Raw genomic sequence first — 115,343 nt, 5'->3', positions numbered from 1 at the left:
TTGCAAAGTACCCCATAGATAAAGCTCCTAAGATCGTAGCAAAATCGATTAACCCCATCCCTACTCCGTACAATGTATCACTACTTTGCATTGTAACACGGAGAATAATCGGTACACCTACGACAAATAGCGGTGTTAATAATAAATTTAATAATGCCGCTAAAATCATACATTTGAAGATAAAAGATTGCTTCACTACATAGCTAAAGCCCTCTTTCAAATCATTTACCAGCGTCGGTATAATATGACCATCCTGCTCTCGTTGCATAAATGGGATATGAATAAACATCTCTAATATGGCCGAAAGGAAAAAGAACACACCACTCACCACGACTAGCACTTTTAAGCCAATCAAACCGTATAGTATTCCACCTAATACAGGAGCAGCTACATTAGACAATGCTTGAATACCATTAACAATTCCATTAGCTTGCTCAAGCTTCTCCTCTTCTACAAGTACTGGTATACTGGCCATCACTGCAGGTGCATACATAGCACTAACAAGGGAAAGCAGTACCATCACAACACCAATTAGCAAAACAGAACTATTACCAATTGCTAGCATTGCAAAGAAAGTAAACACAATTATGCTACTCGTAAAATCGAAAATCACCATTAAGTTGCGTCGATTGAACCTGTCAGCAATGGCTCCTCCAAGTGGTGCTAGTAATATTGGAACGCTCGATATCGCAAACAGTACTGCAAAAAGATCTGCACGTCCTGTAATATCAAGTACATAAAGTGATAAGGCAAACCTTAAAAGCGCAGAACCTAAAATAGAAATAATTTGCCCAATCACCATCAGGTTAAAATCTTTTGAAAAGCCTTTTCTTTTAATCTGTGATTCCATACATTAGACCCCTTTCTTTTAGAACTATTAAAGTAACAATCATCCACGCCTATCTGAACCAATGAGAAGGCTCTGATTTCCGCTACGGGCTACTAGCTTTCCTGCGGGAGTCGAGTAGCCCTACGCTACAATCAGTTAAAATGGAAATAAATTGACAAAAATAAAACTAGACCGACTGTCGGTTTATGATATTGTATGATAATTCTCCAAAAAAAGGAACTTATTTTGATCTTTCGCAAAAAATTTATAATTGATCATACTTTTAGGAATAGGTCCATATCGAGTCATCACCTCTTGCTCATTTCATATTCAGTTCATAAAGACATGCTATAGTAAGATAAATAAAAGATTCATATTTAATGTTGAAGAAATTGAAGGGAGATTTTAACGTTGCAAGAAACATTGCAAGATACTACTAAAACGAAGGATTGGCGACGCTTTGTTCGCTTAGTCAAACAGGCTGAGCCACCGATGTGGCTTTTAATTATTTCATTAATTATGAGCTTAGCGACTACAGGCGTTGGCTTTATTGTTCCGTTATTTACAAAAAAATTAGTCGATGGATTTTCATTAGAGTCACTTGATTATTGGCAAATTATTTTATTAGGTATTGCTTTTATCGCGCAAGCCATCGCGAGTGGACTTTCCATTTATTATTTAAATCGTGTCGGACATCATGTTGTCGCCAAATTACGCGATCAGCTTTGGAGAAAGCTTCTTCATTTACCTATCCCTTATTATGATGAGAACGATACAGGTGAAACATTAAGTCGAGTTACGAATGACACAGCTGTCGTTAAGGAGCTCATTACCGAACACCTTGCAAACTGTTTATCTGGTGTTATTTCCATTATTGGCTCCATCATCATTCTATTAATCTTAGATTGGAAAATGACCTTAGTGATGCTGATCGCTGTTCCACTTGCTATGGTTATTTTATTGCTTCTAGGAAGACGTATGTTTGTCATTTCAAAAGGAATGCAAGATGAAACAGCAAAATTTACGTCCGTGCTCAATCAAGTTTTACCTGAAACACGATTAGTAAAAGCTTCAAATGCCGAAAATATTGAATATGAGCGTGGCAAAAAGGGAATTACAAACCTCTTTACGTTTGGCTTAAAAGAAGCAAAAATCCATGCACTTATTTCGCCACTAATTTCGTTTGTATTAATGTCAGTCCTTGTAGCCATTATTGGTTATGGTGGTGTACGAGTTTCTTCAGGAGAACTTACAGCTGGTGACATGGTAGCCTTTATTTTATATTTAATCCAAATTATTATGCCGATGACCCAATTAACGATGTTCTTTACACAGCTTCAAAAAGCAATGGGTGCTACAGAGCGAATCAGTGCTTTACTTGAGCATGAAGAAGAGAATATTTTTGAAGGAAAAACATTAGAAAAAGTAAATCAGCCGATTTATGTAAAAAACGTTGACTTTGCTTATGGAGAAGAACTGATTTTATCGGATATTAATTTTACTATTGAACCTGGAAAAGTTACGGCTATCGTCGGGCCTAGTGGTGGAGGAAAAACAACAACATTTTCTCTGTTAGAAAGATACTATCAACCTACTAATGGAAGTATTACACTCGGAGAAACCCCTATCAACACGTACTCCCTACATTCTTGGAGAAGCCAAATCGGCTATGTTGCTCAGGAGAGTGCACTCCTGTCTGGTACGATTCGCGAAAATATTTGCTACGGTATTAACAGAGAAGTACAGGATGAAGAGCTTGAAAGAGTTGCTAAAATGGCCTATGCCGATCAATTTATTAATGAACTACCAGAACAATTCGATACAGAAGTTGGAGAACGTGGCATAAAGCTTTCTGGCGGTCAACGACAACGAATTTCGATCGCCAGGGCACTTTTACGCGACCCTCAAATATTAATGCTAGATGAGGCAACATCTAGTCTAGATAGTAACTCGGAAATCTATGTTCAAAAAGCATTGGATAATTTAATGCAAGGTAGAACAACGCTCGTCATTGCACACCGCCTTTCAACAGTAGTAGATGCAGACCAAATTCTTTTTGTAGAGAAAGGACATATTACAGGCAGTGGCACACATGAGACTTTATTTGAGACGCATAATATGTACCGAGAGTTTGCCAAACAACAATTACGTATTAAAGAGGAATAATGAAGGGATTTGTTAGCATGACAAAATTATTAGTTGTAGATGATGACGCCCATATTCGAGAATTAGTAAAGATATTTTTACAAAATGAAGGTTTAGAAGTAATTGAAGCTACGGACGGTGTGGATGCACTGTCCAAATTGGATTCTGATAAGGTGGATATGATTATTATGGATATTATGATGCCAAATATGGATGGCTGGGAATTATGCGAAGAAATACGTTCATTTAATGATAATCTACCGATTTTGATGTTAACCGCAAAGGGAGAAACTTCACAAAAGGTAAAAGGTTTTAATCTTGGAACAGATGATTATCTTGTTAAACCATTTGAACCAGCAGAGCTGATTGTTCGTGTGAAATCAATACTTAAAAGATACCAAATTTCCCTTTCTCAACTTGTGGAGGCTGGCACTATTAAGTTAAATCGTAATACACATGAGGTTTTGTATAACGGTAAATCTTTAACACTTCGTTTAAAGGAATTTGAACTGTTATTTACATTAGCAAGCTATGCTGGAAAAACTTTTTCCCGTGAACAGTTAATCGAAGAAATTTGGGGATACGACTATGAAGGTGATGAACGTACAGTCGATGTTCACATTAAAAGACTTCGTCAACGATTCCCACAAGATACAAGTGGATTTATTATTCGTACAATTCGCGGCCTAGGCTATCGATTGGAACTTGTTTCATGAGAAGATTAAAAAATAGTTTAAAGCTTTTTTTAATTTTAATGCTTCTTCTTACCATTAGCATCGTATTTGCTTTTATTTCCTACCACATAACGTCTTGGCTTTATGATTGGTTAGGCAAGCATCCACAAGGTTTCTGGCTCCAATTATGGACCGTAGTCGGTGTTTTTGTTCTCTTTGCTTGCACTGTTATCATCACCTTTTTAATTGGGCTAAAAAAACAACGGAACTATTGGAATACGATTGTAGATGCATTAAGTCGGATTGCTAAAGGTGATTTCACTGTCAAATTAGATCTTAAAGCAGATGACGAAGATCAATTTGGTCAATTAATACATGGCATCAACCATATGGCGGTTGAGTTAGGTGAAATGGAAAGAATGCGCCAAGAATTTATCTCGAATGTATCGCATGAAATTCAGTCACCTCTAACTTCTATTAATGGCTTTGCTAAAGCATTAAAAAACATTGACCTCCCAGAGGATAAGCGACAGCATTATTTAGCAATCATTGAGATGGAAAGTAACCGACTATCAAAAATAAGTGACAATTTACTAAAGCTTACTTCATTAGAATCACAGCATCACCCCTTCGAGCCAAGTCATTACCGACTCGATAAGCAATTGCGCAACGTCGTATTAACGCTCGAGCCAAATTGGCTAGCTAAAAACATCGACCTGGATCTTCAACTGGAAAACATTTCGGTCGTGGCGGATGAGGACTTAATGAATCAAGTATGGATGAATTTACTAAGCAACAGCATTAAATTCACGCCATCTGCTGGCATTATTACACTATCTATGACGAAGCAAATAGATACGATAACTATTGCCATTCATGATAATGGAATTGGTTTAACAGAAGAACAACAAAATCATATATTCGAACGATTTTATAAGGCGGACCAATCGAGGACGGCTGAGAATGGTGGAAGTGGCTTAGGACTATCTATTGTCAAGAAAATCGTCGATATGCATAACGGCACAATTACTGTTGAAAGCAAGTCTGCTGAATTTACAACATTTTTTGTAACACTGCCACTAGAAATCAATATGACTCATGCAAACAAATAAGAGATTCTTACTTTGTCTGCACGAGTCTATTTGGCGGATGAACTAGTAAGCTACTTTTCTAAAATATTGATAAACTTTTTCGAGTTTTTTGCTTTGTCTCCCCTTCTTACTTTCCATATTGCCAAATTCAAAAAACTTCACTTGTTTAATGCCAACATAATTAAATAACGCTCTTTTCATTAATACTTTATGCGCATTATTCAGCCATAAGAGTGGATACTTTGTTGGCCCCTTCATTGTCGAAATACACACTACTGATTTTCCCTTTAAAAGCCCCTCAGGAAATAGCCCCTTTTTATCTTTATACGCAAAATTGGCCGCAAATAATTGATCAATATACCCTAAAAGCATTGCTGGTGGTCTACCCCACCATATCGGATAAACAAAAACGATTTTATCAGCCCACTTAATTTGTTCACGATATTTCTCAAGCTTTGGATCACGAAACATATCACGACGACGTTTATGTTCATGAAATACTAAAATCGGGTTAAACTGTTCCTCGTATAAATCTAAAACTTGAGTCTCCTTTATGGAAGGATTGTCATGACAGCCCTTAATAGCCTCCTGTAAAAAAGCATAATTCAAACTTTTATGATTGGGGTATGTATAAATAATTAATGTATTCATTACGCGCCTCCATTTGTTATCATTTGATAACAAAATAGTAAACTATCCAATTATAGTTGTCAAATGATAATTGTTTTAAGATAAGTTTTTTGTTATCTTGTCAGTAAGAGGTGAACCCATTTGGACAAAAAACAATTATTTCAGCAGTTCGTAGCATTTACAGCAGCGGTACACCAAGTAACGCACGAACTAACCCAAAACGTTAAAATCGATAACATTACACCTGTACAATATAAAATTTTAGAATATATAAAGGTAAGCCAGCCAGTTACACCTACAGAAATTAGTGATTGCCAGCATATGTCCTTACCTAATACAAGCCGTGAATTAAGAAAACTACAGGAAAGAAAGTTTATTGAAAAAATTAGCGATACTGAGGATCGAAGAAAGCACTATATTTGCCTGACAGAAGTAGGAGAAAAAATAATGGAGGAAGCATTCTCCTGTATAGAAGAGCGCTTTCAGCAGCTTATCCAACATGTATCTACAAATGATTTAGTGGACATTCATCAAGCATTAAACATTCTTGACGAAAAGGTCTTTAATCCAAAAATATAAAAAGAACCTGCAATGCTTTTCACTATAAGAAAAGCATTGCAGGTTTTTTCATTATTTATTATATTGACATAAAAAGCGTTCCACACCAGGGTATTTCTCCCCAAGGCTAGTTATGAAAAAACCATAGCGACGATAAAAATCTACAGCCTCACAATCCGTTTCAGCAACAATTGATGAGTACTTACTTGCTATATAATTAATCATTTTATTGCCAATGCCTTTACCTCTTTGATCAGTTAATACAGCGATATGTTTAATCTCACACTTTGATAAATTGAATTGTTCTATACCAATACAACCAATTATTTCACCTTCGGATTCAAAGCTATATAAAGTCCTATTCGATAAAAGTATATATTTTTCATACTCTTGTTGAACTTTTTTATCCGAAGTTGCAAATGAAAGTAGTTTTCTAATAGCTGGAGAAATAGTGTTTGCTTGAACTATATTCATCTCTTATCTCCTTAAAAATCGGTAGCAGGAATGACAACAGCCTTACAAGCTTGTTCATAAAACTCGATTGGACCCGCTCCTCCGATAATTGCATATTCATACCCCAACTCATTCATATCTTTTAAACAATGATGAAGGAGGGAATATCCTATCCCCTTCACCCGATTAGTTTTCGCTACACCCATTGGGCCAAAATAACATTTTTTATTTTGATAAATGTCAAATCCAGCAAATCCAACAAGATCTCCTCTATCATCAAAAGCTACATATATGGAAGGTGTAGTATTTAAAAATGCACTTTTAATCGTTTCTGACCACTCTTGCGAAAAATGACTTTCTACAAAATGAATAAGCTTGTTTTTATCATCTCGGTTGACTCTACGAATATTAGTAGAAATCGCATCGTGGAAATTGTAATGGCGAAGATGAGTAACCATATCCCGCGAAGTCGTAGCAAGCTTTAAAATCAGTTTCGTATCTTCTTCTGAAACGAATTCCTCAAGCATTTTCGTCTTGATAAGAGCTTTAAGAAAGTGACCTTCATTTAAATAAACCTGGTTATAGTTTCGCATATAGCAAATCGCTTGTTCCAATACTGTTAAAACATCATTTGATATTGGAATAGAAAATAAGCTATGGCTAGTAACTTTCATTTCTGTTTTTTGATGAAATTCATTCACCAAGTTTCTTAAAGACGCTTCATCGATAGTACATTTTAATACTAATTCACCAAGTGCCCCCTCTTTTTCTTTGAAACAAGCAAGCAGGAAATGAATTGGGCGTAACAATTTTTGCTGTGAGGAGGAAGCTTCTTCTTCCGCATTCTTTATAATCCTTAACATACGCTTTGTTAATTTTATATTAGTTGAAATCAAATGCCTGATCATCCTTTCTTGGATTTTTTTCAACTTCTTAATTTTTTTACACTAAATAAATACTCTTTATGTTAATTAATTGAAATATTAGGACTATATCATATCATTAATCATGTTTTCTATGATAAATAAAATTGAAACTATTAATTTACTTTTTACTAAAAATCAGGAATCATATTTTGCTAAGCGTATGTCATGCGTATAAGTTGATTGGAATGGAGACTGAACGCCCCCAGGAAACTTTGCTCTGTGCAAAAGCGTAGCGGCAGCAACAAATGTTTTATCTGTGCGAAAGCAAAGCGGCAGCAACAAATGTTTTATCTGTGCGAAAGCAAAGCGACAGCAACAACAAAGCGTCCAGCCGGAATGGAAACCAACCACATGTTATGGTAATAAGCCTATTTAAAAAACGTTAATGCCTATACATCGTCACTCATCCCCACTTTATTTAATAATATAAGGATGTATAGAAGGAGGAGACTCAAGTGGAAGTAGCAGTGTTAGACAAGAAGTGGATCGAAGAACATTTTGAAACACTTCCATTATGGCAACAGTCAGCATATATCGACTTCGCTGCCATGGTTGCAGATGAAGCAAATACGTTCCCCTGTATTCCAGCAAGAAAAGGTTTTTTATCGAACCATCTTCGCTACAGTTTTATCGGAGATCCACGAGAGGAACAATCGATAAAGACATTAGCACTTTGCTTAAAGGAATACAATAAGCACTGTCAAACATTCGGCAACTATACAACACATACCATTTTCTTCAAAACGCCCAATGAGATGCATAAATTCGACGTTGCGGATTATAATAATTTATTTTGGTCAGTTTTAAACAATTTAACTAAATTCGATGAAATTGATTGGCCAAAGGAAATTCCAACCGATCCATCACATAATGAATGGGAATTTTGTTTTAACGGTGAGCCTTATTTTGTATCTTGTGCAACGCCCGCACACAAATTAAGAAAGAGTCGTCATTTCTCTACTTTATTAATGGCATTCCAGCCACGCTGGATATTTGAAGAAATAAACGACTCTACTGCATTTGGTCGAAAATTAAAGAAACTTATTCGGCAACGCATTAACGAATACGATGATATCCCTGCCCATCCTGATTTAAAATGGTATGGGCAAGAAGGAAGTAATGAATGGAAGCAGTATTTTTTAAGCGATGATAATGTTAGTCCATCAAAATGTCCTTTTTTACGTATGCAAAATTCTCTGATTTTTCCACAGAACAAAGAACATTAAGCTTCCTTACCTTGTTTTTGCCTTTTCATTACAATCCAAGTCGCAACCCCTATTAAGATGATAAAAAGCAGGCTCACGAAAAAACCGAGTCTGCTTGTTTTTTCCCCTAACGTTCCAGACACTGTCACCGCAATGAGTAACATCCCTATTCCATTCTTCACATACTCCCACTTTGACAGGTCCATTAGCTTCATATAGGTCACTAATATAAAGAGCCAGTTATAAATTAGCATTAAGCCTGCAGCTGTAACCAAATATTCAAATATCTTTTCTGGCATGAGGAATCCTATAACAATCGTTACGATTAAACCACTAGCTAAAAAGAGAAATGCAGGAAATGGAATCTTCATTTTCCCCTTCTTCGCTAGAGAAGCTGGAGCATCGTGATCCTCTGCGAGTGTAATAAGAATCGTTATGACCGCGTATAAAGAGGCTACCATTGTTGAAAAACCTGCAATAATTAAAACACCATTAAAAATATCTGCAAAAAAAGGTATATGATAGCCATTAAGCGCTGTAATAAATGGGCTTTCCTCAATAGTAAAGTCCTTCCAAGAAACAAGTGCCAAGGCAAGCATAATAGCTATTATAAAAATGACAGTAATAGCAATAATCATCACTTTTCCAGCTTTCGGCGCTTCTTTAGGATTTTTTAAGTCAATGACCATTAAACCCATAACCTCAATTCCTCCAAATGCATAAAAAGCGTATAGCAGTCCAAGCCAAATCCCTTTCACACCTTGAGAGAAAAATTCTTCGTAATTTGCATACAGCGCATCGAGTGTAGTAGTTTCCGTATTAAATCCTTTTATTATTAATACAACCGCTACTAATATAAACATGACAACCGCTGCAGCCTTTAACGCCCCAAAAATATTTTGAAATTTTTCAAAGCCCTTCATGCCCATAAGAATAACGGCTAATCCAAGTGCAGCATAAATAGATGCAGCACTCCATAATGGAAGCATTGGAAACCAAAGCTTTGTAAAAATACCCAGCGCCATCAATTGACTGCCCATAATAAGCATCTCAGAAATCAAGTAAATCCAGCCATTACTAAATCCTGCCCAATTTCCAAAAGCTTGCTTTGCATAAGTACGAAATGATCCCTTATCTGGATTGTCAACTGACATCTTAACAAGAGCATCATAGACAATGTACGTAGCAATCGCCGCTAACAAAAAAGGAATTAAAACAGCAGGACCACTTTTATGAATGGCCATACTTGTCCCAAGGAAAAATCCTGTTCCTAATGTACAACCTATACCGAGAAGCGAAAGTTGCCACCAAGACAACCTTCCTTTACTTGTTTTAGATGTCATTTTGATCAGCCCTCCTGCCTTTTGCTTACTTTCTTAACAATGGCAATGTCATGCAACGAATGCCACCACCGCCTTTTTCAAGTTCTGTGACTTCAATTTCTATTAAGTTCTTTTTTTGTAACAGTGGATGTTTCGTCCATTGCTGCTTCGTTGCTTGTTTACTAATCAACAGTGTTTCGGGATTAAGATTGATAAAATTGATATCAGGGATTGTATTATATTTTTCAAGCCAGTAGACATCAAAGCCATGATGATTTAAAAATTGCTCGGTCATTTCGAAACGAATTGTTTGAGGCGTTAACACCTGTACAGGAAAATAACGCATAAAGTTTTTAGCGATTACTAGATTAGCGTTTGTCACATTACAATTCATATCTAAATGAAGTGTATCGGATCGTCTCGGCAAATCAATAATCGCGATTTCTGTAAATCCTTCTTGGAAGATGTGATCCTTCATACTTTCTACAGCTTCTAACGTTGTTCTCATACCAATATTAATAAGCACTGCATCCCTATTTAAAATCATTACATCTCCACATTCTAAAGCAGTAGAAGGTTGTTTCACTTTTAAATTTTTTGCTGGAAACCATTTATCTAATAATGAGTGCGCATGTGGATACTCCGGTCGCCTTAGCGAGCTTCCCGCCTCTCCAAGGAAAATCCTATTTCCCAAAACACAGGCTAGATCGCGTACAAAGTACCTATTAATAAGCTGCTCACTTACTGTTTTCTCACCATTTGTTAGTTCTTTCGAATAATCAATAACCTTGACACCTTCATTTTCTAGCGTCGTCTTTAATTCCATGAAATTCTCCATTGCTTTTACGTGATTGACAGTAGCACTCCACCCTACATTTTCAGCTATTGTTAAATCTGTTACATCTAATTTTGATGGCGCACAAAGCATAACAACCTCAAGCTCTTCATGCTCCGACAAACATTTCGGTTGAAATGAGTACAAATAGATTCTCCCCTTTTTGAATGACTATCTCGGCTTAGCGTTACCATCAAAACTGGGATTATACAGACAAAATAGGTAGCAGAACTATTAGTATCCATTTCAAAAGATAAGAATGAGATATTGTTGCATAAGAGATGCGATGGAGGTTGAGGCTTCCAAGGAATTTAATGAAATTGGGAAAAAGCTAAGAGATTCCGCAGTATTAAAATTTAGAGAAAAAACCTATTAATTATAACTAGTTTCTCTCGCTACAAAATAATTCCATTTCATAACCTTTATCAGTGAAAATACTGATGATAAGCTTGCACAGCTGCCATTTCGCTTGTAAATATTAGAATATCGTTTGTTATCGGATAATAAGTCTCAAATAGAAAAAGCACCTGTTCATTTGGGTGATCCGGATTATTCACAACTGCCGCTTCCTGTATGTTCGCAACTTCTTGAAAATATGGATGACGATAAAAAATATAAACAATATCCCCTGCATTATATTGCTGCTTCATTCCATCACCTTCCTCTGATTTTCCATTAGTTTGGTGATAGAAGCAGTAAATTATAATTAATTTTTGATTTTCGTGTAGATGTTCATTAAAAATATGCCCTACCTACCAACGCTCCTATCATAAAACGTCTCAATTAGAATATATATTAATTTACGTGATAAATTTCACTAGATTTAATCCCAATATACGAACACTGAACATTCCGATTGCTTGGTATAATTGAGAAAAGGAGGAAAAAATATGATAAAACAATCAGTTATTGAAAATGTACTTGAAGCTGCCCTTTCAACAGGTGGCGATTTTTCCGAAGTTTTCATCGAGGATAAGTTTGTCAATGAATGTACATTGCTAAGTGGAAAAATTGAACAAAGTATTTCAGGTCGTGACTTTGGTATTGGTATACGCATTTTTTCCGGTCTTCAGAGCATCTACACGTACACAAACGATTTTTCAGAGGAAGGCTTACTAGCAGCAGCAAAACGAGCAGCACTTGCTATTAAAGGCGGCGCTACCGGAACTATTCAACCACTAAAAAAAGAAATTATTACACCTGTTCATAACATTATCATCCTACCAAACAGTGTGGCTCATGCTAGAAAAGCAACAATCATGCGGAAGGCTAATGACATTGCTAGAAATTATGATGAACGTATCAGTCAAGTTAAAGTTCGGTATCTTGACGATGAGCAGCATGTTTTAATCGCCAACTCAGAAGGAAAATTTGTAGAAGATACGCGTATTTATAGTCGACTTACTATCCAGGCAACTGCCTCCGAGGGCAAAGAAACGCAAACTGGCTCCTACGGTCCTGGCGCACATGCAGGCTTTGAATTTATCGAAAATCTAGATCTAGAGCACTATGCTGGTGAAGCTGCACGTATTGCGGTCACGATGCTTCATGCCGATGAATGTCCTAGCGGAAAATTCCCAGTCATCATTGATAATGAATTCGGCGGTGTTATATTCCATGAAGCTTGTGGTCATGGACTTGAGGCTACAGCCGTCGCGAAAAACAATTCCGTTTTTGCAAATCGTCTTGGTGAAAAAGTTGCCCCTGACATTGTTACATATATTGATGATGGCACACTTCCAAAAGAATGGGGTTCCCTTAACATTGATGATGAAGGGGAAAAAACGCGAAAAAACATCTTAATTGAAAATGGAATTTTAAAAGGCTACTTGATTGATAAATTTAATGCGCGCCGTATGAATGCTGAACCAACTGGATCTTCACGTCGCCAATCTTATCGTTTCAATCCAACATCCCGAATGACGAACACATTTATCGCGCCAGGCACTTCTACACCTGATGAAATAATTGCATCTACCGAATATGGTATTTATGCAAAATATATGGGTGGCGGGCAAGTAAATCCATCAACAGGTGACTATAACTTCGCGGCTATGGAAGCTTATATTGTGAAGGATGGAAAAATCGATCATCCTGTACGTGGTGCAACACTTATAGGTAACGGAGCAAAAACATTGCAGCTAGTTGATCGTGTTGGTAATAATCTTGCGCACGGTGCTGGCATGTGCGGATCCATTAGTGGTAGTCTTCCTGTCAATGTTGGTCAGCCGATGATTCGTGTTAGCGAAATGACAGTTGGAGGAACAAAGGGGGAATAATTGATGAATATTGCTGAATATCAAGAAAAACTACTAGATCAGGCGATAGAAGCCGGTTTTACAGAGACTGAAGTTTATTTCGAACGAAAAAGCTCTTTTCAATGTATGCTTTACGAAGGACAGATTGATAGCTATGAAACGTCTGAGGATGGGGGTCTAAGTCTACGTGGGCTGCATAACGGAAAAATGGGGTACGCCTATACAGAGAAACTAGACGATGATTCTATTTCCTTTTTAATCAACAGTGTAAAAGCAAATGCAGACGTTCTAGATGAAGATGAGGGCATAGATATTTTTGAAGGCAATAATGAATACACGCCACATGAATTTTACAATGAAGAATTAGAGTCAATCGGGATTCCTGAAAAAATCGAGCTACTACTTTTAATTGAACAAAAAATCCGTGCCTACGATTCGCGCATTGTAACGCTTGATTACTGTTTTCTTCAAGAATATACTACTGAACGTTCATTAGCGAATAGTAAAAATCTTTCTCTATCACATAAGGAGAATGGTCTAGTCATCTACCTTTCCACAGTGGTCAAAGAAGGAGAGGAACTGAAAACGGGTAGTTATTTGAAAATGACTCGTGATTTTCATTCTCTCAATGCTGATGAAATTGCCAAAGCAGCAGCCGAAGAAGCACTTGCAAACCTAGGTGAAAAATCGATTCCATCTGGAAAATATCCAATCATCCTACGCTCAGATGCGACAGCATCTTTACTAAGTACTTTTATGCCTATATTGTCTGCAGAAAATGCACAAAAAGATCAATCTTTATTAAAAGGTAAAGTCGGACAAAAAGTGGCGTCAGATGCTTTGACATTACTGAATGCCCCATTCCATCCTGAAGCTTTATCAGGAGCAAGCTTTGATGGTGAAGGTGTTGCAACAAAGGAGCAGGCGATCATTTTAGACGGAACACTGCAAACACTATTGCATAATAGAAAAACGGCAAAGAAGGAAGGCTGCAAAACGAGCGGACATGCACATAAAGACTCTTACAAAGGCACTTTATCAATCGCACCTCAAAATTTATATATTTCACCAGGTAATCGATCACAAGAGGAGTTAATCGCCTTAGTCTCTGAAGGAGTACTTATTACCGAATTAGCTGGCCTTCACTCAGGAACGAATACGGTTTCTGGTGATTTTTCAGTCGCAGCTAAAGGTTTCCATATTCAAGATGGCAAAATTGCATCACCTGTGAAGCAAATGACTATAGCCGGAAACTTCTTTAAGTTCTTAAATACTATCGAAGAAATTAGCTCAGAGCTTTTCTTCCTACCAGATGGGTACGGCTCCCCTTCCCTCCTTGTGAAGGAGCTATCAGTAACAGTGGAATAAAACGGTAAAAGTGCGTCGGATTTTAAACTGTACTCCTCGGCAATGCTTGTCGCTAATCATTGCGACAAGCTTTTTAATTACAGCTGAATTGCTATTGTTCTTGTCAACCTGCTTGACCGGGATAATAGCCAGCGCTTTCAACGGCGGTAGTCTGTCCTCGTATACTTGACCCCCATATTATGAAGAAAGTCATCATCCCTACATTACGATTCGTTTTATAATCATAGAAATGTATTCTTCTCCATTCGTATTATGAAAAATACGTCGAGAAAGACACGACGAAGGTACATTTATTATTTCATATAGGAAAACGCCCAATAAGGCCGATATGGAATCACCTTACAGGTTAAATTTTCTTATATAGGTAAAAATACGAAACTTTTTCACCTATTGGTGCGTACTAATTATACAATGATATTTATCATTGCCAGATTAATATAAGGGTATCGGAAGGGGTGGAATTTATGAAGAAAATATGGACTTTGTTTCTTGCAGCGATACTTATTGTACCGATATTGCTGCAGCCAGTAACTGCTCAAGCGGCAAGGGCCATCACTATTTATGTGGACGGGGTTCAATTAAAGACCGACCAGCCGCCAGTGATGGTTCAAGGGCGTGTCATGCTGCCGCTTAGAGCAATCTTTGAGGCATTGGATGCAAACGTAGATTGGGATCGAAAGAATCAAACCGTTACTGGGATTAAAGGAGGTACAACGGTAGTTCTCAAGATCAAATCGAAGGTAGCTACTATTAATGGCGAGAGAGTTACGCTTGATGTACCAGCACAGATAATAAATGGTAGAACAATGGTGCCAGTACGCTTTGTTAGTGAAGCGCTTGGTCAAGATGTTGACTGGAACCCGTATAATCAGATCGTATCTATTAAATCTGACACTCCGAGCAATATCAGTATTTCTCCAGCGAGCTATGTGTCGGTTAGAGATATTGGTAATCAAGGAGATGGGCGTGACCTGGAGGTTACCTACTCCAAATCGTCTACTGAGTCACTTGTGGATCATTACCGGGTTCTCGTTGTGAAGGCTTCAAAAAGCTTTAATCAGGCGTCGGCCCTAAAGGTCTCCGCTTCAAATTATACGAAAGTATCACCTGCCGGCTCGAATCGTTCCATAATATTAACTCAAAGTTCGCGGGATGTGGACGGAGACTATATTAGAAATGACGAGCCTTATGTAGCGTATGTACTTGCAGTTGGAAAAGGTTCTTATTCCAGCGTATTATCGAAATCTTCTCAGAAGATTACCTTAACGAACATGTCTTCTGTTACAGAGGTAACAAATGTAAAAATTAACGATATTAGCGATTTTGGAGATGGACGCGATATCTCGGTTAGCTTCACTCGTCCACAAAGTGACAATAATATTTCGAATTATCGTGTGTTTATCGTAAAGACTAAGGATGCTAACAATTTCAGCCTTTCTAGCGCGAATAATTTAACTAGTAAATCCTATACGACAGTCAATAAATCGGGAAGCAATGGCGGCACGTTGACAGGAACTCTGACTTCTTCGTCGCGCGACTCTTCCGGTGATTATATTAAAAACGGCGTCCCTTATACAGCGTTCGTTCTGTCTGTAAGCAACACTATTTCAGCTAGTAATAAGTTGTCTTCTGCTTCATCTTCAGTAACGCTTAGTGCGAATACATTGCCTATTCCGGTTATTACTCAAGTTGATGACGTCAATGACTATGGGGATGGACGTGATCTGCGGGTTAGCTTTAACAAAGCATCCGATGAGTCTAACATTAGCGCATACCGGATCTTTGTTGTAAGAGCAAACAACTATTCGAACTTTACATTGACGAAGGCGAACAATCTGTCCAGCTCTAATTACACACAAGTGAACAAGACGGGCTACAATATTTCTCAAGTTCTCTCTTCAGGGGCTCGAGATACAGACGGTTATGCCATTCAGAATGGGGTCAGCTATCGTGTATTCGTTATGGCCGTAGCTAAAAACTCAGGGAATAACGTATTATCGTCGGCTTCCAATGCGATTACACTATATAGTAGCAATGTTGGTGCAGTATCGAATCTCAATGCCAGCGATGTGAATGATTATGGCGACGGTCGTGATCTCTATGTCTCTTTCACTAAAGCGGCAAATGAGTCTAATATTAGTCACTATCGCGTCATGGTTGTGCCAACAACTTATTACAGTAGCTTCAGTCTGTCGGATGCTAATAATGTATCCAGCAGTAATTATACGACTGTGAACAAGTCAGGAAATAACAATTATGGGCTGGCGCTCTCGGGAAATGCTCGGGATGTGCGCGGCAATTATATCACGGATAGAACTAGCTACCGTGTCTATGTTCTCTCGGTAGGCTATGGCAATTATTCCGGTAGCAATGTGCTGTCCTCGCCAACGTCTACGATTACGCTCGGTAAAAACATCAATGTGCAGGCTGTATCTAGTCTGAATGCTACTGATGTAAGTGATTATGGAAATGGCCGTGATATACAGGTATCATTCACGAAACCTTCCGATGAAACAAATGTCAATCAATATCGCATTTTGATTGTCCCAACAGCGGAGTACAGCAGTTTCAGCCTATCGCAAGCTAATAGCAGCTCTTATTACATCTCAGAGAGCAAGGGCGGAAATAAATCAGTAACTAGAACGTTAGATGTGGCTCGAGATGTTCGCGGTAATTCCATTACGGAAGGCACAAGCTACAGTGTCTATGTATTGACTGTAGCGAATGGAAATTCTTCAATCCCAAATGCTCTATCTTCTGCATCGGGAATCAAGCTTAGTAAGAACAAAGCCCTTCAAGCGGTAAGCAATGTTAAAGCAAGCGATGTTGGTGATAATGGAGATGGCCGAGATTTACAAGTATTGTTCACGAAGCCTTCCGATGAATCGAATTTAAGTAATTACCGTATTCTGGTTGTCCCTGTGTCAAAGGCGAATGGCTTTGGCTTAAATGAAGCCATTAAAGCTACTTCTTATACTAGTATAAGTAAAGGTCAGTATAGTGCGATCTTGAAAGCTGGTGATAAAGATACTGAGAACCAACAGATTAAAAATGATACAGAATATCGAGTGTATGTATTGTCAGTAGGTACGGGAAGCTCCCAGGGAATGTATAACTTGTCCGGTCCTTCTGATGTTATTAAACTGGTTAATAATGCAAAAGTTGATGAAGTAGGATCAGTATCTTTGGATGCTAAAGGAAGTAGTAACTCTACTGATATCGAGGTAAGCTTTACGAAGGTTAGTGATGAGCAGAATGTATTAGAGTATAGAGTGTTTCTGATTCCAGAGGGGCAGGCCTCTACTTTCACTAAACAGCGCGCAGAATCAATTCAAAATATCAGTTTGTATACCATCATTAAACCCAATGGTAATAACAACATCCGACAAACCTTGATGGTATCAAATGACGCCTTTGGCGATCCAATCAAAGCAGGAACCTCGTATGTTGCTAAAGTACTTACAGTTGCTAAGGTGGGAGCCAATGCGTTGTCAACGCCATCTAACGCGGTGACACTCAAGTCAAATCCAGTTGATACAGCTGTAAATCCAGCTACGATTACAAATGCTACTCCTGGACCTAACGAAATTACACTCACATTTAGTACACCGAGCAACAAGGGAAATATTAGTGGGTACGAGATTTATGCAGTTCCGAGTACTGTAACGGATTTTAGTGTAAATAATCTTAATTCGAATTATATGATTAATACAGTTTCTAAAGAGTATTCTGGGGAAACCATCAAGCTTAATTTAACGACACCTGGGTCTTATAAGCTCTACGTTCTATCGAAACCGGATAATGTAAATGCTAAAAAAGCAGCTTTATCCGAACCTTTCTCATTAGATGTGGTAACACCTACCCTATAATCTTAAGAGAGAGGCTAAAATAACTTCTTCACAGAAGGGACTCCTCAGGTGGTGCTTCATGGACCATAAGAGGAGTCCCTTCTTGTTGGCACAGCTCATTTGGCCTCCGACTGTTTCTATGAATGTCTGGTCTATGACTGGCATAGGTAATCAAGTTGATGAACAATAATAAGACAAACTATAGCACTAAAATTTAGGATAACGTGGACATAGATTCATGAAAAAGGTAGGTTTAGTGATGCGCAATTTGTGTAGGCGCTGGGTCCAAAAGTGTTTAACGAACAGCTGCGGAATATTGCTAAAGAACTGGAAGTCGTGATCCTCTTCGAAAAAAATCATCGCCCGGATCTTTTGCTGGAATATACCAGTAAGAATCCGGGCGATGAGGTTTATATTGTCTGATTCAGGCGGAAGTATTTGAGCTGATGAACTCGGCCCAAGGTGTACTAGGTAAGATTGTGGTCAAAACTTAGCACCCTTACTTCATAAAAAAGACTCACTTTTTATGCATAAAATTATTTCGATAAATCAATTTTTTTATTTAATAAATAAATAGTCATACCACCAACAGTCATTGACAATAGCTCTCCAATTCCAACCGTAAACCATGTTGCCCAAAACGGAAGATCATAGAGAATTGTTAATTGTCCTGCAACGGTGAACATTGATATAGCAAAAATCAATGCAGTTATAACCATTTTCACAAGATCATTTGTTATATTTTTCGTTACTCTTCGGCAAAGAACTAAAACGAGGAATGTCGCAATTCCACCAATGGGTACATCTAATATCCACGTTGGTGACATGAAATTTGCGAGTACTACTCCTAGAGTCACGGCTACTACATAGCGTTTATTGTAGAGGGCCAGGTAGTTAAACATCTCCGATAGACGTAATTGAACTGCCCCAAAACTTATGACTGACAATAAAACAGTTACAGCCACATATAAAGCTGCAACAAGTGCCGTCTTTGTAAGCTCGGTTACAGAAGTACGGCTTGAATCTTTTACAATAGATGTATTCAATTTTATTCTCCTTTGTAAAATAGCACATCCGCTATTTTAGTAATAACTACGACCAAAGGAAGAGAGCTTTTCGCCCTATCTGAAGTGCCGTAGTGCAAGCAGATTTTTGCTTACCTGCGTATTATATCAGAAGAATTTATGATTGAACAATCTTATTTCGTTAGCCAGCCACCATCGATTGGCATAATAGCTCCATGAATATAATCAGCAGCCGAACTTGCTAAGTAAAGTGTTAAATTCGCTACTTCATGTGGTTGTGCCCAGCGTCCAGCAGGCGTTTCATTAGCGACCCATTTGGCCATTTCCCCATCACCTTCAAAATCTGCCTTATTCATCGGTGTTTGAATGGCCCCAGGTGCAATGGCATTTGCGCGAATTCCTTCACGACAATAATCTAAGTCTAACTGCTTCGTATAGCCGACAATCGCATGTTTAGATGTTGTATACGCTGCACCACCACCGCCAGCAACAAGCCCTGCAATAGATGCCATATTAACAATGACGCCTGATTTTCGTTTTACCATATGGGGTAATACCGTATTCGTCACAAAAAAAGTTCCCTTAACATTGGTATTCATAATTTTATCCCAAAGCGTCTCATCTGTATCGAGTGTTTTTGCAAAACCATCTAAAACGCCTGCGGTATTTAATAAAATATCTACCTGCTTAAATTTTGAAATTGCAGCTTCAAATGCTTGCTCTACATCGTCCTTATTACATACACTACCTACTTTATAGGCAAATTGTTCAGGGTATTGGTGATATAGTTTTCCTAACCCTTGCTCATCTAAATCAAACCCGAATACGTTTGCCCCATTTTCTAAAAATGCAATAGCTTGAGCTTGACCAATACCTGAACTAGCCCCCGTCACAAATATCGTTTTGCCCATATATTCTTCGAACGTCATTGATCTCTCTCCTCTATAAACAAAGAAACCACCTCATTTGAGATGGCTCCTTTCGATTAATTGACAATTATCCAATCTTCCGCTAATAAATCACAGACTGTCGGTGTGAACATTGTATAGCCCTCACCGCGTACATTAATTAAAAAATAAGGATTCAAAGTCTCGCCATCATGTTCGCATTGTCCAACAAGCTTCACATATAATTCGGCACCGCCCCAACCTTTACGAATTACTTTTTCGCCCGCCTTTAAGCGAGGTAAAATTTCTTCAAACGTCATTTAAATTCATCCTTTATTTACATTCTTTATCGGATTAGTATACTGGAATTCTCAATTGTTTACAACCTAGCCCTCAAGCAAAACCGTATAAAGTATATATTGCCCATTTAAATCCACAATGATTGTATCCGTATTATTATCATTTGTTGAGAAAATCTTTGTTCCACTTTCCAATTTAGTAGCATAAAAATCGTTAAAATTTTTAGAGGAATTTGTAGTTTTAATAATTTCCCCTATAATCTCACATTTCGTATATTCTAATTGTTTCATCGATTCCAAGCTTGTAGTATTAATGTAAATCAAATTATTATATTGAAGAATATCCGCTTGAGAATGTTCTGTAAGAATAGATTTCGCAGTGGGAGTGGTATTTATAGCCGGTGTACAACCTACCAACACCAATATTAGTAAATTACATATGAGTATTTTCCTCATAACTAATAACACCTTCTTTTTATAACTACTTGGAACAATTACGGTTCAATTTAAAACTCTTCACATCTATAACTCCCCAAATTTAAGCAACATCATTTTACCTAGCTTCACGTCGAAATTGACTCTTCTCATCTCGCAAACTACGAATCCATTTTCTTCTTCATTTGCACTTGCTCCGTCTTCACTTCTAGCCCGTTTTCCATCAAATAGCTCGTAGCAGGATTACTTACTAAAAAGTTAACTGTTCCCAGTTTTACTTTGTGTTTTGTAATGCTTGCGATAAAGTGTGGAATATGTTCAACATTGCCATTCCCTAATAGCTCTAATTGATAAAGTACTATGCTGTCTATGGCTCCCTCCTGATTCCATACAGTTTTATATAACATATAGCCAATTGCTTCATTATTCTCATTATAAAAAACTTTAGCTTCTCCTTGTTTATTGCTTTGCCAGCTACATTGCCAAGGAACGTCCTCCAGATAAAAAGATAAATGCGGTAGCTGCTCTGGACGAATAGTTTCCACATGAATTCCGACTGGCTTCTCTACTTTTGCTTCATATTCGCCACTTAAAAAGAGCAATTGATTTGTAATGGTATAGCCATACTTCTCATATAGCGCAATTGCTACCTTATTCTCTTTTATAGCTTCCAGCGTTGCAACTTCCACATTCTCTCTTTCATAGATGGCGATGGTTTCTTCCATTAAAACACGAGAAACACCTTTACCGCGAAAGTCTGGAGAGATACCTGTTCCTCCATTCCAAGAGGTTTTCTTACCACCTATTTGTCTAAAGCCATTTAATACAATGCCAACAGCATTACTTTGATCAAATGCGACGATAGATAGCTCTGGGGATAATCCTTCCCCAACGAGTCGGTTTAAAAACACCTCTTCATTCATTTCTATTTGTACAAAATACCCCTCAAAGCCTTTATTCCAAGCTTTTAAAGTTTCATTTAACGTGCACCGTGAGACTGTTTTTATTTTCATGTTTTTCTCCCATCCCTACGTTAATTTACAAGTGATACATCTTCTAAAGTTAATTTTTTTATTATTTCAAAACCATTTCCAGGACCATTTGGCTTAACAATAACCATTCCCATGTTTGAAATTTTCCCTAGTCCAATATCTTCAGGAAAACTATGGGCAACGATCACTTGATTCATTCCTTGCGATGGCTTTCTTTCTAACGCTGATTGCACATTTGATAAAATATTATTTTTTTCAATAAAAGGAATAGCTCCACCCAATTTATAAATTCCATAACCTATTGGGTCAATTTGGATATAAGAATAAGGAAATGCGAGCTGTGCCGTTTCAACTGTACGACAAAAAGGACTTACGATTATTGGTGAACTAATCGGAATTTGTAAATGACGTAACAGTTGTCCAAAGTAAACGGCTTGCCTTCGCCCAAATTCAGACAAATTTCTTTGCGTAACACAATCTTGGAAATTTATATATGGCTGATCTACTCCGACAGTTGCTTGACCATGCCTTGCATACAAAACAAATCCACCCTTTCTCAATAGATCAAGGATTGATTTATCCAAATATTTCAACTCCTCCCTAATAGAATACCATCAATTATTAGTACTATATGAAATGAATGACTCAAAAAATGTAAAAGTAATAGTTGAAACTGCATTTCGCATAACTAGCAAATATTTCAATTAACCCTCCCCCCTTTACTTTGCCGGTTGCGGACTTAGATTAATAAAAATAAAAAAACTTCCTACAATTTTCTGTAGGAAGTTTCGAAATTTACTTTATTGGAATGGTTACTATTGCGGTTGTCTCTAGATGTTTTGATGAATCGATAGAAATTTGACCGTCGTACTTATTGACTATTTCATTCACAATAAACAAGCCTTGCCCTCTTGTTTTACCATTTTCCGGTTTCTTTGTGGAAAATCCTCGCTTGAATATTTGCCCTGCTTCTACAATATTTGGTCCAGTATTTGTAACCTGTAATTTATATTGCGTGTCATCGGCTTCACAGCAAATTGTTATTTTACGTTGTTCTTCCGATAATTCATTTGCAGCATCAATCGCATTATCTATTAAATTCGATAAGATTTTAATTAGATCCGTTGTTCTAATTTTATTAAACGCATCCTGAGAGACTGTGAAATCCATATCAATATTATGATTTTGCGCCGTTAGTTTTTTTGTTTGCAATAAAATCGACAAGCCAGGATGATCAATATTTAATTTAAGAGACTTTATATCATGAACTTCTTTAGACAATGAAGATAAATATTGTTTTGCCTGATCAGGTTCATCTAATTGTAGAAATCCATGTAATACTTGTATATGATTTGTGAAATCATGTCTTAAAGAGGACACGGAAGTAATTAAAGTTTTAATTTCCGCTTGATATGTATCTTCTGTCGCTTCAACCTCTTCTGCTACTTCTTTTTGATACCATCTCTGTAAGAAGAAAACTGAGCCGGTAACCATTAAAATGAGTACACCATTAAAAATAAAGATTAAAAGATTGTCTTCGATTACTTTTCCCTTAATGTCATTTAATGTGTCTGCACTAATATCAATTCCTATGTATGCTATAACCGCCCCTTTTTCATCCTTAATCGGTGCACCAACAGTTAAGTAGGAGCCATATATAGAATCTTGTATTACGTCTGTTGTAAATGTTTCTCCATTATAAGCTTTTTGCACTTGTGTCTCGGGTACTGTACAGTCCATTCCGATATAAAAGCCTTTAACTTCACTTGGTAAACCCATGATCATTGCTTTAGATACCTTCGGATTTTCAATATCTAATGTATAAACAAATAAAGCACCTATTTTTACTCTTGCATCGTTTAAGTAGCTTCTTATTTGCCAATAATACTCATTTTCCTCGGGGTTATCTAAAAATTGTTTGTACGCCTCTACATCAATAGTAGATGCGATAGAAATAGCCGCTTCCAGACTTTGGTTAGCTATAGACTCTTCTACTGTCTTTTTCATTTTTATATAGGATGTAAAGATGTTTAAACTTGTAAACAATACTAATAAGAGAGTTGATAGTATTAAAATTAGTTTTATTTTTCGTGTTTTCATACAAACTGGTACTTCCTCATCTATTGACATGAATAATATCTTAATTTAATTGAGCTTGGCTTTCGCATTACATAAAAATTGTTAGTCGTTAGTTGACATCATCATCTCATACTTTCAACCTAGGGAACAATTTCATATCCAACAACCCTATTATACTACAATATACTTCTTTTTTTATGGTTGTTTAAAGATCATTATTTGCGCAGTGAATCGCTCTTCCTACCGAAAATCAGATGAAGAGAAGTAAGAAACTTAGAAGTTTTGAACTACAATGGCTATTTACCCTTGTACATCCATCTTAAACACACTGTTCGAAAATACGATTCAGGATTCTTCGCCACTTTAAATAAGAATATTGGTTCTTAGTTTATCATCTCAAGCCCGTTTTGACTATATCAACCTTCTCCTCCTACTTTTGGACTATACTTTCTCATTGTTGAAATGGGAGTCTGTTTGGAAATAAAAAAAAGATCAGGCCTATAAAAACCTGATCTTTTCATTCGAAGTATTTATTTTTTCCTACTCGATGTCTTTGTTTCATCCTGAACATTTAAAAATTTCGGTCGCTTACTGTAACCCGAAGGAGATAGGCGAACTAAAGATTTTTTTATGTCCGGCCAATTTAAATCCGCTCCCATAGTTAAATATGGAACACCTAATACTCGTAAATTTGCAATATATAGAAGGATGAAAAACACCGAAACGAAGAATCCAAATAACCCCAAAAATGCAGATGCTAAAACAATGATTATCCTGAGAATACTCATTGCTGATACAATTGATTGATTGACGAGTGTAAAAGCTGCAATACTTGATGTAGCTATGACGATAATCATGGAAGGACTCGTAACACCTGATTTAATCGCAGCATCTCCAATAATTAATCCCCCGACAACGCTTATGGAACCACTAATAACATTGGGTAGATGTATATTTGCCTCCCGAAATAATTCAAACATAAAAAGCATCATTAATATTTCAAGAATTGTTGGAAATGGGAGCCCCGTTCTTGATTCAACGACTGTTGCCAATAGGATGAATGGCAATTGCTCTTGATGATAGGTTGAAAGTGCAAGCCAAAAACCTGGTAAAAGTACACTTATTAAAATAGCAACTATTCTCAGTAAACGCTCCATAGAACTTACAATAATCGGATGTTCATTATCCTCACCGGATTTAAAAAGTAACATTGCATTTGCAGGTGTAATAATCACATAAGATACTCCATCAACTACGATGATAATGCGCCCTCTACTTAAAGCTTGGACAGCAAAATCCGGACGTCCAGTATAATCATGTTTAGGCAGAATTTTATCGCTCTGCTCAATCCTTTCCATCAATATATCTCCGCTAAATATAACATCTGCATCAACTCGCTGGAGCTGCATTTTTATTTTCTCAAGCATGTTTTTATTTACGACATCTTCTAAATAAAGTACAGCTACGGTTGTTTTGGATCGTTTGCCAAGCTCATATGTCTCAACACTTAATGAATTAGTCGGTAATCGTTTTCGTATTAAAGCAATATTAATTAAAACATCCTCAATAAAATCATCTCTCGGACCTTTGATAACTAATTCAAGAGTTGTTTCTTTAGGCTCTCGATTTGGTTTTTTAGCGATATAACTTGAATACAGCAAATCCATATCTTCGAAATATAGTAAAACATGCCCTTTATAGACTCTTGTGATGGCCTCATCTTTACTTGTTATTCTCTGAAGACGGGGAATGTGTAAATGATTTTGTATATGCTCCGCTAACAATTCATCCGAAGTTGCGGTAAATAAAGATTGAACTCGTTGCACAATAACGGTCTGCAGTAACCGCTCATTTATCATCGCATCACATTTTATCAAGTGTACTTTATGTTGACGAAAGACATACTCTTGGAATATTACATCAGCAGAGCGTTGAAATAGTGACTTCAAAGATTTCAAATTTAACTCTTGTTCCATTGAAGAAATATCTATCATCTCCTACTGATTCAGCTCCAAATTAGTACATTTATGAAAAATAACATAAATACACTTACGGATATTTTCTCCATGCTTTTAAAAAATATTCAAGGAAATACGCTTTTTAAAATGCTTGTCAGAATAATTTAGCGTTAAAATTCCCACCCTATTATTAGGTAATATTTATCCAATCATCTTCTTTAAATTAGCCATTTCAATAGCAGACATTGCTGCGTCATAGCCTTTATTTCCTGATTTAGTCCCTGCGCGCTCAATTGCTTGTTCAATATTTTCAGTAGTAACAATGCCAAAAATAACAGGTACATTTGTAGTTAGCGACACATTTGCAATTCCTTTTGCTGATTCATTACATACATAATCATAATGTGTTGTTGAGCCACGAATAACCGTCCCTAATCCAATAATTGCATCATATTTCTTTGTTTCTGCTAACTGTTTTGCGATGAATGGAACTTCAAATGCTCCAGGAACCCATGCTATGTCGATTGAATTCTCATCAACTCCATGACGCTTTAAACCATCTAATGCACCATCTAATAATTTACTTGTAATAAATTCGTTGAAACGACCTACTACTACTGCTATTTTTAAATCTGTACCAATTAATTGCGCTTCAAATGTTTTAACCATTTTTCTTTTCTCCTTTTTTATGGCTCATTACCATTTCGTGTGGTTGATTTCCGTTCCGGCTGGGTGCTTTGTTGTTGCTGCCGCTTTGCTTTCGCACAGATAAAACATTTGTTGCTGCCGCTTCGCTTTCGCGCAGAGCAGAGCTTCCTGGGGGTGTCCGATGACCCGCTTCACTCGCAAAGCTCGCTCCATGGTCTCGGGCCAACAGATATTTTTTGCGCGAAAGCGTAGTGCTAACGTAGCGTCAGCGGCACGATGTTGGTCACGAAGGCGTTATCACAGGATGTGATGGTCTTAGCCTTCGTTCCTCTATTTGCTAATCCCCAAGGAGTCGCCCAGTCGTAGCGAAGATCAACAATATACATGGTATACGTTTTAAAATGAACTTCCCCCAACTTTTGGTGATAAGCCTTTTTATCTAGTCATTGTGTTTTCTTCCATTATTTGTTGACGATATGTTGCCAATGCTTCAATTGAAATCATTTTCAAATGATGTTGTGCTGCATATTTAACGAGATCATTAAAGCGTAGCATTTTGCCATCGTCGCCCATAATCTCACATATAACTCCGGCAGGAACGCTATTACAAAGCTTTGCCAAATCTATTGTAGCTTCCGTATGTCCCCTACGCTCTAATACTCCATTTTCCTTTGCTATTAGTGGGAATACATGGCCTGGTTTACGAAAATTCGCATCTTTTGCTTGTGGTTCGAGCATTTTCTGTATAGTCATTGCCCGTTCAAAGGCGCTAATTCCAGTTGTTGTGTCAACATGATCAATACTAACGGTAAATGCTGTTTGATGATTATCTGTATTCACACTAACCATAGGGTTTAATGCTAATTTTTGTGCGAGCTGCTGGGAAATGGGCGTACATATAAGACCTCTTCCATAGGTAGCCATAAAGTTAATCGTTTCAGGGGTCATAAATTCCGCAAGTGCTAGTAAGTCCCCTTCATTTTCCCGATCCTCGTCATCTACTACAATAATTATCTTTCCTTGCTTTAAATCCTCAATTGCTTCTTCAATCGAATGTAGCAATTTCGCCACCTCCTTGTTGATTAAAAACCGTTTTGTGCTAAGAAGCCTTTTGTAATGGTCGGCGGTTCCTGACCATACTTAAGTTGATGTAAAATGTATTTTCCTACTAAATCAGTTTCTATATTGACGAGATCACCAATTTTCTTCATACCTAAAATTGTTTCCTTGTACGTGTGGGGTATCAACGATACTGTGACACCGTTTTTCTCGACATGAAAGAGTGTTAAGCTCGTTCCGTCAATTGTGATGGAGCCCTTTGGAATACAGAAACTCGTTAACTCCTTTGATAGTTCTATATCAATATAGACTGCATTTGCTAACGGCCGCTTGCGTACTATTTTCCCTACTCCGTCTACATGCCCAGATACAAAATGACCACCGAATCGCCCATTCGCTGACATAGCGCGCTCTAAATTTACCGAATCTCCAATTGCGAGCTGCTGTAAATTTGTTGCCTTTACCGTTTCAGGCATGACATCCATCGTAAGCTCCTGTTCATTAAAAGATATGACTGTTAAACATACACCATTGACCGCTATACTATCCCCGAGCTTTACATCCTCTACCATTTTCTTCGAAATAACGGTAATTTTCATACTTTGTCGATCGCTTTGCAAGGTTTTTACGGTACCAATATCCTCAATAATTCCTGTAAACATTTTTTCACCCGCTTCTATTCTTTGGTTTAAGCCTTAACTCTTCCACTTTTGGAGCCCTATGTACCTCCTCCCTCAATCAAAAATTTCTGTTCAAATAAAAAACCCCTTTGATTAAAGGGGTTTGGGAGTTCATATAAATAAGACGTCGACAAATAAACCTTAAGGATATTAAAATTTTCCATAGGCTACCATCTCATCGTTCTTCTCCCATCCAGACTATAACTGTCGGTTTTGGATTTGCACCAAATCAGCTTGCGCTCACGGACTTTGAATTACTTCATCACCGCCGATTGGGAATTTCACCCTACCCCGAAGAACTACTGCTATTCAATTTGTTAGCTAAATAATAAATCAACTTCGCCTTGGCGTAATTGTGTCCGGAGGCTTTAGGTCAGGCGTTTTCACAGGATGTGAAGTTCTTAGCCTGAGTTCCTCTATTTCGGTGGGTGTCTAAACGCCTACTGAAAGAAGATAAAAAAACTTCCCAACTTAAACGATGGGAAGTAGTTAAAAGCATAATCAAATAAACCTTATAAACTCAAGCAAATTTAAAAAGCTCTTACTTTTACCCTTCTCCCATCCAGACTATAACTGTCGGTTTTGGATTTGCACCAAATCAGCTTGCGCTCACGGACTTTGAATTGCTTCATCACCGCCGATTGGGAATTTCACCCTACCCTGAAGGATATTTTTATTTAGCTATTTCTTACGATAACACTATTTGATTTTATTATCCAGATAATTCTTAATAATTTTTTCTCTAAATCAATTTTGTTGTCGTTGCATTTTCAATGTTACTACTTAAAATGAAGATATAAAAACAGCCACCACCTTTGGTCATTAATAAAGATCAAAGGTGTGGCTGTGCCAAAGAAAAATGAAATTTATACAGTCAAACTACCGTCAACAGAGACAATAGCTCCAGCCATGAAGCTTACTTTATCTGAAGCTAAGAATAGGACCGCTTCTGCTACTCTGCTACTTCTTCTGGTTCACCTTTGCGCCAAGACAGTGGATTGAAGCTAGACAATACAATTTGGACTTATCGCATGGATGCGATGATTTTAAGCTAACATCCTATATTGAACTCCTTTCCGATTCCATGAAATCCGCCGGAAAAAAGTTAAAACACAAAGAAGGCGCCGAAAGAACGGCGCCTTAAAAGTGCGAAAAAACCCTACAAATAGGGAAATATTTCTTATATTTCACAACGGAACGTAAAAAAGCGCCGGACAGAACCGGCGCTACAATGCGTAAATATATTTATACAAGATCATCAAAAATTATTGACTACAATTGTTAAAATAAGAAGGCAAAAGCTTCCGGAATCTGTTTTCGATATGAAATTTGCTTAAAAAAGGCAGACTTCCCCCTTTGACAGCAAATCTCCAAGCAATCTGTAAGATTTCACCTCTTTTTCTGTTAAGCCTTTTGCGAATACAGTTTTCATCACTTTTACCTCCTTGCGAATTCAATAGTTCCTACTAATCTCTCACAATATTATAAAGAACACAAATTCCTTCATCAAATTTTTATCCACTTAAATAGAAAAGGATGGTTTTCTGCTATAATCAAGGACGAGCCGCTTTTCCGCTCCCAAGCAAAATTAAAACTCACATCAATGAATAACACTAATTTAATAATGCTATAACTAACTTAGGTCGCTAAAAAGCCATTAGCCGTATTATTTCATTAAGAAACTTCTTTTCAATTAGCACGTTCTTTATACATGGCACTTTTTTTACTCTGCTTGACAAAAAAATTATAGTAATATTGTGAGTCATTATTCGTGTCAACTCTAACAATGAACACAACGTATAGGATTAAATTCTCTTCCCTCAATGGAGGTTTTTTTATTGCAAAACATCTTGAAAAAAAAATCGTATAACAAAGTTATATTTTATACCTTTATTACTATTTGCTTCATCGTTTCTGTTTTTTTCGTTTATCACAACGAAGAATTTTATGATCGTCCAATTGCAGAAGTTATAAAAACGGAATTAACAGAATCGAATCCTGTAAAGGATATGTATGAAAATGATGATCATTTATCTACTCAGCTTATTACAGCTGTATTAAAAAATGGTGGAGAAAAGGGTAAGCTTATTCATTTTACAAATGAGTATTCAGCATCCGGAGCCTTCGATCAAGAGTATCAAGTTGGCAATAAATTATTTGTTTCCATTAAAGCAAGTACAGACAAGAATGGAGATTTAACTGGGACTATTTTAGACGTGAAACGTGATCAGTTCGTCTTAATAGTAGCGTGGATTTTTATTTTTGCATTGCTGATTGTTGGTAAAAGACAAGGATTATTTTCAATCATCAGTTTAATTGTAAACTCCCTTGTATTATCTTTCGCCTTGGATTTATATGTGCATTCAAATATAAATTTGATATTTATAAGTGGGGTATGTGTTCTTTTATTTACAATCATTTCTTTAATTCTCATTAACGGCTTGAATGAAAAAACATATGCAGCGATTGTTGCAACACTTTTAGGAACATTTATTTCGTTATTAATTAGCTTTTTAGTCCTGTGGGTTACATCCGAGAATGGGCTTCGATATGAAGAAATGCAATTTTTAACACGACCTTATCGAGTGATATTTATGGCTGGGTTATTTATTGGGGCACTAGGGGCTGTAATGGATGTCTCCATAACAATGGCTTCTTCTATGTTCGCATTATTTGAGCAAAACCAAGATATTTCTGACCAAGCTTTAAGAACTTCTGGAATGGATATCGGGAAAGACGTTATGGGAACGATTACAAGTATTTTGTTCTTCGTTTATATTTCTGGCTCAATTCCTATGTTAATTTTATATTTAAAAAATTCTTATCCATTAGGGCAAACACTTTCCATGAACCTTTCGTTAGAATTAGCTCGTGCCCTAGCAGGTGGGATTGGTGTTGTCTTAACGATTCCCATTAGTCTTTACACTTCTATTTTTTTCATTAATCGAAAGAGGGCAAAATAATGAATGTATTAGTATGGTTAACAACCATTTTATTCATATTGATGATCGTTATTGGTGGAAAAAAAGGAGTGAAATCTTTTCTATCTTTATTTTTAAACTTTGGGGTACTCTTTATTACTATTTTTTTAATGACCAATCCGAAGAATAGTCCAGTTTTATTAACGCTTATTGCCTGTACCGTCATAAGTTGGATTAGCCTATTTTTTATTAATGAAATGAATAGTAAAACGATGACCGCTTTTATTTCTACGATGATTACGATTGTAGTTTTATTACTTTTCATTGTTTTTGTAACGGAGAAATCAATGATTCGAGGATTTGGGGAAGAATCCGTTGAAGAAATTAGCATATTCTCTCTTAATATTGGCGTCAATTTTGTACAAATTGGAGCTTCCGTTATTATTATGAGTACAATTGGTGCGATTTTGGATGTTGCCATTTCCATTGCCACTTCCATGCATGAGATTCTTCACCATAACCCGTTAATAAGCAGAAGAAAATTATTTACAACAGGTTTAAGCATTGGAAAGGACATTTTAGGTACAGATACAAATACATTATTTTTCGCTTTCTTTGGTGGATATTTAAGCTTGCTCATATGGTTTAAAGATTTATCTTATTCCATTAGCGAAATTATAAATTCTAAAATATTCGCCACCGAAATTATTATGATTTTTTGTGCAGGTATTGGAATCGCACTTATCATTCCTATTACTTCCTCTGTAAATGCCTATTATTTAATAAAAAAACGAAAAAAAACTGAAAATGCTTCATTATAGTCGTACCTGTCACCCAGCTTTAATACCAACGGGTGACAGGTACTTTTATGCCACCCCCACTCAAAATCAATAGAGGAACGAAGGCGTTATCACGTCCTGCGATAACGCCTTCATGACACCCTTTTGTTGTTGACACTATGCTTTCGCACAGACGAAAACCCTGTTGGCCCAAGTGGCTCATCGGACGCCTTCAGGAAGCTTTGCTCTGCGCGAAAGCGAAGCGTCAGCGTCAAAACGCCCAGTCGGAACGGAAATCAACCACACGTTATGATAATTTAATGAAAAAATTGCTCATCTAGAGTTATTTGTACTCCTCTGTTTCATATCCTGTATAATCATGTCATTTTTTTAAGTATAGGCAGTAACATTTTCAAATAAAAAACGTCTTTACAACTAGATTATAAAGGAGATAGTTTACATGAAATATATTATCTTTGATTTTGATGGAACATTGGCAGATTCTACGGCAGTGTTAGCATCAGCTTGGAATACAATTGCGCAAAAATATAAATTTAAAGGAATAGAGTTAAAGGAAATTGAATCATTAAAAAAATTATCTATAGCGGAACGAAGTAAATTATTTGACTTTCCTATGTATAAATTGCCGATGATTTTACCTCAATTTTATCGCTTATATCGTCAGTCATTAAATGATGTTCATCTTTATAACGGTATGAAGGAAGTCCTAATGGAAATTGATAAAAGGGGCTATAAAATACTTATCATTTCCTCCAATTCACAGGAGAACATTTTAGAATTTCTAAAAATGAACGGCATTCAATGTGTGTCAGATGTTCTTTGTTCAAACCGAATTTTTGGAAAGGATAAAGTGATTAAGAAATTTTTAAAGGACAAAAGCATTACACCATCAGAAGTTTTGTACATTGGTGATGAACAAAGAGATATCGCAGCCTGCAAAAAAGCGGGAGTGCCTATTATTTGGGTTGGTTGGGGATATGACTCTATTGAAATTGTACAACAAGAGGAGCCCGATTATAAAGTTGCTACACCACAAGAAATTTTGAATATTATTTAGACGAAGAGGATAATAGCGATTAATTTGCTATTATCCTTATCAATTATGCCTGGGCATAATTTCGTGAAGTTATTAAGCCTTTACTTCGCTTATATGCATTAATTTTTCTGCTGCGCTATTAATTCCATTATAAGCATCGGTTAATTCATGCATACTCACAGAAAATTGCTGGGTAAACGTTGCGATTTGATTTGCAGATTCATTGACTTGATCAATAGATTGTTTAATGCTTTCTAATTGGTTTGTAATGCTTTCGGCACTATCCGTACTACTTTGCGATATTTTCTGTATTTCAGATGCTACTACAGCAAAGCCCCTTCCATGCTCCCCTGAACGAGCAGCCTCGATAGAAGCATTTAATCCAAGAATTTTAGATTTCATAGCAAATCTTTTACTAAATTAACAATCGTATTGATTTGTTGAATATCGCCAGTCATTGATTCTGAAAACTTGGAAAGCTCCACCAAGCGATTGGATACATCTACACTTGCTACTGCTAACTCTTCATTCGTTGCAGTTATTTCTTCAACAGAACTCGAAAACTCAGTTGCTAATAATCGCATCCCGTCCATTTTTTCATTCGAAATAATGGCACTTAACACACCGATTACTTTCCCACCATCAAAAATGGGCTGTGCAGATACAATATACGCCATTCTAAAATCTTCAGAACCTCGCTCTTCCCTCATAAACTTTCCTAGGCTTAGAGACTTTTCAGTTGTTGTTCCACGATACTTGGCTACAGGATCAGCAACTATAATGCAAGCATCTTCTGGGTATGTTACCTGGTAAAAATCGATAGAATCGCTTGTAGCTTTGGATGCATTATTTTTCCCCTTTTCCAATAACACGATTATACTGAAATTCCTCAATTTACCTACAGCATGACACCAAAAAAAAGACACCTTTAGCTTAAGTGTCTTTTAAAATTACTATGACTTTTTCAAGACTTCTACAAATTTTTCTGCTGTTCTTACCTCAACTGTAAGAGAGTTTTTACTATAGTTAGCTTTTATTAAAAATGGTACATCACTAGTATTGTGGAATCTAAAATCTAAACCACCATAAGAAACAGTTGCGTCTCTTCCTTTTGGAACATACCCTACATCTAAAGAATGGTGATGACGTTCTACAAATTTTACAGGTATTTGATCAACTGCGTTAAACAAGGTTGAAGACGTTTGACAAATACCTCCCCCAATGCCCATCACAACCTTTTTGTTGATGATTTCTGGTGCGGGTTGATAACCATTCGCTTCGTCTCTAGGGCCAACTACTGTATTAAACGAGAAATAATCCCCACTTCCAACGATTACATTATTGATTGCCTTCGCAGAAAGCTCAATATTTTTATTTCTGCCTACATCATAGGTATTGAAGTAAGTTGTATAGGATGCAACAACTACGTTTTCTAACAAAGGAATATCTTCTAAATAATATCCGCTTTCAGTAATATAAAGAGGCATCTCCACTTTACCACCAATAGCTGATGCTTCTAATATTCTATCTACTAATTCACTTTCTTTTAAAACAATTAAAGGACTACCTTTCATTAGTTTTCCTTGATCGTCCAGCTTATCGAGTATCATACGCTTATCATAGCCTGCCGTTTTTTCATTCCCTCTCGCCAACTCTTTTGCTAATTGCTCAATTTGCTTTGTATACGATTGTTTATCACGTTCATAGCCCATTTCTTTCGGCGAAATTGTTTGGATAATAGCTTTTGTAGAAGGGTCTACAATTTCAACAACGACAGATTCTGTTTGTTGTTGTTCAATAGCAACGGGCTTTTTTAAATCCTCAGCTTTTCTCTCTGACTCTTGAATTGGTTGTTCTTGCTTTTTCTCATCCGCAGATTTCACCTGACAGCCAACTAGCCCAATCGTACAAATAATACATAATGTGGTCATCCACTTCTTTTTCAAATAAAACACCTACCCTATCGTCATACTACAGAGACATCTTATTCGTGTATTGTTGATAGTGTGTTTCATTTCATCATTTTTATTTATTTTTGAAATGAAGGTGAATTAGCATATTTCACATAAAATCTATAAATTAATACGATATAAAGCCAATCATAAATAAGGGTCGCAAGAGAAATAACAGTAATCAACGGTGTTCTAAAATACATATAGAAACCAACTGCAGCAAACATCGTTCCAATCATTTTACAAACAGCGATGCCCATTGATTGGCCACTTAAGTTCCCTCTTTGTAAAAACAAAGCAATAAACAATCCTGACATCATCAAATTCTGTATAAATGCTGCATACTTGCCTTCTAGATCATTAAATTCATGCATTACTGCTAAAATCGTAAAAAAGCTTACTACTAGTGTGATCAAAAAAGATGAATAAAATATTTTCCTTGGAACTATCTTTTTATATTCCTTATGACCATAATGTAAAAATTGCATCATAATAAAAATGTCCAAAAGAAACCATGCAAACGTAATAATCCTTTGCAAGTCATTTTGTGGATACATAAATGAAAAGATAAATTCCCATGAAATATTTGCACAAATTGCAACCATGGGCATCCCATATCGCTTATCCTGTAATCCTTGTTTGATGATTAGTATGTATGTAATAATCCAAAATAACCCCATTCCTAATTGACAAATCAGTAGGAATTTTTCTTGCGTCATGTATACAAACTCCTTCCTCTTAATAATGATTCTTCGATACTATATGTGAAAAAATCTATTATTTATGTCAAAGGTTTGTATAGCTAGGCTCTTAAAAATCTTAAGAGTAAGCGCCTATACATTCAGGAACCAATCATATATAGTAAAACGAGGTGATGATATGAAAACTAAAATTTATTTTGACAATGACCAATTTATCGCAGGCACTACTTTAAAAGATGATATTGAATTAGAACAAAACAATATGGCATTGCATACATGTGTACATGAAGCTGATGTGCTAGAAAATCGAAAAAAACTGGCAACTACTTTGCATTGTGACATACATGATTTTATTTGCACGCAACAAACACATAGTGCTAATTTCCATAAAGTCACGATTTCTGATAAAGGACTTGGCGCTGAAAAGATGGACAATGCCATTAGTAATACCGATGCACTTTATACAGTAGAACCAAATTTACTTTTATGTAGTTTTACAGCAGATTGTGTACCTGTCATTTTTTATAATGAAGTCAACGGTCTTATTGGTGTGGTACATTCAGGATGGCAAGGGACTGTCAAGGAAGTTACATTAAAGCTTTTCCAACATTTGATGAAACAGGAGCATTGTAGTCCTCAAGATTTTCACGTACAAATCGGTATGGCACTCAGTCAGCATAAGTTTGAGGTGGATGCAGATGTTTATGAAAAATTCCACAATCTAGGCTATGCTGAAGACTTTATGTATTACAATGCAGAAACAAATAAATATCATATCGATAATCAACAAACTGTCAAAAAACAATGTGAGCTTATAGGTATCCCTTCAAAGCAAATATTGATTGATTCAACGTGCACATTTCTCAGCCCAGATGGTTTTTCCTACCGCCAAGACAAACAGGCTGGCAGACATTTAAGCTTTATTATGCGAAAAGAACAATAATTGAAAGGGACAATCCAATTATTAATGGAGTGTCCCTTTTGTTGTATTGAAAAACAATATCTCTATCAAAAAAGTAAAAAGGATGTATCTCATAGTAGAGAAATACACCCTTTTAACATTTCATTATTTATTAACGGGACGATCTTTTCCAATTCTAAAAACATAATAGCTCATAATCACAAGAACTAAGAAAATAATTCCCACAATTAGAGAAACTCTCGTATCATCATTAATCCACATACCGATTAGCACCATAATTAAAAAGGCAATCGTTAAATAGTTTGTAAATGGTGTTAAAGGCATTTTGAATGGATGCTTGGAAAGTTGTTCACCTTTTATTTTTCTAAATCGTATTTGACTGATTAAAATAATAAACCATGGCACCATCCCTGGTAATACACTTGCACTGTACACATATACAAATAAATTTCCTGGCGCAACATAACTTAGAATAACGCCGATGAACAAACCAACTAGCACACCTGCTGTACCGAATATTGGAACACCATTTCTAGAAAGCTTCGCAAAAAATTTAGGTGCTTGTCCATTCATGGCAAGCGTATACAGCATACGTCCCGCACTATAAATTCCACTATTACAGCCTGACATTGCCGCTGTAATAACAACAAAATTAATAATTCCTGCCGCAGCGGTAATTCCAACCTTTGCAAAAGTTGCAACAAATGGGCTACCAATCGTACCTAATTCATCCCACGGATAAACTGTTACAATGACAAAGATTGCTCCGATATAAAATATTAAAATACGCCAAATAACACTTTGAATCGCATTCGTAATCGTTTTTTGAGGATTTTTCGCTTCTCCTGCAGTAATCCCAATAAGCTCAACACCTTGATAGGCTGCAACTACTAATGATAACGCAAAGAAGAAACCTGTCCAGCCGCCTGTAAAGAAACCTCCATGATTCCAAAGGTTCGATAATCCGATTGCCACACCTTCATTACCAATCCCAAAGAAAATAAGCCCAAAGCCTGCAACAATCATTAAAACAATCGTTACAATTTTAATCATGGCAAACCAAAACTCAAATTCTCCAAAAGTTTTAACAGAAATAAAGTTGGCAACACCTAAAATAATCATAGCAATTAATCCTGGAATCCATGCCGGTAAATCAGGATACCAGTATTGCATATAAGTCCCAACCGCTATAATCTCTGACATCCCAACAATAACCCACTGAAACCAGTTACTCCACGCCGTTAAATAACCAGCTAATGGATGTATATATTTATAGCCAAATGTTGCAAAGGAACCTGTACTTGGCTCCATATAAAGCATTTCTCCCATTGCTCGCATAATGAAGAAAATAAATATTCCTGCTATACCATATGCAAGGAGCACGGAAGGTCCTGTCCACTGAATGGCACTAGCGGACCCCATAAACAAACCTACGCCAATAGTACCTCCAAGAGCAATCATTTGGATATGACGTGCATCTAATCCCCTATTTAACTCTTTATTTGCCACAAATTACGCCTCTTTTCAAAGTTCTTTCTACGATGAATTATTTTATAATAATAATAAATTCTGCAGAAAAACACAATTGTATTTTTAGGAAAAACATAAATTAAGGCAATACGACTAGGGTTCCGGGGGCATTTTGGAGGTACTATTCGTCGCTATTAGCTGTTCTATCATCGATTTTCGGGATTCTTTCCGTCGCTTTGAGGGTTCCATCCGTCACTTCGGCTGTTCTTTCCGCTTTGCCTGTTCTATCCGTCGCTTTGATGGTTCTTTCCGTCACTTCAGCTGTTCTATCCGTCACTTCAGCTGTTCTTTCCGCTTTGGCTGCTCTATCCATCACTTTGACGACTCTATCCACGATTTTGACGGTTCTATCCATGACTTTGGCTGTTCTATCCACGATTTTTGGGATTCTATCCATCGCTTCGACGGTTCTTTCCATCGCTTTGATGGTTCTTTCCGTCACTTCAGCTGTTCTTTCCGTCGCCTTGACTGTTCTATCCGTCACTTCGGCGGTTCTTTCCGCTTTGGCTGTTCTATCCATCAATTTGACGACTCTATCCACGATTTTGACGGTTCTATCCACGACTTCGGCTGTTCTATCCACGTTTTTGACGGATCTATCCACGACTTTTGCTGTTCTATCCACCAATAAACCAACTAACTTAGAGTGAAAACCTATTTTATTACGTAAAATAACTCTATTCCATCATGTAAGGCAATGAATGGAATAGAGTTATTTTTGTTATTGCAATAGCGTCTGTTCTTGGAGCTTTGCAGAGAAGTATTTGCGTGCATCTGCTGTTAGAATTTGCATCAGAATAACTTCTTCTTGACGGGCAAATTCTACAAACATTCCACTTAGATTTTCATAAACATATTTGATTTTAAAGCCACTATCTAAATACTGATCTACTTTTTTTATTTCCTCTGTACTTTGTTGATGTTCTGACATGCAATCACCTCACCTTTTCTGTGAATATCTTGGTGTTTATTTTTTATTCAGCACCTTTGATTTCTAACAGCGGATCTGGTTGTTCAACGATGTCATCTTCATCTGGAACAACCGTTGGAGTTGGCATTTGTTGCTGCCCAAATAGTTCATCCAAATTGTGACCAGCTGTAATTCCTAAATATTTTGCATCACTTGGATCTTCAAGTTCAGCTTGAGGGTATTTTTTGAACCACCAATATTTCGCTAGTACATAATATACAAGTGCCCCTACAAAAAAGCCTACTAATGAAGAATAAGTGGAGAATATATTTGCTACTGCACCACCGATAATCCAAGCAATTAAACCAGCTAAGTTAAAGCCGTTCCAATATTTAAATTGGCCATCTAATTCATACAGTGCTTTTACATGCACTCGGCGCTTACGGATTAAATAATAATCAGCATATAAAATACCAACGATGGCTGTTAGAATTCCTCCGATAATTAAAAGTGCATTGACTAACACATCAAATAAACTCCAAGGCTGTGCTAGGATACCAATGATTCCTGCAATAACAACCCCAACCCAAAACGGCACTTTTGGACCACCAATATTTGAGAAGATCGTTGCCGCTGGAATAACATTTGCAGAGGTGTTAGTTGACCATTGTGCTAACACAATCATTAACAGTAAAATGCCTAAAATAAAGCCGCTTGCACTTTGCTGTAATGCATTGATTGGATCAGCTGAGGCAACAGCCATATAGCAAACCGCACCAATTGTCACAATGAAAGTATTTGTAATCGGCATAACTATTAACGAGCCAACCAGCTGTGTTTTATTGCGTTTGAACCAATTGCGTTCATTTTTTGGTGCTTTAAAGAAGCGTGAAAGTGAAGGCATGTCGGCTGCTAGCGTCGACCAAAAGCCCATATTTGCCATAATCACTACCATAAATGCAGTGAAGGCCGTGAAACCTGTTGTTGGCGCTTCCACCCACGTCCAAATATTTTTCCCTTGTGCTACCGCAGTATCTGCCAGTGTATAATACATCCAGCATGAAATTAAAATAATTACTGGTGCTGCCAAATCTGCAAAGCGTTCAATAGACTTAATACCTAGTGATGTATTAAATAACTGAAGTGCTGCAAAGACAATGAAACAAATAAACCAATTATTAAAATTAAAAAGTAAATTTAAAATACCGTTTATAGCTAATGCACCGAAATAAGTGTTCAGACCAAACCAACATGCAGCCGTTACACCGCGGACAAGTGACGGGATATGTGTGCCAAATGTACCGAATGGAGCACGCATATATACCGGGAATGATAAGCCATGTTCAATACCTATATCACCAATTAACGTCATAAATACACCGATTAAACAAGAGCCAATCAACGTTGCTAAAATCACCATCGGCAACGGCAAGTTTATGATTGCCGAGCCACCAATTGCAAAAGCAGCTAATACAATTGCCATACCTATCCAAATTACTGCAAAACCAAATGTTCCAATATTTCTTTGTTGATGTGTCACTGGAAGTAAATCTGGGGATTTTAAATAATTCCCTTCACGTTCCATCTAATCTCTCCTTCTTTTATCAAATTTCCGTGACAACTTACATGAGGTTATTCCTTCCTTCAACGACGCTAAAGGAAGATGGAATTTCAGTTATCTTCATTCGGCAAAGTACACCCACCTTAGAAGGTAATGAGATGAATAAAGATATGGCTCCATTTAGTTAGTGTCCCAGCACATACGAATGAAGATTTAGCCACCGAACACAATTACGCAAAGGCGAAATTGATTTTAGAGGTTTATTTAGATAGACTACTAATCAGAGTTTGACGTTCATTCCAAGTCATAGGTGGAACTGTAGATGGACGTTCTACCATTGTAATAGCACCCTCTGCAGGACATACAATTGAGCATAAATTACAACCTACACAGTCCTCTTCTTGAACTTTCAGCATCGGGCGACCATCTTCTGTATATAAATCGATACATTGATGCGATGTGTCCTCACATGCAATATGGCACTTGTTACAGTTAATGCAAACATCATTATTAATTTCAGCTACGATTTTATAATTTAAATCTAAGTCGCCCCAATTAGAATATCTGGAAACTGAGCGACCTACTAAATCCATAACTGAGGCAATCCCTTTATCATCTAAATAGTTACCCAGTCCATCAATCATATCCTCAACGATACTAAAACCGTGATGCATCGCTGCTGTACAAACTTGTACGCCCGTTGCTCCCATTAATATAAACTCGGCAGCATCTTGCCAGTTGGAAATACCACCAATGCCCGAAATCGGAACATTGATTAATGGATTACGAGCACATTCTGCAACCATATTAAGTGCAATTGGTTTAACGGCAGGACCGCAATAGCCACCATGCGCACCCTTTCCTGCTACATGAGGCACTGTATTCCATGTATCTAAGTCAACACCCGCTAAGCTGTTAATCGTATTAATCATACTAATCGCATCTGCTCCACCTCTTGTGGCCGCTTCTGCTGTTACCGTTATGTCGGTAATGTTTGGCGTTAGCTTCACTATTACCGGTGTTTTTGCTGCCTCTTTCACCCAATACGTTTGCTTTTCCACCAATTCAGGTACTTGACCAGAGGCAGAGCCCATTCCTCGTTCTGCCATCCCATGTGGACACCCAAAGTTAAGCTCAAGACCATCAACACCCACATCTTCGACTCGTTTAACAATCTCATGCCATTTTTCTTGCTTTGGCTCCACCATTAAGGAAGCGATTATCGCGTGATCTGGAAACCTTTTCTTCGTTTCATAAATTTCTTTTAAATTTACCTCTAGCGGACGATCCGTAATCAGTTCAATATTATTGAAGCCCGCTACTCTTTGTCCGTTAAAGCTAACAGCTGCAAAGCGTGAAGAAACATTTAGAATCGGATCTCCCAACGTTTTCCAAACGGCACCGCCCCACCCCGCTTCAAATGCGCGTTGTACTTGATAGCCTGAATTCGTTGGTGGTGCTGATGCTAGCCAAAATGGGTTCGGCGATTTGATGCCCGCTAAGTCAATGCGTAAGTCTGCCATATTAGTTCCTCCCTTATGCAATCTCACTTGGTTTTCTTAAACGTTCATGGATCTTGTATGCTGCGTCTTTTCCTTGCTGTACAGCTGTTACAACCATCGCCTCGCCCTGGCCATTTCCGAAGACGACATCTCCACATGCAAATACTTGGTCATTCGAAGTTTGCATTGTCGTTTCATCAATATCGACAACGCCATTTGTATGCTGGAGCCCAAAAGCTTCAATCAGTGACACAAAACGTGTTTGCCCAATTGCCTTTATAACAGTATCCACTTCAATAATAAAATTGGAGCCCTCCACCTCTTCAGGCCTTTGTCGACCATCAGCACCCGCTTCACCGAGCTTCATTTTCACACATTCAATACCTACAACCTCATCTGACTCATTACCGACAATTTTTTTCGGTGCTGTCAGCCACTTAAACTCCACACCATCCTGCTTGGCAAATTCATATTCAAATTTGTACGCAGTCATTTCTTTTTGTGTTCTTCTGTAAAGAATTTGAACATTGTCAGCACCTAAACGCATTGCACATGTAGCACCATCAATCGCGGTATTACCAGCACCAATGACAGCTACTCGCTTCCCAACAATATCTTGTGTAAGCGGTCCCATTTTTGTCTTTCTGACAAACTCTATCGCATCATGTACACCTTCTAAGCCTTCTCCTTCAATGCCTAGATTCGGAACAGCTCCCATACCGACTGCTAAAATAACACTGTCGTATTGCTCCAAGATCTCTTCAGCAGAAATATCAACGCCGACAGTTGTGTTTGTTTTGATTTCTACGCCAAGCTTTTCAATCTGTTCAATTTCCCAATCAACGACTTCATTCGGTAAACGGAACGACACAATACCATAATTACCTAAACCACCAGCTTTTGCTTCAGCCTCATAGATTGTGACATGATAGCCAAAACGACTTAGTTCACGAGCAGCCGATAAACCAGCGGGACCTGCACCAATAATCGCTACCTTTTGCCCATTACTTTGCCCTTGCTTAAATAGCTGTGCATTCGTTTCCATTGCCCAATCTGTTGCATAGCGCTGTAGCTCTCCAATTTTAATTGGCTTTGTTGAGGAATTTAACACACACGCCCCTTCACATAACTCTTCCGTTGGACAAACCCTTGCACAGCTTGCACCAATTGGATTTGCTTCTAATATAGTCGTAGCAGAGCCCTTCATATTACCAGAAGCAATTTTTTTTATGAAATTTGGGATTTGAATACTCGTTGGACAAGCTTTAATACATGGTGCATCGTAGCAATAAAGGCAGCGATTTGATTCCTCAATTGCCTCATTCTTTGTCATCCTGCTAGTCAATTCCATAAAATTACGTTTTAACTGTTGGGACATTGTTTTTTCTTGATTCAGAACCATTTCCACATCCCCCTCATGTGTTCATTTTTTCCTTCAAAGAGCTAAATTCAACATTCAACCCACCATCATTAAAAGAAGATAGTCTTCAGTAGCTAAATGAAGATATTACGAGACCGATTGCTCTGTTCTCCACCAAAGCAATCGGTCATAAGCTAAATATTAAGTGCTTCTGCAGCAGTTGTTTTTAATGGGCGTTTTATATATTGCCCACTACCTAGTACACCAACAAATTCTTTATTTTTAATGACATATTCCCCACGAACTAGTACACTTACTGGTTCACCTGTTACTTCCCATCCTTCATATGGGTTATAATCAACGTTCATATGATGGGTTTTAGCCGAAATTTCTCGTTTTACCTCTGGATCAAAAATAACGATATCGGCATCAGAACCGATTGCAATCGTTCCTTTTTGTGGGAATAAGCCAAATATTTTTGCTGCACTTGTGGAAATCATATCGACAAACTCATTGATAGAAATTTTTCCTTTTGCTACACCTTCTGAATATAAAATGCTGAAACGGTCTTCGATAAAAGGCCCACCGTTAGGAATTTTAGAAAAATCATTTAATCCTAACTGTTTTTTACCTTTGAAACTAAACGAGCATTGATCAGAGCCAATTGTTTGTAGTTGTTTTGCTTTTAGAGCATTCCATAAATGAGCCTGATGGTATTTCGGGCGAAGTGGTGGGGACCAAACATATTTTGCCCCTTCAAAACCAGGTTGTGCCAAAGCAGATTGATCCAAAGTTAAATATGGTGGACATGTTTCACCGTAGACGTTATAACCCTTTTCACGCGCAGCAATGATCTCATCTACTGCCTCCTTACAAGTTACATGTACTACATAAAGGGTAGCGTCAGCAATATGGGCTAACTCGATCGCACGTTTTGTCGCTTCACCTTCTAATTCAGCTGGGCGAGTGAGCGCATGATAAATCGGCTCCTTATGACCTGCACGTCGCGCCTCTTCCACAAGCTCATCAATAACAGAACCATTTTCACAGTGCACCATAACAACAGCACCGAGGTCCTTTGCTATTTTAAAAGCTTTAAAAAGGGTGCGATCGGTTGCTTGAAATTCTTTCGCATAAGCCATAAACACCTTTACAGAAGTAATGCCCTCCTGCTCTAAAATTTGCGGCAATTCAGCTTCTGTTTCAGGCGTTAAATCACCAATCATTAAGTGGAATCCATAGTCGATAGCTGATTTCCCCTTCGCCTTGCCATGCCACTTTTCAACTGCAGCTGAAAGTTTTTCTTCGCCAGCCGTTAAGCAGAAGTCCAAAATAGTAGTCGTTCCTCCAAAAGCCGCTGCAATGGTACCAGATTTCCAATCATCATCAGTCACAGTATTGTTAAATGGCATATCTAAATGAGTATGCGGATCAATCCCACCTGGCATCACGATTTTACCCGTAGCATCAATAATTTCTGCGCCCACTTCGGATAAATCTTTACCTATTTGAACAATTTTTCCGTTTTCAATTAAAATATCTGCCTCAAAAACATCTGCAGCTGTTGCTACTCGTCCACCTTTAATAATTTTTTTCATTCTGCCCCTCACCCTTCGTAAAATAATGGAGAACGCTCAATTAATTCATAAAACCTACCTTAATGTAACGTGTAGGTCTCCCCCATACTGAACTTTGTTTGCAGCGTCAACACTGTTTCAAGTAATACATCTGCACCTTTCGCACAATCCTCAAATGTTGTTTCCTCTTCTTCACAATGACTCTTACCATTAATACTAGGAACAAAAATCATTGCTGATGGAACAATACTTGCCATATATTGCGCATCATGTCCCGCTCCGCTAAACATTCGATGAGCAGTATAGCCGAAGCTCTGACAAGCCCTTGCCACTTCATTACAAATATGAGTATCAAAATAAACTGTATCTCTCCCCCAAAGCTTAAGCGGCTTAATATTACAGCCCATATCCTCTGTAGGAAGATGATCCAGTATATCTTCAACTTTTTGCATAATCTCTGGTTTTTGATGACGTGAATCAATCGTAAACGTCACTTTGTTCGGTATAACGGTATGGATATTGGGAGATACATTCATTCGGCCAAAGGTAAATACTAACTGTTCATCAATTTTTCCGAGCTCTTCATGTAAATGCGCAATGATTTTTGAAGTTACGATCATCGGATCTTGACGCATTGTCATCGGTGTCGTTCCAGCATGATTGGACTGCCCTGTAACCGTAATTTCATAGCAAACCATTCCTAATACACCTTCAACAACTCCTATTTCAAGTTGCTTCGCCTCCAGAACAGGTCCTTGCTCAATATGCAATTCGATATAAGCAAGAGCTTCCTTTAAACGATTTTCTTGATCTCCTTCATACCCACTTGCTTGCAGTGCTTCTTTGAAACTAGTGCCATACTTGTCGACAGATTGCAGCATTTTTCCTTTTTCAAATTTAGATGAAATGACACCAGAGCTCATCATTGCTGGATCAAAACGAGCACCTTCTTCATTCGTAAAATTAACAATCATTATAGGGATATCTAGTTCAATCTCGTTTTCCTTTAATGTCCTAATGGCTTCTATAGCCGTTAAAACGCCTAGTACACCATCAAATTTCCCACCCTTTTCAACGGAATCTAAATGTGACCCCATAACAATTGGAGGGACATCCTTTTTCCCAGGGAGAATAGCATAAATATTGCCCATATCATCGACTTTAATGTCCATTCCTAATTCATCACAACACTCACAAAAATAGTTTCTTGCTAATACATCCTCATTCGAAAGAGACAAACGAGTTACGCCACCATTTTCGGTAGCTCCAAATTGACTAAATTGTTCAATTAACTCTTGCAATCGTCTACTATTACACTTATACATATGCAATTCCTCTCTTTCACAGTAGTTATTCACATTCTATAAAAGATAAAAATGTTGAGATATAGCTAGCAAACTAAAAAAATATGTGCATCTGCACATAATATATGGTAAGTTATGTTCATAATAAGGGGGGAAGAAATGGGGACAATTCGCAAAATTGTAGAGGGAGTTCAATTCCCAATGCTAACATTAGTAGCTGGACATAACGGAACGTATCGAAGAGTTACAGGGATTAACGTAGTAGAAAGCATCGATTTAATTATGTTTTGTAGACCTAATGAATTAGTCGTGACTACAGGTATTAATTTATCTTCTGATGGAGATTCCTTAGAGCAGCTTGTAAAACTAGCTTTCTCTAAAAAAGTTGCAGGTTTCATTATTAATACTGGTCCTTATATTCCAAATATACCAGATTCAGTCATCTCTTTTGCTAACGAACATGATTTCCCTATTTTTCTCATGCCATGGAATTATCGAATAGCCGATCTATTAAAAACAACATTTCTATTTATTGCCAATCACCATCAAGAGCTGTCTATCGAAGAAAAGGTTCTTTATAACTTACTTTTTCACTACAAACAAAACGCCAACTATATTAAGGATCAATTAACACTACTAGGATTTCCACAAAGTAGAGAACTAGCCATCATTTCATGTACAACAAATAATGTACAAGCTAACATTGACCGTTACGAGGTCATGATCCAATTTGCATTTCAAAATAGATATAAACGCTTCTTAAAACTAAAGCATAAAAATAACCTCATCTTTTTAATCGACAAAGCACAGATCAATACACCTAATACTCCCTTCTCAAAAATTGTTGAAGAAATTTACGACAAAATTACACAAAAAAATGGTTACTTAGATATTATCATTGGTAAAGGAAATTTTCATAAAGAGCTTGAAAATGTTCGCAAAAGCTATGATGAGTCATTAACAGTAATCCAATTAGCAAAGCTTCATAACAACCGCTTCCTATATAAATATAAAGAAATTGGTGCCTACAAAATTATTATGGCTGTACAAAATCAAACATTGATCAAATCATATAGCCAAGATATTTTAGGTCAGCTTTATCACTATGATGAATTGCATAATACAGATTATGTACAATTTTCACGCATTTTTCTCGAGGAGAATGGTAGTACTCGTAGGATAAGTGAACGACTATTTATTCATCGCAACACAGTACTTTATAAACTAAAAAAAATAGAGACGCTTTTAGATATGGACCTAAGTAATCCATTTACAAAAACAAATCTCTATATCGCATTTTTGATTGAAGATATATTGGCACACCAATAAATCGTCACCATAAGAGTTCCAATGTGAGAGGTCTATCGCTTAATCCTTGGCAGAACTTTTATGAAATGTCCACTCTTTCTCGGTAATATATTTGACTTTTTTACGCTGAAATAGAATCCCAAACCTGTGTCTTAGTCTAAGCCACTTCATTGATTGAACATAGCCTATACTATATCAATTGAAGGGAGTTATAAAAATGGTAAATCCAATGCGTTTTAACGACGGACGCCGATTTTCTCCAGGTATGGGCCAATTCGGAAGACCCTTTTTCCCAGGGAGCCCATTCTTCCCAGGAAGACCGTTTTTCCCTGTTAGCCCATTTTTTCCAATAAGCCCGTTTTTTCCAATAAGCCCATTCTTCCCAGGAAGACCGTTTTTCCCCGGCTTTAGACCTGGTTTCCGTAGATGGTAGGAATCCTTTTTTGAACTACCGATTTATTAGACAACAATATAAAACAAAGTTATAGAACTAGGCTTTGTAAAAGCTCAAGAGAAGATGCAAAAGATTCTATAGCAATTATTAGTGGCAAGATTAATAACATTACTGATGAAGGTATGATGATTACGAAATGTCTAGTCCTTTCGGCAGACCAAAGAAGTTTTATAATAGCAACTAGCCCCCGCAATCGTCGAGGGCTTTTTTAGTGAGAAAATCTGATTCTCGGCTTGCAGACTATATAGCTCGGGATCTCTGTTTTCTACTTTATATTGGCTCGAGTCACCTGGATTTTTATTTTCTTCAAAATTCGCTCAGATAACCTTACTTTCGGGATAAAATCTACCAAAAAATCCCTTTTAGCAAAACTACTAAAAGGGATTTCAACTATTTCTGCCAATTATTAAGTTCCTTTAACAACTCCGGTAGCTGCAATTTCTTCACATCAATCGGTGGTAACGCCTTAACAAATTCCTTACCGTACGACTTTGTTGAAATACGGCGGTCCAAAACTATAAAGGCTCCTTTATCCTGTGATGAACGGATTAAACGACCAAAGCCCTGTTTAAACCGCATAATGGCTTCTGGTAATGAAAGCTCATTGAAAGAATTGCGACCTTGTGCTGTAATATGTTTTGCTCGCGCTTTAAATACAGGCTCTTCCGGTGAGGAGAACGGCAGGCGTACAACGATCACCGATGAAAGAGCGTCACCCGGAACGTCTACTCCCTCCCAGAAGCTGTTTGTACCAAAAAGAACGGCATGGCTAAACTTTTGAAATGATTTCAGAATTCGCATACGGCTACCACCCGTGACTCCTTGTGCAAAGAGCATATAGTCATCAAGGAGTTCACTATCTTGAATAAGCTCCACTGTTTTTCGAAGCATGTCCTGAGCGGTAAATAGGACAAAGCAACGTCCTTCAGTCATTCGCACGGTACGTGTAATTGCATGGGCGACCGCTTCAATATATTCGTCCTGAGTCACATGTTGAATTTCAGGCATATCAGTGACAATAAATGCCTTAGCACCTGCATAATAGGATGGTGGTGCTTGGAGCTTTATTACTTGCACACTATTAGAAATACCAAGTTGACTCGTTACAAAACGCTCATTACCTGGCACCGTTAAAGTGCCTGAAGTCCACACAATACTTGCCTGCTTACGAAGAGGCGTAAGTACTTTTTCAATGATAGGTGTGACATTAACAGGCTTTTTATAGACGTGTAAGCTCCCAGGAACGCTCCTTACATCAAAATCTAGCCATACTGAATTATCATCCTGTGACGATAGGAAAATTTCTTCCCATTCCGCGATTTTTACTTTTAATTCACGGATCCAATAATGCCACTCAGATAAAATAAAGAGCTCATTTTTATCTAATTGCTCAATATTATTTTCAAAGGCCTGCCCCACTTCTGTAGCAAGATCAAGCCATTGCTGTGTGAGCTTACTCACTTGTAGAAGCGGCTCTTTTGCTAGCGTTACATCCTCTAAAAACAAAGTGCATTTACTACTAGCTTGCTTCCCTTTTATTTGTTGCTGCATTTTTTGTACAGCCCGTTGCATAGTTTCATCGAATGTCCGTTGTAGACGTATAAATTGTGCATCTAGTCGCTGCAAGCTTTGCATAGAAACACGGTGTTTCTTCTTAGCGGCCTGACTAAATTGCTGGAACAAAGCAGTTTCCTCCATCGTTCCAATTTGGCCAAAAATGTACTTCCACTGCGTATAGGAGAAGACAACTTCATCCTGCTGCATAGCAGATTGTATAAATTGATGTGCTTCGTCAATGATCCATCCGTCAATTTGTGTAAATATTGGTGTTTGACGGACTAAATCACTGAGTACCATAGAATGATTCGTTACGATACAATCAGCAAATTCACTATTTTTTAACGCTTGCTCATAAAAATCAAAGCCCTTTGAAGGTTTTTCATCAGGCATTTTGCGGATTTTCTCTAAAAATAATTGTCCGCCCCCAGATACATTGAGCTCACTTAGCACACCTGTTTCTGTTTTAGTCAACCAGACAAGAATTTGCAAAATCGTAAATGTATCATCATAAGTTTCATCAGCATATGCCATACATTGCTCAAAGCGTGCAACGTCAATATAATGCTGCATGCCCTTAAGCACAGCGATATTGACTTTTGTGCCAAGGATTTTTTCAATCTTTGGTAGCTCTTCCTCAACAAGTTGCTCCTGCAAGTGTGACGTATATGTGCTAATCGCAATTTTTTTATCGACTGCTCGAGCATACAAAATCGCAGGAAGTAGATAGCCTGCTGTTTTACCAATACCTGTTGAGGCCTCTATAACGCATTCCCTTTTGTCATTGAGCGCTTGCCAAATCGTGTCCATCATCTCGAATTGCGCTGGTCGTTGCTCAAAATTCGACATGGCTTTTGTCATTAATGCTGTTTTGTCAGCTGCTGTTTGAGGATATGATACAACCTCCGCATGATTTGTATACTTTTTTCGCCCATCACAAATAGCCAAATTGCGGTAGTAGGAGACATTCTCATTAGCAGTTACATGCTGTCGTTTAATTTGAAGAGCCTCGAAGAAAAGCTGGGATAAATTTGACTTCAATCTGAATGAGCGTTTATGCATTTGTTCTAGGGTTAGCTGAGGGAGACTGAGTAACTCCTTCCAGCATCGTTTAAAGAGCTCCGCTGTTGCACGGGCATCGTCATCTGCTCGGTGTGCATTTGTAAGCTCTATATTTAAATCTGCCGCTAAATCACCTAGCTTAAAGCTGAGTGACATTGGGAACAAAATTTTGGCAAGCTCAACCGTGTCCATCTTTTTACCCTGCCATTTTGATAAACCCGCACGCTTGAACTCTGCTTGTAAAAAGGATAAGTCAAAATCCGCATTATGCGCGACGAATACACAATCGGCAAGCAGTTCATATATGTAGTCGGCATGTGCCTCAAACGGCAAGGCATCCTTTACATCCTCATCCGTAATATGCGTTAAATCCTGAATGAACGTTGGAATAGCTTTACCTGGATATATAAACTTCGTATACGTTTGTTCAATTTCCCAATCTTTCATAATAACAATTGCTATTTGAATCATTCGGTCCCCATTTGCCGGTGAATGACCAGTCGTCTCTAAATCAACAATTGCATACTTTTGACTTTCCATCATACATCTCAACTCACAGTTCACATTAGATAGATGAATTTTATCACATATTTGGCTCAGCGGCATCCCTCTGCCATTGTTGATTATCATCAAGAATCTCCAAATTAATACAATTGTAAAAATATGACCTATCACCATTATGTGTGGTTGATTTCCATTCCGTCTGAGCGCTTTGTAGCTGCCGCTTCGCTTTCGCACAGAAAACATCCGCTTCGCTGCAGGGTCTCGGGCCAACAAATGTCTTTTGCGCGAAAGCGTGAGTGCAACGTAGCGACAGCAGCACGATGTTGGTCACGAAGGCGTTATCACAGGAAGTGATGCTTCTAGCCTTCGTTCCTCTATATCGCTAATCCCCGAGGAGTCGCCCAACCGGAACGAAGATCAACTTCAAGGAATTTCGTCTTAAAAATTGTTATCCACAACTTTTGATGATGAGTTAAAAACATATCTTTAACGCAATTCTAGTTTGTAAAATTTTCAAATTCACTTTAATGCTCATATGATAAACCCTTTCTTTAACAATTTTTGGACATATTAAAAAGTGTACATCAACTAATTATACCTCGGCATAACTGCGTCCTAAGGCTTTAACTTAGTAATGTACACTTTCAAATTATGATGAATTCAATCACCTTATAAAAAATTGTCTTTAAAGTTTCAAAGTAGTAGCAACTTTTATCACACTACATCACTGTTGCCTCTGGCTCATACGATATCATTTCTTTAATTGTATTACCCTCGCCCATAATAGCTACTGTTGGCTTATGATCTTTTGCCTCTTCGTTATCTACATACACGTAAGAAATAATAATTACAATATCTCCACGTTGTACTAGGCGTGCTGCTGCTCCGTTCACACAAATAACGCCTGATCCACGTTCCCCTGCAATAATATAAGTTTCAAAGCGTGCGCCATTATTGTTATTAACGATATGCACCTTTTCGTTTGGCAGCATTCCTACTGCATCTAAAATATCCTCATCAATCGTAATAGAACCAACATAGTTTAAATCTGCTTGTGTCACTGTAGCTCGGTGGATTTTACTGTTCATCATCATTCGTAACATTTTACAATCCTTCTTTCACATTAAAGATACAATTATCAATTAAACGAGTTTTACCAATATAGACGGCTGCCGCTAAAAGTACTTGCTCCGTTTCAGGAAATACGGGTGTTAAATCTGGATACGCTAACAGTTCAATATAGTCAATTTCGCCATGTGTACGTGCTGCAATGTGTGCCTTTGTTTTAGCAAGCGCACTCGCTGCATCACCATTTGCTATAAAGCTATTACGAGCAAGCTGTAGCGCTTCATTAATGGCGGGTGCCTCAAGACGTTCCGCTTCACTTAAATACACATTGCGAGAGGATTTCGCTAAACCGTCCTCCTCACGTACAATGGGTACTACTCGCATTTCCAAAGGGAAATTAAAATCGCGTACCATTGTCGCAATAATTGCCACCTGCTGGGCATCTTTTTGTCCGAAATAAGCCTGTGTCGGCTGTGCTAAGTGAAATAATTTTGCTACGACCTGTAAAACGCCATCAAAATGTCCTGGACGGCTCGCCCCACAAAGAATGGTTGCCTGTTCACCCGCCTGAATACGAATACCGCCATCATGCGGATACATTTCTTCCACACTCGGTGCGAAAACAATATCAACACCGACAGACGCTGCTAAAGCAGTATCCCGTGGCAAATCACGCGGATAACTTTCAAAGTCTTCGTTTGGTCCAAATTGAGTTGGGTTGACAAATATACTCATCACGACTAAATCATTTTCGTCGCGAGCTGTTTTTGCTAGCGTTAAATGACCCTCATGTAAATAGCCCATTGTTGGAACGAGTCCAATTGTTTTCTGAGCTTGCTTAGCTGCTTGGATTTCTATAGTTAGCTCATGGATAGTAGTGACGACTTTCATTACTTTACGCCCCCGTATAACAGATCCAATGTTTCTTCTTTCATCGTAAAGAAATGCTTCGGTGCAGGGAATGTACCCGCCTTTACTGCTTCTACGTAACTAGCAATTCCACGGCTTGCTTCTTGGCCCATATTCGAAAACTGTTCCACAAATTTTGGTACATGATGTGAACCATAGCTTAACATGTCATGATAAACTAAAACTTGTCCATCAGCCTGTACACCAGCTCCAATGCCAATCGTTGGAATAATAAGATTAGCAGATACCATCTCTGTTAGCTGATGGGGGATACATTCTAAAACGACAGCACACGCTCCTGCCTCTTGACATTTTTTTGCATCTTCAATGAGCTTCGTTGCCTGTTCAGCTGTTTTACCTTGAACCTTGTATCCACCAAGCACGCCTGCTGATTGAGGTAGTAAACCTAAATGAGCAACCACTGGAATGCCAGCTGACGTTAATTTACGAATTGCTGGTAGTACATCGTCTGCTCCCTCTAACTTTAGTGCATCTGCTCCTGCTTGTTGCATCATAGTTACTGCCGTTTTCAACGTCTCGTGTATATCACCGTGATACGAACCAAATGGCATATCAACAACAACAAACGTATCCTTCGCCCCACGGCGCACTGCTTTTGCATGATGGACCATGTCTGCTACTGTTACTGGCATTGTAGAATCATAGCCTAGTACTACCATACCTAGTGAATCTCCCACTAGAATCATATCGACGTCTGCTTCTTCGGCAAATTTTGCAGCAGGATAATCATATGCAGTAAGCATAACGATTTTCTCACCTGCTGCCTTCATCTTTAAAAAATCTGAAGTTGTTTTCATCATGTAGTCCTCCTTTTTTAAGGAAAGAAAACAGAAAAACCCTTCTGTTCTTAAAATAGACAGAAGGGTAGTGTTTCGTTCGTTAGCAAAAATCACCTCTAATTCTTGAATAGAGGCCATAACTTAATAAAAGAATCGTAATCAAATCTCATTATGAGAATTGCCCATTCCATTGAATTAAGTTATCTTTTTGAACGTTTGTTTTCTTCCGTCCCTGTCATTAAAAGATCAAGGCAGATATTTATTGTAAATTGTTCTAACGTTTTGAAGGTGCCGTTCACAAAAGGATACTGCCCTTCGCACATACTATAACAGATTCCCCTAGTAATCTTCAAATATTATTTTCTAATAATTACGATTAAAAAATATATCTAACTTCAAACCATTCTTTTCTGAAAGGTTGATTTTCGATAAACTTCAAACATTGTAAATAGCAACAGAGCAAATAAAAATGTAAATAAACCAGACGTTACATTTGTAACTGGTACAAAAACATCCCAAAATGAATTGGTGAAAGCGTGGAAAATAATACAGAGAAAAATACTTTTAGTGGAAAGGTAAATAATCGTTAATAAAAAGGATAACGCTAAAGTTATTAGAGAAAACCCTAGGAAATTCATGTTCATTTGATTTGATTTGATCCAATGACAAACCATAATGGCAGATGCCAAACTGCCCAAATAACGCCCACAATAACTGTACTCGTGAAGGGAGACCATCTTTTTTGTAATGTAGACTGTAAAAAACCACGCCAGCCAATTTCTTCTACCCCTCCTCCAATAATCATGATTGGCAATTCAATTAACGCCAGATACATTGGATTCTCCAAAGTTGCTCCGCCCCATAGCGTTGGTAAAAAAAAGCCGCAAATGCCAATCCAATTACAAATATATAGCAAGATACAGGATGTTTAGGATTTTTTACATTATGGATAAATGATTTGAACTCTTCTTTAGTCGAATATTTCTTTTTCAACCAAATCTCACAAATTGCAGGAGTAATTCCGCCGAGAACAAACAATAGCATATATATTGCATTGCCAAACTTCAGCAAATTTAGCTGTGTTAATAAGGCTAAACTGCCCCAAATTATCCAAGACGTTGCAAAGGTATAAAATAGAAATCTTCTTATCTCTAATCCCAACTTTAATCCTCTCCTTCTTTCGTACCCAATAGTAATAATACGGATTTGCAAAGTGTATTCATCAAACGAATCTCATCAAACTGCACGTGCTTATTTGAGAACACTCCGTAACATTTTTGCAAGACAACGTCTCTCACAATGCCATCAATCGATGTCATCATAAAAGTAGATAGATCCTCTATCGAAATTTCAGGCTCAAAGCACCCTGAAGAAATTCCCTCATGGATCGAATGAAAAATTTGTTGCATCAAATATTGTCCACTTTCATTCTCAATAATGTTTGATAAAATTTTCTTTTCCCTATCTGGATTGTTAGCAAATAAAATCGTAAGCTCAAATTGGATTTTACCAACTGTTGATACGTTTTCCTTCATGTACTCTCCAAGAAAATTAAATAATTTAATGATTGTTGTTGTGGGAGAATTACTCGTAACTGTAATTCCATCGATAGTATGTTTATAGTCTGCATTTGCATTTACTTGATTAATAACATCTATAAGTATTTCATCTAAGTCTGAATAATAACGATAAATCCCACCCTGACTTACTCCTGACGCTTTAATAATATCCCTCATCGTAATGTCATAGAGAGGCTTAACTTTACATACTGCTGTGGCTGCCTCTAAAATGCCGTTTTTCTTTTCCTGTACATATTCATGGCTTACTTTTGGCATTATCTCTACCTCCAAACATTTTAAATGACACTACTATCATTTTTATTTTTCGATGAACTTATTAATAAAATTTGACATTTCAATATGATATGTAATATACTTCCATCATACTATACGACGTATAATATAAAACCTTGTATAGGTATAACATTGTGAGGTGAGAAAAGATGACATTTCAGCTTGGCTCAGCTTTACTTGACGCTTGTGTACTTGCCATCGTCGATAAAGAGGATGCATACGGCTACTCGTTAACACAGCAGATACAATCTGTGATGGAAATATCAGAATCTACGCTGTACCCAGTATTACGGCGTTTACAAAAAGCAGATTGCTTAACAACCTACGATCAGCCCTACCAAGGGAGGAATAGACGCTATTACCAAATTACTGAACAAGGTCGGATACGATTACTGGAGCTATTAAAAGAATGGCAAAAGTATAAAGAGATGGTTGATTGTGTACTTATAGGAGGGAAAAATGATGAATAGAGCTAGCTTTCTAAAAAAGCTACGGGGGAAATTACAACGTCTTCCAGCGCATGAAATTGATATTGCGCTTGCCTATTATGAGGAATATTTCGATGAAGCAGGAGAAGAGAACGAACAGAAGATCATTCAACAGCTAGGTTCTCCTTCTCATGTTGCATCACAAATAATGGCGGACTATGCATTAAAAGATTTAGAAACAACTTCAACTTCGACTAAGAAAAATATGTCTGCGATTTGGATTATCATTCTAGCAATATTATCAGCCCCACTTTCATTACCGTTACTTGCGGTTGCTATAGCACTTATTTTTTCATTTGGAGCAGTTGTATTCAGCGTTATCATTGCGATTATTGCAACTGTATTAAGTATCTTTTTTGGTGGAATCGTTGCACTTATTTCAGGCTTCTTCATTTTAACTCAGCACTGGCCGACAGCGATTCTCTTTATGGGGGTTGGCTTTATTGTAACTGGTCTCGGTATCCTGCTATTCCCAATTGTTGCTCGTGTGATCAAAACAATCGTTGTTGTTTGTGTCGAAGCATTAGGTAAAATATTCCACAAAATAACAAAGAAGCGGAAGGAGGGATACTAATGACGTCTCGACATACCCATATAGCCATTACTATGATTGCTTTCGGCATACTGTTAGCTCTCGTTGGTTATTTCTCTGGTGGAAAATGGAGTCTTGTGTTAACTGATGAAGGCATCCAATTGCCAGAGAACGATACACTATTAAACAATTCCTATAAACTAGATGATTTCACTAACATCAATGTTATCAATCACTATGGCGATGTTGAAATTGTTGCTAGTGATCGTTTTGCATTAGAAACAAATGTTATTAAAGATAATGATGTGACGTACAGTATAAAAGATCATACATTAACTGTTGAAACAAAGAGTAAGAAAAAGAATGGTTTACAAATCGGATTTTTTAGCTTCAGAAATCCTTCCATCAAAATCTATGTTCCTTCAGATGTAACATTGAAAACCGTCGCCCTTAATAGTAATTTCGGGGATACAACCATTCACGGTCTAAACTACCTGGAGTTAACTCTAACTGAAGATTTCGGGGACATTATATTTAAAGACACTACCGGTGATAAAACAGAGATTACACAATCTTTTGGTGACATAAAGCTACAACAATTTTCAAGTAATGGCTTCGTTGTTGAAAGTGAACATGGTGATATTAACATAGATGGAACATTAAATGGTCAATCTACTATTACGTCTAACTTTGGAGATACTACGCTTCGCTTACAAAATAAAATAGGTGAGCTTGGCTATGAATTACAAACTGACTTCGGGGATCTTACAGTTGATAAGAAGGAACAAAACAGCAAAGTATCACAATCTTATAATGGTGATAACCAGTTAAAAGCAACTGTTTCTCATGGTGACTTACAGTTAACATTGAAATAAAATTGGCTACAAGATTCATCTATTTAAGGTCTTAGAGTGAGTCCCTCTTTTTCAGCGGGTGTCCAAACACCCGCTGAAAAGTAGTTTAAATCCGCATTCATCTCATCACCTATAGAGGTGAAAGACTTCTATAACTGCCAAAAACACTTGTAGCTGACGTTTCACTTTCGCTACGAAAACACTTGTAGCTGGCGTTTCACTTTCGCTACGAAAACACTTGCTGAAAGAAGTTAAACATACGACTCCACCACTTTCATACTCCCTTATAATAAATCCTATTCCAGTAAATGATTTGCGGGTTTCATCTTCGATAATTTCAATTTGTACATATTCGTTTTTCATTCTTTCCACTCCCTGAGTATAAATGCTAATTTAACTATGTACATTCCCGCTTGAATAAAGATGTACAAAAATTGCTCTTCCATTTCATACTATTACTGAGGTGTTAGTATACATATTCTATTAGAGATTCGTCTTTAACTCCCCACCACTTAGCCAAAAAATTCCTACGAACACCAGTGTATCCATTGGTTATTGAGTAGGCCCACCTGTAGTCACTACAGTGAAAGCAAAAATATTTTGTACGTTGACGTGGATTCGCTACACTCTCATTCAGGCGTTTTCACAGGATGTGAAGGTCTTAGACTGATTCCTCATTTCAGTGGACGTTTGGACACCTGCTGAAAAGTAACTGACGTTTCACTTTCGCTACGAAAACATTTGCTGAAAGAAGTTAAAATGAAATTGAAAGAGGAGGGTTCATGATATGTCACAAACCATCATTCCTAGAGCTGCTGTGCGCGGAACAGCCTCTGGCGTTATCTTCATGGCATTTTTCGGTACTCTGTGGGCAGGAATTGGAATTAGAGGATTGCACGGCTGGGGATTTCTCTGGCTGTTGATTTTATCCTTGTTGATTGATGTTGTACTGCTTGTTGGAGGAATCGTTTTGATAATGAAATCTAAAAGATTATCAAACGAGATGATGGGAGTGGATTCCCATCGTTGGAAACGAAAAAATTTGTGGTTCGGTATTATTTTCGGTTTAGAAGGCGTTTTGATAGCCACTGCCGCCGTAATTTGTCAATCTACCAATCACTTGGATTTGTTTGTTCCTATTATGGCTCTCATTGTTGGTGCTCATTTCTTTCCCCTAGCGTACCTTTTTCAGGTCAATCTCTATTATATTTCGGGTTCACTTCTTTGCCTGCTATCGGCAATCACACTGTTTACTTTACCTGTAAGAGTTACCTGGGGGAATCACCAAATTATGGTATGGTGGACATCTGTGGGTTTTAGCTCAGCTCTGATATTATGGGGGACCGGTGTAGTAGTTTGGATTACCGGCCATAGATTACTGAACAGGGCTGGGAATAGTGGATCCAAAGAAGCTTAAATCAAAGGCTAGGACAGAATTCTTCTCTCCTTAAAAACGGCACAACATCCATAAATATTTCCTTCCTTGATCATTTCGTTTTTCAATATCTAGAAGGTAGAATTTATACCCATGTGATAATGCCTTTTTAGTAAAAATTTTATATGATTTCCCATTGTATCAGTAACAGATTTCCATTAATTCTATATTAGTCATATTACTATGTAGTGCTAAATTTTTTTAAAGTTAAGGAGGAATCCAAGGTGAAGTGGGTCAAAAACGTCCGTATTCATTTGAAATAAAGTTCGAATTTCGAGGTGGTTTAATATGAAAATTAGAAAAGCAAACATTCAAGACGCTCAAAGTATTGGAAAAGTACATGTTGACAGTTGGCGAACAACTTATAAAGGCATTTTGCCAGATGATTTTTTGAATAAATTATCTTACGAGCAGCGAACAGAGCTATGGAAGAATAATATTTCAGATGCTACGAATTATGTATTGGTGGCTGAAAATGAACAAGGAGAAATAATCGGCTTTGCAACTAGTGGTACACGAAAGACAAATTCAGTAGTAAATTCAACTGATTTGACTTCTATATATCTTTTAGAAGAATATCATGGAAAGGGTATTGGGAAACAACTACTCAAAGAAATATTCACCTATTTTAATCAAAAAGGATACGAAAAAGTATTTGTAGAAGTATTAGCAGAAAATATAACACGTTATTTCTATGAATATTATGGTGCACAATATGTAAATAACATCGAAATTAAAATTGGCGGAAAAATAGTAGAAGAACTTATTTATGTATGGGATGATATTGATACGTTAATAGAAAAAATAAAATAAGCGTTTTTCTTTGGGGGGCATGTAATGAAAACTATAGCGGGAACGATCTCTTTATCGGTTTCTTTTACATTATTCATTTATTTGTTCGGACTAAAAATGGAGCATTCAGTTAAATATGACTCAGGATTGTTTTTTCTTCCAATAATTTTACTAATTCTTTCTCTGATCTTCTTTAGACAAGACTACAAACGAGAAAAAAATATATAGAGCTAAATGTATTTCGAGAAATATGAAAGAACGTATACTTTCACATTCGAAAATATACGTTCTTGATGGATAAGTGAATGCACATTGTAGTTTATGTTTCTATAAAATTTTTATATCTCCAGCATAAATTGTCCGAACTGTGCCATTATCCTCTGTTAGCTGTAGTACACCTTCATCCGTAATCCCACTGGCAATACCTTCAAAGCGCCCACGTAAAGTCGTAACTTCAATACGTTGTCCAATCGTACATGACATTTGTTCCCATAGCTTTTTAATGCTGGAAAAGCCTTCCTTCACGTATAATTCCGTAAATTGTTCTAAGTATTGTAAAATTGATGCGACAAGGGCAGCTCGATTAATTTCTTCACCCGCTTCTAAACGTAAAGATGTAGCAATATCCGCGATTTCTGGTGAGAAATCTGTGTCAACCTGGTTCGCGTTAATACCTATACCTACTAGCAATGCTTGTACACGGTCTGCCTCTGCCTGCATTTCTGTTAATATACCTGTACATTTTTTACCTTTAATAAGCAAATCATTTGGCCATTTAATGGCTGGCTCAATTTGTTTATATAATGTTTTAATAGCCATCGTAATCGCAACTGCTACGACAAGTGTATACGATGAAGCTTGTTGAGGAGTGACATCTGGTCTCACAATAACAGTCATCCAAATACCTGTGCCATTTGCAGATTCCCATGGACGGGCCATACGACCACGACCGGCAGTTTGCTCCTCACCGATTATAATCGTGCCATGTGAAGCACCTTCCTGTGCAAGCTTGTGGGCGATTGTTTGTGTTGAATCTACAACATCAAAATAATGGATTTCACGTCCAAAGTGTTCCGTATTTAAAAATAGTTCAATTTGTGTTGGGCTTAAGCTATTTGGAACACCCGTCAGTACATAGCCCTTTTTCTTTACCGTTTCAAACGTATAGCCTTCCTCCTGTAGCGACTGCATATGTTTCCATACAGCAGTACGTGATACTCCAAGGGAATCTGCTAGCTCCTGACCCGAAACTGCTTCACCATTAGCAGCTAATATTCTTTTTAAAATTTCATCCTTCATAGAAATACTCATGCTAATCAATCCTTTAATAAACTCTGCTATTTAAATTTTTGTTGTTATTTATAAACTTTAATTAGTATTAATCATACTGTAAATTATGACAATTGACCACAATATCATCAAATATCTTTTAGACACTGTTTATTCGTTATTTTTAACTATTTTACTTCGTATCGTTGGATCACCGTCATAACGTAGTACATGGTATACGTATTAACAAACGTCACATCCAACTTTTAAAGATAAGAAAATATATTATAAAATCAAAAAATAGAGCTTAAATTAATAAGGAACCGTCTTATTCTTTTTAAGACGGTTCCTCATCATACAGAAATGATAAAAATCAACGTTTATCATTCTTTTTTGAAATAATCATGTTCTATCCAATTCTTTATGTGCTGTCGGTCATTTTGAAGTTCGCCATTGACAACCGCTTCAAGCATTGCCTGCAATGCTTCTTTTACCCATGGGCCACCTTTTATTCCAGACCATTTTAATAAATTCGTCCCGTTTACAACAAGCTCTTGCTTGTGTCTAATGGGAAGCTTTGTCTGAATTTCTTGTATACTTTGCTGTGGTATTTGAACGTCAAGCTGTCTCAGCTCGGCAAAATAACAAGCTGCCTCGAGTTCCTGTTGTGTATGCGAAAAGTAATCCATATTCGTCCAGCCATTTTTTAAAGCCTTTATGGCTGCTAGCACACCTTTTACAAATGCCATCTCTTTATTCGATAAACGATAGTTACCTAGCACTTCTCGCCAATGATCACCCTGTAACATTGAAAAATATGCCCAGCCTAATAGCTTGTCCTGCGTGTTAAATTTACACCAGTCATCTGCTTGAAAAGTACCACTTAAATGATTCACTAAGCTACTTTCCTCAAGCTTTCTTATACCATTAAAAACATCTTTCCCTACCCATAGCTTATCGAGCTCTGCCTTTATACGCTCCTTTGCAATCCAAGAAATAGTATCAGCCTTGCCCTGCATTGCTTGCAAGGTTTCTGATTCAATTAGAAAACCTAGTTGCGCTGAAAAACGTACGGCTCGCAGCATTCGTAATGCATCTTCCGAAAAGCGTTTCTGTGCGTCACCTACTGCTCGAATGACACCAGCCTCAATATCTTGACGCCCCCCGTAAAAATCAACAAATGAGCCATCACGACGCATCGCTATAGCATTCATCGTAAAGTCTCGGCGCTGTAGATCATCTTTTAGCGAACGTACAAATTGCACTTCCTCTGGTCTACGGTGATCTGTATATTCCCCATCTGTGCGATATGTCGTTACCTCCACCGATCCAGCTGGCACGATAACAAGTACCGTCCCATGCTGAATTCCTATATCAACCGTGTGATTAAAGACAGATTTTACTTCGTCTGGCATGGCGTTTGTTGCAACATCTACATCATGGGCAGGGCGACCGAGTATGGCATCTCGTACCGCACCACCGACGATTACTGCTTCAAAGCCCGCGTTTTCTAGTTGTTCAATAACTGAATAGGCCGCTTGCCATTCTTTATTGTTTTGCATGATTTCTTTCAGCAACCTTTTCATACAATTTTTCATATTGTTCTACAATTTTTGATGAATGGAATTTTTCATCAACAGCACAAATGGCTGCTTCACGGAAACGTTGTAATTTCTCTTCATCACTCAAGAGGTTCACAGCATATTCTGCCACTGCGTCTGTATCTCCTAATTCCACTATAAAACCGTCTACACCGTGTTCAATGACTTCTGGAATACCACCTACAGCCGATCCAATACAAGGTACACCACAAGCCATTGCTTCAAGTAAGACTAATCCGAATGATTCTTGCTGTGATAGTAATAATTTAAGGTCACTGATTGCATACAATTCAGCTAAATTTTCTTGTTTACCTAAAAATAAAACATCCTTCATGTAAGGACTTTCCTTTACTTGATCCATTACACGATGCTTTTCAGGTCCATCTCCTACAAGCAACAGTTTTGCCTTCATGTTTGCGCGAATCTTCATAAATGCGTCTATTATATGAGGAAGATTCTTAATTTTACGGAAGTTAGATACGTGAATAATAACTTTTTCGTCTTCTTCAATTCCGAATTGTTCCTTTAGGCTTCCTGAATTGCGCGGGAAGTATTCACGTTCATCTACAAAGTTGTAAATCGTATTAATCGGCTTTACTGTATCGATAAGCTCATAGGTTTGTTGCTTTAATGCCTCTGACACTGTCGTTACGATATCAGATTTGTCAATGCCATACTTAATTGCCTGTGAAAGAGTGGAATCCTGCCCAAGTACCGAAATATCTGTACCATGTAGCGTTGTGACAATCCCAATGTCACGACCACTCATTTCACGAGCTAAGACAGCACAGACCGCATGTGGTATTGCATAATGCACATGAAGCACATCTAGCTCTTCATCCTTAATCACGTCCGCCATTTTACTCGCTAATGCTATATCATATGGCGAATATTGAAATACTGAATAATTATTAACTTCTACTTCATGGAAAAAGACGGTTGGATAAATTTTATTCAATCGAAATGGTACGCTTGAGGTGATGAAATGAATCTCGTGTCCTCTCTCTGCAAGCATTTTTCCTAATTCTGTTGCAATAACACCAGAGCCTCCAACAGTTGGATAACAGGTAATGCCGATTTTTAGCTTTTTCATTCGATTATCATCCTTTCTAAATCACGCCTTTTTTTAATTTCGTCTTTCTTGAATCAGTCTCCAATCCACAAAGCCTTCCTGTAGGCCTTTTAGTAATATTTCTGCAGTTCCCATATTTGTGGCCAGTGGCACTTGGTAAACATCACAAAGTCGGATCAGTGCAGAAACATCTGGCTCATGTGGTTGTGCTGTTAAAGGATCACGGAAAAAAATGACCATGTCCATATCATTATTGGCAATCATTGCGCCAATTTGTTGATCGCCACCGAGTGGTCCAGAACGAAAACGTGTTACCTCTAAGCCTGTAGCTTCAATAACGCGCTGTCCTGTTGTACCTGTAGCAAACAACGTATGCTCATTTAAAATATTACGGTAAGCAATAGCAAACTGTACTAAATTATCTTTTTTGCGATCATGTGCAATTAATGCGATTTTCATAATGCTTCCATCCCAATCTTTAGATGATGTTTTCTAAACCATATACAAGTTGATCCATTTTCATGACTTCTTCTACACAAAATGCTACACCAGACATAAAAGAATTACGGTTTAATGAATCATGACGAATTGTTAAAAGCTGTCCGTCTCCACCAAATAACACTTGTTGGTGTGCCACTAAACCTGGTAAACGAACAGAGTGAAGGCGCATGCCGTCCAATTCTGCCCCTCTTGCACCCTCAAGTGTTTCTTTTTCCTCTGGATGTCCTTGCATTTTTTGTGCTCGCACCTCTTGAATCAATTGTGCTGTTTTAACAGCTGTTCCAGATGGTGCATCTAACTTTTGATCGTGGTGCATTTCAATAATTTCAACATCAGGTAAATATTTTGCCGCTTCCTTAGCAAACTTCATCATAAGGATTGCCCCTATCGCAAAGTTCGGAGCAATAATGCAGCCAAGCTCTTTTTCTTTAGCCATTGCTGATAATTCCACTAGTTGTGCATCTGTAAAGCCCGTTGTACCAATTACAGGGCGTACATTTAAATGCAAGGCTTCTTTAGTATGTTTATATACTGCATGCGGGTTTGTTAAATCAACTAATACATCTGGTGCAGTTGCCTCTACAAGCTCTGACATGTCTGTAAAGATTGGAGCAGTATAACTTGCTGGAAACATCTCCAAATCAGCTAATGTTTTTCCTACTTCCTTATAATCTAGTACAGCTACTAATTCCATTTTGTCATGCTTCATGACCGTATGTACAGCCTCAGCCCCCATCTTTCCTCTAGGTCCTGCAATAGCTACACGAATTGACATTATTCTTCATCCTTTCTAGTCCAGCGATCTTTATCCCTTGTTTCAAATTTATGTATAACGCGTAAAAGTGCTTCATCTAATTTAATGCCTTGTGCATTTGCAAAGCAAACTAAAACAAAGAAAAAGTCACCTAATTCTTCTTCAATGCTGTTAGCATCCTCTGTACTCTTTTTCTTCTTTTGCCCGTAAACGTCCTGTACCTCGCGAGACAATTCACCAAGTTCCTCAGTTAGACGAGCCAATAACTCAAATGGTGGGAAATAACCTTCCTTAAATTGTCCTATATAATCATCCACACGCTGCTGTAAAGCTTGCATTGTTACTTGTTCAGTCATTTAAATCACACTCCTACTTACCATCGTATAAAATTTACACCATTGTTGTCAAAAACAATAAAATGTCAGATAATAGATAGCACAACTTCAATTGTTTCGGACTACAGGAGGTCATATGCTAAAACAGATCAAAGTCATCAATATCATCGCAATAATGCTCGGAGCTGCAATTTTTAGCTTCGGCTTCGTCCACTTCAACATGCAAAATCAACTTGGTGAAGGTGGCCTAAGTGGGATTACACTCATACTTTATTTTACACTAGGCTGGGACCCTGCCTTCATGAATTTACTATTAAACATTCCTATGTTTATTATTGGTTATCGTTTACTTGGAAAAAAATCATTTATTTATACGCTCGTTGGAACTTTATCTGTTTCAGTTTTCCTAAAAATTTTCCAAAAATATCAATTTACTATTCATTTAGAGGATGATTTACTACTAGTTGCACTTTTTGCAGGAGTTTTTGTTGGATTAGGACTCGGTATCGTCTTTCGCTTCGGTGGTACAACTGGCGGTGTAGATATTTTAGCTCGCCTTGGGCATAAATATTTTGGCTGGAGTATGGGTAAAACGATGTTCATCTTTGACGCAATTGTCATTACACTGTCATGGATAACGTTTTTAGATGCACGCTCTATGATGTATACCCTTGTCGCGGTATTTGTTGGCGCGCGCGTCATTGATTTTGTTCAAGAAGGAGCCTATGCAGCACGTGGAGCACTTATTATATCTGAAAAATCTAGCGCTATTGCTGAAATGATTGCATTACGAATGGAACGCGGTATTACTATACTTGAAGGCCATGGCCATTTTACGAAGCAACAAAAAGAAGTTATTTATTGTGTCATTGGTCGCAATGAAGTTGTACGTTTAAAATCTATTGTTTATGATGTCGATCCTCACGCTTTCGTCTCTATAATAGAAGTACGGGATGTGGCAGGAGAAGGCTTCACGCTCGACGACCAAAAACAACCACTCCATTAAAATGAACAATTTGCCTGTTCTCTCGAATAAAACATTCGTTGAGGTAGGCTTTTTTTTACATATTACAATTTGACGGATTAAAAAACTTGCTATAGTGAAATACCACTACAACAAGTTCTTTAATTAGTCGTCACTTCGCATATTTGTAAAGATTAATACTAAACGTAATAATTCTAATACAGCTACTGCTGCTGCGGCAACATATGTTAATGCTGCAGCGCTTAACACTTTACGCGCTGGACGCTCTTCTTCATTTGTAATAATCCCTAAAGAATTCATTTGCACTAACGCGCGCTTGGATGCATCAAACTCTACTGGCAACGTTACTAATTGGAAAACCACACCTGCTGCCAATAATATGATACCTAAAAGTAACATATTTGTACTACTTGCAAAAATACCAATCATAACAAATATCCAAGACATATTTGATGAAATATTTGCAACCGGCACTAGCTTACTACGTAATGTTAGCATTGAATAAGCTTCTTTATGCTGGATGGCATGGCCAACTTCGTGGGCAGCAACTGCAGCTCCAGCAATACTCGCCTCGTAGAAGTTACTTTCCGATAAAGCAACTGTTTTTGTCGCCGGATTATAATGATCAGATAATACACCTTGTGTTGGAACAACTCGTACATCATATAAGCCATTTGCATCTAAAATCGCACGCGCTATCTCTGCACCAGTTTGTCCCTTCATTGTACGTTCTTTTGCAAACTTATTATACGTGCCCTTTACTTTCATCTGTGCGTAAAGCGGCAGTAGCATTATTATTGCAAAATAAACAATATACATGGTTGTTGACAATTTTCTAACCCCTTTCTATCTCGATACTATAATTCTATAATCAATTACCTAATTCGGCAAATATTTGCGCCACCTAATTGAGAAGATCGCTAGAAAAATGCATGCAATCGATAACCAAAAAGTAAAATAACCGATATAGCTTGTGTAATCCGCTAAATCACGGTACATCGGCATTTGGCCAAATACATAGTCAATCACATCATTATGCAATGTCCATACGGCTGCCACGGCAATATGCCAATATGAAAAAACATATTTACCAAGGTATAGAATCGCTTGGAAGGCCATCATAAAATGCGAGCCTACAAGCATCCAGCCTTGCCAGCCAATAGATCCAGTTTCAATCAACGTCCAAATATTCATCACATCAGCCCAAATTCCATACTTAACTAATGTAATAAGGGCTAGCACCTCCATTAGAGGCCATTTTTTCCCCATGATCCAAGCTAACAATACAAAGCAAAAGAATAAGCTGGCTGTCGGACTATCCGGAACAAAAATATAAAAAATCGGTTCCGTTATAGCAAGCTGCCATCCGTACCAATAATAACCGTAAATAGTTCCTAATAGATTGATAATAAGTAAAAGTATTAAAAATGACTTATGTGTAAGGAGATACCAGACGTTTGCACGTGTAATTTGCATAATTAAAACTCCTTTATCTTCTGTCTTTACTAAGATGCCTTTTTTGTCTGTTATTATGTATTAAATAGTCGTTAATTTGCCACGTTCTTTCAATATTGAATAGTAGCAGTATTTTTTACTTATAACCATAATGTAGGGTTGATTTCCGCTACGACTGGGCGCTTTCCTGCCCAGTCGTAACGAAAATCAACTTATATAGCTTAGGTTTTAACCAATGTCATCCTTACCTTTGTAGATGAGCTTTTTTCTAATATTCCTCTTAAACATAGACTGCATCAAACATTGTGGTATTGCCCACTGTGTAGCACTACATAAATTCTAGTGACTTCCCCGCATTTTCAACAACTTACCGCTTTGCCTCCTCGGTTTGTTCACACATACAGCATTGAATTGCTAGTTTCCCACAGGAGTGAATGGGCATTTGTCTCGATCTTAAATAGTATGTAAATCCTAATAAATATTATTGTTGCAATAATATATTGTACGGGAACTTTTTTGAAGCTGTAACAGTCACATTATTAGACTAGAAAAAAAGAGCCAGTTTCCTGACTCTTTTAAAACAAAGCTTATTCCTTAGCCTTTAAGCTCGCAATAAATTCAGCTAATTGTTTCGCTTCTTCATCTGTACCAGCGAAAGCACCAGCTGGCATATTGCCACGACCATTGTGGATAATATCTTCTACTTCTTCAGCTGTTAGTTTATTACCAACTAATGCTGGAGCAGCTGGACCACCTTTTAAGTCAGCAGCATGACAGCCGATACAAGTTTTAGCTTGTTCACCAGTGTCACCGTTCCAAATTGCAAATCCTGGTAGAGATTCATCAATATCAACCTCAACCTCTTCTACAATTGCACCCATAGCTTTTTGAGCTTCCCAGTCATGGTTAACAACTGACTCCCAAGTTAAGTAGAACATAGCAGCCAATGTCAATAACATAAACGCTGTTGGTAATGGGCGTTTAGATGGACGACGTTCTGGACTTTTATCTAAAAATGGCATTAATAATAGCGCTCCAAATGCAAGACCTGGAATTACAATTGCTCCAATAACATTATATGGACCTGAAGCATATGAGTATTTTAATAATTGATACATGAATAAGAAGTACCAGTCCGGTAATGGCACGTATGCTCTTGTTGGATCAGCTGGTCCTTCAAGAGGTGATGGATGTGCAACTGTTAATAATAAATAAGCTATTAAAAATACAGCACCAACCATCCATTCTTTTAGTAAGAAGTTCGGCCAGAAAGCTTCCGTCTTACCTGGATATTCGGAATAATCCTTTGGAACGTTCGGCATTTTGTGATTCGCTTTAATACGAGAATCACCAACAAATTTCATTCCTTTTCCGCGATGCATTATGTCCCCTCCTTTAAAAAATCATCGAACCGTCAAGAACTATTACAACGGCCCTGAAATTCCTTGACGACGAATCATGATAAAGTGTGCTGCAAGTAACCCAAACAATACTGCAGGTAAGAAGAATACATGAATCGCAAAGAATCGTGTTAACGTTTGAGCACCAAGAATAGTTGAGTCACCCGCTAATAAGATTTTAATCCATTCACCGATAAACGGTACAGATGCAGCAATTTCGATACCTACTTTTGTAGCGAATAATGCTTTCATATCCCATGGTAATAAGTATCCTGTAAAACCAAGACCCATCATTACACCAAAAATACCTACACCAACCATCCAGTTTAATTCACGTGGTTTCTTATAAGAACCTGTGAAGAATACACGAAGCGTGTGTAAGAACATCATTACGATTACTAATGAAGCTCCCCAGTGGTGCATACCGCGTACGATTTCACCAAATGCTACTTCGTTTTGTAAATAATAAACTGATTTCCAAGCATTCACTACGTCTGGTACATAGTACATTGTTAAAAACATACCTGATAGTATTTGAATTACCGTGATGAAGAAAGTTAATCCACCGAAACAGTAAACGAATGCTGAAAAATGATGTGCAGGGTTCACGTGCTCTGGCACTTCGTGGTCGGCAATATCACGCCAAATAGGTGTAATATCTAAGCGTTCATCGACCCAATCATAAATTTTATTTAGCACTGTTTTGTACCCCCTTACTTAACTAGAGTATTTGCTTTAGTTGGACCAAGCAATAAGTAACCATCTTCTTCTTTAACTTCATATTCATCCAACGGACCTGTTGGTGGTGTTCCTGGTATGTTTTTACCATTCTTCTCGTAACGTCCAGCATGACAAGGACAGAAGAATTGATCTGGGTGTGCAGAATCTTCTCCCCAGTTCACCATACAACCTAAGTGCTTACAAACAGGAGATAATGCAACGATTTGATCGCCTTCTTTGAAAACCCACGCTACGTTTGTTACCTCTGATTTGTACCATGCATCAACTTGTTCAAATTTTAAGTCAACTTTAATAGGTTCTTTAGTAATATCAGCGATTTTATGCTCTGTCTTTATAAAGTCCCCACCAGTATGTTTTTGTAGTACTGGGTCAATTGCAAAACGAAGCATCGGCATCAGCATACCTGCCGCCATAAAGCCACCTACACCAGTTAGTGTATAGCTTAGGAATTGACGACGTGAAACTCGATTATTACTCATTTTTTTCCCCCCTCTAACTTAAAGGTCAGTCCAACGGACATTTTTTTACAAATAGTAATACTAGGACATATCTATGATATATCAACTCCATAGCTTGGTCAATATAGCATTCTGTGGAAAGCTGGAGAATGTGAACATTTATTGAAACAAATTGTTAAATCTGTGCCCATTTGGTCGAAAGCATCGGAATAACTTGTCGCAATTGATCTTCAAGAATAGAGTTTTTCACACCTTTATCCATACTTTCTAACGGAATCGCTGGTAGCCAAACAACATTTACTTCCTCTCCAATATTTGTCCAAAAATGGTCACAAGTAATGAAGAACACATGCTTAAAACCAGCATTATGTAATTGTGCCTCTAATTCCTTCGGCATATCTTCGCTTTTTAATGTTGCACTATACGAAAATGGTGGCATCAGTAATAGACGGCCTTTAAACTGTTGCTCAATAAAAGATGTAAGCGATAACAAAAAATCTGCCTCTGTACCACTCTGTTTCATTTTTTCAGGAGATAAATCGACGGTTACGAGTGGAACAATTGCTGTATCGATAAATTCCTTCTGTGCCATAAACGATGTCACATCGCTTGCATTAAAATACATCTCACAAACCTCCTCATGTTACATATAACGTAACTACGTAATGAAAATAAAAAAATGCCCTTCTCCACTCTTCAATAGGATAACCAATAAAAAGTGAAAACAATCATTCACTTGTTATGTTATCATATTGAGGTAGATAAAGGACATTCAATTTTTGCCTATAACTAATGTAAATTAGCAGTTTCCTTTAGAGCTTGTAACAAATTAGACAATTCATAAAACCGCTCTTCATCTCCTTGATCGAGAGCTTCATCAATTTGTGCGAGTAATTTTTCTTCTTGGAATACGAGTAAGCTGTTGGAAAGCAGCTCTTCTGCCAGTAAACGATCTTTTTCACTGACAATCAGTGCTTCCGGCATATAAGGGTTTTCTTCAAGAACTGCTAAGTATTGTGCACTTGGAGGTACATTAGGAAAATTCAATTGTATATACATATCTTCATGTTCATGTAAGCGTAAATCATGAAAAGATTTCTCAGCATCTGCTGTCATTACATTACCTTTGTAGAAACGAAATGGCACACCTGTTGAGTCAACTGTTGACATTACCATTGCTCTAGGGCAATAATGAGCTTCTTCAACAAATCGAATTCGTTTTAATAACTCATCGTTGCTTAATAAGTAATTCAAAATCCATACACACTCACGACGTTTCAATTGATAATTCTTTAAAAACCATCTAACAAATGCTTTTTTATCGACAACTGATACAGAAGCAGTCATACCCACTCCCTCCTTTACTCAAATTCTAAGGTTTCTAACTTCTCTTGCCACTCTAGTTCACCAGGTTGAATAGTTATTAATTGGCTAAGTGCTTCTTTTGCTTCTGAACGCTTTCCTTCTTCTAATAGGAAATAAACATATTTTTCTAAAAATGCTGCGTCTTCCTTAAAATCATTATATGCCAAACGGTAAAATTCGTATGCACGGTCGTACAATTCTAAATTTTCATATGCAACCGCAGCAAATGGGTATAATGTGCTCCATTCAAAATCATTTTTTTGCAACTCTTCAAATAATTCTATTACATCCTCATGACGCTCTTGCTGTGCCAACACAGAGATTAATGCCAATACTGCCTCCATGTATTCAGGATCTAAGGCAATAGCTTCACGTAGATGCTGTTCACCCTCATCTGGCAAACCAGTTTTTAAAGCCATTTTACCTGCAAATAAATATAAGGACTTATCATATTCATCACGCTTTAATCCTTCTAGAATGGCAGCATAAGCTTTTTTATTGTCCTCCGTCATGGCATAGCTTTCAGCAAGCAATAAATAGGCAGAAAAATAATCAGGGTCTAATTCTTTTAATTCTTCTAATTGTTTAATGGCCATCTCATATTTTTGTGATTGAAAGGCCGAATATGCAGCACCAAATAAAACATCTGGCTTTATTTCATCGTCAAGTGCTTTTAAATAGTAATCTAAAGCCGTTTCATAGGCAGCTCCAGCACGATACACCTCAGCAAGTCTTTCAACAAGACTTATCCCTGCAAATTCAACTTGTTGTTCATATAATTCTTCATATAGTCTCGCAGCCTCTAAAAAACGACCCGTTTCAAATAAAAGCTCCGCTTTAGCAAATTGTAATAATGGCTCGTCTGGTAATATAGATAGGGCCTCATTAATACGCATTTCCGCTACTTCGAATAACCCTTGCATTTGATAATAATCCGCTAATACTAATAATGCTTGGGGATATTCTGGAGATGTCTCCTCTATTTCTAATAAAAAATCTAGCGCTTCATCTTCAGCGCCAAGTTCCATTAAGACGTTTGCACGATCAATTTTCAACTGTGCCTCTTCTGGGAATAAAAATTGTAAATGCTCCAGTACACGGTCAGCTTCCTTCATATACCCATACTGCATAAACATTTCTGCTAGCGTATAAATTTCCTCAGGTAGCTCCTTCGTTAAAAATGATTCAAGTAGCTGTTCAATTAATGCTAAGTCTCCTTGTTCAAGTGCTTGCATCATTTCAGTCATCGCATTGTTCACAGTCATTCACCTATTCTTTCATTTATATCTTTATGCTACAAAACATTTTCTTTCGAAACAAGAAAAAACTCCCCAAAAGACTTGGAGAGTCAGGATTAATTTCGCCTTGGCGCAATTTAGTCCGGATTTTGAATTGTGCCCAGGTCTGCACACGATGGCCGACACGATGTCGGCCATTTCGGTATTGGCACAGAACATGGCATGCTTAAGAGTGAGTTCCTACATTTCAGTAGGCGTTTGGTACATCCACTAAAAAGAAACCTCAACCGCAATCATCTCTCCACAGTCAGAGGTAGGAGTATTCTGCTGAATAAAGATAGACTTTACTTTACTTCCTCTATGTGCTCGAAAAACGATGGATAAGAAACCGCAATACATTCTGCATCATCTAAAGTTATAGTACCGTCTGTTATTAATGCAGCAACAGCGCCCATCATGCCTATACGATGATCACCGTAAGTTTTTAAGTGAACACCACGTAATGGAGTTGGTCCTTCAATAATCATTCCATCCTCAGTCGCTTCAATAGAAGCACCTAGTTTTTTCAATTCATCCACTACAGCCGTTATCCGATCTGTTTCCTTCACTTTTAACTCCTCGGCATCCTTAATAATCGTTTTGCCATTTGCCTGCGTTGCTAATAAAGCAAGAATCGGGATTTCATCGATAAGACGAGGAATAATATCTCCTTCAATTGTAGTTCCTTTTAATGCTGACGTTTCTATTGTAATTGTTGCTGTCGGCTCTGATTGGCTATCTTCATTCGGCATAACCGTTATCGATGCGCCCATATTATGAAGTACTTCGATGATACCATCTCGCGTTGGATTAATTCCGACATTTTCCAGCGTTATTTTACTACCTTCACAAATAGCTCCTGCTACTAAGAAAAATGCTGCTGATGAAATATCACCTGGTACAGAAACATGCGTCCCCGTTAGAGTTTGCCCTCCTTGTAATGCAATAACACCATCCACCTCGTCAACCCGTGCACCAAATTGACGTAGCATTCTCTCAGTATGATCTCGAGATACTTCCGTTTCTCGCACAATTGTAGTACCTTCAGCACGTAAACCCGCAAGTAAAATAGCTGACTTCACCTGAGCACTCGCAACAGGCATGTGGTAATCAATAGCTTGTAATGTTGTACCTTGAATGGCTAATGGTGTATATTGTCCATCTGCCCTTCCAGTAATGTGTGCACCCATTTGACGTAACGGATCAATAACACGGCGCATCGGTCGTTTTCCAATGGACGCATCTCCTGTCATTACTGAGTGGACATTAGATCCGGCTAGAATCCCTAGCATCAAACGCGTCGTCGTACCAGAGTTTCCTGTGTATAGTACCTCAGTGGGCTCTTGCCACCCCTCTATACCTGGACTGTCGATAGATACATTTGTTCCTTCCACGTCAATCTTCACACCAAGCTTTCGGAAGCAATCAATTGTACTCAAACAATCCTCCCCTAATAAAAAGCCATCCACTGTCGTTTTACCCGTTGCAATCGCTCCAAACATAACGGAACGGTGAGAAACAGATTTATCACCTGGAATCGTTAAAGTCCCTTGTAAGGAAGGTTTATCATATTGTAATACTTTTTCACTCATCGTTTTCTTCCCCCCAATATGAAGATAGAAAGCGCCGTAATTTCGACGCTTTCTTTAAAAAATGTATTTCTTATTAAGCTTTTCTAGTCTGCCTATGAAATATATGTTTCATATTTAGCACGCTTTTGTATACACGCTGCTGCTCGTTCACGGTCACTTTCGCTTTGTAAGCTAATAACAAGGATTCCGAACACGTCCTCTCGTGACTCTACGATACGTAAATTCGTAATACTAATCGCTTCATCTGCAAGTATGCCTATCACCTCAGAAATAACACCCGGATAGTCAGGAACATCAACATATAAGTCAAATGATGTAAACATTGCTCCAGCACTAATCGGTAATTCATCTCTTAGCTCTTTGGCAACTGCAAAGTATTTTTCAATGTCCTCCGAGCTACCATTTAACAGGAGCTCCTTAACACGACTCATTTCCTTTTCCCAGCCATCTAGCTGTGCAATTAGCTCATCTCGATTTTGCAATGTAATATCTCGCCATAAAATCGGATTGGATGACGCAATACGCGTTACATCACGGAAGCCCCCTGCAGCAAGTGAACGTGTCATCGGATACTCACCATTTTCTCCGCCCAACTGGTGCACAAGAGAAGCAGCAATTACATGCGGGAAGTGACTAACTACAGCTGTCATATGATCATGCTCACGAGCAGATACACTTACAACCTTTGCATGTGTAAACTTTAATAAACTTTCAAGCTGTGCCATATGGACAATTTCTTCACCAGCAAGTGGTGTTAGCATATAATACGCATTTTCAAAAAGGTGAGCCTTTGCAGCTAAAACACCGCTTTTATGTGAGCCTGCCATTGGATGTCCTCCAATAAAGGTAATGCCTAACTCACGTAGTTCCCCAGCCTTTTGCATAATCCTCTTTTTTGTACTACCTGTATCTGTTACGATTACTTTATTTTTCAACGGCCATGTTTTTAATTGTTCCATCCATTCAAGAGTTGCGTTAACGGGAGTTCCAAAAATGATAACATCTACGTCGTCCACCACTTCTTTTGGATCTGTCACAATATCATGCACAATATTTAACGTTTTCGCATGTTCACGTGTTTTCTCATCCATATCATAGCCAATAATTTTTGTTTCGGGTGCCTTTTGTAACGCTAAGGCAATTGAGCCTCCAATGAGGCCTAGCCCAATAACGAGCACTTTACGTGTCGTCATGCAAAAACTCCTTGCTCTTTTAAGACGTTTTCAAGGTGACCTAGCAACGCTTCATTTTGAGCCTCTGTTCCGATTGTCACGCGGATAAACCCAGGTAATCCTAATGCATTTCCACTACGGATGATAAAGCCTCGTTTCATTAGCTCATTGAAAACAACATCACTATCGGCATTCGTATTAAAGAAAATAAAGTTCGTATCAGACGGGAAGTATTGCAAATTATGCTTTTCACAAAAATCAATATATTGTTTTTTACCTTTTTCATTTGCTTCTCGGCAAGCCTTTATAAAATCTTGATCACTTAAAGCGATTGTCGCAACCGCTTGACTTAGAATTGTATTATTAAATGGCGACCTTACGGGATCTAGTTTAGCAATCACGTCTGGTTGCCCAATTGCATAACCAACTCGGAAAGAAGCAAGACCATATGCTTTTGAGAATGTACGCAACAATAGTACATTTGGAAACTCGTCAATAATAGGTAGAGTATCTTTGTGACCAGGATGTGTTACGTATTCGATGTAAGCTTCATCTAATACTACTAGCACATCACTTGGTACTTTAGCTAAAAATGCTCGTAATTCAACATCTGGTATCACAACACCTGTTGGATTATTTGGACTACAAACCCAAACGACCGATGTGTTTTCATCAATTGCTGCTATCATTGCTGCTAGGTCATGTGTACCTTCGATACAAGGAATTTTACGTACCTCCGCACCTTCTATTGCAGCATTATGCCAGTATTGAGAGAAAGATGGGTCTGCCATCACTGTGTTTACACCTGGATACAACAATGCACGAGTAATAATCGCAATGATATCGTCGGAGCCGTTACCAAAAAGAAGCTGTGTTTCTTTGACACCTAGATTATTTGCAACAGCTGTACGTAAATTTTGCGCATAGCCGTCTGGATAGATAGCATGATTTACTGAATTATTTTGTAAATAAGCAGTTACCTTAGGTGAGCACCCAAATGGGTTTTCGTTAGATGCTAATTTTACGACTTCTTGTAAGCCATATTCTCGTTGTACTTCTTCAATTGGTTTACCAGGCTTATATGCTTGCATACCGTCCAGTTGTTGTTTCCATTTCATCTTAAACATCTCCTCTAATTATTTAGCTTGGGCTAAATCTGGTCTTAATTTCACTGCATCATTGAGATACAAGTGTTTTACATCTTTTTGTGCCACTTCTACATTCGCATGTATTAATACACGAATACAAAGTGGCAGTGCGTTTGGCACGGCCATTTCATGCGTACACATGACAGGTACATATTGCCATCCGTCCATTAACCGTACAGCACGTGCAGGAAATGCTGACGTAATATCAGGTGTTGTGGAAATAAGTATGGAAGCAATATCATCGATTTCCACGTTATTTGCTGTTACTACTTCACGCACTAATCTTGCTGTCTCATCCCATACAAGCTCTGGCCTGTCAGATTCAATTGTAATTGCTCCTCTAAGTCCACGAATCATACAAGCACCTCCGCTAATAGCTGTCGGAATTCGGTGTCTACTTCTCTGCATTCTGCTAAATCAATTGGTTGCACGAAAGGTTTACCGATTTCATCCAATAATACAAATTGTAAAATACCATACTCCGCTTTTTTATCTTTCATTAAATACTCTGTTAACTGATCAAAAGTATACATTTTCACAGATTCAAATGGATAGCCATTCTTCACTGCAAAATGTAAAAATGCTGTAGTGAAGTTACGGTCTAATTTTCCGTATCTTTCACTTAATAATAAACAATACACGAGTCCAATCATTACAGCCTCGCCATGCGCTACTTTTCCATAACCAGCGGCCGCTTCAATGGCATGACCATAAGTATGACCTAAGTTTAAAAATTTCCGCACGGATTGCTCGGTTTCGTCCTCTGCTACTATTTGCGCTTTTACTTCAATTCCTTTTCTAAGCTGCTTCGCTAATTCTTCTGTGCTGAAATGAATAACCGTCTCTACAGCCATTAATTCCGCTAACCACGCTGCATTCGAAATCATCGCATGCTTGATCACTTCAGCTGTTCCTGAACGTACTTCACGCTCAGGTAAGCTGTCGATAAATATAGTATCGTAAATGACTCCCTCAGGTTGATAAAACGCCCCAATCATATTCTTACCTAGTGGATGGTTAATAGCTGTCTTACCGCCTACCGCTGAGTCATGTGCTAAAATCGTTGTTGGAATTTGAATAAACGGCACCCCTCGCATATATGTGGCAGCAACAAAGCCTGTTAAATCACCTACAGCACCCCCACCAAATGCAAAAACAAATGATTTACGTGAGCATTTTTGTTCAAGTAAAAACGTTTGTGCCGCAAAGTATTGTTCGAAGGTTTTACATGCCTCACCACCTGGTAAGACAAAGACCTCAAAATGATAAGGGAAATTAGCCTTGAAATAATCTCCTTGCGCTGCCCACACATTAGCATCCGTAAAAACGATGAGTTTATCGGCTTTTTGAAGCTGATCATCGAATTCTTTTACTGCTTCTGCCAAAAAATTATGACCAATGACAACCTCATATTGATGTGACTTCGTCGCTACTGGTACTCGCATAAATTAGAACCCCTTTGTAGATCGACGGTGTTCGTCGATTTGAGCTTTTAGTTGAGGTAATTGATCGCTATGGAATTGTTCTACAATTGCATTCGCTATTTCCCAGGCAATAACATGCTCAGCAACAACTGATGCTGCTGGTACTGCACAGCTATCAGAGCGTTCTACACTAGCTTTAAATGGCTCTTTCGTTTCAATATCAACACTTTGTAACGGTTTATATAATGTAGGAATTGGCTTCATTACACCACGTACAACAATTGGCATTCCAGTAGACATTCCACCTTCTAAGCCGCCAAGTCGATTCGTTGCACGTGTATAGCCTTCTTCCTCTGACCAAATAATTTCATCATGGACTTCAGAGCCTTTACGGCGTGCCATTTCAAATCCGATTCCAAATTCAACACCTTTAAATGCATTGATAGATAACATGGCAGCTGCTAATTTCGAATCTAGCTTTCGGTCATAATGAACATAAGAACCAACACCGGCTGGCATTCCTTCTACAATGACTTCAACAACACCACCAATTGAGTCTCCTGCTTTTTTCGCTTCATCGATTGCTGCCACCATTTTTGCGGAAGCCTCTGGGTCAACACAATAGCAAGGATCAGCTTCAACAATGGCACGAATTTCATCTACTGATTTTCCTTCTACTAAGGAAGTGTCTGCTTTAATACCAATGATTTCTGTTACATGTGCCACTATGGAAATACCTAATTCATTTAAAAGCGCTTTTGCAACAGAACCTACAGCTACACGAACTGTTGTCTCACGCGCTGAAGAACGCTCTAACACATTACGTAAATCACGGTGTCCATATTTCATGCCCCCTACTAGATCTGCATGTCCTGGACGAGGACGTGAAATTTGACGTTTAATATCTTCAGGATTCACATCTTCTGCTAATGGTTCTGCTCCCATAATTTTTGTCCAGTGCTTCCAGTCATCATTTGTGACTACTAGCGCTACGGGAGAACCAAGTGTTTGTCCATGACGAACACCAGCAACAATATCTACTGTATCCGTTTCGATTTGCATACGGCGACCTCGCCCATGTCCTCCTTGACGACGCTTTAAATCGTGGTTAATTTTTTCTGCTGTAATTGGTAAGAGCGATGGTAAACCTTCAATAATTGTTGTTAATTGGGGGCCATGTGACTCTCCCGCTGTTAAGTAACGCATAAACACTTTCTCCCTTCAACTCGCTAAAGTATGTATTTTTCACTATAACATATATTCTCTAAAAAAACAGTCCTTTTGCAAATGTCTTTCAAGACTCGTTTCAATTGTTTGCAAATTCCGAATTACCCAGCAACTTTATCCGTTTTTAAATTAGAATATTCTGAATGATGTACATAGAAAAATCTCCACTAATCATTAATCTTCACCAACCATGCTTTTACGATAACTAATAAAAAATACGCTTTTTGCTTATGGCAAAGCGAAAAGCGTACGATTCATCTATGTCTAAAGCTTTTTAAAAATATGTACATGCCATTTATACTGCCTTTTTGTACGAATGCTTTTCTCATATTATTTACTAGGTCCTTCTATAGAAGAATGTATCCTCGACTTCAAACTCATAACGAGATGGGTTAAAAATTTGCTCAGTAGATCCAACAAATAAAACCCCATCCTTGCGCAATGCTTTACTAAAATTCGTATAAATCTGATCCTTCGCTTCTTCAGTAAAATAAATCATCACATTGCGGCAAACAATTAAATCATAATTAGAATCGTAATTGTCATTTAGTAGATTCTGCTTCTTAAACGTCACACAACGTTTAATCTCATCCTTGACCCTATAAAAGGAACCTTCTTGCTCAAAATACTTAGCTTTAATATCACTCGGCACTTCTGCTAATGAGCGCTCTGGATACACACCTAATTTCGCCTTTTGAATGACATTCTCATCTAAATCAGTAGCAACAATTTGAATTTGAGATAATGGCACTAGCTGAGATAATACCATAACTAAAGAATAAGGTTCTTCACCTGTTGAACAAGCAGCACTCCAAATTTTTAAACGCTTATTAGATTGCAGTAATTTCGGAAATATTTTTTTCTGTAACACTTCCCAACGCTTCCCATTACGATAAAATTCGGAAACATTGATCGTCATGCGATCTAAAAACTCATTCATTAAATCACGATCTTGTTCAAGTGCCTTTAGAAAGTCCACAAAATTACGATATCCTTTTTTCTCATACAGAGATGTTAATCGTCTTTTCATTTGCGCTTCTTTATATAGCGCTAAATCTATTCCTGTTTTGCGCTTTATACCTTCTATAAACTGTTCATAATCAGACATGCGGTCTTCTTCCCCTCTAGCGTCGTATTTCCATTATAGCGGAAAAGTGCCATTCCTGAAATACTCTTTCACATGTAATCCAAGTTACTTAGTTGAGTTTTGTTTTTCCTCTAATAATAACACTTTGGATTGCTCTAATTCTAGACGTAATTTTTCTGTTTCCATCGTATACGTTTCTAATCGAAGCTTTTCTAACTCCGTTTCTTTCTCAATAGCCTTTAATCTAATTTTTTCCTTTCTTGTATGAGCATCAGTAAAAATCCCTGCTAAACTAATAACTACTCCACCAATAATAGCAACTATTGCAATTGACAATACGTCCACATCCTCTCATTAATAATGATTATACGGTAAAATGGAAAAAATAGTTTCACTTTTCTTTTCATTCTTTCACTATTTCAGAAAAAATATTCCATTATTTGTATCATGTTCTTGAATAACTCATTTCTGACTACTCCCACAGCTAAAGCAGCGGGGTTCTTATATACTTAAGAGAAGCGTTACAAAGCTCTCCACAGATGGTGTTGCCATGTCCTGTGTACAACATCTTTGATTTATCTTCTGTTCCATAAAACTTTCTAATCTACACAACCGAAGTTGTGTTGGCAATGAGTTTTAACGAAAGTAGGTAGCTCTACCTGCGGGGGAATACTCTTCACTTTATTTGTTTGATACCCATATCCATGCTAAGAGGGAATGTTTTCTTTACTTGTTTCAAGTCTTCTATATGTTGATTGTGTAACTCTAAAAAGGTAGTAAACGTTTAATTGCATAAGTCTTGATTAGTATTTTGTAAACTTGTATCACTATTCATCAGTAAAAACGCACTATATAAATCTCGTTGTACGAGATGACTTCCAATTTGACTCCAACGTTGATGTAGTTTTTTCTTTTCATAACGACCCGTCACATGACTATACTGACTGGCTCTAAAGGTTATCGTATTTACTTTCCATATAGTTAGCTTTGTGTAACCTAATTTTTGATTGATGATTTCCACTAGCATGTCAGGGGCATGATTCCCAATACTTTTTCCACACCCCACGCTATGGAGATGTTCCTATATTTCAAATAAAAAAATGAAGGTAGTCAGTCACCACCTTCATTTTTTTAGGCTCCTAAACCTCTACACGATAATCCTTTAAATCTTCTCGCAATTTTACCTTCATGAACTTCCCTACAGAAGTTTTAGGTATCTCATTTAAAAATACAACATCATCAGGAATCCATGTTTTATGGAATTGCGATTGTAAATCTTCTAGTAGCTCTGATTTCGTAATAGAATCTTTACATTCAGGCTTCGGTACAACACACGCTAGAGGTCGTTCTATCCATTTTTCGTGAGGAATAGCTATAACAGCTGCCTCCAACACTTTAGGATGTGACATCAAGGCATTTTCTAGGTCTACCGAAGAAATCCATTCGCCACCACTTTTTATTAAATCTTTCGTACGATCTGTAATTTTAATATAACCATCCACTGTCACTACCGCAATATCACCCGTGTAAAGCCAACCATCTTTAAAGGCTTCATTTGTTCGTTCATCGTTATAATACTCAGCAGCAATCCATGGACCCCTAATTGTCAATTCACCCATTGTTTTGCCATCCCAGGGTACTTCACCGTTTTCATTGACTACACGTGTTTCAATGAGTGGCACTGTTATTCCCTGCGTAGTGCGAACATCTATTTTTTCATCCAACGTATAATCTTGCATATGAGTTAAATACGTCGATATACTAACAAGCGGCGATGTCTCGGTCATACCGTAGCCCGTCATATAAGGAATTTTAAGCTCCTCCTCAAAACCACGAACTAGACCGTTCGGCGACGCTGAACCACCACAAACAATCAACCGTATTGAAGACAAATCACGAGGATTTTTACGTTGCTCCTGTAATAGCCCAAGCCAAATCGTAGGTACTCCTGCAGTCAGCGTTACCTTATATGTTTCAAATAAATCAAGTAATAGCTGTGGTGTAAACATTGGCCCAGGGAGCACCTGTGTGGCTCCAAATAATACACCAGCAAACGGAAATCCCCACGCATTCGCATGGAACATTGGTACAACAGGTAATACAACGTCTGTCTCGCTGATAGCTATACTATCAGAAAGTCCTGCTGCCATAGTATGGAGGACAATACTACGATGAGTATACACAACACCCTTTGGCATTCCTGTAGTTGCGCTTGTATAACACATACCAGCAGGTGTATTTTCATCTAAATCATCTAGGAATTTAAAGTCTTCATTCGCCTCATCGACTAATGCCTCATAAGACAGAGCATTCGGTAGTGGGATATTTTCTAGCACGATATCATCTCCCATTACGACAAAGTGCTTGACTGTTTTAAGCTGTGAGACAATTGGTGCAATAAGTGGAACTAAGTTATCATCAATTAGTAATATTTCATCTTCTGCGTGATTAATAACATAAGCAATATGCTCAGGCGCTAATCGAATATTAATCATATGCAATACAGCTCCTGCGCATGGCACTGCAAAATATGCTTCTAAATGGCGGTGGTGATTCCAAGCGAAGGTACCTACCTTCATCCCTCTTTCCATTCCCAGCTTTGTAAGGGCATCTGCTAGTTTACGAGTTCGTTTTACATATTCTTTATAAGTAAACTCATGAATTGTTGTAGTGCTTGTCCGCGAATATATTTTTTTCGCATGGAAAAATCGTTCTGCTCGATCCAAAAAACTTGTTAATAATAAAGGTGTATCCATCATATGCATAACAACGCTCCCCTTTGTTTATATAATTTTTGAATCGTCCAAGGCTTCTGCTGCTACCAATAATTACATATAAAAGGATCATTACCATATCGTGTGGTTGATTTCCGTTCCGGCGGGGCGCTTTCCTGGGGGGCGTCCGATGAGCCGCTTCACTCGCTCTGCTCGCTCCAGGGTCTCGGGCCAACACGACGTCGGTCACGAAGGCGTTATCACAGGATGTGATGCTCTTAGCCTTCGTTCCCCTATCGCTAATCCCCAAGGAGTCGCCCAGCCTCCACTCCAATCAACTTATTTACATAGTAGACGTTTTAACAAAAGTCATTACAATTTTTGTTGATGAACCATATAAAATAAGTTAATTTCCCCCTCACTAATCGCAGACAAGCTCCTTTTCACTTATGAGGTTCACAAATGCGTAATTACAGGAGCTTTTGCTCATACCCTTCACTCTATGAACAGTCTAGCTTATTGAATTTGAGGCAAGCACCTTCGAGATACCATTACCTTGGCTGCAAACGAATCGCGCCGTCCAAGCGGATGACTTCACCATTTAACAAACCATTTTGGATAATACTTTCGACCAGCAACGCATATTCTGTTGGTTTTCCAAGTCGTTTAGGGAAAGGCGTCATTTGAGCAAGTGCTGTTCTTGCTGGCTCTGGCAACGACGCAAACATTGGTGTTTCTATTAATCCTGGAGCAATCGTCATGACACGTACACCGATTTCAGCAAGCTCTCGAGCAATCGGCAACGTCATCGCTGCCACACCACCCTTTGAGGCACTATATGCTGCTTGTCCTATTTGCCCATCAAAAGCCGCAACAGATGCGGTATTAATAATAACGCCACGCTGACCATCCTCGTTTTGCTCATTCAGTTGCATCTTCTCGGCTGCTAGACGAATTACATTGAACGTACCAATTAAATTGACAGAAATCACCTTTTCAAATAAACCAAGAGCATGTACACCACGTTTTGAAAGTACTTTACTTGCATCGGCAATTCCGGCACAATTCACTGTGACATTAATGGAGCCCAATGTTGCTACTGCCTGCTCAAGCCCTGCCGCTACATCAGCTTCTTTTGTCACATCAACGCGTACATATTGGACATTCTCCCCTAACTCCTCTACTAGTGCATGCCCTCGATCGTCATTAAGATCAAAAATAACTGCTTTGCCACCGTTAGCAACAATTCTACGAACAGTCGCCTCTCCTAAACCAGATGCTCCCCCTGTTACAACTGCTTTTACTTCATTCATCAAACACAACCCCTTTTACATTTTTTCAATGATAGTAGCGTTCGCCATTCCCATGCCTTCACAAATTGCGAGTAAGCCATAATGTAAATTTTCTCGTTCCATTCTGTATAGCATCGTTGTTAACAGTTTTGTGCCCGTCGCTCCTAGTGGATGCCCTAAAGCAATTGCTCCACCATCTGGATTTAATTTATTTGGATCTGCTCCAATTTCATGCAGCCAAACAAGTGGTACTGGCGCAAAAGCTTCATTTACTTCATACGTGTCAATTTCCTCGATCGTAAGACCTGAACGTTCTAGCGCTTGTCTAGTTGCCTCAATTGGACCAGTTAGCATTAACGTCGGATCTGAGCCAACAACAACTCTTGTAAAAATTTTAGCAAGCGGTCGGATGCCAAGCTCTTGCGCCTTTTCTAAAGACATAATAACTACAGCTGAGGCACCATCACTCATTTGACTTGCATTACCGGCTGTTATCACACCATCTTCCTGGAAAACGGTTTTTAGTCCATTTAATTTATCAACTGTCGTTTCTGGCCGTGGTCCCTCATCAACAGAAAACGTTGTCACTGTGCTGTCTTCTTGCGTAACTTGGACAGGCAGTATTTCCTTTTTAAAATGGCCTGCCTCAATTGCACCTAATGCTCGTCTATGACTATTGTAAGCAAAGTTATTGAGCAGTTCCTTCGACAAGTTCCATTTTTCCGCTATTTTTTCGGCTGATAACCCTTGATGAATAATTGTATAATTGTCTTGTAATCGTTTACCCGCGTGAGCCCCCTTCATGTTAGAACCCATTGACACCCTCGTCATGCTTTCAACTCCACCAGCAATAACAATGTCCATATCGCCTGCTAAAATAGCCTGTGCTGCGAAATGAACAGCCTGCTGACTTGATCCACATTGACGATCAATTGTCACACCTGGGACACTCTCCGGAAAACCTGCCATTAATAGGGCCGTACGGGCTATATTTGCTCCCTGTTCAGCAGTTTGCGTCACACAGCCAAAAATAACATCCTCCACCTGATCCTTATTGATACCTGCTCGTTGTACCACTTCTTGCAGTACATCTGCCGCTAAGTCATCTGCTCGAACATTGCTTAATGCCCCTTTACTTCTGCCAACTGCTGTACGAACAGCTGATACAATTACCACTTCTCTCATAAAAAAACCCCTTTGCGCTGTCAATTCTCTCATTTCCTATCATCCAATGTATTTAGATGCTATGAAATATATTCTTGATTATTAAGCTATTCAAAAACTATAATTATCAGAATATTACATCTTTTATTTTACATGACTAAGAAGTATTTAACAATTCTATATGTATCTAGAAAATTTCCGCCACTGATTTTATATGTCTATTTTTGTTATAGGCTTCTATTTATTGAGTAACCGCACTCCATTTTCAGAGCAATAAAAAAAGCAATCTCAAATTGAATTGAGATTGCTTAATCTATTTGCAAATTCAACTATGCCTTAGCATAATTGTCATCTCACTAAGTCAGAGATAAACGCTGAAAGAAATTAAACTAAATCTTCACCGAAGAATAAAGCGATTTCACGCTCAGCAGAAGCAAGTGAGTCAGAACCGTGGATGATGTTGTGAGAAACAGTTGTTGCGTAGTCACCACGGATTGTACCTGGGTTAGATTCTTCAGGTTTAGTTGCTCCCATCATTGTACGAGCAAGCTTAATTACGTTTTCGCCTTCCCATACCATAGCGAAAACAGGACCAGAAGTGATGAAATCAACTAATTCACCAAAGAATGGACGCTCAGCATGCTCAGCGTAGTGCTTTTCTGCTAATTCTGTAGGAATTACCATTAATTTAGCACCTTTCAATACAAAACCGCGACGCTCAAAACGATCTACGATATCTCCTACTACTTGACGTTCTACGCCATCAGGCTTAACCATTAAAAAAGTTTGTTCGATTGCCATGTTTAAAACACTCCTTAAATTCGTATAACAGGTTTTACACCTACCGATAAATATTAACAAAAAATCGGGCTTTGTACAACAAAAAGCTAGAATTTACGCTTACCCATAAATAAAGCAACATCACGTAATTTTTTCTTGACGGGATGTTTTGGTAATGCATCTATTTCCTGTAATGCCTTTTTCAAATATTTATCACTCATTATATTAGCTTGCTCAATCGCGTCGGATTTACGCACATAGCGCAACATATTTTGACGTTCTACCTCTGTCAAAGTACCTGCAAACACTTTTACCAAATAAGGTTGCATTCCAGGATCATCTTTTAACAGTAGAATCGGTAATGTAATATTCCCCTGCAATAAATCACTACCGGCTGGCTTCCCTAATTCTTTATCTGTTGCCATTATGTCTAAAACATCATCGATAATTTGGAAGCTCATGCCTACAAAATAGCCGAAGCGTTTCAAATGTCTCACTGTTTTGGGATCGACACCTGCTGCTACTGCACCAAGTTCACAACTAGAAGAAATTAGTAATGCCGTCTTGCGTTTGATTCGTCTAAAATAATCCTTTAAGCCTTGATCTAGTCTAAATTTATCTTCGATTTGAATGACTTCACCGTTACAAATTTCCACCATCGTACGTGCTAAAATTTGATGAACTAATGGGTCTTCAAGCTTTGTAATATATTCAAGTGCACGCGCAAAAATAAAATCGCCCGTGTACATTGCAACTCTATTATTCCATTGTGATTTGACAGTCGGGCGTCCTCTTCGCATATTGGAATCATCAATTACATCATCATGCACAAGTGATGCCATATGAATAAGCTCTACTGGCACGGCTACATCCTTCATCTTTTCGATATTATAGTCGCCAAATTTCGCGCCAAGCAACACAAAAATTGGTCGTATCCGTTTACCACCAGCTTGCAATAAATGGAGAGAAGCATCATTGATTAAACCTGAAGAAGAGTTCACTGCTCTTTCTAATTCTTTTTCAATGATTTCGATATCTGATTTCAAATCGGAATAGAGTAGTTTTAACTTCATCTTTTCCACTTGTGAAAACCTTCCCCCATTAACGTACCTTTTTTAAGCCTATATGCATTGCCGCAGCACCGCCACTGTATGCTTTGTACGTTACTTTTTCTAAACCTGCCTGTTCAAACATTGCCGCTAACTTCTTCATACCTGGGAAATCATTTGCTGATTCCTGTAACCAAGAATATTCTTTAAAGCTTTTCGCAAATATTTTACCAAATACCGGCATTATATATTTAAAATAAAAACGGAATAATTGTCGATAGCCGGGAATTTCAGATTGAGATGTTTCTAAACAAACAACCATTCCCCCAGGTTTTACAACACGATTCATTTCTTTTAAAACTTGTAAATAATCTGGTACATTACGAAGACCAAAACCAATTGTTACATAATCAAATGTATTGTCTGGGAAAGGTAATTCCATAGCATTTCCATGTATTAGTTCAATTTGTGGGTATGGCTTTACTTTTTGTTCGCCAACCTTCAGCATGTTTTTACTGAAGTCTACCCCTTTTACTTCTCCGCTTTCACCAACTGCTTCAGCTAAGGCAATTGTCCAATCTGCCGTACCACAGCAAACATCCAGTGCTTTCGCTCCAGGTTTTACTGCCATACGCTTCATCGTATCATTGCGCCAGCCAACATGCATCTGGAAGCTAATAACACCATTCATTTTGTCATAGCTTTGCGAAATACTTTCAAATACTTCGTGCACGTGCTCTTCTTTCGTTTTAGCCATTTCGAAAAACCTCTCTTATCCATTAGTAGAAGCAATGGATGCCTCTACATGCGCTTGTAGAGCTTGTTTCACATCAACTTGTAAAAATGATGCCTCGTCTATCACCTGTAACAGCTCTGTTTTTAATTGCACAATTTTGTCCTGTATAACGTTGCCATAGGTCACTCCAGCATATCTCGCACTTTCTTCAAGAACCCTACTCATTATCGTTACTTGTCCACGTTGATATGTCGCCCATTCTCTTTCTAAACGCAAGATTAATAAGCTCTTCTCCACAATTGGAATATAGTTACTAAACGAATATAGCTCAAAAAATTTTGAGATTAATCCCGATTCAATGTTAGTAATTGAGGTATACCATTGTTCGAGTGTTCGTTTTTCTGCCTCATATACTTTAATTTGGTGTTCACAACGTTGCACAATCCCTTGCGACAAATTTCTAATCAATGCGACATTTCCCGACTTCGCTAAAATCTCATAATAACGACCACTATAAAAGTCCCCAGCTAAAACGGTTAGCTGCTGTTCTTTTGATGTGGCATCTAATTCTTTAATATGATCGTGCGCCGCTAAAGCTGCGTATACAATCCCAACCGTGATTGCAGCTTCTCTTTCCTCTTGTTGCCACTCTTCACCATTCAAAAAGGGAACTAACAAGTAAAATAATTGATTTTCATCGAGCACAGGCACTCCTGTGTATTTTTGCAAAGTTCTATGACGAACATCCATGAAAATCTCTGTTTTTAATTGTGCAATTGAATTTTGAATGTATGTTGCATTCATAGACCTTACTCCATTTCACTTTCAAATACGTTAGCCACTTCATGGATCTAACGCTTGCTTACTGAGTCATTATAGCACACGCGACGATTCGGAATAAAAATTTTTTGCTTTATTCAACATGATAGGCAGTAGAGCTTACCAATCAAATATGCCTCGGCATAATTGATTCCAGAATCGGCTTTGTACTTAGTCCTGCACGAGGTCCAACACGATGTCGATCATTTCGGTAATACCACAGGGCGTGGTTTTTTACCGATGCAGGCCAGTTAGCCGTTATCACATGAATACGATGACCTTAGGGCTAACAGCCTGTATTGAACTCCATTCCGATTCCATGGCATCCGCCGGAAGCTTTAACGTTTCTGTACCTGCCGTTGCACTTTCTCCAAAAGACATTTGAAGCTGACGCTTTGCTTTCGCTACAAAAAACATCTGCTGAAAGAAGTTAAAAACAGTTTTACACATTTAGTCGATTTATATGTGCATCACTAATTTGCCATCAACACAAAACCATTTTTAAAGCACTTTTGCCTATCATTGTTCTTCATTACTTTTTCGATTCGCTATTTATAACACCATGAGCTGTATGAATCTGTGCTTTTCCACGAATTTTCACTGCAGATGTATGTTCAGTAAATTGAGCAATCATAACTTCGCCTGCATCTAATTTTTCAGAATGATGGAACTTTGTATCTGTACCTCGCGTTAAACCGATTACATGCACGCCATCTTCCTCTGCTTGAATAACAATATAATCTTGTGACATTGTCTTTACACTCCTTAAATCCGACAAATTCTTAGTCCATCATAACATAATTAGACATGCATATTAAGACATTTGAATAAATGATAAAACTTCTCTACGTTTTACTTCATCTTCTTCGTAAATACCACGTGCAACCGATGTCACAGTTTTAGATCCCGGCTTCTTAAGCCCTCGCATCGTCATGCACATATGCTCCGCCTCAATCACTACATAAACACCTTTCGGAGAGAGCATTTCCATAATTGTCTCTGCTACTGAAGAGGTAATACGTTCTTGTAATTGCGGACGACGAGCAATAGTTTCTACTGCGCGTCCTAATTTACTTAGTCCAGCAACAATGCCATCGTTTGGTATGTATGCGACATGCGCTTTTCCGTAAAAAGGTACTAGATGATGCTCACACATCGAATAAAATGGAATGTCCTTTACAAGTACTAATTCCTCATGGTCTTCATGAAACACTGTTTTAAAATAATCTTTTGCGTCTTCATGTAAGCCACTAAACATTTCTGCATACATTTTTGCTACACGTTTTGGTGTATCGAGTAAACCTTCACGATTTACATCTTCGCCTACCGCCTCTAATATCATTTTTACTGCTTCTTCTATTTTCAATAAATCAACATTCGACATCCGTAAAAACCCTCCTGCGTATCAATACATTACACATTTCCTTATGCATCGTAGCATATCCAAAAGGTAAGCGCAAAATGACTTACTTGATTCAAAAGAAATTCAACACTATATAAGCAAAATCGCTACTTCACACTTACTAATCAGTAGTATATTTTGTAAATTTTAGCTCATCACAAGGACGTCAGGCTGACCATCCCAACAGGGCGCTTCTTTCTTGAGGAGTCGTGGTGACAGTTTTATTCTGCGAAAGGTCATGACAAATATGATGATTTTAGCATTCGTCCCCTACTCGCTAGCGTTCCAGTGACGGTGACCCTCTAATGGAGATGCCCTATCTCCACCCCAACCAACTAAATATATCTACAAGTTTCAAAAATAAATCTCGACTTTCATCGATATACCTAAATTTTGCATAGGAAATCTATATTGCTTACACTGACGTTTATGTCATCTTTCTATGTACAGTTAACTATGCAACACTCGCTGAAATAAGTTAAAAAGAGCAGCCTCCATGTTCGTATACATGAAGACTGCTCTATGTAACTACTAGACGTGTATTATTTTACAGCATCTTTAAGCGCTTTACCTGGTTTGAAAGCAGGTACTTTGCTAGCAGCGATTTCGATTTCTTTACCAGTTTGTGGGTTACGACCTTTACGAGCCGCACGTTCACGTACTTCAAAGTTACCAAAACCAATTAATTGTACTTTGTCACCCTTTGCAAGAGCATCTTGAATTGTATCAAATACAGCTTCAACTGCTTTAGAAGCGTCTTTTTTAGAAAGACCTGCAGCTTCAGCAACAGAGTTTACTAATTCTGTTTTATTCACACCATTCACCTCCTCTCAAAGGGTCATGAACCAATTCTGTAAAAAGATTAACACATAGAAAACCGCTACGCAACTGTATTCATTCATGATTATAACCAAAAAATTAGTTTTTCACCCAAAAAACAAAAATAACAGGACTTTTCGCATAAAAACGAAAAGACCTGTAGTATTTTTTTGCGCTTTATTTTTCTTTTTATCACTACAAAATAAATGTAACTAATCCTCTATCGCCTTCGTTCACCATACGTTCAATTGTTTGTCGCATCCGTTTTTTAGCTGTATTTGGAACTGCATCCATTTTATAGCGTATTCCTTCTTTTAACACTTCATGTAATGGAGTTCCAAAAAGCTGCGTGTTCCATAAAGCTTCACGATCATGTAAATAAGCATGATTTAAATCCTTAAGCAATTGTTGACTATGGAATTCTGAGCCTATTAGTGGCGCGAATTCGGATTCCATATCTACACGAATAATATGATATGATGGCGCTTTTGCCTTCATACGCACACCATAAAAATTATTTTGTTTAATGAGTTCTGGAGCTGTTGGCTCAAACTCCTGCATCATCGGCAATGTTACACCATAACCAGTCGAATCTGCTTGACTAATAGCAGTTTTAAAGCGTTTTTGTGCCTCTTTTGCTTCTGCCGCCTCTTTAATAAAGAGTAGCCAATCACGCTTCGTCTCAATTGGTTCATCTAGCCATTCATTACACACCGACTTATATAGCTCGCCTTGTAATGATACTCGAATGACTGCAGTTCCAATACCAGCATCCACATGTACCACTTCACTTTGATCAATAAAATCAATAGCTTTAAAAGCATCTGACGCCTGCTGCACGTCTCTAATTTTCATAATAGATGACAGCACTTCTTCCATCGAATCGATTAGTGCAACATTTAATGGGTGTGTTGCATCTAAAACATCTAACCAATCTGGTTTTTCCACCTCAATTGTTCGAATTGGAAATTCAAATAATGCTTCTTGCAAAATATACTGAATATCAGATGCGCGCATTTGATCAATCGAAATAGCAATTACTGGAACATTATAGCGCTCAAATAACTCATTTCGGAGCTGCACCGTTTCCTCCCGCGCCGGCATTTGGCAATTTAATACAATAACAAAAGGTTTTCCAATATCCATTAATTGCTCTACGATTTCCTCTTCAGCCTTCTCTGCCGCACGACGACTTATACCATTGACCGTGCCATCTGTTGTTACAACAATTCCAATATTGGCATGGTCACGAATTACTTTATCCGTACCTATTTTCGCCGCTTCTTGGAAAGGGATAGGCTCTGTATGCCAAGGTGTATGCACAAATTTCGGACCATTTTCATCCTCATAGCCCTTTGTACCGTCAATGACATAACCAACGCAATCTGCTAAACGAATTTGGAATGTCATTTCATCTTCACCGACCGCAATACGTGTTGCTTGGGCAGGCACAAACTTCGGCTCAGCAGTCATAATGACTGGCCCCGGCGAGCTTTGTGGCAACTCGTCTTGTGCTCGCATTCTTTCTGTATCATCCACAATATTTGGTAACACGACCGATTCCATAACCTTTTTTACAAATGTTGATTTACCTACACGTACTGGACCGACAACACCAATATAAACATCGCCATTTGTGCGCTCTGCAATTTCTCTAAATACTGCTTCACTCAAGGTTTCTGCCTCCTTTATCTACGCTTTTTCACTATATGCGAGCGGTTAGATAAATATGAAAAGCCCCTTACAAATGTAAGGAGCTTATTGACTAATCTTTTTTATTTTTGGATTCATACTCTTGAATTAATTTTTCTCTAGCTTTTTTTGCGTCACTATTATAGGCGTCCATATAATAAATCGGCTCACCTTTTTCATCTACTGTATATGGTAAAGAATAAGCTGGCACTACTGGATATTTATCGATAAGTAGCTGACGAATATCATCTCCAGGTTTTACATCAGGCTTATCTTCTTTTAGTAGTTGCCCTAAATCAACTGAATAGTCGACATGCATTTCGCCATCGCCTGTCATAAATATTGGTAATTCGGTACCAGAATAGGGGCTCTTCACAGTTACTTCTGTTTTATAGCCCAATTTTTCAAAGTTAATTTTAAATACATTATCAGAATCTACACCCTTTATTGGTAAATATTCGGTTGAAAGTTTGCGAATATTAATTTCACGAATTCGCTCTGCGGCATTTAAATCTACCAATTTTACTTTAGCTTCATTCTCAGGATCCCAAATAATATACTGGAAAATCCCACCCTTTTCATAGGCGTTCCCAGGAATTTGCGCAAGATATTTAGGCATTAGTTTTTCAAAATCAATTAAATATTTTATATATATATCTGTATCTAACTCGCTATTTTTAATTGGAACTAGTCCACCAGTTGCTTCACGATATTCATCAACCGCACGCTGAACCGCAGCTAAATTATCAGCATCCGGCACTACTTTTGCCCTTTTCTCGTCTTCTGGATATGCACAACCTACTAGAAGTACAGCGGTTACAATTACCAAAAGAAAAGCACTTAGTTTTTTCATGTCACTTCCACCTCATCATTTTTATGCTGGCCATGTGGCTACAATTAGAACCATTAAAAATGTGCCAAGTCCAAACAGTATGTATGCAATTAAATTTACGATTGTACGTAAAAAAACGTTCGAAATCTTATTACGACCGAGATAAATTAAACCTATAGATATAATCAAAAAGCCAATACAATAAAACGATACCCACATTACATCAAGCGCAGGTAAATGTGCTAACGGACCCATTTAAAACAACCACCTTTCTACAACGTCACGAAACAATCAAAATATATTATACTATGTGCTTTCACTAAAAAGAAATAGTTGTCCAATAACTATCAATCAATTATACCTCGGCATAATTGTGTCCGTAATCGGCTTTGGGCCAACAAATGTTTTCTGTGCGAAAGCGCAGTGCTAACAAGCGTCAGCAAAGGTTTTTGCCTGTGCGAAAGCGAAGCGTCAGCAACAACATGATGTTGGACACTCAGTCATTGCCACAGGACGTGGCGTTTCTTAGACTGAGTTCCTTTATGTCAGCGGGTGTTTGGATACCCGCTGAAAAGCAGCTTAAAGACCGCATCATACCACCGCCTATAGAGGTAGGAGACTTTTTCTAGAAGTTAAATGGACAACCTTTATTAAATAATTAATTAAAAGCACACAATAAGGCGTCTCAGATATTCTCTGAGACACCTTATTTATGTCCATTTTATGACATAACTAATCAAATAGATTAGGTATGTCGATTAACCTTATTTATCCATTTTCATTAATTTAGTATATCATGTCATCGATTTCTCGCTTTTTCATACGCATCATTAATGTATCAACCGCTATTTTAGGTTCGATAGTATTAAATAGAACACTATAAAGCTCCGCTGTGATCGGCATAGCAACGTTATATTTCTCTGCTAGCTGATAGGCCGCTTTTGTTGTGCGTACTCCCTCAACAACCATGCCCATTTGATCGAGTACCTCTGGTAGTTTCATTCCTTGCCCCAATAAATTACCTGCGCGCCAATTACGAGAGTGTACACTTGTACATGTTACAATTAAGTCCCCCATGCCTGAAAGTCCTGAAAATGTGAATGGATTCCCTCCCATTTCAACACCAAGACGTGAAATTTCAGCTAAACCTCGAGTAATAAGTGCCGCTTTGGCATTATCACCATAATTTAAGCCGTCTGAAATACCTGCCGCTAATGCTATTACGTTTTTTAATGCGCCACCTATTTCTACGCCAATCACATCTTTGCTTGTGTAGACACGGAAATATTGATTCATAAATAAATCTTGCACTTTTTCTGCGGCTTCAATGTTTGCACAAGCTGCTGTGACCGTTGTCGGGTGGTGTAAGACAACTTCCTCTGCATGACTTGGACCCGAAAGTACAACAACTTCTTCTACAAATTTTGCAGGTAGACTTTCTTCTAAAATTTCCGAAATTCGTTTTAATGTATCGGGTTCAATTCCCTTCGATACATGCACAAACAGTATTTTTTTATCGAGTGTTACGCACATTTTTTCACATACTTCTCGAATAGCCTTAGTTGGCACTGCTACGATAATTGTTTCCGAATGGTCAACTGCCTTAGCAATATCACTTGTCGCATACAAATTTGTCGGCAGTACAGTTTCAGGCAAATACTTTCTATTAGTATGCAGGTTGTTAATTTCTTCAGCTTGATCTGTTCGATGAGTCCAAAGAAGTGTATCATGCCCATTTTCTGCAAGTACCATCGCAAGTGCTGTCCCCCACGAGCCTGCCCCTAACACACAAACTTTTTCCATTCAAAATCCTCCCTTGTTAAGAAAAGACAATTCACTCTTATTAGTTACGAAAAATGCTAGAGAAAATTATACTTTCCTCTCTTGTAAAAAGACGCCACCCAACAATATTGTCGGGCTGGCGTATTGTATGTGTATATTTTTCCTAAGCACGTGCACGGGTAATTAATCGAATTGGCGTTCCTTCAAAATCAAATGTTTCTCGGATACGGTTTTCTAAAAATCGTTCATAAGAGAAATGCATTAGCTCTGGTTCATTAACAAACACCACAAACGTCGGGGGCTGGATCGCAACTTGGGTAGCATAGTAGATGCGAAGACGGCGGCCTTTATCAGTTGGTGCAGGGTTACGTGCTACAGAATCCTCAATCACCTCATTAAGGATAGATGATTGAATTCGCATTGCGTGGTTTTCACTTACACGTTGTATAATCGGTAAAATTTGATGTACACGCTGCTTTGTATTAGCCGATACAAAAATAATCGGTGCATAGTCTAAGAATAAGAAATGCTCACGAATTTGTTGTGTAAAGACGTTCATTGTTTTTTCGTCTTTTTCAATAGCATCCCATTTATTAACTACGATGACAACAGCTTTTCCTGCTTCATGCGCGTAGCCTGCAATTTTTTTATCTTGTTCTTGAATACCTTCTTCCACATTTAGAACGACTAAAACAACATCAGAGCGTTCAATTGCTCGTAACGCACGCAATACAGAGTATTTCTCTGTCGTTTCGTATACTTTCCCTTTTTTTCGCATACCTGCCGTATCAATAATGACATATTCCTGATCATCATACTCATACGGCGTGTCAATAGCATCTCGAGTAGTCCCCGCGATATTACTCACAATAACGCGATCTTGGCCTAAAAATGCATTTACTAATGAAGATTTCCCCACATTTGGACGACCAATTAACGAGAATTTAATAACCTCGTCTCCATATTGCTCTTCATCTTCATTAGGGAAATGATTAGCACATTCGTCCAATAAATCCCCTAAGCCTAAGCCGTGAGAACCAGAAATTGGCCAAGGCTCACCAAAGCCAAGCGCATAGAAATCATAAATCATTTCGCGCATGTCCGGGTTATCAATTTTATTAACTGCTAAAACGACCGGTTTTTTTGTTTTGTATAAAATTTTAGCTACTTGCTCATCAGCAGCTGTTACACCTTCACGACCATTCGTCATAAAGATAATAACGTCCGCTTCATCAATGGCGATTTCCGCTTGTTGACGAATTTGTTCTAAAAACGGCTCGTCCCCAATCTCAATACCACCTGTATCAATAATATTAAAGTCATGTGTTAACCACTCTGCCGAACTATAAATACGGTCGCGTGTAACGCCTGGAATATCTTCCACAATCGAAACACGTTCTCCAACGATACGATTAAAAATCGTCGACTTACCTACGTTCGGACGACCTACGATGGCTACTACTGGTTTCGTCATCTGTAGTTCATCCTTCCAACTTCTTGTCTTTCGCTATTATACACGAAAAATGCCATTATATCATATCATATCCATGAATGTGCGCGCTATGTACCGTTCTTTCCGTCTATTTAGAAATTTTTATATCATTTCGGCTGAGCTATTTGAATGTTCGATGTGATGTAATCATCTTCGAGTCTGATTTATTGTATCCGTTTTACTTTGATTGTTCTTTCCGTCGCTTTGGCTTTTCTAGCCATTTCCTCCATAAAAAAGCGAGGACACAAACTGTATCCTCGCTTGTCATGTTTATTTAAAGTTTTTCAGCTTATCGCCAATGACATCACCGAAAGAGAAACCTGTGTTTTCTTCTGGTAATTCATAGTCGATTACTTCCTCTGCCTCAGGATTTTCAAGTAAATCTTTAATGCTTAATGCTAAGCGGCCATCTTCAGCATTTACGTCAAGCACTTTCACCTGTACCTCTTGTCCTTCTTTTAAAGCTTCATGAGGCGTATTAATGTGCTTATGCGCGATTTGCGAAATATGCACTAAACCTTCTACACCTGGGAAAACTTCCACAAATGCTCCGAAAGAAGTAAGACGTTTTACTTTTCCATCTAACACTGTACCTTTAGCTGCACGCTCTTCAATGTTCGACCAAGGACCAGGAATCGTTTCTTTAATAGATAACGAAATACGCTCATTTGCTGGGTCTACAGAAAGGACTTTCACCTTCACCTCTTGTCCTTCTGATAAAACCTCACTCACATCACTCACATGCTCATGAGACACTTGTGAAATATGCACAAGGCCATCAATACCACCAAGGTCAATAAAGGCACCAAATGATGCAATACGCTGTACTTTACCGTCTAAAACATCGCCAGTTTTAATTTGGTTAATAACATCTTTCTTTTGAGAAGCTTTTTCAGCTTCCACTACAGCACGATGTGATAAAATCAAGCGATTTTTTTCTTTATCAAGCTCAACAATTTTAAAGTTAAGAGACTTACCTTTATAGTCTTCAAAATCATCAACAAAGTAGTCTTCTACTAGGGATGCTGGAACGAAGCCACGTACTCCTAAATCTACGACAAGACCACCCTTAACAATATCTTTTACTTCCGCTTCGAAAATTTCCTCAGCGTTGAATTTTTGCTCGAGTGTATCCCATGCTTTTAAAGCATCTACTTTACGTTTTGATAATACATAGTTTTCTTCTTCAACTTTTGTAATCATCAATTCCAACTCATCTCCGACAGAGATGGCGTCAGACGCTTTTTCAATGTGTAAGCTTGATAACTCACTTATCGGTACAATACCGTCAAATGGTGCACCTGGGATTGAAACAGTTACCGCTTTTTCATCAACCTGCTCAGCAATACCCTTGACGATATCACCTTCGTTAAACGTTTGTTCTACATTGTTCATTTCTTCAGACATATGTAACCCTCCTTCGCATCTTCCCTTACTATTTTATTCGATATTGAAGACAAAGACAAAAATAAATCCTTTAAATTCAAAAAATGTCTGAAATTTTTGGATTTACAGCATTTTTTCTTGCGCTAATTTTAAAATGGCCTGTGCTGCATCATCAATTGACAATGCTGTCGTGTCTAAAAATATGGCATCTTCTGCTTGAATTAGTGGTGATGCTTCACGCTCGCTATCCATTTTATCGCGCAGGGCAATTTCTTCTTGAAGCTTTTCAACGGTAGATTCAATTCCTCGCTTTTGATTGTCAATAAAACGACGTCTTGCTCTCTCTTCTACAGTTGCAGACATAAATATTTTTAGTTCTGCATTTTTTAATACATGTGTAGCAATATCGCGCCCATCCATCACTACACCGCCATTAGCTGCAAGCTTTTGTTGCTGCTTTACTAATAGTTCGCGTATTTTAGCATGAGCTGCTACTTGTGAAACAGATGAAGTTACCTCATTTGATCGAATTTCAGCAGAAACATTCTTTCCATCTAAAAAGACTAATTGTCCTTGAGAAGAAGGCTTTAAGTCAATTGTGCTAGATGCAAGCATTTCTGCTAATTTTGTTTCATCATCTAAATGTATGTTTTGTTGCATTGCTTTATACGTGACAGCACGATACATAGCACCTGTATCGATATAAGTAAATTTAAGTGCCTCTGCAACGATTTTTGCGATTGTGCTTTTCCCAGCGCCAGCAGGTCCGTCAATCGCAATTTGAATGTTTTTCTTCATATTTCCCCCTACTTTCTATCACACCATATTGTATCATAAAAAAGCCCTCTTCAAGGAGAGGGCTTTCTAAAATCTAATTACTACTCGAGTTGAAGGTGTGTAAACTTCCTATCAATTATTCCTCGGCATAATTGCGTCCAGAATCTACTTTGTGATTTGTCCTGCACGAGGGACGACTGATATCGGTCATTTCGGTAAAAATGCCACAGGACGTGGCGTTCTTAGACCGAGTTCCTCTATTTCAGCGGGTTTTTGGACATCCGCTGAAAAGCAACTTAAATCTGCATTCATCTCACTGATCAATTAATAAGCGAAAAAATCAATCATCAAAAGGATTTATTTCTTTACGACGATTCACTAACTGACGTTCAAAGCAGAAACGAACAATATGCTGTTGGTCTACATCATCAGTATCTGATAGTTGTATAGTGGCCATTTTTTGGGCATCTTTTTCGAATATACGAACAACCGTCGCATCCGTAATCACGTATTTAACATCTCCGTTGGCATATGGTAAAACGATTGTTAACTGAACATCATCACCAGCTTGAAATTTAATTGCCCCTTTCAAGAGAACTGCCAGACCACCTGCGCTAATATCCGTTGTTACTAGCTGATATTTGGCATCTTGAAACTGTATCGCTATATCTACAGGCGTTTCCACACGTACATATTCACGACGCTGAATTTTAATAAAGTCATCTTCCATTGGACAATGCAACATAATCATAGGAATGTTACCAGCTTTACGCCCAACCACTTCAGTACTAAAAGCAAATGATTGCTTATCATCCGTGCGAAAAGTTGCTCTAAACTCAGATCCATCTATTAAAAAAGCTGTTTTGTTTGTGGCAACATTTATTGGATAATCGATGTAAATAATATTTTCAGTTTGTTCTACAACTTTACAGCGAAATTTTTCAACACTCTCTGTATAAGTTGGTTCAAGTTCTAATTGAGTACCAATTTTTATTTCCATGAGCATCTCCTCGAACACAAATATACTTTATTATCGCATGAGATGCCCATTCTGGCTATATAAAAACTGGTAGTTTTTTCTTATGTTACGTTAAATATTCCACTTTCAAAACATTGTGATTTTCTGCGTCAATAACAATTCTGAACGTTTCTTGCGTATTTTTATCACGTACCGCAATTACCTCATAACAAAGGCGCTGTTCAAATTGACCATTATCTGTATAAATTTTTCTTACTTCTTCTACTTTCACGTCGGCATCAAAGAAAGTTTTCCAATCAATTGGTTTTGCTGTTTGTTGCTTAATCGTCTCTTCCTGAATATATTCCATCGCATTTGCACCAAGTAACTCGCCTGTATCCTTAGCAAGTTTTAATTGCACCCCATCCGCATAAACCAATGCATTATCACCAGGGTGAACCCGCGCAAATGTCACATGCCATGCTTGATGATTTTCACGAGTTTCCACAAACGCAACGTCATTCATTCCAAGTCGCTTTACATATTCTTCAGCTTTTTTCATAATTTCATCCTGCGATACCCTAGCTTCATCTACCGGACGTTCCACTAAGTAGGAAATTAAATGCCCTCCCTTTTCTGTTAGATCGACATATCCTAAACGAATGCCTTGGTGGAATTGGATGTGATAAAACGGATATGGTGCAGTATCGCTACTTTTTGTAACAGTAAATGTTGCATCTTTTATGATAGGGAATAATTGTTTTACTTTTTCCAATGCTTCTTTTTCAGTAATGACTGAGTCTTGTAATGCTTTAAGCTCTATTTTTTTCTGCCAATCCGATTCACTTAATGTAAGTGGGAAATCTTTTTCGCCGTAATCCTTTAATGTCTTTTGTACATTATCAAATGTTGTATTAGGGTTCTTCGTATCTACTTGTCGTAACCAGACATCCATTTTACCGTTATTTTTATAAAAATCTACTGTTGCAGCTGACCACTCATCTGAAAGTGATTGTAAATTTGTAGAGACTTGTGGCATTTTTTCTCGCCAAGCTTGGTAATCACCTGTTTTAGATGTTTTCTTAGCCTCATCTCCTAGGCGCCCTAGGTAACTTAGCCAGTCGTTCGACATTTCTTGCCCGATAGGAATATTCGACATAGAAGATCGAACGTCAGAGCTTAGTCGCCAAACAGAATCTAACTCATTGTGAATCGCTTGATCATCTCGAAACAATAGAGATTGTGAAACAGCTCTTTGTAGATGCGATAATTTCTCAGATGCATCCGTTAAATTATCCGTGTACTGAGCTAGCACAGTACGTTGTAAACTTGCATTTTTTCCGTGCATATTAATGCTATATGCCCCTAAGCCAATAACTGCCGCAGTGAGTATAACGAGCATAGTTCTCATTTTTTTCCTCCTTTCTTATGAACAGAAAATGTGTTCTCCAATTCGTTTAATTTGAGCTCGTGACCAAATCCACTTACTTGTAGCTGTTTTCGGATTAAAATAATAAAGTGCATTTTCTGAAGGATCCCATCCATTCATAGCATCAAGAACCGCTTCTTTTGCACGTTCATTTGGTTCAAGCCAAATTTGTCCATCTGCCACCGCAGTAAACGCTAGCGGTTGGAAAATAATACCTGAAATAGTATTTGGGAATTCAGGACTTTCCAAACGATTTAAAATAACAGCTGCTACAGCCACTTGACCTTCATAAGGCTCTCCCCTAGCTTCACCATAAACCGCATTCGCCATTAACTGTACATCTCTGTCAGTATACTTTGGAGGTAGTTGAGTTTTAGTCCCATTATTATTACTACTACCACTACTTTTACCGCCACCTCCACCGCCGCCAGTGTTTGTTTTCACTTGCTGTTCAAGTGGCGTACCACCATAATAGGTGAATTGATTTCCTGCATTTAATTGCGCTTTGACCCATCCTTCATCGTAATCTGAATAACCTGATAAAGTTTTTTTAGTTTTAGCACCGGCTATTCCATCTACTGGTAAACCATATTTCTCTTGGAAAATTCGTAAAGCCCAATATGTGTTATAGCCAAATTTGCCATCAATTTTACTTTTATAAAACCCTAAGTATTGTAGCCTTGCCTGTAGCTCAATTACATCATCTCCATAAGCACCACGAGAAATCTGTTGCTCGGTAAATGCAATGGCGTCATTTTGCGGAATAGCGAATATACTAATCCCCAACATCAAAGCAAAAATTATGCTTACTAAACGCACTATCATCACTCCTTTTTTTCATAGCTTGAAACAAACGACACTTTTTATACATTTAAAAAATAGAAAAGCGCAGAAATCTTTTTTAGATTTCTACGCTTTATATTTTTTTATGCATATGCAAATGTTGTACTAGGTGATAGTGAGCAAGCTTGACTTTTCGTAGCCCAAACCACCACAAAAATAGCATAAAAGGTATCATTAAATATACCCAATAGCCTTTAAATGATAAAATTGTATTATATAAAATGTGTAATACTACCGGTGCACAAAGCGCCATAGCAATCATTTCTTTCGTCTTTGCAAACTTTGAAAACTTGGCACGTCCATAATAATAGCCCATTACAACACCGAACAAAGCATGACTCGATACAGGTAATAATGCACGCATAAAAGCAGTATCTAAACCGAAAGAAAATAAATAAAGCACATTTTCAATCGTGGCAAAACCAAGAGATATGCTTGCACCATACAGTATGCCATCATAAGGATCATCGAATTCTACATGATTGTAGATTGCGATTAACAGAATAAACCATTTAAAAAACTCTTCAACTACACTCGAAAAAACTACATCTTGTAGATAAAGATATCGAAAGACCCCTTCCTCTGTTAGTACATATTGTAAGAACAAGATTGGGAACGTTAAAAATGCGCCATACAAAAACGTTTGAAGTAAGGTTCTTCTTGGCTCCGTTGCCATCTGATTGCGCAAATAAAAGTAACTAAAAAGCGCTAAACCGGGAGCAATGGCAGCTGATAATAAGATGATCATGATGCCGGCCCCTTTCAAAAATCAATTTCACCTTGACATAATGATGTTAAGATTTTAAAATTCGTGACATCCTTCTGACTTTCCCAACAATGTTTTTTATACGAAAGTGAAGCGTCCGCCTCACAATGTTGGTTAACTTTAGCATTTTGCAGGATGTAAAATTTCATAGCCTATGTTTATTTATTCTGTCGGTTATTAGACAAAAAGTATATCGTATGTCATAGGCGGAAAACTATTGTGACATTTTCCGACAAAAAACATCTGTTACATGAAGATAAACTGCTATTATTATACCATGTTATGACACAAAACTTTTTAAAAGGAGATATTATTTTTTATGAAAAAAACAATTTTATTAATTCATACAGGTGGAACAATATCTATGGCGATGAGCGATGAAGGTGCCGTTATGCCTAACAAGGAAAATCCTCTTATGAAGGAAAGTAGTAAACTTGATGCGCTCGCAACAATTATTGAAATGGAGGCATTTAACCTCCCATCACCACATATTACTCAAAAAGAAATGCTTAAATTACGTAATCTTATTATCGAAAAAGTTGCAGAGGAGAAAATTGATGGCGTTGTCATCACCCATGGTACTGATACATTAGAAGAAACAGCATACTTTTTAGAGTTAACGACCGATTTATCAATTCCTATTGTTTTAACAGGTGCCATGCGCTCCTCAAACGAACTTGGTGCAGATGGTGTTTATAATTTAGTAGAAGCCGTTCGTGTAGCTGTAGATGAAGAAGCTCGCGAGAAAGGTGTTCTCGTTGCCATGAATGACGAAGTCCACCTTGCTGTTAATACTACAAAAACAAGCACATTGAATGTTTTATTACATTGTTCATAATTTCTCAATACGTCTCTTAATTCACTACCTATTTACAATAGTTGCACAGTATCTATTTTTACAGTCTATCCCCTTAAAGAAAATTTACTGTTACCTCAATTTCATCCCATTCTGTTCGTTTCCAAACTATTTCAGATATAATATTTTTAATGTATGCATTTTGTTTTGCTTTATCATTTTCATCACTACTTTTTTTCATACTTTCAATAAAATCATCTATTCTTTTAATTCTGTCATTGTTAGTCATATTGGAAAATGAGTCTAATTTTTCTCTTTTCTTTCTAACTATATTTTCTAATTCATATATCTTTTCTTGTCTTTCTTTGATTTTTGTTTTAGCTTTATCAGGAGAATACATACCTTCCTCAAACCACTGTTCAATATTTTCAATTGCTTTGTATTGAATGTCTAATTTAACATCTAATTTTTCTATCTCTTTAAGTAACATTGTCTTTTCTTTATCTTTTAAATGATCACTTTTTATATCGTTTAGAGCAACCTTTATTACTTCTGCTGATTTATAGATTGAATCCATTATTAATTCAGCTCTACCACCCTTACACTCTTTGCATTTAGAACAGTTTGAAATTTCATCTCTCCCATCATGACTCGATTTTCTTATTGTTAATGTGGAATTACAGTTGTAACATTTAACTACTCCAGATAGTATATTGATGTTATTCTTTCTAGTATGAGTATTCTTATTTTTAATTACTTCTAAGATTTTTTCATGCTCTTCTTGAGTCTTTATGGCAGGATGAGCGTTATAAACAGTCTTCCATTCGCTTTTAGACACATATTCAAATTTCTTTTTTACAGCAGATTTAGACTTTCTATTACCTTTAGTTTTATTGTAAACAATATGACCTAGAGTAACTTCTGCTTTTAATTGTTGTAATATTGTTGCCCCTGTCCAGAGAGTGTTTTTAGGTGATGGTATTTTTTGTTTATTTAATGACCAAGCAACATCATTACTAGACATCATTTCATCAAGATACATTTCATAAATCATTCTTAGAACTTTAGCTTGTTCATCATTTATTTCAAGCTTTTTAGTTTTTCGATTATAGTCATATCCATAAGGCGGAGATGAAAACACCCACCTACCCATTTCCACTGCCATTTTTCTACCATGAGTTAACTTTTTATTGATATTTTTATAATCTCTTCTTGCCATAAATTGTTTAAAAGCTAACATTTCTTCTGAAGCTTCATCTTCCATATTATAGATTGTGAATGGAGTAGTTTCTATGATCAATGTATTGCTATTTAGAAATACATTTGTAATTATATCTTGGTCTGTACCACTACCTCTACCTAGTCTGTCATAATATGTTACAACAACAGCATCATACATTCCTCCATCAACATCATCTAATAGCTCACACATTATTGGTCTTGCTTCTATAGAGTCACCTGAACCGATTTCCTTATAAATTGTATAACCCCAACCATATTTTTCACATATTTGAGTCGAGCTACGTTCGTGTTTTATTAGATCTTCATTCTCTTCGCCTCTAGAACGTCTAAGATAAATTGCTACATTTTTTATATCTTTTAATTCCTTCATAATTTTCTCCTTATTGACCTTTAAAGGTAATTTTTACAGAAAAAATATCTCCGTCATTAATTTCAAAAGTCTTCTGTTTCCATAATAAATCCTTTTGGACTCTACAAATTTTGTATTTATTTGCTTGAGAAATTATTGATTGTATACTTCTTTCTTTTTTTAGCTTCTCTTGAACGCCAATCGCCCCTTCAAAAGGGTACATTTCTGCTAATATTTTTAATTCTTCATCTGTCCATAAGTCTTGACGTTGAATAATTTTATTTTGTTCACGAGATTCTTTTGCAACTAATGGGTCTTTCTTTAGTCCCAATTTTTTAGCCCTTCTTAATATTTGGGTATTTGTATATTGAGGAAATATTTCAGCTAATTGGTTAGCAGTCTTATATTTATAAACCTTTTTCAGTAATTCGCTTTCTTCTTGTGACCATCTGATACGACTCAAATCCACCACTCCAAAATATTAATATTCTATAAAGACATAATAGCAAAAAACACTGACGTAATACAACATCAGTGTTAATTATTGTAATTAATCGCATGACATATATGATTCTATCTCTAGTAATCTTTCTTCAGGTAATGATTTAAAATATTTCAATAATGCATCATGAAATAATTTGTTGAGTTCTTCATTTTGTATGATGCAACTACTTTTTGTTAACCCTTTTTCATTACTCATCTGCATCATCCTTTCTTACATAATCAATAAATTCAAATTTCAATTCGTTTTCTTCTTGTTCTTCTTTATGTATTATTTTAAATTGTTGTTTTACCTTTTCATAAGGAAAAAAGGTATCTCCCTTTTTATTGTCTTGTATATATGTAATATAGATTTTATCTGCAAAAGGTAATGCTTGTTCAAATAAATTCTGTCCCCCGCAAATAAAGAGGTCTTTGTCTTGATCTCCAGATTCTAAGTAATGATTTAACACTTTATCTAATGATGACTCAACAATTACTCCGTTTGGAACTTTGTAATTCTTATTTGAAGTTAAAACTACATTTACACGCTTATGTAGTGGTTCTGGTAATTCTTCAAATGTTCGTTTACCCATTAAACATATATTAGGGTGTCCACTATTATTTTGAGTGAGTTGTTTAAAACGTTGTAAATCCTTTTTAATTCGATATAAGAGATGTCCATTCTTACCTATAGAATTTGTTTCATTGATTGCAACTATCATATTGATTGACATATACTCCTCCTTCTTATCGTTGACTAAATACGTGACTTGATAGTAAAATCAAGATGTGACTAAACCGAATTTTCCTGATTCACTTCTAAGTCACGTATGAGCGAGTGTCTTGTTGACGTTCGCTCTTTTTTTATTTCTCCTTCTTTGCATGAATGATCTGCTTGTTATTATATTCTGTAACTACTTCCCATCCATCAGATTCCAATTGTTCTACCTCACTGTAGGTTTTGTAGTTGTAGTAGATATGTTTTTCTTTTGTTGACAATGAAGATACTAATACTGCAAAAACTAATATTCCTATACCTATACATATATTTATTTTTGAAATAGAACGATTTTTAAAATAAATGCTTATTGGGATTATTATCATTAGTAATAAAACTGCCACTACAACCGTCCATAAGTAATGATTAACTGTCCATTCATTAATTATCAATTGACATTACTTCCTTTTTTGTATGATCACACAGCTAAATCAAATTTAAGTTGTGGCAAGATTGGGTTATATCCAATCAGCTCAAAATCCTTTTCTGAAATGTCATAAAAATTAGTACCGTCTGGGACATTTAGAATTAACTTAGGTTGAGATTGAACTTCTCTAGATTTTAATTCCTCTACTCGCTTTATTGTTTCTTCTACTTGTTCAGTATGACGATCATATACGTGCCAATTCTTACGTAAATGTTCAAATAATCCAACTTTAATGCCTAAATGTTTAGCCACCATCATTTGCAATGCCACATATTGCATTTGATTTATTCCTGTCCCTGCAACTAATGCATCACTACTACGTTGTACTAAAGTTAAGTCGAGAAATTTATCGCCATTAACATTGGAAACCGTCCACAAAGTTTCATATGCGCATTCTACTAACATTTTCTTATCCATGTTTGCCCAATTATAGAATGAAACCAAATGTCTTTTTGAGTAGGGGTCATGCTTTAGATTATGCAACAACTCATTCATTTGATTACGAGAAAGTTCATATCGGTATATGTATTCATCCTCATCTTCGATATAACTAAAATCATACTTAGAGTCGTTTCTCTTGCTTATTAATAAATCACTAATGTATGTAGCACTATTTAAACCATGGTCGTTTGCACATTCTTTTTGTGAAATATATATCTTAGAAGTTTTATTATCGATAAAAGCTTTGTTATTATAGAGCACATTATCTAGATCTGTTATAAAAGCTGATGTTTCTGGGCTATAAAATCCAGAGCTGAAATAGTCCTTATCAAGAACATATCCCTTAAAACCATTGTCCCTAGCTATAAAGTATTGTGGTATTGATTTCACTGTTCTTAAAAATCCTTCGAAAGAATGCCATTCAGTACATATCATATCTAAAGACCAATTTGATAATTTTTCATTCAGGGAATGACATCTCTCTATCATCTGAGTCCATTTTCTTTTCAATTCATTAATTTCATTGTCAGAGAACCCTTTAACTTTTTCAAATTCTCCTAAATATCCAAAATTACACACTGTCCTTGAGTAAGGGCTTTTAACATTTCTTTCCCTTATTTGTTTAGATGCACAATACTTCTTATATCCAGTAGCTAAAAACTGAACCAGAAATCTATCGCTATCTGTTTTGCTTAATATTTTAAAATCACCATATTTTCCATTTATTACTTTACCTAGGTATAATGAAGGCAAGCTGTTATTGTAAACATCTTCTATCGGATACAGTAATTCACTATCAAACATTTTTGACTTTTCTTTTTTATCTACTAACCTCTTTTTTATCTTAACCACCTCCCTCTTCATTTCTCCAGGTCTATGGCTTTCTAGATTATACGAGTAAGCTCTTCCTATATTCCCGTATTCATTCATCCAAGAATCCCACCATGAGACTCCGTGATACTTAAATCCTTCATTTGTATTAGTTTGCGTTTGATATATTGCTAAAATCTCATTTATTGCCCCTTTTACAGCAATACGACGAGTTTCTGTGATTGGAAATTCATTATTTTGTAAATTATATGTCTCAAAAATACTTCCTCTAATAGAAATAGAATGAGATGGGCTATTATCTGATGCATATCTTCCCCTAGGATTATCGTCCATACATCCTTCATTAGCCAATCTAGTTAAGTTTTCAATCAGATACTTTTCTGCTTTATTTAATTCGGTCAACCTAAACTCTCCTCTATGTATAAAAGTAATGAGAGTAGAAATTAATCCACTCTCATATATAATTATGTATTTTATTTATTAAAAAGTTTCTTAAGTGCTTTTTTAAGCTTACCTTTCTTCTTTTTAGAAATTTCTTTTTCTGACTTTATTTCAACAACTTCAATCTTTTCTTTATCAATTACACTTTTGTTTCTACTTGACTTAACTTCGTCAATCTCATCTCTACGTTCTTGAACATGTTCTTTATAAGAATCAACTACTTTATCTGCAATCTTTTCTACTGGTTTATCAAATTCAACAAACTTATTATTAAATCGTTCATTACCTGATCCATAGAAATCTTCAGAAGAAATTACACCATTTCCATTATATTGAGGTACAAATGGTACTCCGTTTTGTTTAGCTTCTAATTTACGTTGTTTGCGTGATTTCATATATATATATATTCTCCTTTTTATTGTGTATTTTGTTTGTTTAAATATAGATTGTATTTTCATGAACTAAACCACGTTCCTTCAATTCCATCAAAAACTTAGAAAGTAGTCTTTGGTGTTCATTTAAATTCTTATTATCTTTCACTATGTCCCCATCAATAAATTTAACCACATCGTATACCTTACTAATACAACTACCTGCTCCACGAGTGAGTGAACCTATATCAACATCGAATCCTTCATAAAGGTAGTTCCGTACGAGTTTATCATTATTTACTACATATAAAATATTCATATCATTACTCTCCTTCTACTTTATCATTCAATAATATCCATGATTTATTAAAAGTGTGTTATTTTCCACTACTACCTAAAGCACCCGTACCTCGTTCAGATGGAATACTTAACAGTTCCTCATACGAAATTACTTCTTCTTCAACCTCTGGTACAATTTCAACTGCCATTTGACATACTGCTTTAGTGATTGGATATTTAACTTCATTTTCAGTTTCTACTTTATCAGTAACTAATTTTGAAATTACAATGTTTTTATTGGTAGTGTTTTGTAGCTTCAAGAACACTTCTCCTCGATATCCACTATCAACTTGACCACAACGAGGTACTAATCCAATTGATCCAGTTGAACCACGTTCACGCTTAAAGTCTAAGCGATATTTATAACTTACTGCTGTTGCAATACCTGTATTAAAGCCTACAATTTCATGTGGTTTAATCGTTACTTCATCTTCATTAAAGAGTACATAGATGTCATAACACCCGTCTTCTTTTCGTTTTGTTGGAATAATCGCTTCCTCTTTAACTTTTGCAAAATATAATGTGTTATTTAAATCCATAATTTATATTTCCCCTTTTTTATGTATTATCTTTGTTTGTATAATGGTTTATCAGATTATGCTTCACAACTACTACATAATTTATCTTTACTGAATTGTTGAGATGCATTTGTACTATGTTGATAGTAAAGAGTTTTAATTTCATTCTTCCATGCGAAAATATACAAATCATTAATTTCTTTAGCTGACATTTTTGGATTTACCATAATATTTAAAGATTGTCCTTGGTCAATAAATTTTTGACGCATAGAAGCTTGTTCTAATACTACATATTGGTCAATTTCAGCAAAGGTTTTAAATACTTCTTTCTCATGTTGTGTTAAGAAGTCCAAATGTTGTACTGAACCATCATTGACACGAATGCTATTCCATGTCTCTCTATTATCTTTACCATAGAATTGTAATACTTTTTTAAGATAAGGATTACGAATAGTTACTTTTGCTTTGGCGACATCTTTCACGTAATTATTACTCCAAATAGGTTCTATCGACTGACTGACTTGACCTAAAATAAATGCTGAACTTGTTGTAGGAGCTATTGCTAACAGAGTCGTATTACGTCTACCATAACCTTTTAATAACTTTGGTTCTCCAAATATTTCAGCTAATTCTTTAGAAGCCTGTAATGACTTCTTTTGAATAAATCTAGAGATGCGAACGTTTAATTGAGAAGCTTCAACACTTTCAAATGGAATCATTTTGGATTGCAGATAAGAGTGCCAACCAAGAGTACCTAATCCTAATGCTCGATGGTCTTTAGCGAAGTTATAGGTACGTTCCATATAAGTAAATGCATTACGTTTTTCAATTTCTTCAGAATCTCGCATTTCTTCTAAATCGCTAATAAATTCAGAAATAACTGCATCTAAGAAGTAAATCATAGTTTCTACTGCATCAGTATCCTTCCACTCGTCAAAATGTAAAAGGTTCATAGAAGCTAAACAACATACAAATGACCAAATTTCATTATCTGGTAATGCAATTTCAGTACATAAATTAGAGTGGTTAATAAGTAATGCTAAAACTTTATATACATCTACTGTATTTCTATTAACAGTATCAGTAAAGAAAATATAAGGATAGCCAATTTCTACTCGGCTTTGAATTACTTTAGCCCAAATAGAACGTTTTTTTCTATCTCCTGCAATCATTTCTTTCATCCATTTATCAGTAACTGTTACACCATGGGTTAGTTTTTGAATAGGATTTCCTTCACTTCCAATCTTTAAAAACTCCTCAATATCAGGATGTTCAATAGGTAAATATGGAGAAAAAGCACCTCTACGCATACTACCCTGTGAAGCAACGTCTACTAATTTATCAAACATCTCCATAAAGTGAACTGCTCCAGAAGACTTTCCGTTATCTTTTATTTCAGCACCACGATGACGGAGATTTCCAAAATAACCAGAAGTACCTCCACCAAATTTACTCATCATTCCTACTTCTCCATGTGTATATAAAATATTAGCCATATTATCATCAATATTACTACCGAAACAACTAATACTTAATCCCTTTTTAGTTCCAAAGTTAGACCATACAGGAGAAGATAGAGAATAATAACCTTTGCTTAAATATGTATAAAATTTATTTGAAAATCCTTCAATTCCTAGAATTTTTTCAGCATGGTCTGAAATTTCTTTTAATCGTTGTTCAGGCGTAACTCCTTTTTTTAAGTATCCGCCTTTTAAGAAATTTATGCTATTTTCGTTTAACCATTCAAATGTCATATGTAACAAGCTCCTTTTTATAAGTAAATTAGAAATGTTATAAAACTGTCTAATTTAAGTATTATGAAAACAAATCATCTGCTTCAATACTCTTTTGTCTTTTCGCATAATTTACGCTACGTTTGTCAAAGAAGTCTACATGTTTAGTAGTAAGAATTTCATCGTCAAACCATTCTGTCTTCTCCACTAATTCTTCATTGATTTCAAAAATAGGTTCAAATCCAGTACTAATTAATGAATTATTTAATCTATTTTTAACAAATTCAATAACAACTTCTTTAGGTAAGAAATCTAAGTCTCCATCTTCATATATCCAATCTACTACAGCAACTTCTGATTCAAACGTATTCTTACAAGCTTCATAAACTTTATTACTAAGCTCCTCATCAAACCATTCAGGATTTTCATTTCGAATAATATCGACCAATTCAATACCAAACATTCCATGTAATTGTTCTTCTTTAGATGTAGCTTCAATAGCATTTGACATACCTTTAAATAAATTCTTATACTTATTAAATGACATGATTATTAAGAATTGAGAAAATAAAGATACGTGTTCAATAAATAATGAGAATAGAATAAGTGATAATGTAAAATCTTTATTGCTTTCTGTTTTTAAATATTTAACAGCGCTAGTCAAACTGTTAACTCGATTAGCTAATGCTGGAATTTGTTGAATTCTCTCAAACTCATTATTCAATCCTAAAATTTCTAAAAGGTGAGAATAAGCATCACTATGTCTTACTTCTGAATCTGCAAAAGTTGCTCCCACAGATCCTACTTCTGGTTTTGGCATCCTATTATGTAAGTCTCCCCAGAAATTCTTAACAGCTACTTCTACTTGTGAAATTGCTAACATTGTATTCTTAATCACATTACGTTCTTTGTCTGTAATGTTAACTTTATAATCTTGAATATCGGAAGTGTAATTAAATTCTGTATGTAACCAATAAGAGTGTTGAATAGCCTCTTTATACTCATTTAATTGAGGATATTCATAAGGCTTTAAGTTTACACGTCTCTTAAAAATATCAGGTTTTCTTTCTTGTGATCGTTTTTCCCGATAAAGGATGTACGCTTTAGCCGTTGCTTTGTACTTGGAGTTAAGAAGAATCATTTCCACAACATCTTGTACTTGCTCAACCGACAAATTATTCTCATTTGATTCATTTAATACATCTAGTACATCTTGAGCAAGTGTTGCTGATACTTCATTATTAAACTCTCCAGTTTCCCTTCCTGCTTTACTAATAGCACTAGCAACCTTTTCTAGTTTAAATTCTACGATCGAATTATCTCGCTTCTTAATGGTCTTTGATAGTGTCAAATCATTTCCTCCTTGATTTATATATCTGATTTTATTTATTTATAATTTAAATTATTCATCTTCAAGTAGTTCTTTGATGACTTCTATCGGCTGAATTCCATTTAGCTTTATTTGTCCTGCATCACTATCTATTAGGATTACTGGTACGCTTGATAAATCATACTTCTCAATTGCATCTTCATCTTTAGCAATGTCTATTGTATCGAATGGAACTCCCTCTTCTTTTAATATGAACTGCATTGTCTCACACGCAGGACATGTCGGTGTTGAACGCTTAATTAATGTTAACTTATTTTTCAAAATACCATCCTCTTTCTATTCATATGTATTATTTATGTATTTATTATATTAATAGTTAAGTAGAATATGCTCAGCAATTTCCTTTGTTGTCATCTTACCTGTATCAAATTTAACTACTTCTAAATGTTCAATCTTACTTACGATATTAATTTCATTTTTTGTAATATCGGAGTAAGTATAGTAACAATGTCTACTGCACTATAATCTTCTGTGGAATAATTTAATATTTCTAAGTCATCTTGTAATATCTTTACTGTTTCTTTGTACGAGTTAATAATATCGTCAATGTTTGATACTTCTACGTAGTCGTCACCTCTACTTACAAGTCTACTTTTAATTGTTTCAGGAGATGCATGTAAGTATATCGTTAATGATTTTCCCATAGCTTTTTCTATTAGAGTTGAAAATTGTTGATATGTTAAAGATTTCTTATCGAATATCGGAGCATATACCATATTTGAAATAAAGCTTCTATCCAAAATAATATTGTCTTTTGTAGAAAATATTTCAGACATGTAATCATACATGAAAGCTACTCCTTTTTCTGCTATTCTGAAGTCGCTACCTTTTAAAACCTTAAACCCTGTACAACGCTCTAATTCTTCAATCAGTGTTGTTTTTCCAGAACAATCGCACCCTTCTACTATAATAATAAATCCATCTTTACTAAATTTACTAGCGTTATCCCATATCCATTTATTATTACTTCTTATTCTTTTTATACTTCTATCAATGGAATTAATAGATGTTCCTTCATGTTTACTAGCTCTGACTTTGGATATCCAAAATTTCTTATTTCCATTCTTCTTAAATGTTTGATAAATAGGTGAAGAGGATCTGCCTCCAAACCTTTTAGCAGTAATCTTTCTAGTTTCTCTCATAAGATCGGTTGTTTTTTGCAAACCTATTTTATATGCGTGTTTTTGATTTTCACTAGAAGTCACCCATTCTAAATTAGCAACATTATTATTCTCCTTGTTTCCATCGATATGATTAACTTCTGGTTTGTTATCATTATTTTCAATAAATGTTTTTGCTATAATTCTATGTATTGCAAGTGACTTCATTTTTCTATCCTTATATAAATTAACTGCCAAATATCCATGTGTTTTTTCTTGTGGTTTTAAAACAGTTCCTTTTTTAAGCTGTACACTATTACTTCTACCATTGACCATTCTATCCAAACTTCTAATTCTTCCAAAGCTACTAGCTTCATATAAGTCTTCATACCCCTCTACAGGCTTCCATACTTCTTTATTTTCTATAATTATCATCTCTTTCTTTATGTATTTTGATATGTATTATTAATTTAACTACATATTAAGCTTATCTTTATTACCATAGTCTAAGTTCTTGAATTGACGAGGTTTATATGTACGTTTCTCTTGTTGCTTTATTGCTTTTCTAACGTCTCCGACTGCCGTACTTAATGTGGATGCTGAAATTTTACCT

At 37.2% G+C, this 115,343-nt stretch carries 112 protein-coding genes, 3 pseudogenes and 2 riboswitches (2 of these 117 running past the window's edge); of the genes and pseudogenes, 20 read left to right on the top strand and 95 right to left on the bottom strand.

The genetic code is table 11. The features are described from left to right. A protein-coding gene (locus AC3WSK_RS04770; RefSeq protein WP_079559987.1) for an MFS transporter crosses the window boundary here: on the bottom strand, nucleotides 1-850 show its 5' portion. The gene continues 413 nt to the left of window position 1, outside the view; only the first 850 of its 1,263 coding nucleotides appear in the window; the start codon lies at nucleotides 848-850; its stop codon lies off the left edge, out of view. A gap of 390 nt (nucleotides 851-1,240) precedes the next feature. Between AC3WSK_RS04770 and AC3WSK_RS04765 the strand changes: the two genes are divergently transcribed. From AC3WSK_RS04765 to AC3WSK_RS04755, 3 genes are read left to right on the top strand one after another with little or no spacing between them, the layout of a single operon-like run. Beyond that, nucleotides 1,241-2,995 carry an ABC transporter ATP-binding protein gene (locus AC3WSK_RS04765; RefSeq protein WP_492412721.1) on the top strand — a complete coding sequence of 585 codons (1,755 nt, stop codon included), beginning with the start codon at nucleotides 1,241-1,243 and terminating at the stop codon, nucleotides 2,993-2,995. A gap of 17 nt (nucleotides 2,996-3,012) precedes the next feature. Then, nucleotides 3,013-3,690 carry a response regulator transcription factor gene (locus AC3WSK_RS04760; RefSeq protein WP_492412719.1) on the top strand — a complete coding sequence of 226 codons (678 nt, stop codon included), beginning with the start codon at nucleotides 3,013-3,015 and terminating at the stop codon, nucleotides 3,688-3,690. Beyond that, on the top strand, nucleotides 3,687-4,760 hold the full coding sequence (locus tag AC3WSK_RS04755) for a HAMP domain-containing sensor histidine kinase (protein WP_079559985.1): 1,074 nt from the start codon (nucleotides 3,687-3,689) through the stop codon (nucleotides 4,758-4,760). Before AC3WSK_RS04760 ends, AC3WSK_RS04755 begins: the two co-directional genes overlap by 4 nt. Before the next feature lie 42 nt (nucleotides 4,761-4,802). On the opposite strand, the gene AC3WSK_RS04750 is transcribed toward AC3WSK_RS04755, so the two are convergent. Continuing rightward, entirely contained in the window at nucleotides 4,803-5,390 is a 588-nt protein-coding gene (locus AC3WSK_RS04750; protein ID WP_427482776.1) for an NAD(P)H-dependent oxidoreductase, read from the bottom strand. Between the two features lie 120 nt (nucleotides 5,391-5,510). On the opposite strand from AC3WSK_RS04750, the gene AC3WSK_RS04745 reads away from it, so the two are divergent. Continuing rightward, nucleotides 5,511-5,948 (top strand): MarR family winged helix-turn-helix transcriptional regulator, encoded by a 438-nt coding sequence (locus AC3WSK_RS04745; RefSeq protein ID WP_427482778.1) that lies wholly within the window; start codon nucleotides 5,511-5,513, stop codon nucleotides 5,946-5,948. Between the two features lie 51 nt (nucleotides 5,949-5,999). On the opposite strand, the gene AC3WSK_RS04740 is transcribed toward AC3WSK_RS04745, so the two are convergent. After that, complete coding sequence (locus AC3WSK_RS04740) at nucleotides 6,000-6,401, bottom strand: GNAT family N-acetyltransferase (RefSeq protein WP_427482780.1); 402 nt, start codon at nucleotides 6,399-6,401, stop codon at nucleotides 6,000-6,002. 11 nt (nucleotides 6,402-6,412) lie between these two features. Further along, nucleotides 6,413-7,309, bottom strand: a complete 897-nt coding sequence (locus tag AC3WSK_RS04735) for a GNAT family N-acetyltransferase (protein WP_492412715.1) — start codon at nucleotides 7,307-7,309, stop codon at nucleotides 6,413-6,415. A 452-nt stretch (nucleotides 7,310-7,761) separates the two neighbouring features. On the opposite strand from AC3WSK_RS04735, the gene AC3WSK_RS04730 reads away from it, so the two are divergent. Continuing rightward, the gene (locus AC3WSK_RS04730) at nucleotides 7,762-8,532 is read left to right on the top strand and encodes a YqcI/YcgG family protein (protein WP_427482784.1); all 771 of its coding nucleotides are present in this window, start codon (nucleotides 7,762-7,764) and stop codon (nucleotides 8,530-8,532) included. On the opposite strand, the gene AC3WSK_RS04725 is transcribed toward AC3WSK_RS04730, so the two are convergent. From AC3WSK_RS04725 to AC3WSK_RS04715, 3 genes are all read right to left on the bottom strand, one after another. Then, a complete protein-coding gene (locus AC3WSK_RS04725) occupies nucleotides 8,529-9,854 on the bottom strand; it encodes an amino acid permease (RefSeq protein ID WP_492412713.1) in 1,326 nt (441 codons plus the stop codon). The genes AC3WSK_RS04730 and AC3WSK_RS04725 overlap by 4 nt on opposite strands. 25 nt (nucleotides 9,855-9,879) lie before the next feature. Continuing rightward, nucleotides 9,880-10,815, bottom strand: a complete 936-nt coding sequence (locus AC3WSK_RS04720; protein ID WP_079559978.1) for an arginine deiminase family protein — start codon at nucleotides 10,813-10,815, stop codon at nucleotides 9,880-9,882. A gap of 278 nt (nucleotides 10,816-11,093) precedes the next feature. After that, nucleotides 11,094-11,318, bottom strand: a complete 225-nt coding sequence (locus AC3WSK_RS04715; protein WP_079559977.1) for a transcriptional regulator SplA domain-containing protein — start codon at nucleotides 11,316-11,318, stop codon at nucleotides 11,094-11,096. Nucleotides 11,319-11,558: 240 nt separating this feature from the next. Here AC3WSK_RS04715 and AC3WSK_RS04710 point away from each other — a divergent pair, with 240 nt between their 5' ends. From AC3WSK_RS04710 to AC3WSK_RS04700, 3 genes are all read left to right on the top strand, one after another. After that, a complete protein-coding gene (locus AC3WSK_RS04710; RefSeq protein ID WP_079559976.1) occupies nucleotides 11,559-12,947 on the top strand; it encodes a TldD/PmbA family protein in 1,389 nt (462 codons plus the stop codon). 3 nt (nucleotides 12,948-12,950) lie between these two features. Continuing rightward, nucleotides 12,951-14,294: a TldD/PmbA family protein gene (locus AC3WSK_RS04705; protein WP_427482791.1), complete on the top strand. Its 1,344-nt coding sequence runs from the start codon at nucleotides 12,951-12,953 to the stop codon at nucleotides 14,292-14,294. Nucleotides 14,295-14,758: 464 nt separating this feature from the next. Continuing rightward, nucleotides 14,759-18,163: a stalk domain-containing protein gene (locus tag AC3WSK_RS04700; protein ID WP_492412710.1), complete on the top strand. Its 3,405-nt coding sequence runs from the start codon at nucleotides 14,759-14,761 to the stop codon at nucleotides 18,161-18,163. A gap of 515 nt (nucleotides 18,164-18,678) precedes the next feature. On the opposite strand, the gene AC3WSK_RS04695 is transcribed toward AC3WSK_RS04700, so the two are convergent. From AC3WSK_RS04695 to ribE, 11 genes and pseudogenes are all read right to left on the bottom strand, one after another. Beyond that, entirely contained in the window at nucleotides 18,679-19,188 is a 510-nt protein-coding gene (locus AC3WSK_RS04695) for a QueT transporter family protein (protein WP_079559973.1), read from the bottom strand. Nucleotides 19,189-19,340: 152 nt separating this feature from the next. Beyond that, nucleotides 19,341-20,096 carry a 3-oxoacyl-ACP reductase gene (locus AC3WSK_RS04690; protein ID WP_427482797.1) on the bottom strand — a complete coding sequence of 252 codons (756 nt, stop codon included), beginning with the start codon at nucleotides 20,094-20,096 and terminating at the stop codon, nucleotides 19,341-19,343. Between the two features lie 56 nt (nucleotides 20,097-20,152). Continuing rightward, complete coding sequence (locus AC3WSK_RS04685) at nucleotides 20,153-20,374, bottom strand: DUF2829 domain-containing protein (protein WP_079559971.1); 222 nt, start codon at nucleotides 20,372-20,374, stop codon at nucleotides 20,153-20,155. A 66-nt stretch (nucleotides 20,375-20,440) separates the two neighbouring features. Continuing rightward, nucleotides 20,441-20,809 (bottom strand): hypothetical protein, encoded by a 369-nt coding sequence (locus AC3WSK_RS04680; protein ID WP_079559970.1) that lies wholly within the window; start codon nucleotides 20,807-20,809, stop codon nucleotides 20,441-20,443. Between the two features lie 140 nt (nucleotides 20,810-20,949). Beyond that, nucleotides 20,950-21,801 carry a GNAT family N-acetyltransferase gene (locus AC3WSK_RS04675; RefSeq protein ID WP_079559969.1) on the bottom strand — a complete coding sequence of 284 codons (852 nt, stop codon included), beginning with the start codon at nucleotides 21,799-21,801 and terminating at the stop codon, nucleotides 20,950-20,952. A gap of 20 nt (nucleotides 21,802-21,821) precedes the next feature. After that, nucleotides 21,822-22,364: a histidine phosphatase family protein gene (locus AC3WSK_RS04670; protein WP_492412706.1), complete on the bottom strand. Its 543-nt coding sequence runs from the start codon at nucleotides 22,362-22,364 to the stop codon at nucleotides 21,822-21,824. 211 nt (nucleotides 22,365-22,575) lie between these two features. Next, complete coding sequence (locus AC3WSK_RS04665) at nucleotides 22,576-23,880, bottom strand: sensor histidine kinase (RefSeq protein WP_079559967.1); 1,305 nt, start codon at nucleotides 23,878-23,880, stop codon at nucleotides 22,576-22,578. A gap of 509 nt (nucleotides 23,881-24,389) precedes the next feature. Then, entirely contained in the window at nucleotides 24,390-25,853 is a 1,464-nt protein-coding gene (locus tag AC3WSK_RS04660) for a spore germination protein (RefSeq protein WP_492412703.1), read from the bottom strand. Nucleotides 25,854-26,018: 165 nt separating this feature from the next. Continuing rightward, entirely contained in the window at nucleotides 26,019-26,486 is a 468-nt protein-coding gene (gene ribH / locus AC3WSK_RS04655; RefSeq protein WP_349660789.1) for a 6,7-dimethyl-8-ribityllumazine synthase, read from the bottom strand. Between the two features lie 417 nt (nucleotides 26,487-26,903). Next, a pseudogene (ribB, locus tag AC3WSK_RS04650) lies at nucleotides 26,904-27,527 on the bottom strand (3,4-dihydroxy-2-butanone-4-phosphate synthase); the annotation flags it as partial. A 20-nt stretch (nucleotides 27,528-27,547) separates the two neighbouring features. After that, nucleotides 27,548-28,186 (bottom strand): riboflavin synthase, encoded by a 639-nt coding sequence (ribE, locus tag AC3WSK_RS04645; protein ID WP_492412701.1) that lies wholly within the window; start codon nucleotides 28,184-28,186, stop codon nucleotides 27,548-27,550. Nucleotides 28,187-28,381: 195 nt separating this feature from the next. After that, nucleotides 28,382-28,507, bottom strand: a riboswitch (FMN riboswitch). A gap of 243 nt (nucleotides 28,508-28,750) precedes the next feature. Next, a riboswitch (FMN riboswitch) is annotated at nucleotides 28,751-28,876 on the bottom strand. A gap of 1,151 nt (nucleotides 28,877-30,027) precedes the next feature. Between ribE and AC3WSK_RS04640 the strand changes: the two genes are divergently transcribed. From AC3WSK_RS04640 to AC3WSK_RS04630, 3 genes are all read left to right on the top strand, one after another. Further along, a complete protein-coding gene (locus AC3WSK_RS04640) occupies nucleotides 30,028-31,167 on the top strand; it encodes a YibE/F family protein (RefSeq protein ID WP_427482805.1) in 1,140 nt (379 codons plus the stop codon). Beyond that, complete coding sequence (locus AC3WSK_RS04635) at nucleotides 31,167-31,946, top strand: YibE/F family protein (RefSeq protein ID WP_492412699.1); 780 nt, start codon at nucleotides 31,167-31,169, stop codon at nucleotides 31,944-31,946. Before AC3WSK_RS04640 ends, AC3WSK_RS04635 begins: the two co-directional genes overlap by 1 nt. Nucleotides 31,947-32,364: 418 nt before the next feature. Continuing rightward, nucleotides 32,365-32,982: an HAD-IA family hydrolase gene (locus AC3WSK_RS04630; protein ID WP_079559961.1), complete on the top strand. Its 618-nt coding sequence runs from the start codon at nucleotides 32,365-32,367 to the stop codon at nucleotides 32,980-32,982. A gap of 72 nt (nucleotides 32,983-33,054) precedes the next feature. Here the strand turns inward: AC3WSK_RS04630 and AC3WSK_RS04625 are convergent, their stop codons facing one another. The 4 genes from AC3WSK_RS04625 to AC3WSK_RS04610 form a co-directional block, all read right to left on the bottom strand. Beyond that, on the bottom strand, nucleotides 33,055-33,363 hold the full coding sequence (locus tag AC3WSK_RS04625) for a methyl-accepting chemotaxis protein (RefSeq protein ID WP_492412696.1): 309 nt from the start codon (nucleotides 33,361-33,363) through the stop codon (nucleotides 33,055-33,057). After that, the gene (locus AC3WSK_RS04620; RefSeq protein WP_492534968.1) at nucleotides 33,360-33,854 is read right to left on the bottom strand and encodes a hypothetical protein; all 495 of its coding nucleotides are present in this window, start codon (nucleotides 33,852-33,854) and stop codon (nucleotides 33,360-33,362) included. The genes AC3WSK_RS04625 and AC3WSK_RS04620 overlap by 4 nt, the downstream gene beginning before the upstream one ends. A gap of 60 nt (nucleotides 33,855-33,914) precedes the next feature. Continuing rightward, nucleotides 33,915-34,907, bottom strand: a complete 993-nt coding sequence (locus AC3WSK_RS04615; RefSeq protein WP_492412692.1) for a VanW family protein — start codon at nucleotides 34,905-34,907, stop codon at nucleotides 33,915-33,917. A gap of 83 nt (nucleotides 34,908-34,990) precedes the next feature. Next, the gene (locus AC3WSK_RS04610; RefSeq protein ID WP_492412690.1) at nucleotides 34,991-35,632 is read right to left on the bottom strand and encodes a transmembrane-type terpene cyclase; all 642 of its coding nucleotides are present in this window, start codon (nucleotides 35,630-35,632) and stop codon (nucleotides 34,991-34,993) included. Between the two features lie 160 nt (nucleotides 35,633-35,792). Here AC3WSK_RS04610 and pgeF point away from each other — a divergent pair, with 160 nt between their 5' ends. Further along, a complete protein-coding gene (gene pgeF, locus AC3WSK_RS04605) occupies nucleotides 35,793-36,557 on the top strand; it encodes a peptidoglycan editing factor PgeF (protein WP_492412688.1) in 765 nt (254 codons plus the stop codon). A 123-nt stretch (nucleotides 36,558-36,680) separates the two neighbouring features. Here pgeF and AC3WSK_RS04600 read toward each other — a convergent pair whose 3' ends face one another. The 8 genes from AC3WSK_RS04600 to AC3WSK_RS04565 form a co-directional block, all read right to left on the bottom strand. Next, nucleotides 36,681-38,045 carry an amino acid permease gene (locus AC3WSK_RS04600; RefSeq protein ID WP_079559957.1) on the bottom strand — a complete coding sequence of 455 codons (1,365 nt, stop codon included), beginning with the start codon at nucleotides 38,043-38,045 and terminating at the stop codon, nucleotides 36,681-36,683. A gap of 142 nt (nucleotides 38,046-38,187) precedes the next feature. Beyond that, the gene (locus tag AC3WSK_RS04595; protein WP_492412686.1) at nucleotides 38,188-38,691 is read right to left on the bottom strand and encodes a hypothetical protein; all 504 of its coding nucleotides are present in this window, start codon (nucleotides 38,689-38,691) and stop codon (nucleotides 38,188-38,190) included. 96 nt (nucleotides 38,692-38,787) lie between these two features. After that, entirely contained in the window at nucleotides 38,788-38,997 is a 210-nt protein-coding gene (locus AC3WSK_RS04590; protein WP_079559955.1) for a hypothetical protein, read from the bottom strand. 43 nt (nucleotides 38,998-39,040) lie between these two features. After that, nucleotides 39,041-40,561 (bottom strand): NCS1 family transporter, encoded by a 1,521-nt coding sequence (locus tag AC3WSK_RS04585; RefSeq protein WP_427482816.1) that lies wholly within the window; start codon nucleotides 40,559-40,561, stop codon nucleotides 39,041-39,043. A gap of 236 nt (nucleotides 40,562-40,797) precedes the next feature. After that, a complete protein-coding gene (gene preA, locus AC3WSK_RS04580) occupies nucleotides 40,798-42,060 on the bottom strand; it encodes an NAD-dependent dihydropyrimidine dehydrogenase subunit PreA (protein WP_492412683.1) in 1,263 nt (420 codons plus the stop codon). A 13-nt stretch (nucleotides 42,061-42,073) separates the two neighbouring features. Then, nucleotides 42,074-43,441 (bottom strand): NAD(P)-dependent oxidoreductase, encoded by a 1,368-nt coding sequence (locus AC3WSK_RS04575; RefSeq protein ID WP_079559952.1) that lies wholly within the window; start codon nucleotides 43,439-43,441, stop codon nucleotides 42,074-42,076. 152 nt (nucleotides 43,442-43,593) lie between these two features. Then, nucleotides 43,594-44,997 (bottom strand): dihydropyrimidinase, encoded by a 1,404-nt coding sequence (hydA, locus tag AC3WSK_RS04570; protein ID WP_079559951.1) that lies wholly within the window; start codon nucleotides 44,995-44,997, stop codon nucleotides 43,594-43,596. Between the two features lie 59 nt (nucleotides 44,998-45,056). Beyond that, on the bottom strand, nucleotides 45,057-46,301 hold the full coding sequence (locus AC3WSK_RS04565) for a Zn-dependent hydrolase (protein ID WP_492412680.1): 1,245 nt from the start codon (nucleotides 46,299-46,301) through the stop codon (nucleotides 45,057-45,059). Between the two features lie 138 nt (nucleotides 46,302-46,439). Between AC3WSK_RS04565 and AC3WSK_RS04560 the strand changes: the two genes are divergently transcribed. Then, entirely contained in the window at nucleotides 46,440-47,609 is a 1,170-nt protein-coding gene (locus tag AC3WSK_RS04560; RefSeq protein WP_492412678.1) for a PucR family transcriptional regulator, read from the top strand. Between the two features lie 823 nt (nucleotides 47,610-48,432). On the opposite strand, the gene dinG is transcribed toward AC3WSK_RS04560, so the two are convergent. From dinG to AC3WSK_RS04530, 6 genes and pseudogenes are all read right to left on the bottom strand, one after another. Further along, the gene (gene dinG, locus AC3WSK_RS04555; protein WP_492412676.1) at nucleotides 48,433-51,204 is read right to left on the bottom strand and encodes an ATP-dependent DNA helicase DinG; all 2,772 of its coding nucleotides are present in this window, start codon (nucleotides 51,202-51,204) and stop codon (nucleotides 48,433-48,435) included. Nucleotides 51,205-51,884: 680 nt separating this feature from the next. Then, nucleotides 51,885-52,268: an aspartate 1-decarboxylase gene (gene panD / locus AC3WSK_RS04550; protein WP_079559947.1), complete on the bottom strand. Its 384-nt coding sequence runs from the start codon at nucleotides 52,266-52,268 to the stop codon at nucleotides 51,885-51,887. A gap of 1 nt (nucleotide 52,269) precedes the next feature. After that, complete coding sequence (panC, locus tag AC3WSK_RS04545; RefSeq protein WP_492412674.1) at nucleotides 52,270-53,124, bottom strand: pantoate--beta-alanine ligase; 855 nt, start codon at nucleotides 53,122-53,124, stop codon at nucleotides 52,270-52,272. Then, the gene (panB, locus tag AC3WSK_RS04540; protein ID WP_492412791.1) at nucleotides 53,124-53,960 is read right to left on the bottom strand and encodes a 3-methyl-2-oxobutanoate hydroxymethyltransferase; all 837 of its coding nucleotides are present in this window, start codon (nucleotides 53,958-53,960) and stop codon (nucleotides 53,124-53,126) included. Before panB ends, panC begins: the two co-directional genes overlap by 1 nt. A gap of 377 nt (nucleotides 53,961-54,337) precedes the next feature. After that, a pseudogene (locus tag AC3WSK_RS04535) lies at nucleotides 54,338-55,103 on the bottom strand (CPBP family intramembrane glutamic endopeptidase). A 2-nt stretch (nucleotides 55,104-55,105) separates the two neighbouring features. Continuing rightward, nucleotides 55,106-55,777 carry a TetR/AcrR family transcriptional regulator gene (locus AC3WSK_RS04530; RefSeq protein WP_492412672.1) on the bottom strand — a complete coding sequence of 224 codons (672 nt, stop codon included), beginning with the start codon at nucleotides 55,775-55,777 and terminating at the stop codon, nucleotides 55,106-55,108. A 167-nt stretch (nucleotides 55,778-55,944) separates the two neighbouring features. Here AC3WSK_RS04530 and AC3WSK_RS04525 point away from each other — a divergent pair, with 167 nt between their 5' ends. Genes AC3WSK_RS04525 through AC3WSK_RS04515 form a run of 3 tightly spaced genes read left to right on the top strand, consistent with a single transcriptional unit; the run spans nucleotide 55,945 to nucleotide 57,690 of the window. Then, complete coding sequence (locus AC3WSK_RS04525; RefSeq protein WP_427482827.1) at nucleotides 55,945-56,265, top strand: PadR family transcriptional regulator; 321 nt, start codon at nucleotides 55,945-55,947, stop codon at nucleotides 56,263-56,265. After that, nucleotides 56,255-56,857, top strand: coding sequence for a DUF1700 domain-containing protein (locus tag AC3WSK_RS04520; RefSeq protein WP_427482829.1), 603 nt, complete (start codon nucleotides 56,255-56,257; stop codon nucleotides 56,855-56,857). Before AC3WSK_RS04525 ends, AC3WSK_RS04520 begins: the two co-directional genes overlap by 11 nt. Beyond that, nucleotides 56,857-57,690, top strand: coding sequence for a DUF4097 family beta strand repeat-containing protein (locus tag AC3WSK_RS04515; protein ID WP_492412670.1), 834 nt, complete (start codon nucleotides 56,857-56,859; stop codon nucleotides 57,688-57,690). Before AC3WSK_RS04520 ends, AC3WSK_RS04515 begins: the two co-directional genes overlap by 1 nt. Before the next feature lie 105 nt (nucleotides 57,691-57,795). On the opposite strand, the gene AC3WSK_RS04510 is transcribed toward AC3WSK_RS04515, so the two are convergent. Then, nucleotides 57,796-58,032 (bottom strand): hypothetical protein, encoded by a 237-nt coding sequence (locus AC3WSK_RS04510; protein ID WP_492412668.1) that lies wholly within the window; start codon nucleotides 58,030-58,032, stop codon nucleotides 57,796-57,798. Nucleotides 58,033-58,456: 424 nt separating this feature from the next. Here AC3WSK_RS04510 and AC3WSK_RS04505 point away from each other — a divergent pair, with 424 nt between their 5' ends. Together AC3WSK_RS04505 and AC3WSK_RS04500 are read left to right on the top strand one after the other, a co-directional pair. Beyond that, nucleotides 58,457-59,086 (top strand): DUF7010 family protein, encoded by a 630-nt coding sequence (locus AC3WSK_RS04505; RefSeq protein WP_492412666.1) that lies wholly within the window; start codon nucleotides 58,457-58,459, stop codon nucleotides 59,084-59,086. 306 nt (nucleotides 59,087-59,392) lie between these two features. After that, complete coding sequence (locus tag AC3WSK_RS04500; RefSeq protein ID WP_492412664.1) at nucleotides 59,393-59,917, top strand: GNAT family N-acetyltransferase; 525 nt, start codon at nucleotides 59,393-59,395, stop codon at nucleotides 59,915-59,917. Nucleotides 59,918-60,223: 306 nt separating this feature from the next. Here the strand turns inward: AC3WSK_RS04500 and AC3WSK_RS04495 are convergent, their stop codons facing one another. The 6 genes from AC3WSK_RS04495 to AC3WSK_RS04470 form a co-directional block, all read right to left on the bottom strand. After that, on the bottom strand, nucleotides 60,224-61,207 hold the full coding sequence (locus AC3WSK_RS04495; RefSeq protein ID WP_079559936.1) for a biotin--[acetyl-CoA-carboxylase] ligase: 984 nt from the start codon (nucleotides 61,205-61,207) through the stop codon (nucleotides 60,224-60,226). 341 nt (nucleotides 61,208-61,548) lie between these two features. Next, nucleotides 61,549-62,727, bottom strand: coding sequence for a CCA tRNA nucleotidyltransferase (locus AC3WSK_RS04490; protein ID WP_079559935.1), 1,179 nt, complete (start codon nucleotides 62,725-62,727; stop codon nucleotides 61,549-61,551). Further along, nucleotides 62,714-63,859, bottom strand: coding sequence for an N-acetyl-alpha-D-glucosaminyl L-malate synthase BshA (bshA, locus tag AC3WSK_RS04485; protein WP_079559934.1), 1,146 nt, complete (start codon nucleotides 63,857-63,859; stop codon nucleotides 62,714-62,716). Before bshA ends, AC3WSK_RS04490 begins: the two co-directional genes overlap by 14 nt. 33 nt (nucleotides 63,860-63,892) lie before the next feature. Next, a complete protein-coding gene (mgsA, locus tag AC3WSK_RS04480; protein ID WP_079559933.1) occupies nucleotides 63,893-64,297 on the bottom strand; it encodes a methylglyoxal synthase in 405 nt (134 codons plus the stop codon). Between the two features lie 19 nt (nucleotides 64,298-64,316). Continuing rightward, nucleotides 64,317-65,114, bottom strand: coding sequence for a 4-hydroxy-tetrahydrodipicolinate reductase (gene dapB, locus AC3WSK_RS04475; protein WP_079559932.1), 798 nt, complete (start codon nucleotides 65,112-65,114; stop codon nucleotides 64,317-64,319). After that, complete coding sequence (locus AC3WSK_RS04470; RefSeq protein ID WP_079559931.1) at nucleotides 65,114-65,449, bottom strand: nucleotide pyrophosphohydrolase; 336 nt, start codon at nucleotides 65,447-65,449, stop codon at nucleotides 65,114-65,116. Before AC3WSK_RS04470 ends, dapB begins: the two co-directional genes overlap by 1 nt. 115 nt (nucleotides 65,450-65,564) lie before the next feature. Between AC3WSK_RS04470 and AC3WSK_RS04465 the strand changes: the two genes are divergently transcribed. Then, a complete protein-coding gene (locus AC3WSK_RS04465; protein WP_079559930.1) occupies nucleotides 65,565-66,434 on the top strand; it encodes a YitT family protein in 870 nt (289 codons plus the stop codon). Nucleotides 66,435-66,557: 123 nt separating this feature from the next. Here AC3WSK_RS04465 and AC3WSK_RS04460 read toward each other — a convergent pair whose 3' ends face one another. From AC3WSK_RS04460 to prsW, 39 genes are all read right to left on the bottom strand, one after another. Continuing rightward, a complete protein-coding gene (locus AC3WSK_RS04460) occupies nucleotides 66,558-67,232 on the bottom strand; it encodes a zinc metallopeptidase (RefSeq protein ID WP_079560351.1) in 675 nt (224 codons plus the stop codon). 60 nt (nucleotides 67,233-67,292) lie between these two features. Then, the gene (lhaT, locus tag AC3WSK_RS04455; protein WP_427482841.1) at nucleotides 67,293-67,889 is read right to left on the bottom strand and encodes a lipoprotein heptaprenylglyceryl N-acetyltransferase LhaT; all 597 of its coding nucleotides are present in this window, start codon (nucleotides 67,887-67,889) and stop codon (nucleotides 67,293-67,295) included. A gap of 566 nt (nucleotides 67,890-68,455) precedes the next feature. Then, nucleotides 68,456-69,250 (bottom strand): menaquinol-cytochrome c reductase cytochrome b/c subunit, encoded by a 795-nt coding sequence (locus tag AC3WSK_RS04450; RefSeq protein ID WP_079559928.1) that lies wholly within the window; start codon nucleotides 69,248-69,250, stop codon nucleotides 68,456-68,458. Nucleotides 69,251-69,292: 42 nt separating this feature from the next. Continuing rightward, a complete protein-coding gene (gene qcrB, locus AC3WSK_RS04445) occupies nucleotides 69,293-69,967 on the bottom strand; it encodes a menaquinol-cytochrome c reductase cytochrome b subunit (RefSeq protein ID WP_049666761.1) in 675 nt (224 codons plus the stop codon). A 14-nt stretch (nucleotides 69,968-69,981) separates the two neighbouring features. Next, nucleotides 69,982-70,488 (bottom strand): Rieske (2Fe-2S) protein, encoded by a 507-nt coding sequence (locus tag AC3WSK_RS04440; protein ID WP_079559927.1) that lies wholly within the window; start codon nucleotides 70,486-70,488, stop codon nucleotides 69,982-69,984. A 154-nt stretch (nucleotides 70,489-70,642) separates the two neighbouring features. Then, nucleotides 70,643-71,092, bottom strand: coding sequence for a DUF2487 family protein (locus tag AC3WSK_RS04435; RefSeq protein ID WP_079559926.1), 450 nt, complete (start codon nucleotides 71,090-71,092; stop codon nucleotides 70,643-70,645). Between the two features lie 164 nt (nucleotides 71,093-71,256). Further along, on the bottom strand, nucleotides 71,257-71,814 hold the full coding sequence (locus AC3WSK_RS04430; RefSeq protein ID WP_079559925.1) for a ReoY family proteolytic degradation factor: 558 nt from the start codon (nucleotides 71,812-71,814) through the stop codon (nucleotides 71,257-71,259). A 14-nt stretch (nucleotides 71,815-71,828) separates the two neighbouring features. Next, on the bottom strand, nucleotides 71,829-73,097 hold the full coding sequence (locus AC3WSK_RS04425; protein WP_492412657.1) for a tetratricopeptide repeat protein: 1,269 nt from the start codon (nucleotides 73,095-73,097) through the stop codon (nucleotides 71,829-71,831). A 317-nt stretch (nucleotides 73,098-73,414) separates the two neighbouring features. After that, a complete protein-coding gene (gene aroA / locus AC3WSK_RS04420) occupies nucleotides 73,415-74,701 on the bottom strand; it encodes a 3-phosphoshikimate 1-carboxyvinyltransferase (RefSeq protein WP_492412655.1) in 1,287 nt (428 codons plus the stop codon). 92 nt (nucleotides 74,702-74,793) lie between these two features. After that, nucleotides 74,794-75,894: a prephenate dehydrogenase gene (locus tag AC3WSK_RS04415; protein ID WP_079559922.1), complete on the bottom strand. Its 1,101-nt coding sequence runs from the start codon at nucleotides 75,892-75,894 to the stop codon at nucleotides 74,794-74,796. Continuing rightward, nucleotides 75,891-76,991, bottom strand: a complete 1,101-nt coding sequence (hisC, locus tag AC3WSK_RS04410; protein WP_492412652.1) for a histidinol-phosphate transaminase — start codon at nucleotides 76,989-76,991, stop codon at nucleotides 75,891-75,893. Before hisC ends, AC3WSK_RS04415 begins: the two co-directional genes overlap by 4 nt. A gap of 18 nt (nucleotides 76,992-77,009) precedes the next feature. Next, entirely contained in the window at nucleotides 77,010-77,378 is a 369-nt protein-coding gene (aroH, locus tag AC3WSK_RS04405; protein ID WP_492412650.1) for a chorismate mutase, read from the bottom strand. Further along, nucleotides 77,375-78,466, bottom strand: coding sequence for a 3-dehydroquinate synthase (gene aroB, locus AC3WSK_RS04400; protein WP_492412648.1), 1,092 nt, complete (start codon nucleotides 78,464-78,466; stop codon nucleotides 77,375-77,377). The genes aroH and aroB overlap by 4 nt, the downstream gene beginning before the upstream one ends. 3 nt (nucleotides 78,467-78,469) lie before the next feature. Beyond that, nucleotides 78,470-79,651 carry a chorismate synthase gene (gene aroC, locus AC3WSK_RS04395; protein WP_427482851.1) on the bottom strand — a complete coding sequence of 394 codons (1,182 nt, stop codon included), beginning with the start codon at nucleotides 79,649-79,651 and terminating at the stop codon, nucleotides 78,470-78,472. A gap of 358 nt (nucleotides 79,652-80,009) precedes the next feature. Further along, entirely contained in the window at nucleotides 80,010-80,780 is a 771-nt protein-coding gene (locus AC3WSK_RS04390; protein ID WP_079559917.1) for a CheR family methyltransferase, read from the bottom strand. An 84-nt stretch (nucleotides 80,781-80,864) separates the two neighbouring features. Beyond that, nucleotides 80,865-81,095: a hypothetical protein gene (locus AC3WSK_RS04385; protein WP_079559916.1), complete on the bottom strand. Its 231-nt coding sequence runs from the start codon at nucleotides 81,093-81,095 to the stop codon at nucleotides 80,865-80,867. 448 nt (nucleotides 81,096-81,543) lie between these two features. Then, nucleotides 81,544-81,825 carry a hypothetical protein gene (locus AC3WSK_RS04380; RefSeq protein WP_492412645.1) on the bottom strand — a complete coding sequence of 94 codons (282 nt, stop codon included), beginning with the start codon at nucleotides 81,823-81,825 and terminating at the stop codon, nucleotides 81,544-81,546. 73 nt (nucleotides 81,826-81,898) lie between these two features. Next, the gene (locus AC3WSK_RS04375) at nucleotides 81,899-83,524 is read right to left on the bottom strand and encodes a long-chain fatty acid--CoA ligase (protein WP_079559915.1); all 1,626 of its coding nucleotides are present in this window, start codon (nucleotides 83,522-83,524) and stop codon (nucleotides 81,899-81,901) included. Nucleotides 83,525-84,024: 500 nt separating this feature from the next. Continuing rightward, nucleotides 84,025-84,786: a 3-hydroxyacyl-CoA dehydrogenase gene (locus tag AC3WSK_RS04370; RefSeq protein WP_079559914.1), complete on the bottom strand. Its 762-nt coding sequence runs from the start codon at nucleotides 84,784-84,786 to the stop codon at nucleotides 84,025-84,027. 15 nt (nucleotides 84,787-84,801) lie between these two features. Further along, a complete protein-coding gene (locus AC3WSK_RS04365) occupies nucleotides 84,802-85,950 on the bottom strand; it encodes a thiolase family protein (RefSeq protein WP_492412642.1) in 1,149 nt (382 codons plus the stop codon). Between the two features lie 363 nt (nucleotides 85,951-86,313). Beyond that, nucleotides 86,314-86,730: a nucleoside-diphosphate kinase gene (gene ndk, locus AC3WSK_RS04360; protein ID WP_079559912.1), complete on the bottom strand. Its 417-nt coding sequence runs from the start codon at nucleotides 86,728-86,730 to the stop codon at nucleotides 86,314-86,316. An 86-nt stretch (nucleotides 86,731-86,816) separates the two neighbouring features. Next, nucleotides 86,817-87,791: a heptaprenyl diphosphate synthase component II gene (gene hepT / locus AC3WSK_RS04355; protein WP_079559911.1), complete on the bottom strand. Its 975-nt coding sequence runs from the start codon at nucleotides 87,789-87,791 to the stop codon at nucleotides 86,817-86,819. 19 nt (nucleotides 87,792-87,810) lie between these two features. Next, nucleotides 87,811-88,515, bottom strand: coding sequence for a demethylmenaquinone methyltransferase (locus AC3WSK_RS04350; protein ID WP_079559910.1), 705 nt, complete (start codon nucleotides 88,513-88,515; stop codon nucleotides 87,811-87,813). Nucleotides 88,516-88,530: 15 nt separating this feature from the next. Beyond that, on the bottom strand, nucleotides 88,531-89,298 hold the full coding sequence (locus AC3WSK_RS04345; RefSeq protein ID WP_492412639.1) for a heptaprenyl diphosphate synthase component 1: 768 nt from the start codon (nucleotides 89,296-89,298) through the stop codon (nucleotides 88,531-88,533). A gap of 276 nt (nucleotides 89,299-89,574) precedes the next feature. Further along, nucleotides 89,575-89,763, bottom strand: coding sequence for a hypothetical protein (locus tag AC3WSK_RS04340; RefSeq protein ID WP_079559908.1), 189 nt, complete (start codon nucleotides 89,761-89,763; stop codon nucleotides 89,575-89,577). A gap of 82 nt (nucleotides 89,764-89,845) precedes the next feature. Beyond that, nucleotides 89,846-90,064: a trp RNA-binding attenuation protein MtrB gene (gene mtrB, locus AC3WSK_RS04335; protein ID WP_079559907.1), complete on the bottom strand. Its 219-nt coding sequence runs from the start codon at nucleotides 90,062-90,064 to the stop codon at nucleotides 89,846-89,848. Nucleotides 90,065-90,127: 63 nt separating this feature from the next. Then, nucleotides 90,128-90,697, bottom strand: a complete 570-nt coding sequence (gene folE, locus AC3WSK_RS04330) for a GTP cyclohydrolase I FolE (RefSeq protein WP_079559906.1) — start codon at nucleotides 90,695-90,697, stop codon at nucleotides 90,128-90,130. A gap of 560 nt (nucleotides 90,698-91,257) precedes the next feature. Then, nucleotides 91,258-91,530 (bottom strand): HU family DNA-binding protein, encoded by a 273-nt coding sequence (locus tag AC3WSK_RS04325; protein ID WP_004232618.1) that lies wholly within the window; start codon nucleotides 91,528-91,530, stop codon nucleotides 91,258-91,260. A 199-nt stretch (nucleotides 91,531-91,729) separates the two neighbouring features. Then, complete coding sequence (gene spoIVA, locus AC3WSK_RS04320) at nucleotides 91,730-93,208, bottom strand: stage IV sporulation protein A (protein WP_079559905.1); 1,479 nt, start codon at nucleotides 93,206-93,208, stop codon at nucleotides 91,730-91,732. Between the two features lie 91 nt (nucleotides 93,209-93,299). Continuing rightward, nucleotides 93,300-94,079: a YphF family lipoprotein gene (locus tag AC3WSK_RS04315; RefSeq protein ID WP_079559904.1), complete on the bottom strand. Its 780-nt coding sequence runs from the start codon at nucleotides 94,077-94,079 to the stop codon at nucleotides 93,300-93,302. 21 nt (nucleotides 94,080-94,100) lie between these two features. Beyond that, nucleotides 94,101-94,313 carry a DUF2768 domain-containing protein gene (locus tag AC3WSK_RS04310; RefSeq protein ID WP_079559903.1) on the bottom strand — a complete coding sequence of 71 codons (213 nt, stop codon included), beginning with the start codon at nucleotides 94,311-94,313 and terminating at the stop codon, nucleotides 94,101-94,103. 531 nt (nucleotides 94,314-94,844) lie between these two features. Beyond that, complete coding sequence (locus AC3WSK_RS04305) at nucleotides 94,845-95,861, bottom strand: NAD(P)H-dependent glycerol-3-phosphate dehydrogenase (RefSeq protein WP_079559902.1); 1,017 nt, start codon at nucleotides 95,859-95,861, stop codon at nucleotides 94,845-94,847. A gap of 142 nt (nucleotides 95,862-96,003) precedes the next feature. Beyond that, nucleotides 96,004-97,314: a ribosome biogenesis GTPase Der gene (gene der / locus AC3WSK_RS04300; protein ID WP_079559901.1), complete on the bottom strand. Its 1,311-nt coding sequence runs from the start codon at nucleotides 97,312-97,314 to the stop codon at nucleotides 96,004-96,006. 288 nt (nucleotides 97,315-97,602) lie between these two features. Next, nucleotides 97,603-98,739 (bottom strand): 30S ribosomal protein S1, encoded by a 1,137-nt coding sequence (rpsA, locus tag AC3WSK_RS04295; protein ID WP_079559900.1) that lies wholly within the window; start codon nucleotides 98,737-98,739, stop codon nucleotides 97,603-97,605. Nucleotides 98,740-98,841: 102 nt separating this feature from the next. Continuing rightward, nucleotides 98,842-99,516, bottom strand: a complete 675-nt coding sequence (gene cmk / locus AC3WSK_RS04290; RefSeq protein ID WP_079559899.1) for a (d)CMP kinase — start codon at nucleotides 99,514-99,516, stop codon at nucleotides 98,842-98,844. Nucleotides 99,517-99,835: 319 nt separating this feature from the next. After that, the gene (locus AC3WSK_RS04285) at nucleotides 99,836-100,495 is read right to left on the bottom strand and encodes a flagellar brake protein (protein WP_492412634.1); all 660 of its coding nucleotides are present in this window, start codon (nucleotides 100,493-100,495) and stop codon (nucleotides 99,836-99,838) included. Nucleotides 100,496-100,580: 85 nt separating this feature from the next. Next, on the bottom strand, nucleotides 100,581-101,864 hold the full coding sequence (locus tag AC3WSK_RS04280) for a PepSY1/2 domain-containing protein (protein ID WP_079559897.1): 1,284 nt from the start codon (nucleotides 101,862-101,864) through the stop codon (nucleotides 100,581-100,583). Nucleotides 101,865-101,879: 15 nt separating this feature from the next. After that, a complete protein-coding gene (gene sleB, locus AC3WSK_RS04275; protein ID WP_079559896.1) occupies nucleotides 101,880-102,701 on the bottom strand; it encodes a spore cortex-lytic enzyme in 822 nt (273 codons plus the stop codon). Nucleotides 102,702-102,798: 97 nt separating this feature from the next. Next, nucleotides 102,799-103,473, bottom strand: coding sequence for a glutamic-type intramembrane protease PrsW (gene prsW / locus AC3WSK_RS04270; RefSeq protein WP_079559895.1), 675 nt, complete (start codon nucleotides 103,471-103,473; stop codon nucleotides 102,799-102,801). Nucleotides 103,474-103,810: 337 nt separating this feature from the next. On the opposite strand from prsW, the pseudogene AC3WSK_RS04265 reads away from it, so the two are divergent. Then, nucleotides 103,811-104,311 (top strand): annotated as a pseudogene (locus AC3WSK_RS04265) (asparaginase); the annotation flags it as partial. 91 nt (nucleotides 104,312-104,402) lie between these two features. Here the strand turns inward: AC3WSK_RS04265 and AC3WSK_RS04260 are convergent. From AC3WSK_RS04260 to AC3WSK_RS04200, 13 genes are all read right to left on the bottom strand, one after another. Further along, nucleotides 104,403-105,899: a recombinase family protein gene (locus AC3WSK_RS04260; protein WP_492412631.1), complete on the bottom strand. Its 1,497-nt coding sequence runs from the start codon at nucleotides 105,897-105,899 to the stop codon at nucleotides 104,403-104,405. Between the two features lie 10 nt (nucleotides 105,900-105,909). After that, on the bottom strand, nucleotides 105,910-106,341 hold the full coding sequence (locus AC3WSK_RS04255) for a hypothetical protein (protein ID WP_492412629.1): 432 nt from the start codon (nucleotides 106,339-106,341) through the stop codon (nucleotides 105,910-105,912). A 229-nt stretch (nucleotides 106,342-106,570) separates the two neighbouring features. Further along, complete coding sequence (locus AC3WSK_RS04250; protein WP_492412627.1) at nucleotides 106,571-107,095, bottom strand: dihydrofolate reductase; 525 nt, start codon at nucleotides 107,093-107,095, stop codon at nucleotides 106,571-106,573. A gap of 130 nt (nucleotides 107,096-107,225) precedes the next feature. Next, a complete protein-coding gene (locus tag AC3WSK_RS04245) occupies nucleotides 107,226-107,483 on the bottom strand; it encodes a hypothetical protein (RefSeq protein WP_492412625.1) in 258 nt (85 codons plus the stop codon). Nucleotides 107,484-107,557: 74 nt separating this feature from the next. After that, a complete protein-coding gene (locus tag AC3WSK_RS04240) occupies nucleotides 107,558-109,240 on the bottom strand; it encodes a thymidylate synthase (RefSeq protein ID WP_492412623.1) in 1,683 nt (560 codons plus the stop codon). Nucleotides 109,241-109,311: 71 nt separating this feature from the next. Continuing rightward, entirely contained in the window at nucleotides 109,312-109,674 is a 363-nt protein-coding gene (locus tag AC3WSK_RS04235; RefSeq protein WP_492412621.1) for a hypothetical protein, read from the bottom strand. 40 nt (nucleotides 109,675-109,714) lie between these two features. Continuing rightward, nucleotides 109,715-109,969, bottom strand: a complete 255-nt coding sequence (locus tag AC3WSK_RS04230; protein WP_492412619.1) for a hypothetical protein — start codon at nucleotides 109,967-109,969, stop codon at nucleotides 109,715-109,717. A 58-nt stretch (nucleotides 109,970-110,027) separates the two neighbouring features. After that, nucleotides 110,028-110,528 (bottom strand): hypothetical protein, encoded by a 501-nt coding sequence (locus AC3WSK_RS04225; protein WP_492412617.1) that lies wholly within the window; start codon nucleotides 110,526-110,528, stop codon nucleotides 110,028-110,030. Between the two features lie 56 nt (nucleotides 110,529-110,584). Beyond that, entirely contained in the window at nucleotides 110,585-112,261 is a 1,677-nt protein-coding gene (locus AC3WSK_RS04220; RefSeq protein ID WP_492412615.1) for a ribonucleoside-diphosphate reductase subunit alpha, read from the bottom strand. Nucleotides 112,262-112,322: 61 nt separating this feature from the next. Then, nucleotides 112,323-113,591: a ribonucleotide-diphosphate reductase subunit beta gene (locus AC3WSK_RS04215; protein WP_492412613.1), complete on the bottom strand. Its 1,269-nt coding sequence runs from the start codon at nucleotides 113,589-113,591 to the stop codon at nucleotides 112,323-112,325. Between the two features lie 51 nt (nucleotides 113,592-113,642). Continuing rightward, entirely contained in the window at nucleotides 113,643-113,891 is a 249-nt protein-coding gene (locus AC3WSK_RS04210; protein ID WP_492412611.1) for a glutaredoxin family protein, read from the bottom strand. Between the two features lie 137 nt (nucleotides 113,892-114,028). Next, entirely contained in the window at nucleotides 114,029-115,165 is a 1,137-nt protein-coding gene (locus tag AC3WSK_RS04205) for an NUMOD4 domain-containing protein (RefSeq protein ID WP_492534965.1), read from the bottom strand. Between the two features lie 39 nt (nucleotides 115,166-115,204). Beyond that, nucleotides 115,205-115,343 carry the 3' portion of a hypothetical protein gene (locus AC3WSK_RS04200; RefSeq protein ID WP_492412608.1) on the bottom strand. The gene runs 278 nt beyond the window's last position, so only the last 139 of its 417 coding nucleotides appear in the window; its start codon lies beyond the right edge, outside the window; its stop codon occupies nucleotides 115,205-115,207.

This window comes from Lysinibacillus sp. EB271-A1-10B (assembly GCF_058791335.1).
Note: the sequence above shows the minus strand (reverse complement) of the source record. Positions and strands in the feature narration are given on the sequence as shown.

Bases quoted from the DNA above. Each gene is read 5' to 3' on its own strand.
- panD (WP_079559947.1), bottom strand. From the start codon at position 52,268: ATGTTACGAATGATGATGAACAGTAAAATCCACCGAGCTACAGTGACA.
- AC3WSK_RS04495 (WP_079559936.1), bottom strand. From the start codon at position 61,207: ATGAGTATTTCTATGAAGGATGAAATTTTAAAAAGAATATTAGCTGCT.
- AC3WSK_RS04450 (WP_079559928.1), bottom strand. From the start codon at position 69,250: ATGCATCGCGGAAAAGGAATGAAATTTGTTGGTGATTCTCGTATTAAA.
- hydA (WP_079559951.1), bottom strand. From the start codon at position 44,997: ATGAAAAAAATTATTAAAGGTGGACGAGTAGCAACAGCTGCAGATGTT.
- AC3WSK_RS04705 (WP_427482791.1), top strand. From the start codon at position 12,951: ATGAATATTGCTGAATATCAAGAAAAACTACTAGATCAGGCGATAGAA.
- AC3WSK_RS04235 (WP_492412621.1), bottom strand. From the start codon at position 109,674: ATGAAATCACGCAAACAACGTAAATTAGAAGCTAAACAAAACGGAGTA.
- AC3WSK_RS04635 (WP_492412699.1), top strand. From the start codon at position 31,167: ATGAATGTATTAGTATGGTTAACAACCATTTTATTCATATTGATGATC.
- hisC (WP_492412652.1), bottom strand. From the start codon at position 76,991: ATGAAATGGAAACAACAACTGGACGGTATGCAAGCATATAAGCCTGGT.
- der (WP_079559901.1), bottom strand. From the start codon at position 97,314: ATGACGAAACCAGTAGTAGCCATCGTAGGTCGTCCGAACGTAGGTAAG.
- aroH (WP_492412650.1), bottom strand. From the start codon at position 77,378: ATGATTCGTGGACTTAGAGGAGCAATTACAATTGAATCTGACAGGCCA.
- AC3WSK_RS04640 (WP_427482805.1), top strand. From the start codon at position 30,028: ATGGAGGTTTTTTTATTGCAAAACATCTTGAAAAAAAAATCGTATAAC.
- AC3WSK_RS04370 (WP_079559914.1), bottom strand. From the start codon at position 84,786: ATGAATGAAGTAAAAGCAGTTGTAACAGGGGGAGCATCTGGTTTAGGA.
- ribH (WP_349660789.1), bottom strand. From the start codon at position 26,486: ATGGTTAAAACATTTGAAGCGCAATTAATTGGTACAGATTTAAAAATA.
- AC3WSK_RS04205 (WP_492534965.1), bottom strand. From the start codon at position 115,165: ATGATAATTATAGAAAATAAAGAAGTATGGAAGCCTGTAGAGGGGTAT.
- AC3WSK_RS04725 (WP_492412713.1), bottom strand. From the start codon at position 9,854: ATGACATCTAAAACAAGTAAAGGAAGGTTGTCTTGGTGGCAACTTTCG.
- AC3WSK_RS04305 (WP_079559902.1), bottom strand. From the start codon at position 95,861: ATGGAAAAAGTTTGTGTGTTAGGGGCAGGCTCGTGGGGGACAGCACTT.
- AC3WSK_RS04715 (WP_079559977.1), bottom strand. From the start codon at position 11,318: ATGAAGCAGCAATATAATGCAGGGGATATTGTTTATATTTTTTATCGT.
- AC3WSK_RS04440 (WP_079559927.1), bottom strand. From the start codon at position 70,488: ATGAGTAATAATCGAGTTTCACGTCGTCAATTCCTAAGCTATACACTA.
- lhaT (WP_427482841.1), bottom strand. From the start codon at position 67,889: ATGCAAATTACACGTGCAAACGTCTGGTATCTCCTTACACATAAGTCA.
- AC3WSK_RS04710 (WP_079559976.1), top strand. From the start codon at position 11,559: ATGATAAAACAATCAGTTATTGAAAATGTACTTGAAGCTGCCCTTTCA.
- AC3WSK_RS04520 (WP_427482829.1), top strand. From the start codon at position 56,255: ATGATGAATAGAGCTAGCTTTCTAAAAAAGCTACGGGGGAAATTACAA.
- aroC (WP_427482851.1), bottom strand. From the start codon at position 79,651: ATGCGTTACTTAACAGCGGGAGAGTCACATGGCCCCCAATTAACAACA.
- mgsA (WP_079559933.1), bottom strand. From the start codon at position 64,297: ATGAAAATCGCATTAATTGCACATGATCGCAAAAAAGATAATTTAGTA.
- AC3WSK_RS04525 (WP_427482827.1), top strand. From the start codon at position 55,945: ATGACATTTCAGCTTGGCTCAGCTTTACTTGACGCTTGTGTACTTGCC.
- AC3WSK_RS04345 (WP_492412639.1), bottom strand. From the start codon at position 89,298: ATGAATGCAACATACATTCAAAATTCAATTGCACAATTAAAAACAGAG.
- AC3WSK_RS04630 (WP_079559961.1), top strand. From the start codon at position 32,365: ATGAAATATATTATCTTTGATTTTGATGGAACATTGGCAGATTCTACG.
- AC3WSK_RS04750 (WP_427482776.1), bottom strand. From the start codon at position 5,390: ATGAATACATTAATTATTTATACATACCCCAATCATAAAAGTTTGAAT.
- bshA (WP_079559934.1), bottom strand. From the start codon at position 63,859: ATGAAAAAGCTAAAAATCGGCATTACCTGTTATCCAACTGTTGGAGGC.
- AC3WSK_RS04310 (WP_079559903.1), bottom strand. From the start codon at position 94,313: ATGGGTCCGTTAGCACATTTACCTGCGCTTGATGTAATGTGGGTATCG.
- AC3WSK_RS04700 (WP_492412710.1), top strand. From the start codon at position 14,759: ATGAAGAAAATATGGACTTTGTTTCTTGCAGCGATACTTATTGTACCG.
- folE (WP_079559906.1), bottom strand. From the start codon at position 90,697: ATGTCGAATGTTGATTTATTGAAAATAGAAGAAGCAGTAAAAATGATA.
- AC3WSK_RS04260 (WP_492412631.1), bottom strand. From the start codon at position 105,899: ATGAAGGAATTAAAAGATATAAAAAATGTAGCAATTTATCTTAGACGT.
- AC3WSK_RS04660 (WP_492412703.1), bottom strand. From the start codon at position 25,853: ATGATAGATATTTCTTCAATGGAACAAGAGTTAAATTTGAAATCTTTG.
- AC3WSK_RS04415 (WP_079559922.1), bottom strand. From the start codon at position 75,894: ATGACGACACGTAAAGTGCTCGTTATTGGGCTAGGCCTCATTGGAGGC.
- AC3WSK_RS04740 (WP_427482780.1), bottom strand. From the start codon at position 6,401: ATGAATATAGTTCAAGCAAACACTATTTCTCCAGCTATTAGAAAACTA.
- AC3WSK_RS04365 (WP_492412642.1), bottom strand. From the start codon at position 85,950: ATGAGAGAAGTGGTAATTGTATCAGCTGTTCGTACAGCAGTTGGCAGA.
- panB (WP_492412791.1), bottom strand. From the start codon at position 53,960: ATGAAAACAACTTCAGATTTTTTAAAGATGAAGGCAGCAGGTGAGAAA.
- panC (WP_492412674.1), bottom strand. From the start codon at position 53,124: ATGAAAGTCGTCACTACTATCCATGAGCTAACTATAGAAATCCAAGCA.
- ndk (WP_079559912.1), bottom strand. From the start codon at position 86,730: ATGGCAATCGAACAAACTTTTTTAATGGTTAAGCCTGATGGCGTAGAA.
- AC3WSK_RS04685 (WP_079559971.1), bottom strand. From the start codon at position 20,374: ATGACGTTTGAAGAAATTTTACCTCGCTTAAAGGCGGGCGAAAAAGTA.
- AC3WSK_RS04610 (WP_492412690.1), bottom strand. From the start codon at position 35,632: ATGACGCAAGAAAAATTCCTACTGATTTGTCAATTAGGAATGGGGTTA.
- AC3WSK_RS04465 (WP_079559930.1), top strand. From the start codon at position 65,565: ATGCTAAAACAGATCAAAGTCATCAATATCATCGCAATAATGCTCGGA.
- preA (WP_492412683.1), bottom strand. From the start codon at position 42,060: ATGGCAGACTTACGCATTGACTTAGCGGGCATCAAATCGCCGAACCCA.
- AC3WSK_RS04505 (WP_492412666.1), top strand. From the start codon at position 58,457: ATGTCACAAACCATCATTCCTAGAGCTGCTGTGCGCGGAACAGCCTCT.
- AC3WSK_RS04225 (WP_492412617.1), bottom strand. From the start codon at position 110,528: ATGGATTTAAATAACACATTATATTTTGCAAAAGTTAAAGAGGAAGCG.
- aroA (WP_492412655.1), bottom strand. From the start codon at position 74,701: ATGAGTGAAAAAGTATTACAATATGATAAACCTTCCTTACAAGGGACT.
- AC3WSK_RS04575 (WP_079559952.1), bottom strand. From the start codon at position 43,441: ATGGTTCTGAATCAAGAAAAAACAATGTCCCAACAGTTAAAACGTAAT.
- prsW (WP_079559895.1), bottom strand. From the start codon at position 103,473: ATGATCATCTTATTATCAGCTGCCATTGCTCCCGGTTTAGCGCTTTTT.
- AC3WSK_RS04760 (WP_492412719.1), top strand. From the start codon at position 3,013: ATGACAAAATTATTAGTTGTAGATGATGACGCCCATATTCGAGAATTA.
- AC3WSK_RS04315 (WP_079559904.1), bottom strand. From the start codon at position 94,079: ATGAAAAAACTAAGTGCTTTTCTTTTGGTAATTGTAACCGCTGTACTT.
- AC3WSK_RS04250 (WP_492412627.1), bottom strand. From the start codon at position 107,095: ATGTCAATCAATATGATAGTTGCAATCAATGAAACAAATTCTATAGGT.
- AC3WSK_RS04425 (WP_492412657.1), bottom strand. From the start codon at position 73,097: ATGACTGTGAACAATGCGATGACTGAAATGATGCAAGCACTTGAACAA.
- AC3WSK_RS04510 (WP_492412668.1), bottom strand. From the start codon at position 58,032: ATGAAAAACGAATATGTACAAATTGAAATTATCGAAGATGAAACCCGC.
- AC3WSK_RS04530 (WP_492412672.1), bottom strand. From the start codon at position 55,777: ATGCCAAAAGTAAGCCATGAATATGTACAGGAAAAGAAAAACGGCATT.
- AC3WSK_RS04665 (WP_079559967.1), bottom strand. From the start codon at position 23,880: ATGAAAACACGAAAAATAAAACTAATTTTAATACTATCAACTCTCTTA.
- AC3WSK_RS04375 (WP_079559915.1), bottom strand. From the start codon at position 83,524: ATGCATATGATGGATACACCTTTATTATTAACAAGTTTTTTGGATCGA.
- ribE (WP_492412701.1), bottom strand. From the start codon at position 28,186: ATGTTTACAGGAATTATTGAGGATATTGGTACCGTAAAAACCTTGCAA.
- AC3WSK_RS04490 (WP_079559935.1), bottom strand. From the start codon at position 62,727: ATGCAAAACAATAAAGAATGGCAAGCGGCCTATTCAGTTATTGAACAA.
- mtrB (WP_079559907.1), bottom strand. From the start codon at position 90,064: ATGTCACAAGATTATATTGTTATTCAAGCAGAGGAAGATGGCGTGCAT.
- AC3WSK_RS04230 (WP_492412619.1), bottom strand. From the start codon at position 109,969: ATGAATATTTTATATGTAGTAAATAATGATAAACTCGTACGGAACTAC.
- AC3WSK_RS04340 (WP_079559908.1), bottom strand. From the start codon at position 89,763: ATGTGTAAAACTGTTTTTAACTTCTTTCAGCAGATGTTTTTTGTAGCG.
- AC3WSK_RS04460 (WP_079560351.1), bottom strand. From the start codon at position 67,232: ATGTATATTGTTTATTTTGCAATAATAATGCTACTGCCGCTTTACGCA.
- AC3WSK_RS04430 (WP_079559925.1), bottom strand. From the start codon at position 71,814: ATGACTGCTTCTGTATCAGTTGTCGATAAAAAAGCATTTGTTAGATGG.
- AC3WSK_RS04690 (WP_427482797.1), bottom strand. From the start codon at position 20,096: ATGACGTTCGAAGAATATATGGGCAAAACGATATTTGTGACGGGGGCT.
- dapB (WP_079559932.1), bottom strand. From the start codon at position 65,114: ATGTCAATTCGTGTAGCTATTGCAGGACCTAGAGGAAAGATGGGGGCT.
- AC3WSK_RS04220 (WP_492412615.1), bottom strand. From the start codon at position 112,261: ATGACATTTGAATGGTTAAACGAAAATAGCATAAATTTCTTAAAAGGC.
- AC3WSK_RS04625 (WP_492412696.1), bottom strand. From the start codon at position 33,363: ATGAAATCTAAAATTCTTGGATTAAATGCTTCTATCGAGGCTGCTCGT.
- AC3WSK_RS04585 (WP_427482816.1), bottom strand. From the start codon at position 40,561: ATGGAACGTGAAGGGAATTATTTAAAATCCCCAGATTTACTTCCAGTG.
- AC3WSK_RS04285 (WP_492412634.1), bottom strand. From the start codon at position 100,495: ATGGAAATAAAAATTGGTACTCAATTAGAACTTGAACCAACTTATACA.
- AC3WSK_RS04390 (WP_079559917.1), bottom strand. From the start codon at position 80,780: ATGTCTGATTATGAACAGTTTATAGAAGGTATAAAGCGCAAAACAGGA.
- dinG (WP_492412676.1), bottom strand. From the start codon at position 51,204: ATGATGGAAAGTCAAAAGTATGCAATTGTTGATTTAGAGACGACTGGT.
- AC3WSK_RS04755 (WP_079559985.1), top strand. From the start codon at position 3,687: ATGAGAAGATTAAAAAATAGTTTAAAGCTTTTTTTAATTTTAATGCTT.
- aroB (WP_492412648.1), bottom strand. From the start codon at position 78,466: ATGCGAGTACCAGTAGCGACGAAGTCACATCAATATGAGGTTGTCATT.
- AC3WSK_RS04280 (WP_079559897.1), bottom strand. From the start codon at position 101,864: ATGAGAACTATGCTCGTTATACTCACTGCGGCAGTTATTGGCTTAGGG.
- rpsA (WP_079559900.1), bottom strand. From the start codon at position 98,739: ATGTCTGAAGAAATGAACAATGTAGAACAAACGTTTAACGAAGGTGAT.
- AC3WSK_RS04350 (WP_079559910.1), bottom strand. From the start codon at position 88,515: ATGGCTAAAACGAAAGAAGAGCACGTGCACGAAGTATTTGAAAGTATT.
- AC3WSK_RS04675 (WP_079559969.1), bottom strand. From the start codon at position 21,801: ATGAAAATAAAAACAGTCTCACGGTGCACGTTAAATGAAACTTTAAAA.
- AC3WSK_RS04470 (WP_079559931.1), bottom strand. From the start codon at position 65,449: ATGACTGAACAAGTAACAATGCAAGCTTTACAGCAGCGTGTGGATGAT.
- AC3WSK_RS04435 (WP_079559926.1), bottom strand. From the start codon at position 71,092: ATGTATTTTAATGCAAGCGATGTGACATCGTTTATGGCACAGAAGGAA.
- cmk (WP_079559899.1), bottom strand. From the start codon at position 99,516: ATGAAGAAAAACATTCAAATTGCGATTGACGGACCTGCTGGCGCTGGG.
- AC3WSK_RS04565 (WP_492412680.1), bottom strand. From the start codon at position 46,301: ATGTATAAGTGTAATAGTAGACGATTGCAAGAGTTAATTGAACAATTT.
- AC3WSK_RS04500 (WP_492412664.1), top strand. From the start codon at position 59,393: ATGAAAATTAGAAAAGCAAACATTCAAGACGCTCAAAGTATTGGAAAA.
- AC3WSK_RS04515 (WP_492412670.1), top strand. From the start codon at position 56,857: ATGACGTCTCGACATACCCATATAGCCATTACTATGATTGCTTTCGGC.
- AC3WSK_RS04560 (WP_492412678.1), top strand. From the start codon at position 46,440: ATGGGGACAATTCGCAAAATTGTAGAGGGAGTTCAATTCCCAATGCTA.
- AC3WSK_RS04590 (WP_079559955.1), bottom strand. From the start codon at position 38,997: ATGTCAGAACATCAACAAAGTACAGAGGAAATAAAAAAAGTAGATCAG.
- AC3WSK_RS04680 (WP_079559970.1), bottom strand. From the start codon at position 20,809: ATGAGGAAAATACTCATATGTAATTTACTAATATTGGTGTTGGTAGGT.
- pgeF (WP_492412688.1), top strand. From the start codon at position 35,793: ATGAAAACTAAAATTTATTTTGACAATGACCAATTTATCGCAGGCACT.